The organism is Arthrobacter senegalensis, assembly GCF_059091765.1.
This window is the reverse complement of record NZ_JBNHGZ010000003.1, coordinates 1-115,343: the sequence shown is the minus strand read 5'-3', so window position 1 is coordinate 115,343 and position 115,343 is coordinate 1. Positions and strand designations below refer to the sequence as shown.

Annotated in this window: 97 protein-coding genes, 1 tRNA gene and 1 pseudogene (1 of these 99 running past the window's edge); 28 read left to right on the top strand and 71 right to left on the bottom strand. The window is 68.3% G+C overall.

The genetic code is table 11. From position 1 onward, the window contains the following. The 3 genes in view from cydD to AC5RVG_RS10620 are tightly spaced (at most 31 nt apart) and all read right to left on the bottom strand, a layout consistent with a single transcriptional unit that may run on beyond the window. Positions 1 to 1,369, bottom strand: partial view of a thiol reductant ABC exporter subunit CydD gene (gene cydD / locus AC5RVG_RS10630; RefSeq protein WP_494013838.1) — the 5' end (the start) only. It extends 2,051 nt beyond the left edge of the window; only the first 1,369 of its 3,420 coding nucleotides appear in the window; the start codon lies at positions 1,367 to 1,369; the stop codon falls past the left edge of the window. Positions 1,370 to 1,374: 5 nt separating this feature from the next. Continuing rightward, positions 1,375 to 2,394 (bottom strand): cytochrome d ubiquinol oxidase subunit II, encoded by a 1,020-nt coding sequence (gene cydB, locus AC5RVG_RS10625; protein ID WP_494013837.1) that lies wholly within the window; start codon positions 2,392 to 2,394, stop codon positions 1,375 to 1,377. A gap of 31 nt (positions 2,395 to 2,425) precedes the next feature. Further along, positions 2,426 to 4,057, bottom strand: coding sequence for a cytochrome ubiquinol oxidase subunit I (locus AC5RVG_RS10620; protein ID WP_494013836.1), 1,632 nt, complete (start codon positions 4,055 to 4,057; stop codon positions 2,426 to 2,428). Between the two features lie 188 nt (positions 4,058 to 4,245). Between AC5RVG_RS10620 and AC5RVG_RS10615 the strand changes: the two genes are divergently transcribed. Then, on the top strand, positions 4,246 to 4,635 hold the full coding sequence (locus AC5RVG_RS10615) for a BlaI/MecI/CopY family transcriptional regulator (RefSeq protein ID WP_494013835.1): 390 nt from the start codon (positions 4,246 to 4,248) through the stop codon (positions 4,633 to 4,635). Between the two features lie 5 nt (positions 4,636 to 4,640). Beyond that, positions 4,641 to 5,612, top strand: coding sequence for a M56 family metallopeptidase (locus AC5RVG_RS10610; RefSeq protein ID WP_494013834.1), 972 nt, complete (start codon positions 4,641 to 4,643; stop codon positions 5,610 to 5,612). On the opposite strand, the gene AC5RVG_RS10605 is transcribed toward AC5RVG_RS10610, so the two are convergent. Next, positions 5,609 to 7,720: a DNA gyrase/topoisomerase IV subunit B gene (locus AC5RVG_RS10605; RefSeq protein WP_494013833.1), complete on the bottom strand. Its 2,112-nt coding sequence runs from the start codon at positions 7,718 to 7,720 to the stop codon at positions 5,609 to 5,611. The two genes, AC5RVG_RS10610 and AC5RVG_RS10605, sit on opposite strands and share 4 nt — an antisense overlap. 250 nt (positions 7,721 to 7,970) lie before the next feature. Between AC5RVG_RS10605 and AC5RVG_RS10600 the strand changes: the two genes are divergently transcribed. Then, positions 7,971 to 8,192 (top strand): DUF7455 domain-containing protein, encoded by a 222-nt coding sequence (locus AC5RVG_RS10600; protein WP_493999501.1) that lies wholly within the window; start codon positions 7,971 to 7,973, stop codon positions 8,190 to 8,192. 281 nt (positions 8,193 to 8,473) lie between these two features. On the opposite strand, the gene AC5RVG_RS10595 is transcribed toward AC5RVG_RS10600, so the two are convergent. The 4 genes from AC5RVG_RS10595 to AC5RVG_RS10580 all read right to left on the bottom strand — a co-directional run bounded on the left by AC5RVG_RS10595 (position 8,474) and on the right by AC5RVG_RS10580 (position 13,779). After that, complete coding sequence (locus AC5RVG_RS10595; protein WP_494013832.1) at positions 8,474 to 9,748, bottom strand: RNA polymerase sigma factor; 1,275 nt, start codon at positions 9,746 to 9,748, stop codon at positions 8,474 to 8,476. A 249-nt stretch (positions 9,749 to 9,997) separates the two neighbouring features. Then, on the bottom strand, positions 9,998 to 11,272 hold the full coding sequence (locus tag AC5RVG_RS10590; RefSeq protein ID WP_494013831.1) for a DUF4192 domain-containing protein: 1,275 nt from the start codon (positions 11,270 to 11,272) through the stop codon (positions 9,998 to 10,000). Positions 11,273 to 11,388: 116 nt separating this feature from the next. Further along, entirely contained in the window at positions 11,389 to 12,744 is a 1,356-nt protein-coding gene (locus tag AC5RVG_RS10585) for an MFS transporter (RefSeq protein ID WP_494013830.1), read from the bottom strand. Positions 12,745 to 12,777: 33 nt separating this feature from the next. Continuing rightward, positions 12,778 to 13,779: a proteasome assembly chaperone family protein gene (locus AC5RVG_RS10580; RefSeq protein ID WP_494013829.1), complete on the bottom strand. Its 1,002-nt coding sequence runs from the start codon at positions 13,777 to 13,779 to the stop codon at positions 12,778 to 12,780. A gap of 248 nt (positions 13,780 to 14,027) precedes the next feature. On the opposite strand from AC5RVG_RS10580, the gene AC5RVG_RS10575 reads away from it, so the two are divergent. The 5 genes from AC5RVG_RS10575 to AC5RVG_RS10555 all read left to right on the top strand — a co-directional run bounded on the left by AC5RVG_RS10575 (position 14,028) and on the right by AC5RVG_RS10555 (position 20,102). Then, complete coding sequence (locus AC5RVG_RS10575; protein ID WP_494013828.1) at positions 14,028 to 15,551, top strand: leucyl aminopeptidase; 1,524 nt, start codon at positions 14,028 to 14,030, stop codon at positions 15,549 to 15,551. Between the two features lie 181 nt (positions 15,552 to 15,732). Beyond that, positions 15,733 to 17,115 carry a dihydrolipoyl dehydrogenase gene (gene lpdA / locus AC5RVG_RS10570; protein WP_494013827.1) on the top strand — a complete coding sequence of 461 codons (1,383 nt, stop codon included), beginning with the start codon at positions 15,733 to 15,735 and terminating at the stop codon, positions 17,113 to 17,115. Between the two features lie 111 nt (positions 17,116 to 17,226). After that, complete coding sequence (sucB, locus tag AC5RVG_RS10565) at positions 17,227 to 18,969, top strand: 2-oxoglutarate dehydrogenase, E2 component, dihydrolipoamide succinyltransferase (RefSeq protein WP_494013826.1); 1,743 nt, start codon at positions 17,227 to 17,229, stop codon at positions 18,967 to 18,969. A 176-nt stretch (positions 18,970 to 19,145) separates the two neighbouring features. Then, positions 19,146 to 19,496, top strand: a complete 351-nt coding sequence (locus tag AC5RVG_RS10560; RefSeq protein WP_494013825.1) for a hypothetical protein — start codon at positions 19,146 to 19,148, stop codon at positions 19,494 to 19,496. Positions 19,497 to 19,670: 174 nt separating this feature from the next. Further along, a complete protein-coding gene (locus AC5RVG_RS10555; protein ID WP_493987444.1) occupies positions 19,671 to 20,102 on the top strand; it encodes an OsmC family peroxiredoxin in 432 nt (143 codons plus the stop codon). Positions 20,103 to 20,183: 81 nt separating this feature from the next. Here the strand turns inward: AC5RVG_RS10555 and AC5RVG_RS10550 are convergent, their stop codons facing one another. Both AC5RVG_RS10550 and AC5RVG_RS10545 read right to left on the bottom strand, forming a co-directional pair. Beyond that, positions 20,184 to 23,687 carry a S41 family peptidase gene (locus tag AC5RVG_RS10550; protein ID WP_494013824.1) on the bottom strand — a complete coding sequence of 1,168 codons (3,504 nt, stop codon included), beginning with the start codon at positions 23,685 to 23,687 and terminating at the stop codon, positions 20,184 to 20,186. Between the two features lie 9 nt (positions 23,688 to 23,696). After that, positions 23,697 to 25,448 (bottom strand): serine/threonine-protein kinase, encoded by a 1,752-nt coding sequence (locus AC5RVG_RS10545; protein WP_494013823.1) that lies wholly within the window; start codon positions 25,446 to 25,448, stop codon positions 23,697 to 23,699. A gap of 104 nt (positions 25,449 to 25,552) precedes the next feature. On the opposite strand from AC5RVG_RS10545, the gene lipB reads away from it, so the two are divergent. The 3 genes from lipB (at position 25,553) to AC5RVG_RS10530 (ending at position 28,129) form a co-directional block, all read left to right on the top strand. Then, positions 25,553 to 26,269: a lipoyl(octanoyl) transferase LipB gene (gene lipB, locus AC5RVG_RS10540; protein ID WP_494013822.1), complete on the top strand. Its 717-nt coding sequence runs from the start codon at positions 25,553 to 25,555 to the stop codon at positions 26,267 to 26,269. After that, positions 26,266 to 27,270 (top strand): lipoyl synthase, encoded by a 1,005-nt coding sequence (gene lipA / locus AC5RVG_RS10535; protein WP_494013821.1) that lies wholly within the window; start codon positions 26,266 to 26,268, stop codon positions 27,268 to 27,270. The genes lipB and lipA overlap by 4 nt, the downstream gene beginning before the upstream one ends. A gap of 103 nt (positions 27,271 to 27,373) precedes the next feature. After that, positions 27,374 to 28,129: a DUF4191 domain-containing protein gene (locus AC5RVG_RS10530; RefSeq protein ID WP_493978004.1), complete on the top strand. Its 756-nt coding sequence runs from the start codon at positions 27,374 to 27,376 to the stop codon at positions 28,127 to 28,129. 158 nt (positions 28,130 to 28,287) lie between these two features. Here the strand turns inward: AC5RVG_RS10530 and AC5RVG_RS10525 are convergent, their stop codons facing one another. Further along, positions 28,288 to 28,725, bottom strand: coding sequence for an RDD family protein (locus AC5RVG_RS10525; RefSeq protein ID WP_494013820.1), 438 nt, complete (start codon positions 28,723 to 28,725; stop codon positions 28,288 to 28,290). Between the two features lie 232 nt (positions 28,726 to 28,957). Between AC5RVG_RS10525 and glnA the strand changes: the two genes are divergently transcribed. After that, positions 28,958 to 30,382, top strand: a complete 1,425-nt coding sequence (gene glnA, locus AC5RVG_RS10520) for a type I glutamate--ammonia ligase (protein ID WP_493967363.1) — start codon at positions 28,958 to 28,960, stop codon at positions 30,380 to 30,382. Positions 30,383 to 30,717: 335 nt separating this feature from the next. Here the strand turns inward: glnA and AC5RVG_RS10515 are convergent, their stop codons facing one another. After that, complete coding sequence (locus tag AC5RVG_RS10515; protein WP_494013819.1) at positions 30,718 to 31,182, bottom strand: hypothetical protein; 465 nt, start codon at positions 31,180 to 31,182, stop codon at positions 30,718 to 30,720. A gap of 342 nt (positions 31,183 to 31,524) precedes the next feature. On the opposite strand from AC5RVG_RS10515, the gene AC5RVG_RS10510 reads away from it, so the two are divergent. Further along, positions 31,525 to 31,722 carry a hypothetical protein gene (locus AC5RVG_RS10510; RefSeq protein ID WP_494013818.1) on the top strand — a complete coding sequence of 66 codons (198 nt, stop codon included), beginning with the start codon at positions 31,525 to 31,527 and terminating at the stop codon, positions 31,720 to 31,722. A 70-nt stretch (positions 31,723 to 31,792) separates the two neighbouring features. Here the strand turns inward: AC5RVG_RS10510 and AC5RVG_RS10505 are convergent, their stop codons facing one another. The 5 genes from AC5RVG_RS10505 to AC5RVG_RS10485 form a co-directional block, all read right to left on the bottom strand. After that, complete coding sequence (locus AC5RVG_RS10505; RefSeq protein WP_493977940.1) at positions 31,793 to 32,125, bottom strand: cupin domain-containing protein; 333 nt, start codon at positions 32,123 to 32,125, stop codon at positions 31,793 to 31,795. A gap of 139 nt (positions 32,126 to 32,264) precedes the next feature. Continuing rightward, a complete protein-coding gene (locus AC5RVG_RS10500; protein ID WP_494013817.1) occupies positions 32,265 to 32,993 on the bottom strand; it encodes an amino acid ABC transporter ATP-binding protein in 729 nt (242 codons plus the stop codon). Beyond that, on the bottom strand, positions 32,990 to 34,456 hold the full coding sequence (locus tag AC5RVG_RS10495; protein WP_494013816.1) for an amino acid ABC transporter substrate-binding protein/permease: 1,467 nt from the start codon (positions 34,454 to 34,456) through the stop codon (positions 32,990 to 32,992). Before AC5RVG_RS10495 ends, AC5RVG_RS10500 begins: the two co-directional genes overlap by 4 nt. A 117-nt stretch (positions 34,457 to 34,573) precedes the next feature. Then, on the bottom strand, positions 34,574 to 37,591 hold the full coding sequence (locus tag AC5RVG_RS10490) for a bifunctional [glutamine synthetase] adenylyltransferase/[glutamine synthetase]-adenylyl-L-tyrosine phosphorylase (protein ID WP_494013815.1): 3,018 nt from the start codon (positions 37,589 to 37,591) through the stop codon (positions 34,574 to 34,576). A gap of 9 nt (positions 37,592 to 37,600) precedes the next feature. Then, positions 37,601 to 38,941, bottom strand: coding sequence for a glutamine synthetase family protein (locus tag AC5RVG_RS10485; protein ID WP_493977944.1), 1,341 nt, complete (start codon positions 38,939 to 38,941; stop codon positions 37,601 to 37,603). A gap of 168 nt (positions 38,942 to 39,109) precedes the next feature. On the opposite strand from AC5RVG_RS10485, the gene panB reads away from it, so the two are divergent. Further along, entirely contained in the window at positions 39,110 to 39,982 is an 873-nt protein-coding gene (panB, locus tag AC5RVG_RS10480; RefSeq protein WP_493999482.1) for a 3-methyl-2-oxobutanoate hydroxymethyltransferase, read from the top strand. A gap of 53 nt (positions 39,983 to 40,035) precedes the next feature. On the opposite strand, the gene AC5RVG_RS10475 is transcribed toward panB, so the two are convergent. Then, complete coding sequence (locus AC5RVG_RS10475) at positions 40,036 to 40,275, bottom strand: SPOR domain-containing protein (protein ID WP_493999481.1); 240 nt, start codon at positions 40,273 to 40,275, stop codon at positions 40,036 to 40,038. Positions 40,276 to 40,291: 16 nt separating this feature from the next. On the opposite strand from AC5RVG_RS10475, the gene map reads away from it, so the two are divergent. Together map and ppgK are read left to right on the top strand one after the other, a co-directional pair. Continuing rightward, a complete protein-coding gene (gene map / locus AC5RVG_RS10470) occupies positions 40,292 to 41,170 on the top strand; it encodes a type I methionyl aminopeptidase (protein ID WP_493999480.1) in 879 nt (292 codons plus the stop codon). A 107-nt stretch (positions 41,171 to 41,277) separates the two neighbouring features. Continuing rightward, a complete protein-coding gene (ppgK, locus tag AC5RVG_RS10465; RefSeq protein WP_493978006.1) occupies positions 41,278 to 42,078 on the top strand; it encodes a polyphosphate--glucose phosphotransferase in 801 nt (266 codons plus the stop codon). Between the two features lie 75 nt (positions 42,079 to 42,153). Here the strand turns inward: ppgK and nrdR are convergent, their stop codons facing one another. The 25 genes from nrdR to dinB all read right to left on the bottom strand — a co-directional run bounded on the left by nrdR (position 42,154) and on the right by dinB (position 71,339). Continuing rightward, positions 42,154 to 42,654, bottom strand: coding sequence for a transcriptional regulator NrdR (gene nrdR, locus AC5RVG_RS10460; RefSeq protein ID WP_493999479.1), 501 nt, complete (start codon positions 42,652 to 42,654; stop codon positions 42,154 to 42,156). A 100-nt stretch (positions 42,655 to 42,754) separates the two neighbouring features. Then, a complete protein-coding gene (gene hisD / locus AC5RVG_RS10455) occupies positions 42,755 to 44,104 on the bottom strand; it encodes a histidinol dehydrogenase (RefSeq protein ID WP_494013814.1) in 1,350 nt (449 codons plus the stop codon). Between the two features lie 34 nt (positions 44,105 to 44,138). After that, entirely contained in the window at positions 44,139 to 47,681 is a 3,543-nt protein-coding gene (gene dnaE / locus AC5RVG_RS10450) for a DNA polymerase III subunit alpha (RefSeq protein WP_494014120.1), read from the bottom strand. A 46-nt stretch (positions 47,682 to 47,727) separates the two neighbouring features. Further along, complete coding sequence (locus AC5RVG_RS10445) at positions 47,728 to 48,663, bottom strand: RluA family pseudouridine synthase (protein ID WP_494013813.1); 936 nt, start codon at positions 48,661 to 48,663, stop codon at positions 47,728 to 47,730. Continuing rightward, on the bottom strand, positions 48,656 to 49,267 hold the full coding sequence (gene lspA, locus AC5RVG_RS10440) for a signal peptidase II (RefSeq protein WP_494013812.1): 612 nt from the start codon (positions 49,265 to 49,267) through the stop codon (positions 48,656 to 48,658). Before lspA ends, AC5RVG_RS10445 begins: the two co-directional genes overlap by 8 nt. Positions 49,268 to 49,396: 129 nt before the next feature. Further along, positions 49,397 to 50,062 carry a DivIVA domain-containing protein gene (locus AC5RVG_RS10435; protein ID WP_493999475.1) on the bottom strand — a complete coding sequence of 222 codons (666 nt, stop codon included), beginning with the start codon at positions 50,060 to 50,062 and terminating at the stop codon, positions 49,397 to 49,399. 149 nt (positions 50,063 to 50,211) lie between these two features. Further along, positions 50,212 to 50,499 carry a YggT family protein gene (locus AC5RVG_RS10430; protein WP_493999474.1) on the bottom strand — a complete coding sequence of 96 codons (288 nt, stop codon included), beginning with the start codon at positions 50,497 to 50,499 and terminating at the stop codon, positions 50,212 to 50,214. A gap of 69 nt (positions 50,500 to 50,568) precedes the next feature. Next, positions 50,569 to 51,084, bottom strand: a complete 516-nt coding sequence (locus AC5RVG_RS10425; RefSeq protein ID WP_493999473.1) for a cell division protein SepF — start codon at positions 51,082 to 51,084, stop codon at positions 50,569 to 50,571. A gap of 90 nt (positions 51,085 to 51,174) precedes the next feature. Beyond that, positions 51,175 to 51,924 (bottom strand): YggS family pyridoxal phosphate-dependent enzyme, encoded by a 750-nt coding sequence (locus tag AC5RVG_RS10420; RefSeq protein WP_494013811.1) that lies wholly within the window; start codon positions 51,922 to 51,924, stop codon positions 51,175 to 51,177. Then, on the bottom strand, positions 51,921 to 52,640 hold the full coding sequence (locus AC5RVG_RS10415; protein WP_494013810.1) for a purine nucleoside phosphorylase YfiH/LACC1 family protein: 720 nt from the start codon (positions 52,638 to 52,640) through the stop codon (positions 51,921 to 51,923). The genes AC5RVG_RS10420 and AC5RVG_RS10415 overlap by 4 nt, the downstream gene beginning before the upstream one ends. A 20-nt stretch (positions 52,641 to 52,660) precedes the next feature. Beyond that, a complete protein-coding gene (ftsZ, locus tag AC5RVG_RS10410) occupies positions 52,661 to 53,845 on the bottom strand; it encodes a cell division protein FtsZ (RefSeq protein ID WP_493999470.1) in 1,185 nt (394 codons plus the stop codon). A gap of 219 nt (positions 53,846 to 54,064) precedes the next feature. Next, positions 54,065 to 55,327 carry a cell division protein FtsQ/DivIB gene (locus AC5RVG_RS10405; RefSeq protein WP_494013809.1) on the bottom strand — a complete coding sequence of 421 codons (1,263 nt, stop codon included), beginning with the start codon at positions 55,325 to 55,327 and terminating at the stop codon, positions 54,065 to 54,067. Next, positions 55,324 to 56,748 (bottom strand): UDP-N-acetylmuramate--L-alanine ligase, encoded by a 1,425-nt coding sequence (gene murC, locus AC5RVG_RS10400; RefSeq protein ID WP_494013808.1) that lies wholly within the window; start codon positions 56,746 to 56,748, stop codon positions 55,324 to 55,326. The genes AC5RVG_RS10405 and murC overlap by 4 nt, the downstream gene beginning before the upstream one ends. Next, a complete protein-coding gene (gene murG / locus AC5RVG_RS10395) occupies positions 56,735 to 57,853 on the bottom strand; it encodes an undecaprenyldiphospho-muramoylpentapeptide beta-N-acetylglucosaminyltransferase (RefSeq protein WP_493999467.1) in 1,119 nt (372 codons plus the stop codon). The genes murC and murG overlap by 14 nt, the downstream gene beginning before the upstream one ends. A 49-nt stretch (positions 57,854 to 57,902) precedes the next feature. Further along, positions 57,903 to 59,219: a putative lipid II flippase FtsW gene (gene ftsW / locus AC5RVG_RS10390; protein WP_494013807.1), complete on the bottom strand. Its 1,317-nt coding sequence runs from the start codon at positions 59,217 to 59,219 to the stop codon at positions 57,903 to 57,905. Then, entirely contained in the window at positions 59,219 to 60,766 is a 1,548-nt protein-coding gene (murD, locus tag AC5RVG_RS10385) for a UDP-N-acetylmuramoyl-L-alanine--D-glutamate ligase (protein ID WP_494013806.1), read from the bottom strand. The genes ftsW and murD overlap by 1 nt, the downstream gene beginning before the upstream one ends. Next, positions 60,748 to 61,860 (bottom strand): phospho-N-acetylmuramoyl-pentapeptide-transferase, encoded by a 1,113-nt coding sequence (gene mraY / locus AC5RVG_RS10380; RefSeq protein WP_494013805.1) that lies wholly within the window; start codon positions 61,858 to 61,860, stop codon positions 60,748 to 60,750. Before mraY ends, murD begins: the two co-directional genes overlap by 19 nt. Continuing rightward, positions 61,857 to 63,380, bottom strand: a complete 1,524-nt coding sequence (locus AC5RVG_RS10375) for a UDP-N-acetylmuramoyl-tripeptide--D-alanyl-D-alanine ligase (RefSeq protein WP_494013804.1) — start codon at positions 63,378 to 63,380, stop codon at positions 61,857 to 61,859. Before AC5RVG_RS10375 ends, mraY begins: the two co-directional genes overlap by 4 nt. A 6-nt stretch (positions 63,381 to 63,386) precedes the next feature. Further along, positions 63,387 to 65,045, bottom strand: a complete 1,659-nt coding sequence (locus tag AC5RVG_RS10370) for a UDP-N-acetylmuramoyl-L-alanyl-D-glutamate--2,6-diaminopimelate ligase (protein ID WP_494013803.1) — start codon at positions 65,043 to 65,045, stop codon at positions 63,387 to 63,389. Continuing rightward, positions 65,042 to 66,820, bottom strand: coding sequence for a peptidoglycan D,D-transpeptidase FtsI family protein (locus AC5RVG_RS10365; protein WP_494013802.1), 1,779 nt, complete (start codon positions 66,818 to 66,820; stop codon positions 65,042 to 65,044). Before AC5RVG_RS10365 ends, AC5RVG_RS10370 begins: the two co-directional genes overlap by 4 nt. Before the next feature lie 27 nt (positions 66,821 to 66,847). Beyond that, a complete protein-coding gene (ftsL, locus tag AC5RVG_RS10360) occupies positions 66,848 to 67,513 on the bottom strand; it encodes a cell division protein FtsL (protein ID WP_494013801.1) in 666 nt (221 codons plus the stop codon). After that, positions 67,510 to 68,499 (bottom strand): 16S rRNA (cytosine(1402)-N(4))-methyltransferase RsmH, encoded by a 990-nt coding sequence (gene rsmH / locus AC5RVG_RS10355; RefSeq protein WP_493999459.1) that lies wholly within the window; start codon positions 68,497 to 68,499, stop codon positions 67,510 to 67,512. Before rsmH ends, ftsL begins: the two co-directional genes overlap by 4 nt. 202 nt (positions 68,500 to 68,701) lie before the next feature. Further along, the gene (gene mraZ, locus AC5RVG_RS10350; protein WP_493987551.1) at positions 68,702 to 69,133 is read right to left on the bottom strand and encodes a division/cell wall cluster transcriptional repressor MraZ; all 432 of its coding nucleotides are present in this window, start codon (positions 69,131 to 69,133) and stop codon (positions 68,702 to 68,704) included. A gap of 414 nt (positions 69,134 to 69,547) precedes the next feature. Then, positions 69,548 to 69,922, bottom strand: a complete 375-nt coding sequence (locus tag AC5RVG_RS10345) for an SCO2097 family morphological protein (RefSeq protein ID WP_493999458.1) — start codon at positions 69,920 to 69,922, stop codon at positions 69,548 to 69,550. A gap of 172 nt (positions 69,923 to 70,094) precedes the next feature. Then, a complete protein-coding gene (gene dinB, locus AC5RVG_RS10340) occupies positions 70,095 to 71,339 on the bottom strand; it encodes a DNA polymerase IV (protein WP_494013800.1) in 1,245 nt (414 codons plus the stop codon). Positions 71,340 to 71,518: 179 nt separating this feature from the next. Here dinB and AC5RVG_RS10335 point away from each other — a divergent pair, with 179 nt between their 5' ends. Further along, positions 71,519 to 72,619, top strand: coding sequence for a polyprenyl synthetase family protein (locus AC5RVG_RS10335; RefSeq protein ID WP_493999457.1), 1,101 nt, complete (start codon positions 71,519 to 71,521; stop codon positions 72,617 to 72,619). Between the two features lie 58 nt (positions 72,620 to 72,677). Here AC5RVG_RS10335 and AC5RVG_RS10330 read toward each other — a convergent pair whose 3' ends face one another. Then, entirely contained in the window at positions 72,678 to 73,067 is a 390-nt protein-coding gene (locus tag AC5RVG_RS10330; RefSeq protein WP_493999456.1) for an Rv2175c family DNA-binding protein, read from the bottom strand. Between the two features lie 697 nt (positions 73,068 to 73,764). Here AC5RVG_RS10330 and AC5RVG_RS10325 point away from each other — a divergent pair. Together AC5RVG_RS10325 and pknB are read left to right on the top strand one after the other, a co-directional pair. Continuing rightward, on the top strand, positions 73,765 to 75,021 hold the full coding sequence (locus AC5RVG_RS10325; RefSeq protein WP_494014119.1) for a LysM peptidoglycan-binding domain-containing protein: 1,257 nt from the start codon (positions 73,765 to 73,767) through the stop codon (positions 75,019 to 75,021). An 81-nt stretch (positions 75,022 to 75,102) separates the two neighbouring features. Beyond that, positions 75,103 to 77,085, top strand: coding sequence for a Stk1 family PASTA domain-containing Ser/Thr kinase (pknB, locus tag AC5RVG_RS10320; protein ID WP_494013799.1), 1,983 nt, complete (start codon positions 75,103 to 75,105; stop codon positions 77,083 to 77,085). Positions 77,086 to 77,244: 159 nt separating this feature from the next. Here pknB and AC5RVG_RS10315 read toward each other — a convergent pair whose 3' ends face one another. Continuing rightward, positions 77,245 to 78,630 (bottom strand): class II 3-deoxy-7-phosphoheptulonate synthase, encoded by a 1,386-nt coding sequence (locus tag AC5RVG_RS10315; protein ID WP_493999453.1) that lies wholly within the window; start codon positions 78,628 to 78,630, stop codon positions 77,245 to 77,247. A 436-nt stretch (positions 78,631 to 79,066) separates the two neighbouring features. Further along, positions 79,067 to 79,753, bottom strand: a pseudogene (locus AC5RVG_RS10310) (lysophospholipid acyltransferase family protein); the annotation flags it as partial. A 160-nt stretch (positions 79,754 to 79,913) separates the two neighbouring features. Between AC5RVG_RS10310 and AC5RVG_RS10305 the strand changes: the two are divergent. Together AC5RVG_RS10305 and AC5RVG_RS10300 are read left to right on the top strand one after the other, a co-directional pair. Continuing rightward, on the top strand, positions 79,914 to 80,702 hold the full coding sequence (locus AC5RVG_RS10305) for an alpha/beta hydrolase (protein WP_493999452.1): 789 nt from the start codon (positions 79,914 to 79,916) through the stop codon (positions 80,700 to 80,702). After that, positions 80,689 to 81,159, top strand: coding sequence for a hypothetical protein (locus AC5RVG_RS10300; RefSeq protein WP_493999451.1), 471 nt, complete (start codon positions 80,689 to 80,691; stop codon positions 81,157 to 81,159). The genes AC5RVG_RS10305 and AC5RVG_RS10300 overlap by 14 nt, the downstream gene beginning before the upstream one ends. Before the next feature lie 14 nt (positions 81,160 to 81,173). Here AC5RVG_RS10300 and AC5RVG_RS10295 read toward each other — a convergent pair whose 3' ends face one another. Further along, positions 81,174 to 82,133 carry an ROK family glucokinase gene (locus AC5RVG_RS10295; protein WP_494013798.1) on the bottom strand — a complete coding sequence of 320 codons (960 nt, stop codon included), beginning with the start codon at positions 82,131 to 82,133 and terminating at the stop codon, positions 81,174 to 81,176. Between the two features lie 175 nt (positions 82,134 to 82,308). On the opposite strand from AC5RVG_RS10295, the gene AC5RVG_RS10290 reads away from it, so the two are divergent. Continuing rightward, on the top strand, positions 82,309 to 84,117 hold the full coding sequence (locus AC5RVG_RS10290) for an AMP-dependent synthetase/ligase (RefSeq protein WP_493999449.1): 1,809 nt from the start codon (positions 82,309 to 82,311) through the stop codon (positions 84,115 to 84,117). A gap of 74 nt (positions 84,118 to 84,191) precedes the next feature. On the opposite strand, the gene AC5RVG_RS10285 is transcribed toward AC5RVG_RS10290, so the two are convergent. Further along, on the bottom strand, positions 84,192 to 87,623 hold the full coding sequence (locus tag AC5RVG_RS10285) for a pyruvate carboxylase (RefSeq protein WP_494013797.1): 3,432 nt from the start codon (positions 87,621 to 87,623) through the stop codon (positions 84,192 to 84,194). A 305-nt stretch (positions 87,624 to 87,928) separates the two neighbouring features. On the opposite strand from AC5RVG_RS10285, the gene AC5RVG_RS10280 reads away from it, so the two are divergent. Continuing rightward, a complete protein-coding gene (locus AC5RVG_RS10280; protein ID WP_494013796.1) occupies positions 87,929 to 88,768 on the top strand; it encodes a ParA family protein in 840 nt (279 codons plus the stop codon). Between the two features lie 140 nt (positions 88,769 to 88,908). Here the strand turns inward: AC5RVG_RS10280 and AC5RVG_RS10275 are convergent, their stop codons facing one another. From AC5RVG_RS10275 to AC5RVG_RS10215, 13 genes are all read right to left on the bottom strand, one after another. Next, positions 88,909 to 89,505 carry a MerR family transcriptional regulator gene (locus tag AC5RVG_RS10275; RefSeq protein WP_493999446.1) on the bottom strand — a complete coding sequence of 199 codons (597 nt, stop codon included), beginning with the start codon at positions 89,503 to 89,505 and terminating at the stop codon, positions 88,909 to 88,911. A gap of 229 nt (positions 89,506 to 89,734) precedes the next feature. Beyond that, positions 89,735 to 90,238, bottom strand: coding sequence for a bifunctional nuclease family protein (locus tag AC5RVG_RS10270; protein ID WP_493999445.1), 504 nt, complete (start codon positions 90,236 to 90,238; stop codon positions 89,735 to 89,737). Positions 90,239 to 90,249: 11 nt separating this feature from the next. Next, positions 90,250 to 90,999: a transcriptional regulator FtsR gene (gene ftsR, locus AC5RVG_RS10265; protein ID WP_493977983.1), complete on the bottom strand. Its 750-nt coding sequence runs from the start codon at positions 90,997 to 90,999 to the stop codon at positions 90,250 to 90,252. Positions 91,000 to 91,002: 3 nt separating this feature from the next. Next, on the bottom strand, positions 91,003 to 91,482 hold the full coding sequence (locus AC5RVG_RS10260) for an FHA domain-containing protein (RefSeq protein ID WP_493999444.1): 480 nt from the start codon (positions 91,480 to 91,482) through the stop codon (positions 91,003 to 91,005). A 75-nt stretch (positions 91,483 to 91,557) separates the two neighbouring features. Continuing rightward, the gene (gene gcvH, locus AC5RVG_RS10255) at positions 91,558 to 91,944 is read right to left on the bottom strand and encodes a glycine cleavage system protein GcvH (RefSeq protein WP_493999443.1); all 387 of its coding nucleotides are present in this window, start codon (positions 91,942 to 91,944) and stop codon (positions 91,558 to 91,560) included. A 141-nt stretch (positions 91,945 to 92,085) separates the two neighbouring features. Next, positions 92,086 to 92,159 (bottom strand) — tRNA-Pro (locus AC5RVG_RS10250). Positions 92,160 to 92,261: 102 nt separating this feature from the next. After that, a complete protein-coding gene (der, locus tag AC5RVG_RS10245; protein WP_493999442.1) occupies positions 92,262 to 93,815 on the bottom strand; it encodes a ribosome biogenesis GTPase Der in 1,554 nt (517 codons plus the stop codon). A gap of 282 nt (positions 93,816 to 94,097) precedes the next feature. Next, positions 94,098 to 94,802 (bottom strand): (d)CMP kinase, encoded by a 705-nt coding sequence (gene cmk / locus AC5RVG_RS10240; protein ID WP_493999441.1) that lies wholly within the window; start codon positions 94,800 to 94,802, stop codon positions 94,098 to 94,100. Next, positions 94,799 to 95,866, bottom strand: a complete 1,068-nt coding sequence (locus AC5RVG_RS10235) for a prephenate dehydrogenase (RefSeq protein ID WP_494014118.1) — start codon at positions 95,864 to 95,866, stop codon at positions 94,799 to 94,801. The genes cmk and AC5RVG_RS10235 overlap by 4 nt, the downstream gene beginning before the upstream one ends. A gap of 54 nt (positions 95,867 to 95,920) precedes the next feature. Next, entirely contained in the window at positions 95,921 to 97,177 is a 1,257-nt protein-coding gene (locus AC5RVG_RS10230) for a pseudouridine synthase (protein ID WP_494013795.1), read from the bottom strand. Between the two features lie 59 nt (positions 97,178 to 97,236). Beyond that, positions 97,237 to 97,869 (bottom strand): SMC-Scp complex subunit ScpB, encoded by a 633-nt coding sequence (gene scpB / locus AC5RVG_RS10225; protein ID WP_494013794.1) that lies wholly within the window; start codon positions 97,867 to 97,869, stop codon positions 97,237 to 97,239. Next, positions 97,862 to 98,800, bottom strand: a complete 939-nt coding sequence (locus tag AC5RVG_RS10220; protein WP_494013793.1) for a segregation and condensation protein A — start codon at positions 98,798 to 98,800, stop codon at positions 97,862 to 97,864. The genes scpB and AC5RVG_RS10220 overlap by 8 nt, the downstream gene beginning before the upstream one ends. After that, positions 98,800 to 99,690 (bottom strand): ParA family protein, encoded by an 891-nt coding sequence (locus tag AC5RVG_RS10215; RefSeq protein ID WP_493999437.1) that lies wholly within the window; start codon positions 99,688 to 99,690, stop codon positions 98,800 to 98,802. The genes AC5RVG_RS10220 and AC5RVG_RS10215 overlap by 1 nt, the downstream gene beginning before the upstream one ends. A gap of 264 nt (positions 99,691 to 99,954) precedes the next feature. Between AC5RVG_RS10215 and AC5RVG_RS10210 the strand changes: the two genes are divergently transcribed. From AC5RVG_RS10210 to AC5RVG_RS10195, 4 genes are read left to right on the top strand one after another with little or no spacing between them, the layout of a single operon-like run. Further along, a complete protein-coding gene (locus tag AC5RVG_RS10210) occupies positions 99,955 to 100,626 on the top strand; it encodes a GntR family transcriptional regulator (protein ID WP_494001237.1) in 672 nt (223 codons plus the stop codon). Then, positions 100,627 to 102,147, top strand: a complete 1,521-nt coding sequence (locus AC5RVG_RS10205) for an MmgE/PrpD family protein (RefSeq protein ID WP_494013792.1) — start codon at positions 100,627 to 100,629, stop codon at positions 102,145 to 102,147. After that, the gene (gene prpB, locus AC5RVG_RS10200) at positions 102,148 to 103,053 is read left to right on the top strand and encodes a methylisocitrate lyase (RefSeq protein WP_494013791.1); all 906 of its coding nucleotides are present in this window, start codon (positions 102,148 to 102,150) and stop codon (positions 103,051 to 103,053) included. Between the two features lie 21 nt (positions 103,054 to 103,074). After that, positions 103,075 to 104,235 (top strand): bifunctional 2-methylcitrate synthase/citrate synthase, encoded by a 1,161-nt coding sequence (locus tag AC5RVG_RS10195; RefSeq protein WP_494013790.1) that lies wholly within the window; start codon positions 103,075 to 103,077, stop codon positions 104,233 to 104,235. Here the strand turns inward: AC5RVG_RS10195 and AC5RVG_RS10190 are convergent. The 10 genes from AC5RVG_RS10190 to AC5RVG_RS10145 form a co-directional block, all read right to left on the bottom strand. Next, a complete protein-coding gene (locus tag AC5RVG_RS10190) occupies positions 104,232 to 104,735 on the bottom strand; it encodes an 8-oxo-dGTP diphosphatase (RefSeq protein WP_494013789.1) in 504 nt (167 codons plus the stop codon). The genes AC5RVG_RS10195 and AC5RVG_RS10190 overlap by 4 nt on opposite strands. Positions 104,736 to 104,866: 131 nt before the next feature. Beyond that, the gene (gene xerD, locus AC5RVG_RS10185; RefSeq protein WP_494013788.1) at positions 104,867 to 105,838 is read right to left on the bottom strand and encodes a site-specific tyrosine recombinase XerD; all 972 of its coding nucleotides are present in this window, start codon (positions 105,836 to 105,838) and stop codon (positions 104,867 to 104,869) included. Between the two features lie 15 nt (positions 105,839 to 105,853). Further along, positions 105,854 to 106,531 (bottom strand): NUDIX domain-containing protein, encoded by a 678-nt coding sequence (locus AC5RVG_RS10180; protein WP_493999432.1) that lies wholly within the window; start codon positions 106,529 to 106,531, stop codon positions 105,854 to 105,856. After that, the gene (gene pyrG / locus AC5RVG_RS10175; protein ID WP_494013787.1) at positions 106,532 to 108,253 is read right to left on the bottom strand and encodes a CTP synthase; all 1,722 of its coding nucleotides are present in this window, start codon (positions 108,251 to 108,253) and stop codon (positions 106,532 to 106,534) included. 117 nt (positions 108,254 to 108,370) lie between these two features. Beyond that, positions 108,371 to 110,083 (bottom strand): DNA repair protein RecN, encoded by a 1,713-nt coding sequence (gene recN / locus AC5RVG_RS10170; protein ID WP_494013786.1) that lies wholly within the window; start codon positions 110,081 to 110,083, stop codon positions 108,371 to 108,373. Then, complete coding sequence (locus tag AC5RVG_RS10165) at positions 110,080 to 111,075, bottom strand: NAD kinase (RefSeq protein ID WP_493999429.1); 996 nt, start codon at positions 111,073 to 111,075, stop codon at positions 110,080 to 110,082. Before AC5RVG_RS10165 ends, recN begins: the two co-directional genes overlap by 4 nt. Continuing rightward, a complete protein-coding gene (locus AC5RVG_RS10160) occupies positions 111,072 to 111,944 on the bottom strand; it encodes a TlyA family RNA methyltransferase (RefSeq protein WP_493999428.1) in 873 nt (290 codons plus the stop codon). The genes AC5RVG_RS10165 and AC5RVG_RS10160 overlap by 4 nt, the downstream gene beginning before the upstream one ends. Positions 111,945 to 111,949: 5 nt before the next feature. Beyond that, positions 111,950 to 112,153: a hypothetical protein gene (locus tag AC5RVG_RS10155; RefSeq protein ID WP_493999427.1), complete on the bottom strand. Its 204-nt coding sequence runs from the start codon at positions 112,151 to 112,153 to the stop codon at positions 111,950 to 111,952. Positions 112,154 to 112,213: 60 nt separating this feature from the next. Beyond that, the gene (locus tag AC5RVG_RS10150; RefSeq protein WP_494013785.1) at positions 112,214 to 113,194 is read right to left on the bottom strand and encodes an HAD-IIA family hydrolase; all 981 of its coding nucleotides are present in this window, start codon (positions 113,192 to 113,194) and stop codon (positions 112,214 to 112,216) included. Continuing rightward, positions 113,184 to 114,029, bottom strand: a complete 846-nt coding sequence (locus tag AC5RVG_RS10145; RefSeq protein ID WP_494013784.1) for a hypothetical protein — start codon at positions 114,027 to 114,029, stop codon at positions 113,184 to 113,186. The genes AC5RVG_RS10150 and AC5RVG_RS10145 overlap by 11 nt, the downstream gene beginning before the upstream one ends. A gap of 162 nt (positions 114,030 to 114,191) precedes the next feature. Here AC5RVG_RS10145 and AC5RVG_RS10140 point away from each other — a divergent pair, with 162 nt between their 5' ends. Next, positions 114,192 to 114,980 (top strand): hypothetical protein, encoded by a 789-nt coding sequence (locus AC5RVG_RS10140; RefSeq protein WP_494013783.1) that lies wholly within the window; start codon positions 114,192 to 114,194, stop codon positions 114,978 to 114,980. Positions 114,981 to 115,343: the final 363 nt, after the last annotated feature.

Here is a 115,343-nt window from a genome sequence, read left to right as displayed (position 1 = left end):
CCGCGTCCGCCAGGCCGGCGGCATTGACCTGCGCCAGCGCTTCCTCCGCCGCTGCACGCCCGGCCGGCCCGGCCAGCCCGGCATACAGCGCCACCTCCTCGGCCGCCGTGGACTCGGAGGGAACCGGATGCTGCGGGATCCACGCGATCCGGCCGCGGTCGAGGCCGGACACCCGGCCGGCGAGCCGGATGCGGGCCCCGTCCCGGCGCAGGCCCGCCAGGATCTCCAGCACCGTGGTCTTGCCGCCGCCGCTCGGCCCGGACAAGGCGGTGATGCGGCCGGCCAGAGCCGTGAAGTTTAGCCCTTCCAGCACCTGCCCGCGGCCCGGGTAAGCGGCGGTCAGCCCGGCAACCCGCAGCTCCGGCGCTTCCCCGCGGACCGCCCGGGGCCGGTGCCCGGCGTCCGGAGCGGCGACCAGCGGCCGGCCCGCCGGCGCGTCCAACACGGCCTTGCTGCGCTCGAGGGCTTCCAGTCCGTCTTCGCTCGCGTGGTGCGCCGAGCCGAGGTCGCGCAGCGGTTGGAAACACTCCGGAGCCAGGATCAGGGCCAGCAGCCCGGCTTCGAGTTCCATTCCGCCGTAGACCAGCCGGATGCCCACGAACACCGCCACCACGGCCACGGAAATGGTGGCGATCAGTTCCAGTGCCAGCGAGGACAGGAAGGCGACCCGCAGGGTGGCCAGGGTCCGTTCCCGGTAGGCGCGGGCGACATCGCCCAGGGCCCGGGTCTGCGCGGCGGCCCGGCCCAGGCCGACCAGGACCGGCAGTCCCCGGGCCAGTTCCAGCAGGTGGTCGGACAGGCGGTCCAAGGCGGCGGCCGCCTGTTTCGTCCGGTCTTCGGTGTGCTTGCCGATCAGGATCATGAAGACCGGCACCAGCGGCAGCGTGAGCACCACGATCAGCGCGCTCACCCAGTCCGCGGCCAGGATCCGCAGCCCCACCAGCAGGGGTACGGTGGCGCAGGTCACCAGGGCCGGCAGGTACTTGGCGTAGTAGTCGTCCAGGTTGTCCAGTCCCCGGGTGGCCAGCACACTCAGGGCGCCCTCGCCCGGGGCGGAGCCGTTGCGCCCGGCCGGGGAGGCACCGCCGTCGTGCAGGATACGGGCGGCGAGGCGGGCCCGCAGGTCCTCCTTGATGCCGGCCGCAGCCCGCTGTGCGGCCACGTCCTGGCCCCAGGCCGCGGCCGCGCGCAGGACGGCGCCGAGGGCGCCGGGCAGCAGGACCGCCTCCCAGCTGAACGTCCCGGCCGCCACGCCCGCCACCCCGGCGGCCACCGCCGAAGCGAGCAAGACCAAGCCGCCGGCCTTGACGGCCGCGGCCAGTCCCAGCAGGTAGAGCGCCCGTTTGCCGGCGGCGCCCACCGGAAGCACCGGCTTCACTGTGCGGTGACGGCGTGTGCTGCGGGGATGGCGGAGGCGCTCACGCGCTTGCGGAACACCCAGTACGTGTAGCCCTGATAGACGAGCACGGCCGGGATGCCGAACAGCGCCACCACGCTCATCACGCCCAGCGTGTAGTCCGACGACGACGCCGAGTCCACCGTCAGGCTGAAGGCCTCGTCGATGGTCGAGGGCAGTACCGTGGGGAACACCGCGGTGAAGATGGTTGCCGACCCGGCGACCACGAAGGTGCCGAGTCCGGCGAAGGAGAGTCCGTCCCGTCCGGCCTTGGCCAGCAGCCAGGCCGCCGCCGCGCCGAGGGCGGCCAGCAACAGCGTCGCCACCGTGACGGCCTTGCCGTGGCGCAGCACCAACACGGCGGCCCAGGCGGCCATCGGCAGCAGCGCCACCGGCAGCCAGCGCAGGACCAGCGCCTTGGCCCGCAACCGGACTTCGCCGTCGGTCTTCAGCGCCAGGAACGCCGCCGCGTGGACCAGGCTGAAGCCGACCACCGCCAGCCCGCCGAGCACGGCGTAGCCGTTGAACCAGGCGAACGGTCCGCCCACCCGGTCGCCGTTGGCGTTGAGCGGCAGGCCGGTGGTGGTCAGGGCGAGCATGGCCCCGACGCCGAAGGCCGCGACCAACGAGCCCAGCGCGATCGCCCAGTCCCAGCGCGCCCGCCACCGGTCCGTGTCCACCTTGCCGCGGTATTCGATCCCGACGGCGCGGAAGATCAGGGCCAGCAGCACGAGCACCAGCGGGAGGTACAGACCGGAGAACAGGGCGGCGTACCACTCGGGGAAGGCCGCGAACGTGGCGGCCCCCGCGGTGACCAGCCAGACTTCGTTGCCGTCCCAGACCGGGCCGATGGTGTTGAGCAGCACGCGGCGTTCCGTGTTGTTCCGGGCGAAGCCGCGCATCATCATGCCGACGCCGAGGTCGAATCCTTCCAGGAACAGGTACCCGGTCCAGAAGAAGGCGATGACAATGAACCAGATGGTAGGCAGGGTTTCCATGAGTCGTCCTTATCGATCCGTAGGAGCCGGTTCAGTACGCGAACGCGAGCACGTCATCAGGGTCTTTTCCGTTCCCGTCCGTTCCGTCTCCGTCCTTGCCGTGGCCGCCGGTGCCGCCGTCGTCGTCCTTGCCCGTGCCATCCGCGGACGCCGCGGGCAGCAGCTCGGGCATTGCCGCCGGCACACCGCCGCGGCAGTAGGCGGCGAGCAGCTTCACTTCCACCACCAGCAGCGAGCCGTAGACCAAGGTGAAGGCGCTGAGCGAGAAAATCAGCTCCCCCAGCGAGACGCCCGGCGACACGGCCGCGGCCGTGAACATAAAGACGTTGTCGATGCCGTCGGGATCCGGGTTGGGTGCCACGACGAACGGCTGGCGGCCCATTTCGGTGAAGATCCAGCCCGCCGAGTTGGCACCGAACGGGGCGAGGATTCCGAACACGGCCAGCCGCATCAGCCACTTCGATTCGGGCACCGTGCCCTTGCGCACCACCCACAGGGCGACGGCGGCGGCCGCGGCGGCCAGCATGCCGAAGGTGATCATCATCCGGAAGCCCCAGTAGGTGACTTCCATGACCGGCACGTAGTCGATTTCGCTGCCGGCGCGCTCGCCGTAGATCGGGTTGTCGGGCAGGTGCGTTCCGAAGCGCTCCTGGTACTCCGGCAGCAGGCTGTTAATGCCCCGGATCTCGGTGTCGAAGTCGCCGTTGGCCATGAAGGAGAGCAGTCCGGGCAGCTCCACCACGGCGACCATGTCGTCGCAGTCGTTGGAGCCGAGGTCGCCGACCGTCAGGATGGAGAAGCCCGTGCCGTCGTGGCAGGCGGCCTCCGCGGCGGCCATCTTCATGGGCTGTTGCTGGAACATCAGTTTAGCCTGCAGGTCCCCGGTGAGGGACACCCCGGCGAAGGAGACGACCGCGACGACGGCGCCGATCCGCAGCGAGCGGAGCCAGACCTTGTGGTCGGCCGCATCCCTGCCGCGCGCCGGGTCGGATCCGACGACTACCGTGCCGTCCGGGCCCACGGTGTCGATGCCGTCGCGGCGGCGCTTCCACAGGTGGTACCAGCTGATGCCCAGCAGGAAACCGCCGGCCACCGAGGTGGCGCCGAAGATGGTGTGCGGGAAGGCCACCAGCAGCGTGTTGTTGGTCAGCACCGCCCAGACGTCCACCATGACCGGCCGACCGTCGATCATTTCGACGCCGACCGGGTGCTGCATCCAGGAGTTCGCGGCCAGGATGAAGTAGGCCGAAGCGACGGTGGCCAGCGAGGCACCCCAGATGCTGAGCAGGTGCACCGCTTTGGGCAGCCGGCCCCAGCCGAAAATCCACAGGCCCAGGAAGATGGACTCGACGAAGAACGCGAGCAGCGCCTCCATGGCCAGCGGGGCGCCGAAGACGTCGCCGACGAAGCGGCTGTATTCGCTCCAGGCCATGCCGAACTGGAATTCCTGGACCAGGCCGGTGGCCACGCCCATGATGAAGTTGATCAGGAACAGCTTGCCCCAGAACTTGGTCATCCGCAGGTACTGGTCCTTGCCGGTGCGGTACCAGGCCGTGTGCATGATCGCGACGAGCAGTCCCAGGCCGATGGTCAGCGGCACCATGAGGAAGTGGTAGACGGTGGTGATACCGAACTGCCACCGCGCGATTTCAAGTGCTTCCATTGCCGCTGCCTCCCGGACTGACCTGGGTTCCGGCCTGCGCCGGAACTCATTTCTACAAGCCGTAGAACTTAATCTTCTACGAACTGTAGAACATTTGCACGAAAGACGGTAAATTAGAGACCAAGAGCACGGTCGCGGAAAGGTTCTGCGCGCCGGTGATGCGACGTTAAGAGACGAAAAGGAACCAGATGGCTACTCTCGGAGATTTGGAACGGGCGGTCATGGACGTGCTGTGGTCCCAGAACGCCGCCGATCCCGCCGAAGGAGGACTGACCGCCAATGAGCTGCGCGACACGTTGGCGCAGGTCTCCGCGGACGGGGCGGACGGCAAGGAGCTGGCCGTCACGACGGTGCTGACGGTCCTGTCCCGGCTCGAGAAGAAGGGGCTGGTCCAGCGCGGCCGCGACATCCGCCCCCACCGCTACCGGGCGGTGACCAGCCGCGAAGAGCACACCGTGGAGCTGATGCACGAGGTCCTGGGCTCGGCCCCGGACCGCGAGGCCGTCCTGGCCCGCTTTATCGGCACGGTCAGCGACGAGGAAGCGGAAACCCTGCGCAAGATCCTCTCTTCCAACTGAGCTGAATGTTCCTGGCCTCCTACCTGCTGGCCGCCATGGCGGTCATTTTGGCGTGGCCTGCTCCCATCCTGCTCTCGCGGGCACGTTGGACGGCCCGCAGTCCCGGGACGGCGCTGGTGCTTTGGCAGGCCATCGCCCTGGCCGGCGGCCTGTCCATGATCGGCGCCATGCTGACGTGGGGCTTGGAACCGCTGGGAGACCACCTGCTGGCCGGCCTCCGGGGCCTGACCGGCCTTCTGCTGGACGACAGTGCGGATACCGGCCTGGACTTGGTGCACGTGTTCGCGCTCAGCGCCGCCCTGCTGCTGACCGTCCATTTGGTCTTCACGCTGCTGCTGACCTACTACAAGATCCGCAAACAGCGCGGCCGGCACCGCGACCTGCTGAATCTGCTCAGCTCCCCGTCCGAAGACTCCCCGCGCACCCTGGTGATCAACCACCCGGCGCCGGTGGCCTACTGCCTGCCCGGCGGCGGCGGCTCCGTCACGGTGCTCTCGAACGGCCTGCTCGAGTTGCTCTCGCCGGACGAACTGCACGCGGTCATGACGCACGAAAAGGCACACTTGGAACAGCGCCACGACCTGCTGCTGTGGGCCTTCGCCGCCTGGCGGGCGGCCCTGCCCTGGCTCCCCACCTCGAAGCTGGCCCGGACGGCGGTGAACGAGCTGATCGAGATGCTCGCGGACGACCATTCCCTGAAGACGTCGGCCCGCGAGACGCTGGTGCGTGCGATCGCCGTCGTCGCTGCCGGTGAGCGGCCGGCGGCGGCAGGCCCGGCCGCAAGCCTGGGCGACCCGGCGAAGGGATTGCTCGGCGCCGCCGAGGCGGAGTCCTTTGTCACCGCACACCGGCTGCGGCGGCTGCTCTCCCCTGTTCCGGCCCTTGGCGGCGCGGCCCGGTCCGCGGTACTGCTGGCCGCGGCTTTGCTGCTGGCGGTGCCGACCGTCCTGCTGGTGGCACCCGGGCTGGCGGCCTAGGCGTCGATCCGTTCCCGGTCGAGCATCGAGGCGCCGGCCACAATGAACTCCTTGCGCGGCGCCACGTCGGAGCCCATCAGCAGGTCGAAGGAACGCTCGGCGGCTTCGGCATCCTCGATCCGCACCCGGCGCAGCGTTCGGTGGCGGGGCTCCATGGTGGTCTCGGCCAGCTGGTCGGCGTCCATCTCGCCCAGGCCCTTGTAGCGCTGGATCGGCTCCTTGTACTTCCGGCCGTCCTTCTCCAGGGTGGCGAGCAGTTTGTGCAGCTCGTTCTCCGAGTAGGTGTACACCACCTCGTTGGCCTTGGCACCCGGGTTGATGATCTCCACCCGGTGCAGCGGGGGCACGGCGGCGTACACGCGACCGGCGTCGACCAGGGGGCGCATGTAGCGGAAGAAGAGCGTGAGCAGCAGCGTGCGGATGTGCGCGCCGTCGACGTCGGCGTCCGTCATCAGGACGACCTTGCCGTAGCGGGCCGCGTCCAGCTGGAAGCTGCGCCCGGACCCGGCCCCCACCACCTGGATGATGGCCGCGCATTCGGCGTTGGAGAGCATGTCGCCCACCGATGCCTTCTGCACGTTGAGGATCTTGCCGCGGATCGGCAGCAGCGCCTGGTGGTCGGACGAGCGGGCCAGCCGTGCCGTGCCCAAAGCGCTGTCGCCCTCGACGATGAACAGCTCGGAGCGTTCGACGTCGCTGGTGCGGCAGTCGATCAGCTTTGCCGGCATGGAGGACGTCTCCAACGCGTTCTTGCGCCGCTGCGTCTCCTTGTGGACGCGGGCCGAGATGCGGGACTTCATCTCGCTGACGACCTTTTCGAGCAGCAGCGCGGATTGGGCCTTATCCCCGCGGTTCGAGGACCCCAGCTTGGCGGCCAGCTCCTTCTCCACCACCCGGGACACGATGGCGCGGACGGCGGAGGTGCCCAGGATTTCCTTGGTCTGGCCTTCGAACTGCGGCTCGGCCAGGCGGACGGTGAGCACCGCGGTGAGTCCCGCGAAGACGTCGTCCTTTTCAATCTTGTCGCTGCCGGCCTTCAGCTTGCGGGCGTTCGCCTCGATCACCTTGCGGAAGGTTTTCAACAGCGCCTGTTCGAAGCCGGCCTGGTGCGTGCCGCCCTTGGGGGTGGCGATGATGTTCACATAGGAACGGACCGTGGTGTCGTAACCAATGCCCCAGCGCAGGGCGACGTCAACGTGGCAGTCGCGGTCGACCTCGGCGATCTTGCTGTGCCCGTTTTCATCGAGTACCGGAACGGTTTCCTTGAACTTGCCGGAGCCGTGGAAGCGCCAGACATCCGTGACGGCGCTGTCGTTGGCCAGGTATTCGACGAACTCGGCGATGCCGCCGTCGTGGTGGAACACTTCCTCGATCGGGCCGTTCTCGCCGGCGGTGCCGGCCAACCTGCGCTCGTCGCGCAGCGTGATCTTCAGCCCCGGAACCAGGAACGAGGTCTGCCGCGCCCGGTTCTGCAGCTCTTCGTAGGAGAACTTGGCGTCCGGGGTGAAAATCTGCCGGTCGCCCCAGTATCTGATGCGCGTTCCGGTCACGCCGCGCTTGGCGGTTCCGACCACTTCCAGTTTGGAGCCCGTGACGAACGGCTCGAACGCGGACTCCGGGCCCGGCCCCCTGCCCGTGTCGATGAACTTGCCCGGCTCGCCGCGGCGGAAGGACATTTGGTACGTCTTGCCGCCGCGGTCCACCTGGACATCCAGGCGGGAGGACAGGGCGTTGACCACGCTGGCGCCGACGCCGTGCAGGCCGCCGGAGGCCGTGTAGGAGCCGCCGCCGAACTTTCCGCCGGCGTGCAGCTTGGTGAACACTACTTCGACGCCGCTCAAGCCGGTCTTTGGCTCGATGTCCACCGGGATGCCACGGCCGTCGTCGTGGATCTCCACCGAGCCGTCCGGGTGCAGCGTGATCTTGATGCTCTGCCCGTACCCGGCCAGCGCCTCGTCGACGGAGTTGTCGATGATTTCCCATAGGCAGTGCATCAACCCGCGGGAATCAGTGGATCCGATGTACATGCCCGGCCTCTTGCGGACGGCTTCCAGCCCTTCCAGGACGGAAAGATGGCGTGCTGTGTACTCAGACTTCGTTGGCGCCACGTGTACGAGTGCTCCTTGGCAGACAGAACTGCGGTCCTTGGCCGCGGTCCGCCGCGAATAACGGACCGTTACTAGGCTAATCCCCTTTGCGGGCGGGCTTGTGCACCGCGCCGGAGCGCAGACCGGCATGTGACGCAGCTCCCGGCTGTTACCCACACGTGATACGCGGTGAGCGAAAGTGACCCCATCTTGCGAAGATTTCCGCGCTTCGGATGGTTCTATGGATAGACGCACTCGTAAGGAGGTCATCATGACGACAGCAGTAGCCCCCCGTGAACTGACCGCATTGGACCGATGCGACCGGTGTGGTGCCCAAGCCTATGTACGGGTTGTCCTGGCCTCCTCCGGCGGCGAACTCCTCTTCTGCGGGCACCATGCCCGGCAGCATGAGCCGCAGCTTCGCTCCAAGGCCTCGGAATGGCAGGACGAAACCAGCCGGTTGACCGAAAAGGCCGGCGCCGCCGCCGAATAGGTTCTTTGGGAACGGGCTGCAGCCGCAGCCCGTTCCCGGAGCGGTCCGACAGGTCCGCCCGGTACCCGGTCAAAGGCGCCGTTCCCCGCAAGGGGAACGGCGCCCTTTGCGTCTCCGGAGGCCTTTCCGCCGGGGGCGCCCGGGGACCTGGCGCCGGAACGCGGAAGCGCTCCCCTTCCCCCGCTGCCGCCGGCTAACGCAGCAGGGCCGGCCTTTTGCGGGTGCCGGTTAACGCAGCAGGGCCGGCCCCTTGCGGGTACCGGCCCTGCTGCGCAGTCGGATTAGTCCAGGTAGTCGCGGAGTACCTGCGACCGCGACGGGTGCCGCAGCTTGGACATGGTCTTGGATTCGATCTGGCGGATGCGTTCCCGCGTGACGCCGTAGACCTTGCCGATTTCGTCTAAAGTCTTCGGCTGGCCGTCGGTGAGTCCGAAGCGCATGGCCACCACGCCGGCTTCGCGCTCGGACAGCGTGTCCAGCACCGAGTGGAGCTGTTCCTGCAGCAAGGTAAAGCTGACCGCGTCGGCGGGAACCACGGCCTCGGAGTCTTCGATCAGGTCGCCGAACTCCGAGTCGCCGTCTTCGCCCAGCGGCGTGTGCAGCGAGATCGGCTCCCGGCCGTACTTCTGGACCTCGACGACCTTTTCCGGTGTCATGTCCAGTTCCTTGGCCAGCTCTTCGGGAGTGGGCTCGCGGCCCAGGTCCTGGAGCATCTGGCGCTGCACGCGGGCCAGCTTGTTGATGACTTCCACCATGTGCACCGGAATGCGGATGGTGCGGGCCTGATCCGCCATGGCGCGGGTGATGGCCTGCCGGATCCACCAGGTGGCGTAGGTGGAGAACTTGAAGCCCTTGGTGTAGTCGAACTTCTCGACGGCGCGGATGAGGCCCAGGTTGCCTTCCTGGATCAGGTCCAGGAACAGCATGCCGCGGCCGGTGTAGCGCTTGGCCAGCGAGACGACCAGTCGGAGGTTGGCTTCCAGCAGGTGGTTCTTGGCGCGCTTGCCGTCGTGGACGATCTGCTCCAGGTCGCGCCGCAGGCGCGTCTCCATGGTGCCGTCGTCCTTGGCCAGTTTCTCTTCGGCGAAGAGACCGGCCTCGATCCGCAGCGCGAGGTCGACTTCCTGCTCGGCGTTCAGCAGGGCGACCTTGCCGATCTGCTTCAGGTAGTCCTTGACGGGGTCGGCGGTGGCGCCGGCGGAGACCACCTGCTGGGCGGGGGCGTCGTCGTCGTCGGCGTCGGAGTAAACAAACCCGGACCCGGTCTCGCCGTCCTTGCCCTTCTTGGCGCCGGCTTCCTCGGTGGCTTCTACGTCTTCCTCGGTGGGCTCCGGCTCGACCTCGGGATCCTCGTCGACTTCTTCCGTGGCCAGCTCGGCGGTGTTCGCCTCATCCTTCTTGGCAGCGGCACCGGGCTTGCGGCCGCGCCGTTTGGGAGCAGCTTCCGCCGCTGCCGCTGACTGGGCGCCCGCGCGCTTGGTCGTCGCGGACTTTTTCGGAGCGGAGGCAGCAGTCTCCTCATCGGGAGCTGCAGCAGTCTTCTTGTCCGGTGACACAGAGAACCTTTCGTACGGCGGTCTGTGACGCTACCTGCGGGTAACACCACTATGACCCTGTCAAGTCCGTGAATGAATTCAAACCAAGCCACGGACGCAGGGTCTGCATGGCATAACCTGATCCGCGGCGGCGGTATTCCCGCAGGATCTACCGCTGTTTGAAACACGAACCCAACCGGGTCTCGGTTCCCATTGTCTCACGATTCAGACCGCCGGATGAACTGATTTTCGACCGTCGCGACGCCGCGATCATGCCGTCAGGTGCCTCCGTCCGGGCCAGGCGGTCTCCCGCCGGCGCGCCCACACCGGCAGCATTCCGCTGTCTGCCAGTTCCTGCACCAGTTCCGCCAGCCGGTAGCCGGGCCATTCGCGAAGGCAGGCCTCGGCCCGTTGATGCGCATGCGTACCGCGTCCCCGGGCCCATTCGATCCAGGCATGCAGCGTGCCGGCGGCAGCGCGGGAGCGCCCCGCTCCGACGGCGTGCAGGCGGGAGAGCAGGTGTGCCGTGGCGTCCACGCGATCCCAGTCCGGAGCGTGGGGCGACTCACCGATCAAAATTTTGGACCAGCCCCGGGCTGCGGCAGGATCGCCGGACCCGGGCAATGGATCGACGGGCGGCGCGGCGCCCGCCGCCCGGTCCGCGTCATCGAGGAGGCCGGATGCCTCGGCCCAGAGGAACGCCCTCTCGGCGCTGCTGCAGGCGAAGATGGCAATACCGTCCCGTACCGCGTTGTCGCTCAGGCTCGCCAGCAGGAAGGCCTGCGCTTCCGCCGTGAGGGTTCCGGCCTTGTGCGCTGCCAGGGATTGCTCCCAGCGGCGGAGGGTGTGGAAGTAGAAGTCCGAATGGGTCCACTCTCCCGCGCGTCCCGCGGCCAGCCGGTCCGCCTCCTGCCGTATCCCGGCCGCGACATCGGGTGTCGCTGCCGGTGCCGGTTCCGGTGCCTGTGCAGCCCCGGCTCTCCGGACGGACGTGGCGGTCGCGTACGGCGCGCCGGAGGCTGCCGCCCGTGGGACGGCCACGGCCTCCGCTGCGGAGGCCGCGTAAGTGCTGCCGCTGTAGACAAGTTCGGCGCTCAGGGCACTGTCCCGGATCTGTGACACCGGACGTCCGGGCAGCGGACAGCATTCGGCGTCGGCGCAATAAAGCTCCCGCCAGTGCTGCGGGCCTACCGTCCAGCCCGCGCGGACCGGCAGCCCGGCGGCGGACAGGGAACGGCCGAGGGCGGCCACGAGCCGGGCATGGGGCGGCCGGCCCGGCGAACGCCAGGGGTGGTCCGTGTACAGGATGAGCAGCGCGGAGTCGGCGTCCTCGTCGGAGCGCAGATAGTCCGCCGCCGTTTCGGCAAACAGTTCGAGGTGGCAGCCGTCCCGGCTGGCGGGGAGGTCCAGGCGGAGGGTCGCGCCCAAACGGCCTTGGGAAAGGGCCAGCAGCACCACGCTGTCGGCGGGAAGGAATCCCAGCGCATGCGGCACGAAACCGAGAATGTCGACGGAGCGGCGGGCGGTGAACTTCTTCTTCTCCATGACAGGAGCCTTCCGCCGCTGCCTGCCCGGCGGCCAGCCGAGGGGGCTCTCCTGTGGACAACCGCCCTTCCGAAGCCCAGGTGGAGGGAGGGTGCTCAACGGTGGAGGGAGGGTGCTCAGCCGCCCCGGGTTCCGCCGTTCCCCCTGCGTTCCCGGGTCCGTTCGCGCCGCCGGCGGCGCTCCCGTGCCAGCGCATCGCGCAGCGGCGGCACGGTAATCCCGCCGTGCGACATCCGGGTGCGCACTCGTTTGCGCACGGCCAGCATCGCCAGCGTGCCCGCGATCAGGAAGAGGAACTGGAGGCTGAAGGCCAGCTTGAACGAGTCCAGCGCGTACAGGTCGCCCTGCGAGAACCCGCTGGCCAGCAGGGCATCGAGCACCACGCCCATGCCGAGCATCACCAGCAGCGCCGAGATGAAGCCGCCGACGTTGACAATCCCGGTGGCCGTTCCGGCGCGGCTGAGCGGATTGAAGGTCCGGGCGAAGTCGAAGCCGATCATGGAACCCGGGCCGCCGACGGCCACGGCCATGACCAGCAGTAGGAGCAGCCAAAACGGGGCCGGGCCCGGGTAAACCAGGACGCACAACCAGGCCGCCGACATGGCCCCCACGATCAGCAGGGCCATGGTGGAGCGCCGGAGGGGATGCCGGCCCACCCAGCGGCCCAGCAACGGGCCGGCGACGAAGGAGGTCATGACCGCTGCCGTCATCAGCGCCGAGGCTTCCGTCGGCGTCAGGCCTTGGGCCGACACCAGGAACGGGTAACCCCACATGAGCATGAACACGTTCGCGGGAAACTGGACCGTGAAATGAGTCCACAGTCCCAGTCGGGTACCCGGTTCCCGCCACGCTTCGGCCAGCGACGCGCCGGTCTGGCGGAGGGTCGGCTGCGGGGCCGTCCGCCGGGGTCCCGGCTCGTTGCGGACCACTGCGAGGGCAAGGACGAAGGCCACCGCGGAGAGCGCGGCAACAGAGAGGAAAGCCGGCGTCCAACCCGCCAGGTTAAGGATGGCCACGAACGGGATGACGCTGATCAGCTGGCCGATCTGGCCCAGCTGGCCGGTTAACTGGGTCAGCAACGGAATGTGCTTCCCGCTGAACCAACTGGGCAGCAGCCGCAGCACCGACACGAAGGTCATCGCGTCGCCGGCACCGACGAGGACGCGTCCGGCCAGCCCTTCGGGGACGGAGGACGCGAAGGCCAGGGCGGTTTGCCCGGCCAGCATCAGTACGGCCCCTCCGGCCACCATCATCCGGGGTCCGTATTTGTCCACCATGAGGCCGACGGGGATCTGCAGGCCCGCGTACACCACCAGTTGCACCACGGTGAACGTCGACAACGCGGCGGCGGTGGCGTCAAAGCGCTCGGTGGCCTGCAGGCCTGCTACGCCGAAGGAGGTCCGCTGGGTGATCGCCACCAAGTAGGCGAATATCCCGCTCCCCCACACCCACCAAGCACGCCGCGAATCCATTGCTCCATCTTGCCCACGGTCCGGGGCGCGGGACTAATCGGCGTCGCCGGACCCCGTGGAGGCTCCTTCGGCGCCGTCGTCGTCGGTGGCAGGCTGAGTGGCCAGGAAGGCCTCCACTGCCGCGCCGATCTCGTCGGCGTCGGGAAGCTCTTCGTTGTCCTTGACCAGCAGCGAGCGGCGCTCTTCATGCCCCGCGTACTCGTCGTACCGCTCTTCCAGCCGGCCGACGACGCGCTGGACGTCCGCGGAGTCCTGTACCTGCCGGTCGATCTGGCTTTCCACCTCGCGTCCGGTCTCGCGCAGCCGGTCTGTGGGCAACGTCAGCGAGGTGGCGGCACCGATGTACTCCAGCGCCGCGACGGCGGCAGGCGGGTACTGGGCGTCGGACAGGTAGTGGGGCACGTGGATGGAATAGCCGACGACGTCACGGCCGGCCTCTGCGAGGCGCACTTCCAGCAGCGGGCCGATGCCGGCCTGCAGCTCCGCCTGCGGTTTCCAGCTGGTGATCCCGTCGATCAGGTCCTGCCGCGAGCCGTGGACGGTGACGCCGATCGGGCGGGTGTGGGGCACCGGCATGGGCAGCGACTGGACCCACGCGACCAGCCGCGTCTGGAGCCGGTTCGCCACCCAGACGACCGCACGGGAGAACCGCTCCCACTGGTAGTCGGGTTCGGGGCCGGTCAACAGCAGGAACGGAGTGCCGAGCCCGTCGACCAGCCTGTAAAGCTCGATGGCGGGGGCTTCGTAGTCGGTGAAACGGTCGCCGGCGAAGGTGATGCGGGGCCGCCTGCTGCGGTAGTCCACCAGTTGGTCGGCGTCGAAGGAGGCGACCAGTTGTGCGTCGAGCCCGTCGAGCAGCTCGTCGCCGATCTGCTCCACCACGTGGCCGGCTTCCGCAGCACCGGTGAATCCCATGACGAGATCAAGCCCGCGCAGCTCAGGCGAGTCGAACAACTCCGCGTTGGTCGACATCAGCGACCGTGGATCCAGCAATGTGCCCTCCGTTCCGGCATCGTCTCTTTCCCTGCCGTGCATGCCTCTCGCAATGTTCAGCGCCCGGGCGGGCGGAAAAATTCCGGCCCGCGGGCCGGACAGCGCGTGCGCGGCACCGCATCCGGTGCGGAGAGACTACGATCGACAGGTGCAGGCCCTGTTCCGGCCAACCTTTTCAAAGGCTCATTCCTGCTGGAACTACTGTAGACACAACGGTAAGCAACCGGTGAGCGGCGGCGGGCACCACCCGTCCGGCCGGCCGGCTGTAGGAGAAGTTAGGACAGATCTGCGTGATCCCCACGACCGAGCTCAAGCTCAGCGCCATTGCCAAGGATGTCAAAAAGGCCAAGTCAGCCGCCCTCGTCATTGCGGTCGGGCAGGACGGAGACGGTCCGGTCCTGCTGGAGAATCCGCTGCCGGCCAAGGCCTCGAAGTCGCTGCAGGACTCCCTTCCGCTGCTCGGCGTCACCGGGGCGGCCGACCAGGTCCACCGCCTGCCGGGGCTGCCCGGGGCCGGGGCGGACGTGGTGGTGCTGGCCGGCGTCGGGAAGCTGCTGCCCGGGCAGGCGTTGACGGAAGAAACCCTGCGCCGCACCGCCGGCTCGGCGGTGCGCCAACTGGCCGGGGTCCGCTCGGTGGCACTCGGCCTGCCGGCCGGAACAGTGGCCGAAGCGGCGGCTGTCGCCGAAGGCGCCGCCCTGGGCGCCTATGACTTCAGCGATCACCGCACCCGGGCGGCCGGGGCCCGCGGCCCGGTGGCGGAAGCCACCGTCATCACGCCGGTTGCCGGCGACAAGGAACTGGCGAAGGCACTCAAGCGGGCCTCGGTGCTGGGACGGGCGGTCAATGCGACGCGCTCCCTGGTCAACCAGCCGCCGAGCCACTTGTACCCGGAGACGTTCGCCGAGGCTGCCACCCAGATGGCCCGGAACCTGCCAGTCAAGGTCACCGTCCTGGACGAGGGTCGGCTGGCGAAAGACGGTTACGGGGGCCTGACCGGCGTCGGCAAGGGATCCAGCCGCCCGCCCCGCTTGGTCAAGGTCGAATACGCGCCGGTCCGGGCCAAGGCGAAGCTCGCCTTCGTGGGCAAGGGCATCACCTTCGACTCCGGCGGCCTCTCGCTCAAGCCCGCCACCGGCATGATGACCATGAAGTGCGACATGGCAGGCGCGGCGGTGGTGCTGAACGCCGTCCTGGCGATCGCCGAGCTGGGACTGCCGGTGAAGGCCACGGCGTGGCTTTGCCTGGCGGAGAACATGCCGTCCGGCACCGCGTCCCGGCCCTCCGACGTACTAACCATGTACGGCGGCAAGACGGTGGAAGTGCTCAACACCGACGCCGAAGGCCGGCTGGTCATGGCCGACGGACTGGCCGCCGCCAGCGAGGAACATCCCGACGTCCTGCTGGACGTCGCCACCCTGACGGGTGCGCAGATGGTCGCGCTGGGAAGCCGGGTGGCCGCGGTCATGGGCGACGAACCCGTGCGCGATGCCGTCAAGGCCGCCGCCGACCGGGCGGGGGAACTGTTCTGGCCGATGCCGTTGCCGGAGGAACTTCGTCCCAGCCTGGACTCGCAGGTGGCAGACCTGTCCAACATGGGCGACAAGTACGGCGGCATGCTGACGGCCGCGATCTTCCTGCGCGAGTTCGTGGGCGAATCCGGCGGCGCGCGCATCCCGTGGGCCCACCTCGACATTGCCGGCCCGGCCTTCAACGAAGGATCCCCGCACGGCTACACCCCGAAGGAGGGCACCGGCGTCGCCGTCCGCACGCTGGTGGCCTACGCCGAGGATGTAGTGGCCCGCAGCTCCTAAAGGCCCGCGCCTCGGAGCGCGCCCGCGTGAATCCGCACACAATCCGGCCTGTTGGGGCCGTCACCAACTAGATGATGGTATGCGGGAGGGCTAAGGTGAGACCCAACCAACTTCGTTCGTCAACCCCAATCAACTCATCGACGTGTCACCACACGTTGCGAACACGCGAGGGAGCGTTCACGTGGCCGATTCGGCAACAGCGCAAGAATTCGACATCCTGATCCTCGGCGGCGGCAGCGGCGGTTATGCCGCTGCCCTCCGCGCCGTGCAGCTGGGCTTCAGCGTCGGTCTGGTGGAAAAGGGCAAGCTCGGCGGCACCTGCCTGCACAACGGCTGCATCCCCACCAAGGCGCTGCTGCACTCGGCCGAGTTGGCCGACCACGCCAAGGACGCCGCGAAGTACGGCGTGAACGTAAGCCTCGATTCCATCGACATGGCTGCCGTCAATGCCTACAAGGACGGTGTCATCGCCGGGAAGTTCAAGGGCCTGACCGGCCTGGTGAAGTCCAAGGGCATCACCGTCATCGAAGGCGAAGGCAAGCTCGTCGGCAAGGACACCATCGAGGTCGGCGGCACCGCCTACAAGGGCAAGAACATCGTCCTGGCCACCGGCTCCTACTCCAAGACCCTCCCGGGCCTGGAAATCGGCGGCAAGGTCATCACGTCCGACCATGCCCTGAAGATGGACACCCTGCCCAAGAGCGCCGTGGTGCTCGGCGGCGGCGTCATCGGCGTCGAGTTCGCCTCGGTATGGAACTCGTTCGGCGTTGACGTCACCATCGTCGAGGGCCTGCCCTCGCTGGTGCCCAACGAGGACCCGGCGATCATCAAGCAGCTGGAGCGCGCGTTCAAGAAGCGCGGCATCAAGTTCAACACCGGCGTGTTCTTCGAAAAGGTGGAACAGAACGACGACGGCGTGGTGGTCACCCTGGCCGACGGCAAGACGTTCCAAGCCGACCTGATGCTGGTTGCCGTCGGGCGCGGACCGAGCACCGCGGGCCTGGGCTTCGAGGAAGCCGGCCTCACGGTTGACCGCGGCTTCGTGATCACCAACGAGCGGCTGCACACCGGTGTCGGCAACATCTACGCCGTCGGCGACATTGTCCCCGGCGTCCAGCTGGCCCACCGCGGATTCCAGCAGGGCATCTTCGTGGCCGAGGAGATTGCCGGCAACAAGCCGGCCCTCATCGAAGACATCAACATCCCGAAGGTCACCTACTGCGATCCGGAGATTGCCTCCGTCGGCCTCAACCAGCCGCAGGCCGAGGAGAAGTTCGGCAAGGACAACGTGGAGACCGTCGAGTACAACCTGGCCGGCAACGGCAAGAGCTCGATCCTGGGCACCAGCGGCATGATCAAGATGGTCCGCGAAAAGGACGGCCCCATTGTGGGCATGCACATGATCGGCGGCCGCATCGGCGAGCAGATCGGCGAGGCCCAGCTGATCGTCAGCTGGGAAGCCTACCCGGAGGACGTCGCGGCGCTCATCCACGCGCACCCCACGCAGAACGAGGCCCTCGGCGAGGCCGCCATGGCGCTGGCCGGCCGCCCGCTGCACGGCTAACAGGCCCTCTCCTGGTGCACCCGTCCCCGCCGGGCGGGTGCACTAGGCTCAAGACAAGACTCGATGTACCGGCCAGGCCGGAAAATAGACTCAAAGGAGAACGGGCACCACATGTCTGAAACCGTGAACTTGCCCGCCCTCGGTGAAAGCGTCACCGAAGGCACTGTCACTCGCTGGCTGAAACAGGTCGGCGACCGGGTCGAAGTCGACGAACCCCTGCTCGAGGTTTCCACCGACAAGGTCGACACCGAGATCCCCTCTCCGGTAGCCGGCGTGATCGAAGAGATCCTGGTCGCCGAGGACGAAACCGCCGACGTCGGAGCCCCGCTGGTGCGGATTGGCGACGGTTCCGGCTCCGGCGAGACCGCCGAAGAAGCGCCGGCGGCGCAGCAGGAGGCTGAAGCCCCCCAGCAGGAAGCCCCAGCACAGGAGGCGCCGAAGCAGGAGGAGCCCCGGCAGGAAGCCCCCGCCGAGGAGGCGCCCGCCGCCGGTTCCGGCGAAGGCACCGAGGTCACCCTCCCGGCCCTGGGCGAGAGCGTGACCGAGGGCACGGTCACCCGCTGGCTGAAGCAGGTGGGCGACACGGTCGAGGTCGATGAGCCGCTGCTCGAGGTCTCCACCGACAAGGTAGACACGGAGATTCCGTCCCCGGTGGCCGGCACGGTTCAGGAGATCAAGGTCGCCGAGGATGAGACCGCAGAGGTCGGTTCGGTGCTTGCCATCATCGGCACCGGCGCCGGCCCCGCCAAGGCGGAGCCGAAGGAAGCCGAGCCGGTGGCCGCCGCGCCTGCCGAGGAACGCGAAGCCCCGGTGGTTGAACCGTCCGCCGAACAGCCGGCCGCCGAAGCCCCGAAGGCCGAGGCTCCCAAGGCCGAAGCCCCCAAGGCCGAGGCTCCGAAGGCCGAGGCTCCGGCCGCCGCCGAGCCCGCCGCGGGCCCGGACGCCGGCTACGTCACCCCGCTGGTCCGCAAGCTGGCCAACCAGCACGGCGTGGACCTGTCCAACGTCAAGGGCACCGGCGTGGGCGGACGCATCCGCAAGCAGGACGTGCTGGAGGCGGCCGAATCCGCCAAACCGGCCGCAGCACCGGCAGCCGCCGCGAAGGCTCCGGCGGACGCCGCGGCCTCGGCCAAGCGCGGCACCGTCGAGAAGGCACCGCGGATCCGCCAGGTGATCGCCCGCCGGATGCGCGAATCGCTGGACGCTTCCACCCAGCTCACCCAGGTCCACGAGGTCGACATGACCAAGGTGGCCAAGCTGCGCGAGCGTGCCAAGAAGTCCTTCCAGGAGCAAAACGGCGTCAAGCTGACGTACCTGCCCTTCATCGCCAAGGCCGTCGCGGAGGCGCTCAAGCAGCATCCGAAGCTGAACGCCGAGTACGACGAGGAAAAGCAGGAGATCACCTACCACAACGCAGAGCACCTGGCGATTGCGGTGGATACCGACAAGGGCCTGCTGGTCCCGGTGATCAATGACGCCGGCAGCCTGAACCTGGCCGGCCTGGCGGGCAAGATCGCCGATGTTGCCGCCCGTACCCGCAGCAACAAGATCGCTCCCGACGAGCTCTCCGGCGGTACCTTCTCGATCACCAACATCGGCAGCGTCGGCGCCCTGTTCGACACTCCGATCATCAACCAGCCGCAGGTGGGAATCCTCGGTACCGGCGCCATCGTCAAGCGGCCCATGGTTGTCCAGGATGAGAACGGCGACGATTCGATCGCCATCCGCTCGATGATGTATCTGTCCCTGACCTACGACCACCGTTTGGTCGACGGCGCGGATGCCGGCCGTTTCCTGCAGACGCTGCGGGCGCGTCTGGAAGCCGGACAGTTCGAGGCGGACCTGGGCCTCTAGCCCGGCCTGCCCCGCGCGACGCACGGATGAGCGGCGGGCTGCGTTCCCAGTGGACGCAGCCCGCCGCTGTGCTTTGTCCCCTCGGCCCGCCAGCCGCTACTACGTCAGGTAGAAATACCCGTCCCGCCGCGGCATGGCGCGGATCTGCGTGCCTCCCCGGCCGATAAGCTGGGCCCATGGACATCCTTTACAGCATTTTCGTCTTCCTGCACATCGTCGGTGCCGCCATGATCGTCGGCATCTGGATCGGCAACATGAAGAAGCCCACCGTCCACCCCCGCCAGTTCGACGGCGCGGCCCTCCAGCTGATTACCGGCGTCATCATGATGGGCCTGATTCCGGCCCTGAACCTGGACGCCGACTACGTGAAGCTGACCATCAAGCTGGTCATCGGGCTCGTCGTGGGCGTCCTCGCGTTCATCGGCCGCCGCAAGTACAAGGCCGGCGAACCGATTTCCACCGGCCTGGCCCACTCGGTGGGCGGCCTGGCGCTGCTGAACGTCGCCATCGCGACCTTGTGGAACTGACTTTCCAAAGCTCCTGACGCTGCGGCCGGTCCCGGGCTCCGGGGCCGGCCGCTGTGGCTTAACCCGGTGCCGCCCGGACAGTCCGCGGCAACTCCCCTAGTATGAAAAGGACGGCGCCGGCCGCCCGCGGCCGGGCCGGCATGGAACTCATCCGAGATCGACCAAGGAGGACATATGGCTACAACACGTTCTGCCAGCACCGAGTGGAACGGCGACCTGTTTAGCGGCGCCGGCCAGACTACGTTCGAAACGTCCGGGATCGGCACTTACGATGTCACTTGGAAGGCACGTGCGGACCAGTCCGAGGGAAAGACCAGCCCCGAAGAACTGCTGGCTGCCGCCCACGCCACCTGCTACTCCATGCAGTTCAGCAACATGCTCAAGGAAAACGGGACCACAGCCGAGAGCATTAAAACCTCGGCGGCCGTGGATTTCGTGCCGGGCACCGGCATCACCGAGATTCGCCTGACCGTAAACGCGACCGTGCCCGGGATCAGCGAGGACGACTTCCAGCGCCTGGCCTCCGGCGCCAAGGACACCTGTCCTGTCTCCGGCGCCCTGGCCTCCGTCCCGAGCATCACGATTGATGCCACCCTGGCCGGCTAATCCCGAACAGACCGAAGAACCCCGGCGCATCTTGGATGCGCCGGGGTTCTTCCGTTCACGCCCCGTGCGCCCAGGCGAAGGTCAACGCACATCCTGCGGACGCGGCGGCAGCGGTCCGGGGCGCAGCACGGGATAACCGGCCCGCGCCGGCGGCTGGTCGGTCGGCAGCTCGCCCAGCATCTCCTTGAGGATGCCGACGCTGTGCTCCAGCTGCGGGTCCTCCCCCGCCCCGTACGCGTGCGGCGGGAACGGCACCTCGATGTCCGGGTCCACCCCGTAGTTCTCCACGCCCCAGCCCACGCCCTGGGTGAACCAGAACGCGTACCGCGGCTGCGTGACGCCGGTTCCGTCGGCCAGCGAGAACTTCGCGTCGATGCCGACCACCCCGCCCCACGTCCGGGTCCCGACTACGGGACCAATCCCGCGCAGCTTGCTCACCTGGGTGATGATGTCGCCGTCGGACCCGGCGTATTCATCGGTGAGGACGACGACTGGGCCCCGGGGCGCGTGGGCCGGGTACGTGCCCGGCTGCTCGCCGCGGGCGAGGTTCCAGGCGGTGACCTTGCGGCCGATCAACTCGGCAACCAGCTGGGAGGTATGGCCGCCGCGGTTGCGCCGTACGTCGATGACGAGCGCGTCCTTGGCGGTCTCCACATCCAGGTCGCGGTGGAGTTGTGCCCAGCCGCGCGCCACCATGTCCGGGATATGGAGGTATCCGAAGCGTCCGTTCGATGCCTCGCGGACATTGCGGCGGTTCCCCGAGACCCAGTTCTGGTACCGGAGCCGCTCTTCGTCGCGGATGGGGATCACCGCGATTCGCCGCTGCAGGCCGGCTTCCGGGCTGCCCGCCCCGTTGACGATGGTCAGTTCGACCGTCTTCCCGGCCGCGCCGGCCAGCAGCGGCGCAGGGCCTGCCAGCGGGTCCACGGGGATGCCGTCCACCGCCGCGATCACGTCCCCCGGGTCGACGGCTGCGCCCGGAGCAGTCAGCGGAGACAGCGCCAGCGGATCCGACGATTCTCCGGCGAGGATCTTCTGCACGGTCCAGCCCGCCTCGGTCCGTGCCAGGTCGGCGCCGAGCCGTCCCTGTTTGCCGGAGCCGGGCTCCGCGACCGGCGGGGGCGAAACGTAGGCGTGCGAGGTGCCGAGTTCGCCGTGCAGCTCCCAGAGCAGGTCCACCAGGTCGTCGTGGGATCCAAGCCGCTCGACCAGGGGCCGGTAACGGTCGTAGACGCCTTGCCAGTCCAGCCCGGCCAGGTCCTCGGCCCAGTAGAAGTCGCGCTGCAGCCGCCAGGCCTCGTCGAACGCCTGGCCCCAGACCTTGAGCGGTTCGAGGGTGACCCGGATCCGGCCCAGGTCGACCTGCACGCTCTCGGGCGAGTCGTCGTCGACCTTCCCGGCGGCCGGCACGGCCTTGACCTGCGCCTTGTGCACGTACACGATCCGCTTGCGGTCCTGGGACACCTCGTAGGAGTCCAGCGCCGGCACCAGCACGGAAACCTCCCGGCGGGAGAGGTCGAACCGCTCCAGCCGCTGGGACTGCTCCGGCTCTTCCGCCGACGCGCGGCCTTCTCCGGTGACGCCGGCGGGGTCGCTGGCCAGCCACAGCAGGGCTCCGTCTACCGCGCTGAGGTCGGTGTAGCGGCCCTGCCGGACCGGGACCGGGATGATCCGCTCTCCCAGCCGTTCGGCGTCCACCACCATGTCGGCGACGGCGGGCGTGGCCTGGTCCTCCCCGTTCGGGGATCCGTCGTGATCCTTCCCGGCCGACGGCGGCGCGTCCGGCAGCGTGCCGTGCACCGACGGACCGAACGGCGAAGACGTGGCGGCGGCCAGGGCCACCAGGAACGGCTTGGTCGATTCGGGAAAACCCAGGTCGAAGCTGTGGGTGGAATAGACCGGATCGAAGCTCCGTTCGGAGAGGAACGCGGCGAACTTGCCGTCCGGGGTGAACGCCGGACCATGGTCGCGGAAGCGTCCGTCGGTGACGTCGACGATCCCGCCGGTGCCGTCGGCCCGGGCCAGCCGGAGACGCGTGCGGGTGCCCTCCGCTGTCACGGGCTCGGCCCACAGGATCCAGCGGGAATCCGGCGAGAAGACCAGCTCGCTGATCGCCCCGTGGTCGGTTTCGGAGAGCCGGCGGAGCTGCGCGCTTTCGGCGTCCAGGACCAGTACCTGGCCGTATTCGGTGGCCACTGCCGCCAGCTTGCCGTCCGGACTGGCGGCAAGCGCGCTCACCCGGTCCGGGCCGGGCAGCTCCACGCGGCGCAATTGCTGCGGCTCCAGCGCCTCAGCCGAACGGGCGTCCGGTTCCCGGCCGCCGCTTCCGCCGCCGCCTTGCCTTCCGCCGGACCGCACCTCCACGATGGGCTGGGACTGGGTCGGATGGACGACGGCGGAGGCCGACACCGGGCGCGGCAAGCCGTCGGGCTCCGGTTCGGCGGGGGCCGGCACGGCTGCCGCGGGAGCAGGCTGGTCGGCCCGGGACAGCTGTTCGAAGACCTGGCGGATGTAGAGGGCTTCTTCCCCGTCGTGGTCCGCGACATAGACCACCCGCGTGTCGCCGAGGGGCCGCGCGAGCCGGGCGCGGACGCCGGGCGTCGATTCCACAGCGCGCGACGGGCCGTCCCGGTGGGTCAGCCAGTGCACCGTGCCGTGCGTTTCGATGACGGAGGCGGTTCCCTTGGGATTCGGCACGGCGGAGGCCAGGTGCTTTGACACGTCGAGCGGGCGGCTGCGGCGGCTCGTGGATGCCGAGCCCAGCGTGATCTCAAGCCGGCGGGCCGCGTCCGCGGAATCGAGGGAGTCCAGGATCCAGAGTTCGCCGGCGGACTCGAAGACCACGCGCGTGCCGTCCGTCGCGGCATGGCGGACGTAGAAACCGTCGTGGTCGGTGTGCCGGCGCAGGCCTGTTCCGTCCGGCCCCACCGAATACAGGTTGCCGTAACCTTCGTGATCGCTCAGGAACGCGATCCGGTTGCCGATCCACATCGGGTCTGCCAGGTTGCCGTCGAGTTCGGCCGCCAGGCGCCCGAACTCGCCGCCGCCGTCCCGGTCGATCCACAGTTTGCCGGCCGTTCCGCCGCGGTACCGCTTCCACCACGCCGGTTCGCGCGAGAGCACGCTGCCGACCACGACCGGACGCTCGTCGCCGAGTTCCGGCCCGAACGCGATTGAGTCGACGGGCCCATAGGGCAGGACCCGGGCGTCCGAACCGTCCAGCGGCACAGCGTAGGCCCAGGTGTGACGTGATTCTTCGCGTTCGAAGGAACTCGTCACCAGGGCGTGACCCGCCGGTGTGAATCCTTTTACCTTCGTGCTGGCGTGCCCCCAGTAGGTCAGTTGGCGGAATCCCCCGCCGTCGACCGACGCCGTGACGGCCTCGGGGGCGCTGGCCTGCACCACGCTCCAGGCCAGGTGCTGCCCGTCCGGCGAGAACCTCGGATTCCGGGCCGGCAGTTGCAGCGACGAGACACGCCACGCCCGGCCGCCGGCAAGGGGGGCGACCCACACGTCGTCCTCAGCGACGAACGTGACCAGATCGCCGTGCACGTGCGGGTAGCGGAAGTAGCTCGATGAAGTCATGCCTCGATCTTAGTCACGGCCTGTGCTGGCCCCGGGGTCATCCGAGCGGCGGGGCGCCTCGCGGATTGACTGGATCAGCCAGCCGGCGTCCCGCCTCACCATCTCAAGGTGGACCCGTTGCACGCTGGGTTCGGCGCGTCGTCCCAGCACGCTGCCGTCGGCGGCCACCTGCCGGTACGCCGACGTGCTGACGGTTGCGGCCACCCATTCCTGTGGCCCTCCGCCTGGTGGCGCTGGATCAGCCGTTACCTTCTCCACCGTGGTTTCGAAGCCGTCGAGCCAACTGCCGGAGCCTGCCAGTGCAGCGATGATGCCTTGGTCCGTGTCCATGACGGCCGTGCCGGGCATATTGACCCGGTTGAGCAGCGTTGCGTCGCGCGTCCTGACGGCCTCGGTGCGCAACCAGGCCAGGGCCGGCACGGCCGCCGCCGCATCGCGGCCCCGCAGCGCACGTTCCAGTTCCGCCGGCAGTACCCGGGCTTCGGGGGGAGCCGGGTCCTGCCCTTCGCGCTGCGCCGTGGACACCTGTTGCACCGACCGGCCACCACCAGGCGATGAGACCGCATCCGGATCGCTCGGCGGAGCAGGCGCTACGTTGCCGGCCAGGGCGAACAGGATGCCCGCTGCCGCCGCGGCCGCGGCGACCGCCAACGTGGCCGCGGCCCGCCTACCGGGGGCGGGCCGGGCACCGCCTCCACGGCCGGCCCCGGCTGACGCCCGCGGAAACGGCGGCAGCGGCCCCCTGTCCCGGCGGCCGGCAGCCTTACCCGCCGCCTGCCGCCGGGTCAGCAACTGGCTGGCAACGGAAGGATGCGCCGACGCCGTCAAATCCAGTGCCTCCGGCTTTGCGGCCCGGATCGCCCGGCGGGCGAACTCCGCCGCCGAGGGGCGCTCCCCTGCACTCTCGGCCAGTCCGTCTTCCAGGAGGGCCACCAGGGGATCGGGCACCTCGGGCACCAACGCCGCCAGTGGCGGCCGCTGCGCGGTGGCACCGGGCACCCGGCCGGTGAGCGCGAACCAGCCGATGGCTGCCAACGCATAAATATCCGCCTCGGGATCCAGCCGGCCGCCGCCGGAACCGCTGCGCGGTGCCCCGAACCCCGGCGTGCCCGCCGCCGGTGGGCGGTCGCTGCCCAGCGCGCGGGCGACGCCCAGGTCGGCCAGCATCGGCTTGCCCACCGCGGTGAACAGCACGTTGCCGGGCGATACGTCCCCGTGCACGGTCCCGGTCCCGTGCAGGTAATCCAAGGCCTGGGCTATCGGAGTCAGAATCGTCACGGCCTCGCCCACGGCCAGCGGGCCGCGGGCGGCGACGAGCGCCGCGAGCGAGCCGCCGGCAGCATATTCCAGCAGCAGCCCCGGCCCGCGGTCGGTTGCCACTTGTCCGTGGACGGGCAGCAGGTGCTCATGCCGCGCCCCCGCCAACAGGAATAGTTCATGGTCGGCGGCAGCGGCCGCGGCCCCCGGTTGCCCCTCGGGGGCAACCGCCCAGGGAGCGGGCTCCCCCTCATCGGCGGCTAATACGTGCCAGGCAGGGCGCGGCCCCGGCCGCGGGCGTTCGGCGTCGTCCGAGGAGGAGGGAACAGTGGGCGCAGACAGCACCTTCAGTGCATACTCCGTTCGGGTCAGCGCGTCGCGGACCAGCCATACCGAGGCCGAGGCGCCGTTGCCCAGCCACCGCTGCACGTGCAGCCCCGGCGCCGCCGGCCGCGGCGGTTCCTGCCCCATGGAGGCCGCCCCGGGTGTCTGCCCATCTTCCATGGACCACTTGTACTCCGTTTGGCCGCGGGGCGCAGGAGTTATCCACAGCACTTGAGTCGTTACACAAATAGCAGTGCCCGGCCCCCGGAGCGTAGTCTTGCTGAATGGCTCTTGAGTTTTCTCGGCTGGGCTTCGCCCCTGACTACGTCGATTATGAAGAAGGCTGGGCGCTGCAGCGCAAGCTGCACGCCGAAGTCGTGGCGGGCACGGCGCCCAGCACCGTGTTGTTGCTGGAGCACAGCGCTGTCTACACCGCCGGCAAGCGGACCGAAGACCATGAGCGGCCGTTGGACGGCACCCCCGTGGTCAGCGTGGACCGTGGCGGCAAACTGACCTGGCACGGCCCCGGCCAGCTGGTGGGTTACCCCATCGTGGCCCTCCCGGATCCCACCCGGGTGGCCGACTACGTTGACATCCTCGAGCAGGTCCTGATTAATGTGCTCGCCGATTACGGCGTGGCCGGCACCAGGATGGAGGGCCGCTCCGGCGTCTGGATCGAGGCCGACGAGCGCGGGCCCGCCCGCAAGATCGCCGCCATCGGCATCCGCGTCAACCGCCGGGTAACCATGCACGGCTTCGCGCTCAATTGCCGGAACGACCTGGCACCCTACAGCCAGATCATTGCCTGCGGCATTACCGACGCCGGCACCACCACCATCCAGGCCGAGACCGGGCTGGACGTGGCCCCGGCCGACATCGCAGACCGGGTGGAGGAAGAACTCCGCTCGTTCGAGACATCCCTGGTCAAGGCCGGCACCCCCGGCCCCGCGGCCACCGACACCGACCCTGGCCACCGCCAGACCGAAGGAGCCCTGTTGTGACGCTCGCCCCTGAAGGACGCCGCCTGCTGCGCGTCGAGGCCCGCAATGCAGCCACCCCCGTTGAGCGCAAGCCGGACTGGATCAAGGCCAAGGTCAACATGGGCCCCGAGTACGTGGGCATGAAGAACCTGGTCAAGAAGGAGGGGCTGCATACCGTCTGCGAAGAGGCAGGCTGCCCCAATATTTTCGAATGCTGGGAAGACCGCGAGGCGACGTTCCTGATCGGCGGCTCCGAGTGCACGCGCCGCTGCGACTTTTGCCAGATCCATACGGGCAAGCCCTCCCCCGTCGACATCCTGGAACCCACCAAGGTGGCCCAGTCGGTCCAGCAGATGAACCTGCGCTACGCCACCGTCACCGGCGTGGCCCGCGACGACCTGGCCGACGAGGGCGTGTGGCTCTACGCCGAGACCATCCGCAAGATCCACGAACTCAACCCCGGCACCGGCGTCGAAATCCTGATTCCGGACTTCTCCGGAAAGCCCGAACACATCACGGCCATCTGCGACGCCAAACCGGAGGTATTCGCGCACAACGTGGAAACCGTGCCCCGGATCTTCAAGCGCATCCGGCCGGCCTTCCGCTATGAGCGTTCGCTGGATGTCATCACGCAGGGCCGCGACCAGGGCATGGTGACCAAGTCCAACCTGATCCTGGGCATGGGCGAAACCCGCGAAGAAATTTCCGAGGCGCTGCGCGATCTCCACGCCGCCGGCTGCGACCTGGTGACCATCACGCAGTACCTGCGCCCGACCGAACGCCACCACCCGGTGGAGCGCTGGGTGAAGCCGGAGGAATTCGTGGAACTAAGCCAGGAGGCCGAGGACATCGGCTTCCTGGGCGTGATGAGCGGGCCGCTGGTGCGCTCGTCCTACCGGGCCAGCCGCCTCTGGGCCACCGCGATGCGCAAGAAGGGCCTGGAGCTCCCGCCCCAGCTCGCCCATATCGGCGAATCCGGCAGCACCCGCCAGGAAGCCGCCACGCTGATTGCTGCCCGGTAGCTGAACCGCCGGAACCGCGGTCCGGGAGCCTGCCGGCTGCCGGGCCGTTGCCGTGTCCGCGTACGGCACGAGTGCCTCCTGGCTCACGATAGAATTGGACATTATGGCCCATAGCACCGATTCCGACGCCCCGAAGCGGGGTCTCTTCTCACGCAAGCCCAAGGCTGGGAAACCCTCCAAAGCCAACAAGCAGCCCGGCCGGCTGAAGCAGATCGGCCAGGTCTTCCGGATGACCCGGCGCAACGACCCGAACGTTGTCTGGTTCATGCTGCTGGCCTTCCTCGGCATCGTCGCCGTCGGCCTGGTCATCGGCCTGCTGATCAACAACTGGGTCACGCTGCTGATCATCTCCATCCCGCTGGGCCTGCTGGCCGCCACCTTCATCTTGTCGCGGCGCGCCGAACGTGCGGCGTTCTCGCAGATCGAGGGCCAGCCCGGTGCTTCCGGCGCGGCCCTCAGCGTGCTGCGCCGCGGCTGGATCCTGCAGGACCAGCCGGTGGCCGTGAACCCGCGCACCCAGGACGCCGTCTTCCGCGCCGTGGGCCGCCCCGGCATTGTGCTGGTCACCGAGGGCCCCTCGCACCGCGTGCGGCAGCTGGTCGAGTCGGAGCGGCGCAGGCTTCGCCGCATTCTGCCCAACGTCACGATCCATGTGATCGAGACCGGCCGCGGCGAAGGCCAGGTGGAGTTGAGCAAGGTGGCCAAGACCGTGCAGAAGCTCAAGAAGGAACTGACCAAACAGGAAGTCAGCGCCGTGGACAAGCGCCTGTCGGCCCTGGGCAGCAACAAGCTCCCCATCCCCAAGGGCGTGGATCCGTTCAAGGCCCGCCCGGACCGCAAGGCCATGCGCGGCCGCTGAGCGTCCCGCCCGTTAAACCCGAAAGGCTGCCGGTTTCACCGGCAGCCTTTCGGGTTTAACGCATCGCGCCAGACAGGAGGCTTGAGGCCTGCAGTGAGGCGCCGGCTCAGCGGGGCGCCGGGACGGTGGTGCTCACGGCACGACCGAGGAAGGCTGCCTCAGCGGCGCACCAGCACGGTGCCCATGGCGCGATCGTGGAAGCCTCGCTGGTCGGGGTCGAAAATAACCGCCGGAATCACCAGGCACAGGAGGACGGTGCGCACGACGGCGGCCAGCAAGCCGGAGGCGGAGCCGTCGAGTTTGCGCACGTGGATGCCGAGCAGTCGGTGGCCGAAACTGTAGCCGAGCGTCCCCACCAGCAGCAGCTGCTCGACGGCGAACACCCCCAGGATGGCCAGCTGGCTTCCGCCCAGGAAGGCGTTCGCGATCGCGTAGCACAGGAGCCAGTCAATGAGCAGCGCCACGAACCGGCGCCCCGGACGCGCAATCGAGCCGGGCCCGGATTGCGGGAGCCCGAGCCGCTGCCCGGGCCATTTCTGGATGTTGGACTGCGGGGGGCCTTCAAGCCAGGAACCAAGATCGCGTCTGCTTACCACCCCTCAAGTTTACCGGTCCCGCCTGTAACGGGGTTTCCCCGGGGGCGGCCGGAGTTCCCGCCGGTAAAGCGTGAAGGCCACTGACGGTAAACTTGCAGTGCACATCGATTTCGTAACCTGCCCGAAACACTTGCGACACTGTCGGGAAATTCCCTGCTCCTATTGTTGTAACTGTTGCCGGCCCCGTACAGCGGAGGCAGGTTCCCCCAGAATGCGTAAGGAGCATGACCCGATGTTCAAGAATGCGGACGAGGTCCTCAAGTACATCGCCGACGAAGACGTTAAGTTCGTCGATATCCGTTTCACCGATCTGCCCGGCGTCCAGCAGCACTTCAACGTGCCGGCCAAGACCGTTGACGCGGACTTCTTCGTGAACGGCCAACTCTTCGACGGCTCCTCGATCCGCGGCTTCCAAGGCATCGCCGAGTCCGACATGCAGCTGATCCCGGATGTTTCGACCGCCTTCATCGATCCGTTCCGCGTCGAGAAGACGCTGGCGCTGAACTTCTCCATCGTGAACCCGCGCACCGGTGACCCCTACCACCGCGACCCCCGCGGCGTGGCCGAGCGCGCCGAGGCGTACCTGGCCTCCACCGGCATCGCCGACACCGCGTTCTTCGCCCCGGAAGCCGAATTCTTTATTTTCGACGACGTCCGCTACCAGTCCAGCCCCGAGCATTCCTTCTACAGGGTGGACTCGGTCGAGGCGTACTGGAACTCCGGGAAGCGGGAAGAAGGCGGGAACCAGGGGTACAAGACCCCGGTCAAGGGCGGCTACTTCCCCGTGGCCCCCACCGACAAGCAGGCGGACCTGCGCGACGCGATCTGCGTGGAGCTGGACGCCGTCGGCCTCGAGGTCGAGCGCTCCCACCACGAGGTCGGCGCCGCCGGCCAGGCCGAGATCAACTACAAGTTCAGCACGCTGACGCACGCGGCCGACGATTTGCTGAAGTTCAAGTACATCGTTAAGAACGTCGCCGACGCCTGGGGCAAGTCCGCCACGTTCATGCCCAAGCCCGTGTTCGGCGACAACGGCTCCGGCATGCACTGCCACCAGTCGCTCTGGACCGGCGGGCAGCCGCTGTTCTACGACGAGAAGGGCTACGCCGGCCTCTCCGACACCGCCCGCTGGTACATCGGCGGCCTGCTCAAGCATGCTTCCGCCGTGCTGGCGTTCACCAACCCGACGGTCAACTCCTACCGCCGGCTGGTCAAGGGCTTCGAGGCCCCGGTGAACATGGTCTACTCGCAGGGCAACCGGTCGGCCGGCATCCGTATCCCGATCACCGGCTCCAACCCGAAGGCCAAGCGCATCGAGTTCCGCGCTCCAGACCCCAGCTCCAATCCTTACCTGGCCTTCGCCGCGCAGCTGATGGCGGGCCTGGACGGCATCAAGAACCGAATCGAGCCGGCCGACCCGATCGACAAGGACCTGTACGAGCTGCCCGCCGAGGAAGCCAAGGACATCCAGAAGGCTCCGGGTTCGTTGGAGGAAGCGCTCGAGGCACTGGAGGCGGACAACGAGTTCCTGCAGGCCGGCGGTGTCTTCACCCAGGACCTGATCGACACCTGGATCGCCTACAAGCGCGAAGAGGAAATCGCGCCGCTGGCCGCCCGCCCGAACCCGTACGAATTCGAGCTCTACTACGGCTGCTAGCTAGATTCCGCGGTAAACGCGGGGTTAGTCCGCACAGAGTCCGCACGAGCTGCCAACACTTCGGTGACAGCAGCACGTGCGGACTCCTCTTTGTCCGGAAACATCTGGGCATAGGCGTGTCGCGCATCGTCTTGGCTTTGCACCGCTGATGACCTTTACGCCGACCCCGGAGGCGATCAACAGTGAGGCGTAGTCATGCCGCAGGTCTGGTTAGTGCTGCCGTCTTCTGCGAAATTTCGTATGCGTTAATCTCGGTTGCGATGAAGCGCCAAACGCGGCCAAGCTTCCATGCTCAGGGGATCCACCAGCACGTGCCTGCAAGGTCGCTCGGGTCATCAATTCTTCGGTCGGATCTCGTCCCGCAATTGCGCGAGACTCCGCTCGTTGTGACGGGCTACGAAGCCAAGCACGCCACCCAGTTCTAAAAACGCAGTGATCGGCGTGGTCCGGATCTGCCCATCTGCCCCTTCCCACACGAGCAGAGAGTTCATGGTGATGTCCCGGAATGCGGACCGCGGGACCGTACGATCCCGAAAGACTCCGAACACTGTTAGATCAGCGGCGGATACTTGCACACCCAACCGCCAGTTTCGCCAGCCAGTGAGCAGCAGGGCGCCCATAAGAAGCACAAACAATATGACATCTGGCACCGACCCGAAGGGGTGATCCCCCACGCGTCCAGAAGGGCCAGGGCCGGCTTTGACCTCGAAGAAGAGCACTATCAGAAACAGCAACGTACCCGCGAAAAAGGCTATCCGCGTGATGAATAGCGGGCGCAGCGTCAGTGTGGGTCCCAACATGTGCCCGCTTACCTCGTGCCCTCGCTGATTTCCGTCGATACCTCAGCAGGATACAAGGCATCTTTAACACGGCCGACACTAACACGAGGCGCTCGGCACGAAACTGCGGTCCAGTGCAGTCGCCTTTTATCTCGGTGGCGCCGGACCGTACTCGCTGACGCCGAGTGCAACCGTAATGCTCAGGGCGCTCGATTGCACTGTTCAGCAGATCATAGAGCCGCGCCATCTCGGCCCGCGCTTCTAAAAGTGTCGACCACCGGTCGATAGCCTCTTCGCCCCACCACTTTCTGATGGCAGCTGAGAGCCTCGGCTGTGACTGCGAGGCGTGGCAAAATGAAGCCCATGGGCGAAAGCGGGGAGCCCGCACCTCAGGGCCGCACGCCGCGACCGGTCAGGGCCGCGCTCATCGGCGCTGCCGTTGCCTTCCTGGTGTTCCTGGTCATTTTGCGCGTCGGGGTCGCCTATTCGCTGGTGCTGACGGCCACCGCGCTGCTGTTCGCGGGAGTGGTGGCGATCATCCGCAGCGCGCTGCGCAGGTGACGCGCGACGCGCCATGCGGGCAAGGCCCGGCGCGTTGCTCGGCTGTCCCGGTGGGTCTCGGCGGCGCCGTTCAGCTGTCCCGGCGTGTCTCGGTGACGGCTGTCAGCAGGAACACCGAGTCCTCGGACGCCTCCACCGAGTGCCGCTCCTGCGGGATCACGGCGAGCTGGTTCTGGTTGACGGCCATGCGGCCGGACGCGGACACCACGGTGACCGCCCCTTCCAGGACCAGCAGCGTGCCGGCCAGCGGGGCGTTGTGCTCCCCCAGCTCCGCCCCGGCCTTCAAGGCCAACACCGTCTGGCGCAGCGGACCGTCCTGGGCCACCAAGGCGGCACTGCGACCGTGCGGCGCTCCGACGGCCACGGCCAGGTGTTCGCGTCCAAGCACATCGATGTCGGTCATGTCCGGCGCCTCCTTCGGTTGGGTTCCGGCCTCAGCCTAGCCCGGCGCCCTGTTCCCGGCCACACACCTACAGGGCGGGGCCCGACGGCGGCGCGCCCCCGCGCATCGGAGGGCACCGCCGTCGGCCGGTCAGAGGACCTCAGAGGACCTTGGCCAGGAAGTCCTGGGTACGTGCCTGCTGCGGGGCGCCGAAGAGTGCCTCCGGCCTGCCTTCCTCCACGATGTTGCCGTCGGCCATGAAGATGACGCGGTCCGAGACTTCGCGGGCGAAGCCCATCTCGTGGGTGACCACCACCATGGTCATGCCTTCCGCCGCCAGGTCCTTGATGACCTGCAGCACCTCCCCCACCATCTCCGGGTCCAGGGCGCTGGTGGCCTCGTCGAAGAGCATGATGTCGGGATTCATGGCCAGTGCCCGCGCGATGGCCACGCGCTGCTTCTGTCCGCCGGAGAGCTGGGCCGGGCGGGCGTCGGCCTTCTCAGACAGCCCGACCCTCTCCAGCAGCTCCAGGGCCTTGCTGCGTGCTTCGGCCTTGCCGAGCTTCTTGAGCTCCACCGGGGCCAGCATGATGTTCTCCAACACGGACTTGTGCGGGAACAGGTTGAAGTGCTGGAAGACCATGCCGATGTGCTGGCGCACCTTGTCCAGGTCGACCTTCGGGTCGGTCAGGTCGAAACCGTCAACCACCACGGTTCCCCCGCTGATGTCCTCCAGCTTGTTCAGGCAGCGCAGGAAGGTCGACTTGCCCGAGCCGGACGGCCCGATCACGCAGACGACTTCGCCTTCGGCCACCTCGACGTCGAGGCCCTTGAGGACCTCGTTGCTGCCAAAGCTTTTTCTGAGTCCGGCGACGTGAATCTTGCTCACTTGTTGAACCTCTTATCCAGGATGTTGGAAAGCTTGATCAGCGCGGTGATCACCACGAAGTACAACGCCGCCACGATCAGCAGCGTTTCGCCGGTACGGAAGTTGGAGGCGTAGATCTGCTGGCCCTGGTAGGTCAGTTCGGCGAAACCGATGACCGCGAGCAGGGAGCTGTCCTTGAGCGTGATGACGAACTGGTTGATGAAGCTGGGGGTCATGATCTTGACCGCCTGCGGGATCACGACCTTCTGCATGGACTTGACGTAGCCCAGGCCCAGGCTGCGGCTGGCTTCCATCTGGCCTGGATCCACGGACTGGATGCCGCCGCGGACGATCTCCGTCATGTAGGCGCCGGCATTCAGGCTCAGCGTCAGCACGCCGGCGGTGAGGACGTCGATCGGCGCCCCGGTCAGCTGCGGCAGGCCGAAGTAGAAGAAGAACGCCTGGACCAGCAACGGCGTGCCGCGGAAGATGCCCACGTAGGTGGTCGCGATCCCGCGCAGCACGATCCGGCGGGATACCTTCAGGAACCCGAAGGCGACGCCCAGGACCAGGGCGATGATGATCGAGACCGCCGTGGCGAACAGCGTGAGCCCCAGGCCCTTCATCAGGGCGGGGAGGCTGTCCGTCAACAGCTGCCAGAAGCTGCTCTTCCCGGCAGTCTCCGGCGAAGCGAGGTACTTGTCCAGGATCTGCTGGTATTCGCCGCTGGCCTTGAGCTCGGCCAGGCCGGCGTTGAAGGCTTGGATCAGTTCGGGGTTCTGGTCCTTGTTGACCGCGAAGCCGTAGGAACTTCCGCGTTCCTTCTCCGTGACGGCCTTCAGCCCGTTGTTTTGGGCGATGCCGTAGGCCAGCACCGGGTAGTCGTCGAAGACTGCCACGGAGTTGCCGGCCTTGACGTCGTCGTACATGGTGGCCGACTGGTCCAGCGGCTTGACCGTGAAACCGTACTCTTCGGCGATGGAGTCGGCGAAGGCTTCACCCTCGCTGCCGCGCTTGACCGCGACCGTCTCGCCCGCGAGGTCCTCGTAAGAGGTGATCTCGTTGTTGCTCTGCGCCACGGCCATCTGCACACCCGAGTCGAAGTACGGGTCGGAGAAGTCGAAGACCTGCCGGCGCTCGTCCGTGATGGACATGCCGGCGATGACTCCATCCACCTGGTTGGACTGCAGCGCCTGCAGCGCGGCGTCGAACCCGAGCGACCGGATTTCCACCTCGAAACCCTGGTTCTCGGCGATCGCCCGCAGCAGGTCCATGTCGATGCCGACCAGTTCGCCGCCCTGGCGGAACTCGAAGGGGGCGAACGTCGTGTCGGTACCGATGACGTAGCTCTTGCCGCTGGCGCTCTGCGGCGCCTGGGCCGCGGCCGCGGCCGCGTTGCCGCCGAAGACCAGCGAGAGCACCGCCAGCAGTCCGGTCAGGGCCAGCAGGCGCCGTCCCAGCCCGGTGCGTTGGAGGGTGTGCAAACTAAACAGCTCCTAGATTTGTTCTCAGGGCACGCCTGTACAGCCTGTGCAAGGCGCAAAAGATCCTCATTGAGGGTACAGACCGGTGACCGGCAGCACCACTTGGTGTCGGGGAGGCTAGGTGCCGTAACCGTAGAAGTAGCGCTCGAAGATGGCCCGGGCGCGGCGGGTCAGGCGCAGGTAGTCTTCCTCGATCGCCGCAGCGTTCCCGGGCTCGTAACCGCACCAGCGTGCCACCGCTTCGAGGTCCCGGCGCGAGGCCGGCAGCACGTCCGAGTTCTTGCCCGCCCAGATCACATTGGCCGACCGGACCCGGGTGGCAAGGCTCCAGCTTCGCCCGAGGGCGGCGGCGTCCTCGCCCGGCAGCAGCCCGGCGGCGGCGATGGCGGAGAGCGCTTCGAGCGTGTTGGTGGTGCGCAGCTCCGGGAGCTTCCGGGCGTGCTCCAGCTGCAGCAGCTGCACCAGCCACTCCACGTCGCTGAGTCCCCCGCGGCCCAGCTTCAGATGGCGGGCCGGATCGGCGCCGCGCGGGAGCCGCTCCGATTCCACCCGCGCCTTGATCCGGCGAATCTCCCGCACCTGATCGCTTCCCAGCCCCTCCGGGTAGCGGATCGGATCCACGAGCCCGATGAACTCGTCCGCCAGGTTGTCGTCGCCGGCCATCGGGCGGGCGCGCAGCAAGGCCTGCGCCTCCCAGACCAGGGACCAGCGTTGGTAATACTCGCGGTAGGAGTCCAGCGAGCGCACCATCGGCCCGTTCTTGCCTTCCGGCCGCAGCGCCGCATCCACTTCGAGCACCCGTTCGGCCAGCACCGGGGGTGTGCAGGGCTGCTTCAGGAGGGAAGAGATCCGCGTGACAATGCGCTCCGCCTGCTGCTGGGCCAGGCCGGGGTCGGCCCCCGGCAAGGGCCGGTGCACGTACATGACGTCGGCATCCGAGCCGTAGCTGATCTCCCGTCCGCCCTGCCGGCCCATGGCCACCACCAACAGGGCCGTCAGCCGTTCCTCGGACTCCAGCACGGAGGTTTCCGCGACGTGGAGCGCGCCGAGCACGGCGGCACGGTCGGCGTCCGCCAGAGCGGCCCCGACCTGGGACTGCTCCAGCAGCCCGGAGGAGTCGGCGAGCGCAATGCGCAGCGTTTCCCGGCGCCGGATCAGCCGGATCAGCCGGATGGCCTCCTCGGGCACCGGATGGCGGGACATCTTGGACCGGATTTCCTGCCACTGGGCGTCGAAGCTGAGCGGTACGAGGTCCTTGTCTGTGCCCAGCCAGGCCGTGGACTCCGGCGAGACCTCCAGCAGATCCGTGATGAAGCGGCTGCTGGAAAGGATGTGGCACAGCCGTTCGGCGGCCGAGCTCGAGTCCCGCAGCATGCCCAGGTACCAGTGCGAGTCTCCCAGCCGTTCGCTCAGCCGGCGGAAGCCCAGCAAACCCGCGTCCGGGTCCACGCCGGAAGCGATCCATTCCAGCAAGACCGGGAGCAGCTGGCGCTGCAGCAACGCCTTCCTGCTGACCCCGCCGGTCAGGGCCTCGATATGACGCATCGCACCCCGCGGATCCTGGTAGCCCAGCGCGGCCAGCCGGCCCTGCGCCGCCTCCGGGGTCAGCCGCACCTCGTCCAGGCTCAGGTTGGAGGCTGCGGCCAGCAGCGGCCGGTAGAAGATGCGCTCGTGCAGCGCCCGCACCCTGCGCTTGGTCTGCTGCCACTTCTCCAGCAACTCGGCCGGCGCCGGCCGCCTCTCGAGCAGCGCTCCCTGCGCGGCTTTGGCCAGCACGCGCTGCGCCTGCTCGTCGTCGGGCATCAAGTGGGTCCGGCGCAGGTGCACCAACTGGATCCGGTGTTCCAGGACGCGCAGGTACCGGTAGGCCTCATCGAATTCCTGCGCGTCGGCGCGCGAGATGTAGCCCGCCGTGCTCAACGCCGCGATGGCCGACGTCGTGTCGCGCTGGCGGATGGATTCGTCTACCCGGGCATGCACCAACTGCAGCAGTTGGACCGTGAATTCGACGTCGCGAAGCCCGCCGCGGCCCAGCTTGATCTGACGGCCGCGCTCATGGGCCGGGATGTTTTCGGTGACCCGGCGGCGCATCGACTGCACCGACTCGACGAACCCTTCCCGTTCCGACGAGGACCACACCAGCGGCGACACCGCTTCCTCGTACCGGCGCCCCAGCTCGGCGTCCCCGGCCACGGCCCGGGCCTTCAGGAGTGCCTGGAACTCCCAGCTCTGGGCCCAGCGCCGGTAGTACGTCAGGTGCGAGTCCAGCGTCCGGACCAGCGGCCCGTCCTTGCCCTCCGGGCGCAGGTTGGCGTCGACTTCCCACAGCCCGGGTTCCGGGCCGGGCGAGGAGATGGCCCGGGCCGTTCCACTGGCCAGCGCCGCCCCGATCACCCCGGCCTCGGTGTCGGCGCGCCCGTCGGCCTCGACGACGTACACCACGTCGACGTCGGAAATATAGTTCAGCTCCCCGGCCCCGCACTTGCCCATGCCGATGATGGCCAGCCGCACCGCCGCGACGTCGCCGGCGCCGTAACGCTCCGCTGCTTCGGCCCGGGCCACCGCAAGCCCGGCGTCCAGCGCGGCCGCTGCCAGGTCCGCCAGTTCCCGGGCGGCGTCCGGCAGGAAGTCGACCGGCGAGGCCGCGGAGAGGTCCCGGATCGCCAGTTCGGACAGGTGCCGGCGGTACGTGCTCCGCAGCGCGACGTAGGCGTCCTTGCCCGAAAACGAGGCGACCGGTTGTCCCGACAAGGGGTCCGCCCCGACGGAACGCAGCAGCGAGCTGCGCAGGCGGGACGCCGGCACCCGGCCGGGTTCCGGTCCGATGTCCGTCTCGAGGACGTCCAGATGCTCCGGCCGGCGGAGCAGGAAGTCCGCCAGGGCCTCGGAAGCCCCGAGCAGCCGGAACAGGGCTTCGCTGCCGTCGCCGCCCATGTTGATGACGTCCGCCAGGGACGGGTTTTTCTCCAGCAGTCGCACCAGCGACACCAGCGCCTGGTCCGGGTCGGCGCTGACCGCGAACCCGGCCTCCAGCCGCTCCTGGCTGATGCCGGACAGTTCCCTGGCCTGCAGGAACCGGGTGCTGCGCTCCAGATCGTGGAATCCTCGGGCGATCAAGCGCCGGTTCGTCAGCACGTGTCCGCCCTAGAGGATTCCGATGTTGCGCTTCAGCTCGTGCGGGGTGACCTGCAGGCGGTAGTCGTGCCACTCGGCCCGCTTGTTGCGCAGGAAAATCTCGTACACCTGTTCGCCCAGGATCCCGGCCACCAGCTCCGACTCCTCCATGGTGCGGATGGCGTCATGCAGGCTGGACGGCAACGGGTCAAGGCCCATGGCCCGCCGCTCGGCGGTGCTCAGGCTCCACACGTCGTCCTCGGCGGCCGGCGGCAACTCGTAACCCTCCTCGATGCCCTTGAGCCCGGCGCCCAGGAGCACCGCGTAGGACAGGTAGGGATTGGCCGCCGAGTCGATGCCCCGGTATTCCACCCGGGCGGACTGGCCCTTGCTCGGCTTGTACAGCGGCACCCGCAGCAGCGCCGACCGGTTGTTGTGGCCCCAGGACACGTAACTGGGGGCCTCTCCCCCGCCCCACAGGCGCTTGTAGGAGTTGACGAACTGGTTGGTGACGGCGGTGAATTCGGGCGCATGGCGCAGGATCCCGGCCATGAACTGGCGCGCCGTCTTGGAGAGCTGGAATTCGGCGCCGGCTTCGAAGAAGGCGTTCGAGTCTCCCTCGAACAGCGAAAAGTGCGTGTGCATGCCGGAACCCGGGTGGTCGGAGAACGGCTTGGGCATGAAGGTGGCGTAGATGCCCTCCATCAACGCCACTTCCTTGACCACCGTGCGGAAGGTCATGATGTTGTCCGCGGTCTGCAGGGCATCGGCGTACCGGAGGTCGATTTCGTTTTGGCCGGGCCCGTCCTCGTGGTGGCTGAACTCCACCGAGATGCCCACGTTTTCCAGCATGGTCACCGCGGTGCGGCGGAAGTCCTGGGCAACGCCGCCGGGCACGTGGTCAAAATACCCGGCGTGGTCCACGGGCACCGGGACCCCGTCCGGACCCAGCTGGTCGGACTTGAGCAGGTAGAACTCGATTTCGGGGTGCGTGTAGCAGGTGAAGCCCATCTCCGCGGCCTTGCCCAGCGTCCGCTTGAGGACATTGCGCGGGTCGGCGGTGGACGGTTCGCCGTCGGGGGTGAGCACGTCGCAGAACATCCGCGACGTTTGCTCCGCTTCGCCCCGCCACGGCAGGATCTGGAACGTGGTGGGATCCGGCTGGACCAGCATGTCGGACTCGAAGACCCGGGCCAGTCCTTCGATCGAGGAGCCGTCGAAGCCGAGCCCCTCCTCGAAGGCGCCTTCGACCTCCGCAGGGGCCAGCGCCACGGATTTCAGCGACCCGACGATGTCGGTGAACCAGAGCCGGACAAAGCGCACGTCGCGTTCCTCGATGGTACGGAGGACGAATTCCTGCTGACGGTCCATGTGCTGCCTTTCGCTGTGTCCGGGCCACGGCATCCAAAAACTGCATGCCAAAGCCTGCGGTGGTCTGCTTCCCTTTAGCCTACTGGCAGCACAACCGAAGTTGGCGCCCCGGTAACGCGTCCGCGCCAGAGTGGAGGAAGCGGACGCCTGAGGATTAGGCTCTACCACATGCCCACTTCACAGTCTTCCGGCGCCGAGCAGCCGGCTCCTTACGGCACGCCGGCGGCGGCATCGGCTTCCCGCCCGGCCCGCCGCACCCGCATCCACCACCTGCAGCAGGCCAAGGACGAGGGCCGGCGCTTCGCCATGTTGACGGCGTATGACCAGTACACCGCGGAGATTTTCGACGCCGCCGGCATCGAGGTGCTGCTGATCGGGGACTCGGCGTCCAACAACGTCCTGGGCAACGAGACCTCCCTGCCGATCACCGTGGACGAGATGCTGCCGCTCTGCCGGGCGGTCGCCCGCTCGGCCCGCAGCGCGTTCGTCGTTGCCGACCTGCCCTTCGGCAGCTACGAGGTGTCGCCGGCGCAGGCGGTGGAAACGGCCGTGCGCTTCCTGAAGGAGACCGGCGTCCACGCGGTGAAAATGGAGGGCGGCGCCTACTATGCGGACACCGTCCGGGCCATGGTGCAGGCCGGAGTTCCGGTACTGGCGCATATCGGCTTCACTCCGCAGAGCGAACATGCGCTGGGCGGCTACCGGGTGCAGGGCCGCGGCGACGACGCCGAACGGCTCATCGACGACGCCCTGGCCCTGGAAGCGGCCGGAGCCTTCGCTGTGCTCATGGAGATGGTTCCGGCCGAGGCGGCCGCCAAGGTGGACCAGGCCCTGCGTGTCCCCACGATCGGCATCGGGGCGGGGCCGTCGACCACCGGCCAGGTCCTGGTCTGGCAGGACATGGTCGGCCTGCGCGGCGGCAAGATGGCGAAGTTCGTCAAACAGTATGCGGACGTGCGCACCATCATTTCCGACGCCGCCGCCGCCTTCCGCTCGGACGTCCAGGACGGCGTGTTCCCCGGCCCGGAGCACTCCTTCTAGGCACCCCGTCCTTTCGGTCCGTAAACCCCGCGCCCGGAGCAGGCGCCGGCGGGTCAGTCGTCCTCCGCGTCCCACTCCTCGTTGCGCCGCTGCACCTTTTCCAGTGCGTGCTCGGCCTCTTCGCGGGTCTCGTAGGGGCCGATCAGCTGCGTCCAGTCGGACTGGGCGCCCACTTCCACCTGATGGGTGACCACGTTGTACCAGAAATCCGCCATGCCGGCCTCCTTACGTTGACGGCGCCCGGCAGCGTGCGAAGGCTGTTGCCCCTCCGCTGTCGGGCACCTCTGCAGCACCTATATGATCGATACTATGCCCCACAACGCAGCAACAGCACCCGTCGGAACCCTCGTTCAAGGCACCGTCAGCCCCCCGTTGCCCGTTCCCCCTTCGATCGTCCGGCCCGAGTACGCGTGGAAGCCGGCGCCGGCCAAATTCACCGGCTCGGAGGTCAAGACGCCGGAGACCATCGAGAAAATCCGCGTCGCCGGACGGATCGCCGCACAGGCCATCGTGGAGGTGGGCAAGCACATCGAGCCGGGCGTGACCACCGACGAGTTGGACCGCATCGGGCATGAATTCCTGCTGGACCACGGCGCGTATCCCTCCTGCCTGGGCTATCGCGGCTTCCCCAAATCGATCTGTTCCTCGGTGAATGAAGTGATCTGCCACGGCATTCCGGATACCACCGTGCTGCAGGACGGGGACATCGTCAACATCGATATCACCGCGTACCTGGACGGCGTCCACGGGGACACGAACTACACCTTCTTGGTCGGCGACGTCGATGAAGAGTCCCGCCTGCTGGTCGAGCGCACCCAGGAGTCGCTGCGCCGCGGCATCAAGGCCGTGGCCCCGGGACGGGAGATCAACGTGATCGGCCGGAGCATCGAGTCCTATGCCAGGCGTTTCGGCTACGGCGTGGTCCGCGATTTCACCGGCCACGGCGTCGGCGAGGCCTTCCACACCGGCCTGATCATCCCGCACTACGATGCCGCCCCGGCCTACAGCCGGGCGATCGAGCCGGGCATGGTTTTCACCATCGAGCCCATGCTGACCCTGGGCACGATCGAGTGGGAGATGTGGGATGACAACTGGACGGTCGTCACGAAGGACCGCAGGCGGACCGCCCAGTTCGAGCACACGCTGGTGGTCACCGAGACCGGGGCGGAAATCCTTACCCTCCCCTAGCTTTTCGCAGCCTGACACCGCCGGACACAGCGGGTAGGCTTCCGGTAGTCCGGCGAGGCACGCCGGGTCTCAACGCGCACGGAGGTGGCATGGCGACCGAGGACATCGTGGCCAAGAAGGCAGCCAAGCGGGCGGCCCGGTCGGCGATCGGCATCGATATCGGCGGAACCGGCATCAAGGGCGGCATCGTCGACCTCAAAAAGGGCATCCTGGTCGGCGACCGCATCCGCTATGACACGCCCCGTCCGTCCAGTCCGGAGGCCGTGGCCGACGTCGTCGCGCGCATCGTCAAAGAACTCAGCGCCCGCCCGGAGGGACCGGAATCCGACCGGCCGGTGGGCGTGACATTCCCCGCCATCATCCGCCACGGCATTGCACGGTCGGCGGCCAACGTGGACGAGCGCTGGATCGGGACCGACGTGGACGCGCTGCTCACGCACCGGATGTCCCGCCCCGTCCAGGTGATGAACGACGCCGACGCGGCGGGCCTGGCGGAGGTCCGCTACGGGGCGGGTGCGGGGGTGAAGGGAACCGTGCTGGTCATCACCCTGGGCACGGGCATCGGCTCCGCATTCATCTTCGACGGCAAGCTGGTCCCGAACGCCGAGCTGGGCCACCTGGAGCTGGACGGGCACGACGCCGAGTCGAAGGCTTCCGCCGTGGCCCGCGAACGCGACGGCCTGGACTGGGCGGAGTACTCGCAGCGCCTGCAGCGGTACTTTTCGCACGTCGAGTTCCTGTTCTCGCCGGAGCTGTTCATCATCGGCGGCGGCATCTCGAAACGCAGCGAGGACTTCCTGCCCCGGCTTCAGCTGGCCACGCCGATCATCCCGGCCCAGCTGCGCAACAACGCCGGCATCGTGGGGGCGGCCCTGCAGGCGGCCCTGCACTTCGGCTTCGCCAAATAGGCCGGCAACCGGGAGGTTGGTGCCGGTGGCGGCCTCGGCTTCCCCTCCGCAGCCGCCACCGGAGTCTTGGTCGCGCTACTGCGCTGTCAACGGCCGTTGCCGGCCTTCGGGCCCCTGCTGGCCGTTTCTCTGCGCATCGTGGCGCAGCTGGTCGATCGCGGATTCAAAATCCTCCAGCGATTCGTAGCCCTGGTAGACGCTGGCGAACCGCAGGTAGGCGATCAGGTCCAGCTTCTTCAGCGGCCCCAGAATGGCCAGGCCCACCTCATGCGCGTCGATTTCCGCGGCACCGCTGGCGCGGACCGACTCTTCGACTTCCTGGGCCAGCATGGCCAGGTCGTCTTCCGTCACGGGACGGCCCTGGCAGGCCTTGCGCACGCCGTTGACGACCTTGGTCCGGCTGAACGGCTCGCTGACCCCGGAGCGCTTGATCACGCTGAGGCTGGTGGTCTCCACCGTGGTGAAGCGCCGCCCGCAGGCCGGACACTGGCGGCGCCGCCGGATCGCGGAACCGTCATCGGTCAGCCGGCTGTCCACCACCCGGGAATCGGAGTTACGGCAGAACGGACAGTACACGCCACACTCCTTCCCTCGGGACAGCCAACTTATTCATCCTAGAACCATATCTAGGTGAATTACAAGACTGTGATTACTACATGTTGGGGTTTGGGCCCGTTCAGGCGAACCGGATGGCGACGGCGTCGCCGTGGGCCGGGAGGTCCTCGGCGCGGGCCAGCGCGGCGATGTGCCCGCTGACTTCCCGCAGCGCCGCGTCGCCGTAATTGACCACCTGGACGGCGCGCAGGAAGGTCGTCACGTTCAGGCCGCTGGCGAAGGTGGCGGTGCCGCTGGTGGGCAGCACGTGGTTGGAGCCGGCGCAGTAGTCGCCCAGGCTCACCGGGCTGTAGTCGCCCACGAAGATCGCTCCGGCGTTGCGGATGCGGGCGGCTACCCCGGCCGCGTCGGCGGTCTGGATCTCCAGGTGTTCGGCGGCGTAGGCGTCGCAGACGGCGATGCCCTGTTCCAGCCCGTCCACCAAGATGGTCCCCGACTGCGGGCCGGACAGCGCCTCGCGGACGCGGGCGGCGTGTTTGGTTCGGGCGACCTGCTCGCCGAGTTCCCGGCGCACTGCCGCCGCCAGTTCCTCAGAAGCCGTGATCAGGACGGAGGCGGCGTGCGGGTCGTGCTCGGCCTGGCTGATGAGGTCGGCGGCCACGAACGCCGGATTGGCAGTCTCGTCGGCCAGGATGGCGATCTCGGTGGTGCCGGCCTCGGCGTCGATCCCCACCACGCTCTTGACCAGCCTCTTGGCCGTGGCCACATAGACGTTGCCGGGGCCGGTCACGACGTCCACCGGCTCCAGCGCCGGGCCGTGCCCGTTCGCGGGCGCGCCGTAGGCGAACGCCGCCACCGCCTGCGCGCCGCCGATGGCGTACACCTCGTCGATTCCCAGCAGCTTGGCGGCGGCCAGGATTGTCGGGTGCGGGAGCGAGCCGAAGTCCTTCTGCGGCGGCGACGCAAGGGCGATGGACGCCACGCCGGCGGCCTGGGCGGGCACCACGTTCATGACGACGGATGACGGGTACACCGCCAGCCCGCCCGGGACGTAGAGGCCCACCCGGTTCACCGGGATCCACTTGTGTGTCACCACCGCTCCGTCACCGATCTCGACGTCGGTGTCCCCCGGCTTTTGCGCCGCGGCGAACCGCCGGGCCCGCGCGATCGATTCCTCCAGACCGGCGCGGACCTGCGGATCGAGCTGTTCCAGGGCTTCCTCCAGCGCGGCCGCCGGCACCCGGGGATGCAGTTGCTCCACCCCGTCGAACCGGCGGGCAAGCTCCGCCAACGCGGCGAACCCGCCCGCCCGGACCTTGCCGATGATTTCCTCTACGGCGCCGGTGGCGGCGTCGAAGGTGGTCTCCGCCCGCGGCATGGCCGCCTTGAGTTCGGCGGTGCCCAGCCGGCGGCCGCGCAGGTCAAGGGTGGGGAAATCGGTGAAGGTGTTGGCCGAGGCTGCAGAAGTCACCCACCCATTCTACTGACCCGGCGCCGCCGCCCGGTCAGGCATCGAGGCAGGCCGGCCCGAGCAGGACCTTGAGGTCGCCGAACAGCGAGGGGTTCGGGTTGACCCGCAGGTCCACCCCGAGCTTCATCACCTCGACCTTGCGCGAGCCGTTCAGCCGCACCTGCACCTCGGTGGTGCCCGGGTGGGTGCGCAGCACGTCGCCCAGCGCGGTGACCACCGACTCGGTGGCCTTGAAGCTGGCCATCGAGATCACGACGGGCCCGGAGTGCCCGTCGCTCAGGTCCGGAACGGTGAGTTCCTGGGCATTCAGGGTGACGGCACCGTCGTCGCGGCGCTGCAGCCGGCCGCGGACCACCACGATCAGGTCTTCCGCGAGCACGGTGGCGATCGGCGCGTAGGCCTGCCCGAAGAACATCACTTCCATGGAACCGCCCAGGTCCTCGACCTCGGCACGGGCGTAGGCGTTGCCGCTGTTCTTGGCGATCCGGCGCTGCAGCGACGTGATCATGCCCGCGATGGTGATGATCTGCCCGTCCGGCGGGCCGTCCTCGCCGATCACGGACGTGATGGACAGGTCCGCGTGCTGGCTCAGGATCCCGTCCAGCCCCTGCAGCGGGTGGTCCGAGACATACAGGCCGAGCATGTCCCGCTCGAACGCGAGCTTGTCCTTCTTGTCCCACTCGGGCAGGTCCGGCACGTCGACCGACAGACCCCCGGCGGTTTCGCCGCCGTCGTCGAACGCGCTGAAGAGGTCGAACTGGTTGGCCGCCTCGTTGCGCTTGAGCACGATGACCGAGTCCACCGCTTCTTCGTGGATCATGGCGAGGGCGCGGCGCGGATGGCCCAGCGAGTCGAACGCGCCGGCCTTGACCAGCGACTCGATGGTGCGCTTGTTGCACACCACGGCCGGGACCTTCTGCAGGAAGTCGCTGAAGCTGGCGAAGTTGCCCTTCTCGTCGCGTGCGGCCACCATGGCGTGCACCACGTTGGCGCCGACGTTGCGGATGGCGCCCATGCCGAAACGGATGTCCGTGCCGACCGGGGTGAAGTTCAGCGCCGATTCGTTCACATCCGGCGGCAGCACGGTGATGCCCATGTGCCGGCATTCGTTCAGGTACAGCGCCAGCTTGTCCTTGTCGTCGCCCACCGAGGTGAGCAGGGCGGCCATGTATTCGGCCGGATAGTGCGCCTTCAGGTAGGCCGTCCAGTAGGACACCAGGCCGTAGGCCGCCGAGTGCGCCTTGTTGAACGCGTAGTCGGAGAAGGGCAGCAGGATGTCCCACAGCGCCTTGACCGCCGCCTCGGAGTAGCCGCGGTCCACCATGCCCTGGTGGAAGCCCGCATACTGCTTGTCCAGTTCGGACTTCTTCTTCTTGCCCATGGCGCGGCGCAGGATGTCCGCCTGGCCCAGCGAGAAGCCGGCCACCTTCTGCGCGATCGCCATCACCTGCTCCTGGTACACGATCAGGCCGTAGGTGGTATCCAGGATTTCCCGCAGCGGCTCTTCCAGCTCCGGATGGATCGGGGTGATCTCCTGGACGCCGGTCTTGCGCAGGGCGTAGTTGGTGTGGGAGTTCGCGCCCATCGGGCCCGGCCGGTACAAGGCGATGACGGCGGAGATGTCTTCGAAGTTGTCCGGGCGCATCATCTTCAGCAGGGACCGCATGGGGCCGCCGTCGAGCTGGAACACGCCGAGGGTATCGCCGCGGGCCAGCAGTTCGTAGGACGGCCGGTCGTCCAGGTCGAGCGTTTCAAGGTCCAGGTCGATGTCCTGGTTCATCTTGATGTTCTCGATGGCGTCCGTGATGATCGTCAGGTTGCGCAGGCCGAGGAAGTCCATCTTGATCAGGCCGAGGCCTTCGCAGGTGGGGTAGTCGAACTGCGTAATGACCTGGCCGTCCTGCTCCCGGCGCATGATCGGGATGATGTCGATCAGCGGTTCCGAGGACATGATCACGCCGGCCGCGTGCACGCCCCATTGGCGCTTCAGCCCCTCCAGGCCCAGCGCGGTTTCGAAGACCTTCGCGGACTCCTGGTCGGACTTGAGCAGCTCGCGCATCTCCTCGGCCTCGCCGTAGCGCTTGGCGTTGGGATCGTGGACTTCCTTCAGCGTCAGGCCCTTGCCCATGACGTCCGGCGGCATCGCCTTGGACAGCCGCTCGCCGGTGGAGAACGGATAGCCCATGACGCGGGACGAGTCCTTCAGCGCCTGCTTGGCCTTGATGGTGCCGTAGGTGACGATCATGGCGACGCGGTCGTCGCCGTACTTCTCTGTGACGTACTTGATCACCTCGGGGCGGCGGCGGTCGTCGAAGTCGACGTCGAAGTCGGGCATCGAGACGCGGTCCGGGTTCAGGAAGCGCTCGAAGATCAGCCCGTGCTTGAGCGGGTTCAGGTCGGTGATGCGCATCGCGTACGCGACCATGGAGCCGGCGCCGGAACCACGGCCGGGTCCCACGCGGATGCCGTGGTCCTTCGACCAGTTGATGAAGTCGGCGACCACCAGGAAGTAGCCGGGGAAGCCCATCTGCAGGATGATGCCGATCTCATATTCGGCCTGCTTCCGCACGTCGTCGGGAATGCCGTGGGGGAACCGGTAGTGCAGGCCCTTCTCGACTTCCTTGACGAACCAGGACTCCTCGTTTTCCCCCTCCGGCACCGGGAAGCGCGGCATGTAGGAAGCCTTGGTATTGAACTCCACGTTGCAGCGCTCGGCGATCAGGAGCGTGTTGTCGCAGGCCTCCGGGACGTCGCGGAAGATGGCGCGCATTTCCGCCGGCGACTTCAGGTAGAACTCGTCCGCATCGAACTTGAAGCGCTTCGGGTCGGCCAGCGTCGATCCGGACTGCACGCACAGCAGCGCCGCGTGCGACTTGGCGTCTTCGGCATGGGTGTAGTGGAGGTCGTTGGTGGCGACGAACGGCAGCCCGAGTTCGCGGGCCAGTTTCCGCAGGTCGGCCTGGACGTTGCGTTCGATGTCCAGGCCGTGGTCCATCAACTCGCAGTAGAAGTTCTCTTTGCCGAAGATGTCCCGGAAATCGGAGGCGGCCTGCTTGGCCTCGTCGTAGAGTCCGAGCCGCAGCTTGGTCTGGACCTCGCCGGACGGGCAGCCGGTGGTGGCGATCAGCCCCTTGCCGTAGGTCTGCAGCAGGTCGCGGTCCATCCGGGGCTTGTAGAGGTAGCCTTCCAGGGAGGCCAGCGACGAGGCGCGGAACAGGTTGTGCATGCCTTCTGTGGTCTCGGCCCACATGGTCATGTGGGTGTAGGCGCCGGCGCCGGAGACGTCGTTGCGTCCGCCGTCGCCCCACCGCACGCGTGTCTTGTCCGCCCGGGCGGTGCCCGGGGTCAGATACGCCTCCACCCCGACGATCGGCTTGATGCCGGCGTTGCGGGCCTTGTTCCAGAAATCGAAGGCGCCGAAAACGAACCCGTGGTCGGTCGTCGCCACCGCGTTCATGCCCAGTTCATCGGCGTGGCTGAACAAGTCGGTCAGCCGCGCGGCACCGTCGAGCATCGAGTACTCGGTGTGGTTGTGAAGGTGGACGAAGGAATCGTTGCCGATCTTGGATGAAGTCACTGCTGCCACCGTTTCATTCTAGGTGCCGGAGTCGGCCGGTACCGGCTTACACGCGGTGTTCGGCCAGCGCCTGCAGCGCGTAGGCCAGGTCCCGCGGGTACTCGCTCTCGTATTCGACCCACTCCCCGCTGCCGGGGTGGTGGAAGCCAAGTTTCTTGGCGTGCAGCCACTGCCGGGTCAGTCCCAGTGCGGCGGCGAGTTTGGGGTCCGCGCCATATGTCAGGTCGCCGGCACACGGATGCCGCAGCGCGGAAAAGTGCACGCGGATCTGGTGCGTGCGGCCGGTCTCCAAGTGCACCTCGACCAGCGAAGCCCTGCCGAAGGCCTCGAGTACCTCGTAGTGGGTGATCGAGTTGCGGCCGTCTTCGACCACGGCGAACCGCCAGTCGTAGCCGGGATGCCGGCCGATCGGCGCATCGATGGTGCCCTCCAGCGGGTCCGGCAGTCCCTGAACCAGCGCGTGGTAGACCTTGTCCACCGTGCGTTCCTTGAACGCGCGCTTCAGCAGGGTGTAGCCGTGTTCGGTCTTGGCGACCACCATGACGCCGGAGGTTCCCACGTCGAGGCGGTGGACGATGCCGGCCCGCTCGGCGGCGCCTGACGTCGAAATCCGGTAGCCCCGGGCGGCCAGGGCGCCGACGACGGTCGGGCCGACCCAGCCCGGCGACGGGTGGGCGGCAACGCCCACCGGCTTGTCGATGACGACGAAATCGTCCTCGTCTCCGAGAATCTTCAAATCCTCTACCTCTTCCACCACGACGGCGAGCGGATCCCGCTGTTCGGGTACGGCAATGCGCAGGCTTCCCTGCTGCGGGAGCTTCTCCGACTTGGCGATAACCCGGCCGTCCAATTCCACGCGTCCGTCGCCGAGGAGTGCTGCGGCCGCCGAGCGGGATACTCCCAGCAGCGCGGCCACCGCGGTATCGGCCCGCGCGCCAGCTGTCCGGGCGTCCAGCTCCACGACCCTGCCGTCGTCAGTCACCGCTCTCCCCCGCCGCCTTGCCGTCGCCGGCCGGCTTGTCCGCGGCCTTGGGGGCCTCCCGGGTACCGTCCATTCCGATGCCCATGAAGGTCAACACGCACCACAGGATGACCGCTCCCACCACGGCGGAGTCGGCAATGTTGAAGATGGCGAAGTTGGGGAAGGCGATGAAGTCCACCACGTGGCCCACCCCGAAGCCGGGTTCGCGGAACAGTCGGTCGGTCAGGTTGCCCAGCGCGCCGCCGAGCAGGAAGCCGAGCGCCACGGACCACCACAGGGACCGGACCTTGCGCGCGTAGACCACGATCGCCGCGGAAACGGCCGTCATGACGATGGTGAACACCCACGTGTAGTCCTCGCCGATCGAGAACGCGGCCCCGGAATTGCGGATGAAGTGCCAGTGCAGCAGCGGCGGCAGCACCGGGGTGATCTGGCCCTCGGTCATGGTGGACACCACCCACCACTTGGTCAGCTGGTCGAAGGCATAGGCGAACGCCGCGCAGCCGGCCAGCAGCAGGATGAACCGGCCGGCGCCCTTCCGCTGTTCCGGTGCGGCCGCCGCCCCATCGTCGGGTCGATCGGCTGCCGGTGAAGTTTCTGACATGTCTCTCTCGTCTTCAGTGCCGGTCGGGCGCCGGGGCGGGGCGCCCAAAGCCAATGGCCGGCGGCAGGGTAATCCCGGCGCCGGCCATTGGGAGCCCCGTGGCACGGGGCTGGCGGTTATCTTCCGCGCTTACGCGTCCGCGCTGTCCTTGACCTCGGGGGCAGCGAAGGATCCGCGGGCTTCCAAATCCCGCAGCTGGCCTTCGATGTACGCCTTCAGGCGGGCCCGGTAGTCGCGTTCGAATCCACGCAGCTGCTCCAGTTTGCGCTCCAGCACGGCCTTCTGCTGCTCGAGGTTGCCCAGGGTCTTGCGGCTCTTCTCTTCGGCGTCGTTGACCAGGCTGCTGGCTTCCAGCTGTGCCTCGGCAATGATCTTGTCCCGCTGCTCCACACCGGCGGTGACGTACTCGTCGTGGAGCTTCTGGGCCATGGCCAGCACGCCTGCGGCGGACTCGGCGGCCGCGGTGTGCCCGGTCCCGGATGCCGGAACGGCCGCGGGGGCCGGCTTCGGCTCTTCCTTCGGCTTGGGCTCTTCCTTGGGCTCTTCCTTGACCGGTTCCCGGACCTGCTCGGTCTTCGGGGCGGCGGAGACCGGAGCCGGCACGGAGGCCTCCGGACCCTGGTTCGACGTGGCTTCGGCCAGCTTCTTGCGAAGTTCGTCGTTCTCCTGGTTCAGCCGGCGGAGTTCGACGACGATCTCATCTAGGAAATCGTCGACCTCGTCCTGGTCATAGCCTTCGCGAAACTTGGTCGGCTGGAACCGCTTGTTGACAACGTCTTCTGGCGTCAAAGCCATCTGGTCACCTCATACTGGTTCGTGGGTCATGAATGCTACGTGCTGGATTCATAACAACGGTAGCGAATATCCGCCGTGCAACGGGCATCCGCCAGCTATATCTGAATCAGAATATATCGTTTCGGAGACGAACACTAACGCGCCTCGGGTCAGGCCAGACCGGCCACGATCGCCATGGCGATCGTGACGGCAAGGAACAGGACCAGGAACGCAAGATCGAGCGCGAATCCTCCGATTCGCAGCGGCGGAATGAGCCGCCGGAGGGCCTTCATGGGAGGGTCGGTCACGGAGTAGACCGCCGACGCCGCGACGAGCGCGATGCCGCGCGGCCGCCAGCGCCGGGCGAAGGCCTGCACGATTTCAAAGACGATCCGCACGATCAGGGACAGCTGGAACAGCATCAAGATCAGGTAGAGCAGGACGAAAATGAGGGACACGCCGGTTCCACGATTCCTAGCGCTAGAAGGAGTAAGGCTGGCGGCACGCCTGCCGGACGTAGCTGCGGGCTAGCTCTGGTTAAAGAAGCTGGCCTGCTGGTCGCTGGACTTCCGGTCCTCGCCCAGCACTTCAACGCTCGACGGCGAGAGCAGGAAGACCTTGTTCGTGACCCGCTCGATGCTGCCGTGCAGTCCGAAGACCAAGCCGGCGGAAAAGTCGACCAAACGCTTGGCTTCCGCTTCGCCCATGTCCGTGACGTTCATGATCACCGGAATGCCGTCGCGGAAACTTTCGCCAATGATCTTGGCATCATTGTACGACCGCGGATGCACGGTGGTGATCTGGTGCAGCACGGTAGCGTCCTCGCGGGCCGACGGAGCGCGCTTGATCGGCGTCACCGGCGCCCGGTATTCCTCGGCAACCTGCTTCACCGGCGGGGCGGGCTCGGGGCGGCGCTCCTGACGGGGCTGGTCCACAGGCTGCTCCTCATCTCGAGCGGGCGTGTCTGCCTGCTCGGCTTCGTAGTGCTCGTCACCATCGGCGAGCCCAAGATAAATCATTGTCTTGCGCAGTGTGCCTGCCATGGTCGCTCCCATCCTGTCTTCAGCGCTGCTGTCGCGCCTTGCCAGGTCCCGGATCGGCCGGCCCGGCAAGGAGTCTGCCTAGCCAAAACGCTACCCCACGGCTGGTCGCGGGCCGAGGACATCGGAACCGACGCGGAGGTGTGTCGCGCCCGCGGCGACCGCCGCTTCGAGGTCCTGGCTCATGCCCGCCGACACCAGGCCGGCGCCGGGATGCTGTTCCCGAAGCCGCTGCGACAGTTCGACCAGCCGGCCGAATGCGCGGGCAGGGTCTGCGCCCAGCGGTGCGACGGCCATCAGCCCGGCGGGGTTTAGTCCCTCGGTGTCGCCGAGGGCATCGGCCAGCGCCGGGATGTCCTCGGGCCGGGCACCGCCGCGGGCCGCCGTGCCCGCGGCCTGCCCGGCGCCGCTCTCGTCAAGGTTCACCTGGATCAGGCAGTCCAGGTGCGACCGTGGTCCGAGCCCGGCCGCCTCCCGCCGTTCCTGCTCGGCCATCACGGCCTTGCCGAGGGCGGTGACGAGTTGCCGCCGGTCCACCGAATGGACCACATCCGCGTACCGCACCACGGACTTTGCCTTGTTCGTCTGCAGTTGCCCGATGAAGTGCCAGCGGAGCCCGGCACCGGCAAGCTCGGCGGCCTTCGCGGCCGCTTCCTGGTCCCGGTTTTCGCCGACGTCGGTGACGCCCAGGTCATGCAGCAGCGCAACGTCGGAGGCCGGGAAGAACTTCGTCACGACGATCAGTTCCGGCTCCGTGGATCGCCCCGCGGCGGCCCGGGCAATCCGTGCCCGGACACGTTCCAGGTTCGCTGCGAGTTCGGACTTGCGGGCGTCGGTACTCATGCGTCCTTCCAGACAAGGCCGGCGAACCGGCCGGTTTGTTGATCGCGCCGGTAGGAGTAGAGCCTTTCGTCCTCCCGGGTGCAGCCGGCCACCTGATGCACGTCCACACCGAGCCCGGCCAGCTCTGCCCTGGCTCCGGCGGCAAGGTCCAAAGCCGGCGTCCCCCAGGCTGTCCTCGCCGCCAGTTGGGGAATCCGGGCAACCGCCTCGGCCTGCATCTGCTCGGGAACCTCATAGCAGGCCCCGCAGATGGAGGGACCGATCCAGGCCCGCAATTCGCCCGAACCGGCCTCGCGGAGCCGGGCGACGGTGTTGGCCAGCACCCCGTCGAGCAGTCCGCGGCGGCCAGCATGGGCCACGGCGGTGGCGGGCCCGCCGTCGGCCCGTGTTCCCACCAGCACGACCGGCAGGCAGTCCGCGACCATCACCGCCAGCGGCGCCGCGCCGTCGGCACTGACCAGCGCGTCGGCCGGCGCGGCTCTTTCAGTGGCGTCGGCCTCCCCGCAGCCGGCGGGGATGACCGCGGCGACGGCCGAATGCACCTGGTTCATGAACCGCAGCGAACCGGCCGGTACAGCCATGGCGTCTTCCAGCGCCGCGCGCCGCCGGAGCACCGTGTCGGGGTCGTCCCCGACATGCAGGCCAAGGTTCCCGGCCGAGCGGTCGGTAAAAGCGGCCCACACGCCGGTGTGGACCCGCTGCTTCCACCAAAACACTGCCGGACCTGCCTGAGGGTTTACTTCAGGAAGTCCGGAACGTCCAGGTCGTCGACGCGGCCTGCGCTCAGGTCCGGCTCGACGATGGCCGGCAGGTCCATGTCGAAGCCCGCGTCGGCGGGAACGTGGTGCTGCGGCATGGCACCGCTGAAGCTGTGCTCCATGGGCTCCGAGACCGGCACGGACGGCTGGGCGGCCGGAACGGCGGGCGTACCGGCGGGGGCGGCGGCCGGCTTCTGGGTCGGAGCGGAGGTGACGTCCACCTGGTCAAAGCCGGCGGCGATGACGGTCACCCGGGCTTCGTCGCCGAGTGCATCGTCGATGACGGCGCCGAAGATGATGTTCGCCTCGGGGTGTGCGACCTCCTGCACCAGCCGGGCGGCCTCGTTGATCTCGAACAGGCCCAGGTCCGATCCGCCCTGGATCGACAGCAGCACGCCGTGCGCACCGTCGATCGAAGCTTCCAGCAGCGGAGACGCGATGGCCAGCTCGGCGGCCTTGACGGCCCGGTCCTCGCCGCGGGCGGAGCCGATGCCCATCAGCGCCGAGCCGGCGCCCTGCATGACGGACTTCACGTCGGCGAAGTCGAGGTTGATCAGGCCCGGGGTGGTGATCAGGTCGGTAATGCCCTGCACGCCGGAGAGCAGCACCTGGTCGGCGGACCGGAAGGCATCGAGCATGGAGACGTTGCGGTCGCTGATGGACAGCAGGCGGTCGTTGGGGATCACGATGAGGGTGTCGACTTCGTCGCGCAGCGTCTCGATGCCGCTTTCGGCCTGGTTCGAGCGGCGGCGGCCCTCGAACGTGAACGGGCGGGTGACAACGCCGATGGTCAGGGCGCCGAGCGAGCGCGCGATCCGGGCCACCACGGGTGCGCCGCCGGTGCCGGTGCCGCCGCCTTCGCCGGCGGTCACGAAGACCATGTCCGCCCCGCGCAGCACTTCCTCGATCTCTTCGGCATGGTCTTCGGCGGCCTTCCGGCCCACCTCCGGGTCGGCGCCGGCGCCAAGACCCCGGGTGAGTTCGCGCCCGACGTCGAGCTTGACGTCGGCGTCACTCATCAGCAGTGCCTGAGCGTCGGTATTGATGGCGATGAACTCCACGCCACGGAGTCCCACCTCGATCATCCGGTTGACGGCATTCACGCCACCGCCGCCGATGCCGACGACCTTGATGACGGCCAAGTAATTCTGCGGTGCTGCCACGTCCTGTGTCCCTTGCTCGAGTCTGTGCACTGATCAGTTCTGCCGGAGCGGGCGGGTACCCTGTCCGGTAGTTTCACCTAACCTTAACCTTCAGCTTGAAGGTTAGAGTTATGTCAAGTAGTTTCTATTCGAGACGCTAGACGCAAGCCCCGGCCCACACAACGACCTTGCTCCGCGTGTCGCGCGTTCCCCGGATGTTGCCCATTTCCCGTCTCCTGCTCAACGGGTCACCGGGCGTGTGGGCGTGCTCACATCGATGACGCTCGCCTTGTCTTTCACGTCTTTTGCCCGCAGCATCGCCTGCAGGACGGTGGCCTTGAGTTCCTGCTCCTGCGCGTTGCCCCACAGCACTTTTTGGCCGCCGGCCAGCTGGAGTTCCACCGAGTCCACCGACTGCGCTGAGGCGTGCTTGAGCTGCCTCAGGACGTCCGGCGGCAGCGCGGCGAGCACCCCGGTGATGGACGCGAAGACATCCGGGTTTTCGGCGGCCTTCGCTCCGTCGATCAAGGGCAGTTTTGCCTCGCTGCGCTTGGCGACCGACGCAAGCTCCGTCCCCGACTCGTCGATCAGCACGAATTTCTTGCCGTCCTTCAGCACAGCCACGGGCGTGTGCTCGATGATCCGAACGTGCAGTTCCGACGGCGGCCTGGCGATCACTTCCACCGACTCCACCGCCGGCAGGTGGTCCACCCGGGCATGGACGTCGCGTTCTCCGATGCGGGCCAGCGGTGTTCCCATGAGCGGTCGCAGCGCCTCGGTGAGCGTTGCTTTTTCTGTGAGTTCGCCGCCCTCGACGGTGATTGTCTTCACGGCCAGCGCCGGCGACAGGAAGATGACCGACATCAAGACGGCGAAGAGCACGGCCACAATGCCGGAAGCAATCAACAGCCGGCGCCGCGTCTTGCGCGCCGCCGGTTCGGGGAAACTGACAACGGTGGATTCGGAGGTGTCCGCCCCGTCCGCGCGGTCCGGTCCCTTGTGGCCCCGCCACCGCGACAGCAGCGCTGCCGCCCCGGCCCGCTTGGCGCCGGACGCGCGCGCGGCCTTGCCTGCCGCCTTGCCGGGCGCGCCGGATGCTGCCGGGACGGACGGGGTGCCGGCGCCGGGCCTGGGCGCACGCGTGGGCCGTGCCGCTCCCCCGGCTTTGGGGGTGCGGGAGGGCGCGGCCGTCCCGGACGTCCTCCCGGCGGGGGCACCGCCCCGACCGGAAGGCTTGCCCGATCCGCGCTGAGGGGCGCGCGGGGCGGGCCTGGCAGCGGGGGCGGGCCGGGCAGCGGCGGCGGGCCCGGCAGCCGCGGTCGACTCCGCGGCGGGCATGGCCGACACCCTGCCGGTGTTGATCCGCACGCCGGTGTCCCGGGGCGCCTCCGTCGCGGCTCCGGGGTTTGGCTGCTGCCCGGCGGCTTCCGGCGGCCGCGGGGCCTCCGGCTGCCGGGCGGCGGCGGGACGCGCGGCGGGAGTGCGGGGCTTGCGCGGACTCATCGCGCCGCCGCTGCGGCCTGCCCCAGGGCCTCGACCAGCACGGGCCCGTATTGGGTCACGTCACCGGCGCCGACGGTCAGCACGATGTCCCCGGGCCGGGAACGGGCAACAATGTCCCTCACCGCCCGCCCCGGATCCGGTGCGTAGCTGCCGGGAGCGAGCCGGTTGGTGATCAGTTCGCTGGTGACGCCCGGGATGGGGTCTTCGCGGGAGGCGTAGATGTCGAGAACGGCCGCCGAATCGGCCAGTTGCAGGGCCCGGGCGAACTCGGCGGCGAATTCCCGGGTGCGGGAAAACAGGTGCGGCTGGAACAGGACGTGCACCGCATGCCCGCCGGCCACCTCGCGGGCGGCCGTGAGGGCCGCGTGGACCTCGGTGGGGTGGTGTGCGTAGTCGTCGAACACGCGTACCCCTGCCGCCGTGCCCTTGGCCTCGAACCGCCTGGCTGCTCCGGTGAACCCGGCCAGTCCCTCGGCCGCGGTGGCCGGATCGATGCCCTGGGTGATGGCCACGGCAAGGGCGGCGGCGGCATTGCGGATGTTGTGCTCGCCCGGCACCTGCAGCCGCAGCGTGCAGCTGCCGCCGGGGTATTCGATCCTGCTGGTGCTCCCCGAGCCGGCGAAGACGGTGTCTTCGACGCGCACCTGGGCGTCGGCCGCGTAGCCGTAGCCCAGCACGCGGCCTGCTGCGCCGGACGCCGTCGTCCGTTCCGCCAGGGCGCGGGCGCCGTCGTCGTCGAGGCAGGCCACCAGGGTGCCGTCGGCCGGAAGCAGTGCGGTGAATCGGTCGAAGGAGGCGTACACGGCTTCGGCCGACCCGTAGTGGTCCAGGTGGTCGGCCTCCACGTTGGTCACCACGATGACCTGCGGACGGTAGTTGAGGAACGACCCGTCGGATTCGTCGGCTTCGGCGACGAACAGTTCGCCCTGCCCGTGGGCGGCGTTGACGCCGAGCGCCGCCACGTCGCCGCCGATGGCGAACGAGGGTTCGCAGCCGGCCGCCTGCAGCATCACGGTCGCCATGGCCGTGGTGGTGGTCTTGCCGTGGGTGCCGCCGACGGCGATCAGCCGCTTCCCCTCCATCGAGGCGGCAAGGGCCACCGAGCGGTGCACGATGTTCAGGCCGGCGGCGGCAGCGGCCTGCAGTTCGGGGTTCTCCGGCCGGATGGCGGTGGAGACAACCACCGTGTCCGCGCCGGCGACATGGCCGGCCTCGTGGCCCACGAAGACGGTCGCACCGAGGGCCTCCAGCTGGCGCAGGACCGCCGAGTCGCGCGCGTCCGAACCGGAGACCGGCACGCCGCGGGCCAGCAGGATCCGGGCGATGGCGGACATTCCGGCGCCGCCCAATCCGATGAAGTGCACGGCGCCGAGGTCGCCGAACGGCAGCCGGGCGGTGGTGTGGAAATCAACGGCTTTCATCTGTGTTCCTCCCTGCTGCCTCGAGCACCAATTGTGCCATTCGGGTGTCTGCGTCGCGGATTCCCAGGGTGTGTGCCGCGGCGGACATCTGCTGCAGCCGCTCCGCGTTTCGCAGCAACGGGATTAGTTCGTCCGTGACCCAGCGGGGTGTGAACCCGCCGTCGCGGACCAGCACGGCCCCGCCGGCGGCCACGAGGGAGGCCGCGTTCAGGGCCTGTTCGCCGTTGCCGTGCGGCAGCGGCACCAGCACGGACGGCAGGCCCACGGCGGCTATCTCGCACACCGTGGCCGCGCCGGCGCGGGCCAGCAGCAGGTCGGCCGCCGCGTAGACATCCTGCATGCCGTCCACAAATTCCACCTGGTGGTAGCCGGGAGCGGCGAGCAGTTGCCCGTCGGCGTCCCGCAGCGCCTTGTTCCGCCCCGTGATGTGCAGCACCTGGATGCCTGCCGCGGCGAGCTCCTGCAGGGAAGCGCCGATGGTGCGGTTGATGCTCAGCGCGCCCGAGGAGCCGCCGGTGACGATGAGGGTCGGCCGGTCCGCCGCCAGTCCCAGCCGCCGACGCGCGGCCTCGCGGGAGGCTTCCCGGTCCAGGGTGGCGATTTCGGGCCGCATCGGCATGCCGACCCAGCGGGCGCCGGGCAGTTTCGTGTCTTTGAACGCGACCGCGACCCGGCTGGTCAGCCGTGCCCCGACCCGGTTCGCCAGCCCCGGCCGGGCGTTGGCCTCATGGATCACGATCGGGACCCGGCGCAGCCTGGCTGCGATGTAGACCGGGGTGCACACGTACCCGCCGACGCCCACCACGACGTCGGCCTTCGCGCCGTCGATGATGCCCGCGGCCTGGCGCACGGCCGCGGCGAACTTGAACGGCAGCTTCAGCAGGTCGAGGGAGGGGCGGCGCGGCAGCGGAACCCGCCCGATCGTGGCGAGCCGGTGGCCCGCCGCGGGGACCAGCCGGGTCTCCATGCCGACGGCGGTGCCGACGGCGAGGATGCGGGCCGCGGGGGCGGCCCGGAGGACGGCGCCGGCGATGGCCAGCAGCGGGCTGACATGCCCCGCCGTGCCGCCGCCGGCCAGGACCACAGAGGGATCGGAAGTGTTCATGGTGTTGCGGAAGTACCTTCTGCTCGGCTGCTGGTGGTCTGGGTTGGGGTCAGCGGTTCCCGGCCGGCGCTTGCTGCCGCCACCGGCCCAGGAGTCCCCCGGACTTCTTCCGGCCGGGCACATCGGTCCGGGCAAAGGACAAGAGTACACCGACGGCGGCCAGGGTGACCGTCAGCGCGGAGCCGCCGTAGGAGATGAACGGCAGGGGCACTCCGATCACCGGAAGCAGGCCGGTGACCACCGCGATGTTCACGAACGCCTGGCCGATAATCCACACCATGATGGAACCGGCGAGGATGCGCACGAAGAGGGAATCCTGGCGCATCACGGTGCGCACCAGGGCAATGGCCAGGACGCCGAACAGCGCCAGGATGACGGTAGTGCCGAGCAGGCCCAGCTCTTCGCCGATGATGGCGAAAATGTAGTCGTTGTGGGCTTCCGGAATCCAGTTGTATTTTTGCCGGCTCTGTCCCAGTCCCACGCCCCACCAGCCGCCGGAGGCGAGTGCGAAGAGCCCGTTGCATGACTGCATGTTCAGCCCGGTCGTCGCTTCACAGCTCTGGTCCGTCCACATGAGGATGCGGCCCATGCGGTTGGGGCTGACCACCACGAGCAGCAGCACCAGCGCGCCGGCCCCCAGTCCGGCCACGCCGAACAGCTTCAGCGGTGCGCCGGCGAAAAACAGTCCGCCGGCGATGATGAGCATCAGGATCATCGCGGTGCCCAGGTCGTTGCCGAGCAGCACCGGGCCGACCACGAGGAGGGCACCGGGCACGACCACCGGGATCAGCAGGTGCTTCCATTGGCCCAGCAGCCGCTCCTTGGCCGCCAGCACCGTTGCCATCCACAGGGACATGCCCAGCTTGGCCACTTCCGACGGCTGCAGGGAAACGTTGCCGGGGAAATGGATCCAGTTGCGGTTGCCGCCGACGGATTCGCCCAGCGGGGTAAACACCAGCAGCAGCAGGAGCACCGACACCGCGAGGCCGGGCCAGGCGAGCTTCCGGTAGGTGGAGACCTTCCACCGCGAGAGGACCAGCATCGCGGTGACCCCCAGGCCGGCGAACACGGCCTGCCGGATGAACAAGCTGAACGGCGAGGTTTCATCGGCGATCGATTCCACCGCGGACGACGACAGCACCATCAGCAGGCCGATGGCCGTCAGGGCCAGCGCGGAGCCCAGGATCAGGTAGTAGCTGGCCCCGCTGGACCGCGTGCCGGTGCCCTGGATGCGGTCCAGCAGGTCGGTGCCTCGCTGCCGGAGCTCGCGCAACCGGCCTTCGGGGGCGGGCTTCGTGCCGGGAGCGGCGTGTCCGCGGGCAGCGGCGTGGGCCGGTGTCCGGCTTCCGCTGCGGGTGGTGGCCATTACTGCTCCTTAGTCGACGGTGCCTGTCCCTCTCCGTACCGGCGGACTGCTTCCATGTACGCATTGCCCCGGTGGGCGTAGGACGTGAACCGGTCCATCGAGGCGGCTGCCGGCGCCATCAGCACGGTGTCCCCGCCGGCGGCGATGCCCGCTGCCGCTTCCACGGCCGCCGCCATCACGGTTTCGCCGTCTGTGTCCTCCGCCTCCGGGGCGCTGTTTCCAGTGTCTCCCGGGTGCGCGTGGACGACCGGAACATCCGGTGCGTGTCGCTGCAGCGAGGCCAGGAGGGCGGTGTTGTCCCTGCCGATCAGCACCACCGCTTTCAGCCTGCGCGCGTGGTCGGCGATCAGCTCGTCGTAGCTGACGCCCTTGGACAGCCCCCCGGCGATCCACACTACCGAGGAGAACGACGCCAGCGAGGCCGAAGCCGCGTGCGGGTTCGTCGCCTTGGAGTCATTGACCCAGAGCACGCCGGCGTGCTCCAGCACCTTTTGGATCCGGTGTGCCCCGGGATCGAACCGCCGCAGTCCTTCGCGGACCGCGGCCGGTTCCACGCCGTACGCCCGGACCAGGGCGGCGGCGGCCAGGGCGTTGGCCACCTGGTGCCGGGGCGCCGGGTCACCCAGGTCGCCGAGGCCGGCCAGTTCGGTTGCGGAGTCCCGGCGTTCTTCGATGTAGGCCCGGTCCACGAGCAGGTTCTCCACGACGCCGACCATGCTGACCGCCGGCATTCCGGTCGTGAAGCCGATTGCCCGGCAGCCCTCGACGACGTCGGCCTCCTCGACCATCTCCTCGGTCTCGCGCTGCTCGGCGTTGTAGACGCACGCGATCCTGGTCCGCTCGTAAATCCTGGCCTTGTCGGCCAGGTATGCCTCATAGGTCCCGTGCCAGTCCACGTGGTCTTCGGCCACGTTGAGTACCACGGAGGCCAGCGGGGACATGGTGTGGGTCCAGTGCAGCTGGAAGCTCGACAGCTCGACGGCGATGACGTCGTAGCCGATGGGATCACGCACCGCGTCCAGGATGGGCGTGCCGACGTTGCCGGCGGCGATGGCGCGCAGCCCGGCCGCCTGCAGCATGGATTCGGCCATCCCCACCGTCGTGGTCTTGCCGTTCGTACCGGTGATGGCCAGCCATTCGGCGGTGCGCCGGCCTGCGCGTTCGCGCACCCGCCACGCCAGTTCAACGTCGCCCCAGATGGGAATCCCCGCGTCCGCCGCGGCGGCCAGCAGCGGTGTCCGTGGCTGCCAGCCCGGCGAGGTGACCACCAGTTCGGCCGGCTCCCCGCCGACGTCGGGCAGTGCGCCGGTGTGCTCTTCACCCAGCAGGACCTGCCGGGCCCCGACGATCTTCAACGTATCGGCCTTGGCCCGGTTTTCCGCCGTGTCCCTGCCGTCCACGACGACGACGGCGGCGCCCAGTTCGATCAGCGTGTCGGCCGCGGAGAATCCCGACAGCCCGATCCCGGCGACCACCACGCGCAGCCCGGACCAATCCGCGTCCCAGGAGGTGAGTGCGTCCAGCCGGCTCATGAGCCCAGCACCCATTCGGCGTAGAAGATGCCCAGCGCGGCCGCCACGCACAGCCCGGCGATGATCCAGAAGCGCACGACGACGGTGACTTCGGCCCACCCCTTGAGCTCGAAGTGGTGCTGCAGCGGGGCCATCTTGAAGACGCGTTTGCCGCCGCTGAGCTTGAAGTAGACCACTTGGATGATCACGGACAGCGAGATGATCACGAACAGGCCCGCCATGACCACCAGCAGCAGCTGGCTGCGGGACAGGATGGCGAATCCGGCGATGGCGCCGCCGATCGCCAGCGATCCGGTGTCGCCCATGAAGATCTTGGCGGGCGCGGTGTTCCACCACAGGAACCCGATCAGCGCGCCGGCCATGGTTCCTGCCAGCAGCGCCAGGTCCAGCGGGTCGCGTACCTCGTAGCAGACCTCCCCGGGGACCTTGACCGAGCCGCAGCTCTGGTTGAACTGCCAGATCCCCATCAGCATGTAGGCGCCGCAGACCATCACCGATGCGCCCGCCGCGAGCCCGTCCAGCCCGTCGGTCAGGTTCACGCCGTTGGTGGCTGCGGTGACAATGACGTTCGACCAGATGATGAACAGGATAGTGCCGAGTACGGTGCCGCCGAAGGCGAGGTCCAGCCACGGGATGTCACGGGCGAAGGAGATGTTCATCGACGCCGGGGTGCGGCCCATATTGTCCGGGAAGTTCAGGGCCAGGACGGCAAAGAGGATGCCGACGATGCCCTGCAGCACGATCTTGGCCCAGGCCCGCAGCCCGAGGCTGCGCTGCTTGGAGATCTTGATGAAGTCGTCCAAGAAACCGACCAGCCCCATGCCGGCCATCAGCAGCATGAGGACGGCGGCGGAGACGGTGGGCCCGGAATGCGCTTCCCCGTTCATCATCCACATCATCAGGTGCGTGGCAAAGTAGGAGAGCATCACCGCGGCCACGATGACCACGCCGCCCATGGTGGGCGTTCCGCGCTTGGTGTGGTGCGCCGTCGGGCCGTCGTCGCGGATGAACTGGCCGTAGCCTCTCCGCACCAAGAGCTTGATGAACAAGGGCGTGCCGAGCAGGGACAGGACCAGCGCCAGGGCAGAGCCGATCAGCAGGGCTATCACTGCGCCTGGCCTTCCTGTTGGGTTTCGGGTCTGCGCGCTGCAGCCGCCGCGGGGCCGTCCGTCGACGGATTTCCTAATGCTATCCGGTCGCCCAGGAACCGCAGCCCGGACGAGTTGGAGGACTTGAACAGCACCAGGTCGCCCGGTTCCAGTTTCTCCTCGAGCACCCGGCGGGCCTCCTCGGGCGTGGCGACCCAGAGCGATTCGTCGCCCCAGGAGCCTTCCAGCACGGCGGCGTTGTGCATGGCCTTGGCTCCCTCTCCCACCACGATCAGGTGGGAGATGTTCAGCCGGACCACAATCCGCCCGATCGCGTCGTGGGCCTGCACGGAGTCTTCGCCCAGTTCCAGCATTTCGCCCAGCACCGCCCAAGTGCGGCGGCCGCGGCCGAGTTCGGCCAGCGTGCGCAGCGCTGCCCGCATGGATTCGGGGTTGGCGTTGTAGGCGTCGTTGATCACCGTGACGCCGTCGGCGCGCTCGGTGCGTTCCATCCGCCAGCGGCTGGCGGGGCCGGCCCCGTTCAGGCCGGCGGTGATGGTTTCCGCCGGCACGCCCAGCGCCCAGGCGGCGCCGGCGGCGGCCAGCAGGTTGGTCACGTGGTGGATGCCGATCAGCCCGGAGGTTACCGGGTGCTCGGAGCCGTCCGGGAAGCGGAGCGTGAATTCGGGGTGCCCGTCGTCGTTGACGCGGGCGCCGCGGGCCCGCAGCAACGGCGCGGTACTCCCGTCGGGCAGGGTGAAGTCGTCGTCGGAGCTGAAGTACAGAATGCGGGCCCGGGTGCGCGCCGACATGGCCCGGACGCGGGGATCGTCGGCATTGAGCACCACGGTACCGCCGGCCGGCACGGCCTCGGCCAGCTCGCCCTTCGCGATCGCGATGTTGTCCACGCCGCCGAATTCCCCTGCGTGGGCGGTCCCGACTCCCAGCACCACGCCGACGCCGGGGTTGACCATGTCCGTCAGGTACCGGATGTGGCCAATGCCGGTGGCGCCCATTTCCACGACCAGATAGCGGGTGTCGAAGTCCGCGGCGAACACCGTCAGCGGGACGCCGACCTCGCCGTTGTAGGAGCCGATCGGGGCCACGGTGGGCGCGGTTCGGCGCAGGATCCCCGCGAGCAGGTCCTTGGTGGTGGTCTTGCCGGCGCTGCCGGTGATGCCCACGACCTCGAGTCCCGCGGCGGCGCGCAGCCGTGCCACGATGGCCGCGGCGACGGCGCCCATGGCCAGCACGGCGTCCGCCACCACGATCTGCGGCAGGAGGCGGCCGGTCGGGTCGGAGACCTCGCGTTCGGTCAGCGCCAGCACGGCACCGGCTTCGAAGGCCGCGGCGACGTAGAAATGCCCGTCTGCGGTCTCGCCCGGCTTGGCCACGAACAGGCCGCCGGGCTCAATTTCGCGGGAGTCTGTGGTGGCGGAACTCACGGTGATGCCGCCGGTGTCCCCCGTGGCACCGACGGGTTCCCCAACGATCCGTCCGCCGGTAATCGCCGCTATATCGGCTGCAGTTAGTTCAATCATGACGATCTAGGACTCTACCGCGTTCGGGGAGAGCACTTCGAATCCGTGCCGGTGCAGGGCCGCGCGCAGTTCCTCCCGGTCGTCGAGGGCCAGGTTCTGGCCGTTGACCTCCTGCCAGACCTCATGGCCGCGGCCGGCGACGAGGACCGTGTCACGGGGCGCCGCCAGGGCCACGGCCCGCTCGATGGCCTCCGCACGGGGGAAGACTTCGATAATGTCGGCCGGGAGTTGCTCCCGTTCGACCGCGGCGCGTGCGCCGGACAGCACATCCGCGCGGATGCGGGCGGCGTCCTCGCCGTGCGGGTCGTCGTCGCTGACGATGACGACGTCGGCGAGCCGGGCGGCGATCGCCCCCATCAGCGGGCGCTTGGTTTGATCGCGTTCCCCGGTGGCTCCGAACACCACGATCACGCGTGACCCGGGGTCGGGACGGCGCACCGAGGCCAGAGTCCGCTCGAGCGCGTCGGGATTGTGAGCGAAGTCAACGATCGCCGCCGGGTTGCCGCTGAGCACCTGCATCCGGCCGGGAACCTCCACGGTCAGCGGATCCGCCCTGTCGAGCGCCTGCTGGAGCCGCACCGGAGGCGTGCCGGAGGCCGCCACCATCACCACGGCCAGCGCGGCGTTGGAGATGTTGAACGAGCCGGGCAACCCGGTGTGCAGCCGCAGCACCACGCCGTCGGGCCCGTGCAGTTCAAACCGGTGCCCCAGGCCCTCACGGACCGGGTTGCGGACGGACCAGTCGGCGCTGCCGCCCTGGGTGGCCAGGGTGGCCACCGGGACTCCGGCGGACCGGGCCTGGCCGGCGAGCCGGCGGCCCCAGTCGTCGTCGACGCAGACGACGGCGTGGCCGGACCGCTCCGGGCTGAACAGGCGGGCCTTGGTCTCGAAGTACTCGTCCATGCTCCCGTGCAGGTCCAGGTGGTCCTGGGTGAGATTGGTGAAGCCGGCCACGTCGAACCGGACGGCATCGACCCGCCGGAAGGAAATGGCATGCGAGGAGACCTCCATGGCCGCCGCGTCCAGCCCGCGTTCGCGCATCAGGGCCAGCAACCCGTGCACCTCGGGCGATTCCGGCGTGGTCAGGGCGCTGGGAATCGGTTCGGAACCGGCCGTGATCTCGATGGTTCCGATCAGTCCGGTGCTGAGGCCCAGCGCCTCCAGCAGGGACTTGATGAAGTAGGTGGTGGTGGTCTTGCCGTTGGTTCCGGTGACGCCAAACAGCGCCGGCGCCTGTCCGCCAGCCGGCTGGCTGCGGTAGACGGCGGCCGCCAGCGGCCCCACGAGTGCGCGCAGGTCCCGCGACCGCAGCACGGGCAGGCCCGGAGCCAGGCCGGCTGCCCGCCGGGCGCCGTCGTCGTCGGTCAGGATGGCCGCCGCTCCGGCCGCTTCGGCCTGGGCGGCGAAGTCGGCGCCGTGCCGGCGGGCTCCGGGCAGGCCGACATACAGGTCCCCCGGCTCGACGGAACGCGAATCTATGGTGATGCCGGTAAAGGTCAGGTCCTCCGACCCCGGGCCGCCCTCGGGTACGGGAAGCCCGCGGTGCTGCAGCATGCCGCTCAGCGCCGCCAGCCGGACCGGCCTGACCGTTTGGGGCCGCAAGGGCGAGGCGGACCGGTGGGGCTGCTCGGCAGTGGAACTCACATATTCTCCAGGTTGGCTCATTCCAGCGGCAGGTCGACCCGTTTGCTGGTGGACGGCGGCACGTCGTAGGCGTTGAGGACCTGCGTCATGACCTTCTTGAACGTCGGTCCGGCCGACAGCGTCAGCACCCCGCCCTGCGGCCGCTGAATGGTCGCCACGACGACGAACTGCGGATCCTCCATCGGGGCGATGCCGGCCATCGAAATGGTGTAGCCGCTGAATCCCCCGTCGGCGGCCGGTGCTTCGGCTGTACCGGTCTTGACCCCGATCCGATACTCCTTAATGTTACCGGGCTTGCCGCTGTGGTACTTCGAGTTGGTTTCCAGCATGTCCTGCACCAGGTTGGCGGTCTTCTTGGAAACCGCCCGGCTGCCCTTCTCGACCGGCACCTCGTGCTCGGTGCCGTTCGGATCGATATATGCGTCGATCAGCCGCGGCTGCATCAGCACGCCGTTGTTGGCGATGGTCCCGAAGGCCACGGCGGTGTGGAGGGCCGTCTGAGCGAGGCCCTGGCCGAAGAGGACGGTGAACTCCTGCCGCCCGTCCCACGTCTCCGGCTCGGCCAGCAGGCCGGCGGTGGCGCCGTTGATGCCGATGTCGAAGCGCTGGCCGATGCCGAACTTCCGCAAGTAGTCGTAGCGCTGCTGCCGCGTCAACTGCTGCCCGATCATGGTGGTGCCGGTATTGAGCGACTGCGCGAAGATGCCGGCCGTGGTGCGCGTCAGGGTGCCGTGCGGTGTCGCGTCCTGGAACGTCTGGCCGTTGACCGTGTACTTGGGCGGGATGGTGTATCGCGACGCCGGGGTCGTGATGCCCTCTTCGATCGCGGCTGCCATGGTGATCATCTTGGTAGTGGACCCCGGCTCGAAGGCGCGTGTCACAGCCATCGACTGCCGTTCGCTATCCGGAGTGGCGCCCGGGTCATTGGGGTCCACCGTCGTGGAGTCCGCCAGCGCAATCAGGTCGCCGGTCTTGGCATTGAGGACGACGACGGTACCGTAGTCGGCGCCGTAATCCCGCACGGTCTCGGCGATGACTTCCTGGGCGTACCACTGGATGTCGGTATTGAGGGTCAGTCGCACGCTTTGGCCATCCACGGCCGGGACTTCTTCGTAGGTGCCGACCGGTATGCGGATGCCGTCGGCGCCGATTTCGTAGGTCTTCGTGCCCGGCGTCCCGGAGAGGACGTCGTTCTGCGAGGCCTCGATGCCTTCGAGCGGCACGCCATCCGACCGCATGAATCCGACCACCGAGCCGGCCACCGCCCCTGCCGGGTAGTTGCGGATGGTGGTCGCGCGCGCGGACAGCCCGGGAAAGGCCAGCTCCTCGATCTTCTGCTGGACTTCCGGGGTGACCGACTTGGCCACGTAATTAAAGGGCTTGTCGCCGGTGACCGCTTTGGTGACGGTCTCCACGTCCTGGCCCAGGATGCCGGCCAGCTCGGCGATGGCGTCGGCGATCTTGACGTCCTCGGACTTTTGGCTGATCGGATCGAACCGGGTGTAGTCCTCGACCAGCCGCTGGTCCACCACCACGTCGAACCGCTGCACGCTGCGGGCGAGCACGTTGTTGTTGGCGTCCAGGATCTCGCCGCGGAGCGCGGGCAGGTCGACGGTGCGCAGGCGCTTGTCCACCGCCGCCTGGGCCATGCCGGCGGTGTCCAGCCCCTGCAGCTGGAACAGACGGGCCCCGAGAATGACCAGCAGGATCAGCACCATCGCCAGCCCGGCCCGGAGCCTCCTGGTAGCCCTCGCCGTGCGGTTGGGGTGCTGCCGGTCGGCTGTTGGTGCTGCCACAGGTACCTCGTTTGCGTTGCCGGGCGATTACTGGCCTGTCTGTTGCTTCGGCGCCGGGATGCTGCCGCCGTTCAGCTGCTTTTCGGCGGGTTTCGGTGCCGCGCCTTCTTCTGCACCGGCTTCAGCAGCGGCAGCAGGTTTCGCCGGTTCCTTCGCCGCCGCGGGGGCGCCGTCCTTCTGACCGGCTTCATCCTTCGCGGCCGGCTTCTGGACCGGATTTTCCGGCTGGGCCACCAACAGCTCCGGGGCTGCGCCTGGTTCCGCCGCCTTCGGCTTCCCGGTGACCTTCTGGCTCTCCAGATTGATGGAGCCGACCGACGGAGACGTTACCATCCCCAATTCTGCCGCCTTCGCGGCAAGATTCTGGGGAGCCTGGTGGTTTTCGAGTTGCTGTGTCAGTTTTTCGTTCGCCTGGGCCAGGGAGACCTGCTCGTTGCGCAGCTCCACCAGTTTGTACTGCCCGCTGGAGACCGAGATGTTCAGCATCAGGACGCTGCCGAGCGCGAGCACCAGAACCGTGAAGCAGAACAGGGCGAACGGCACGCGCTTGCGCGTCGGGCTGTTGGGTACGACGGAGAGCGGGGTGCGGCGGGGGGCCTGCCGGGGCGCCGCTGCGGGACCTCGGACCGGCACGGCACTGCCGTGCACGTACTGATGCTGGTCGGGACGGGCCGCGTGGGCACTGGCACTCATTTTGCGCTCCTGTTCCGGATCCGTTCTACCGCCCGCAGCTTGGCCGACGCCGCCCGCGGGTTTTCTGCAATCTCTGCCGCCGTCGGCACTTCGGTGCCCTTGGTCAGGGTCTTCAGCTGCGGCTTGTGTTCTTCCAGCTCGACGGGGAACCCGCGGGGTGCGGATGACTTCGAGAGCTGTCCGAAAACGGCCTTGGTGATCTTGTCCTCCAGCGAGTGGTAGGACATCACGACGATCCGGCCGCCCAGCGCCAGCACGTCGATGGCGGCCGGCAAGGCCCGCTCGAGCACGTCCAGCTCCTCGTTGACCTCGATCCGCAGTGCCTGGAAGGTGCGTTTCGCCGGATGGCCGCCGGTCCGCGCCGCAGCAGCCGGCACGACCTTGCGGATCGCGTCCACGAGTTGGCCCGTGGTGGTCAGCGGGGCCTCGTCGCGGGCTGCCACAATGCTGGAGGCGATGCGTCCGGCGAACTTCTCTTCGCCCCAGCGCCGGATGATGCGCACCAGGTCCGCCTCGGCATACGTGTTGACAATGTCCGCGGCAGTCATGCCCCGGCTGGTGTCCATCCGCATGTCCAGGGGCGCGTCGTAGGAATAGGCGAAGCCGCGGTCCCGCTCGTCCAGCTGGAGCGAGGAGACGCCCAGGTCGAACAGCGCGCCGTCGATCTGGCCGACGCCGAGGTCGTCAACCGCGTCGGCGATCTCGTCGTACACCGCGTGAACCAGATCGGTGCGCTCCGCGAAGCGGCGCAGCCGCTCTCCGGCCAACGCCAGCGCCTGTTCGTCCCGGTCGATCCCGATCAGATGCAGCTGCGGAAAACGCTGCAGCAAGGCCTCCGAATGCCCGCCCATGCCGAGCGTCGCATCGACGACGACGGCGCGGCCGCGTTCGGCCACCGCACGTTCGACGGCCGGGGCGAGCAGGTTGATGCAGCGGTCGCGGAGCACCGGAATGTGGCGCTCCCCTGCAGGCCGCTCGCTGTTCATCCTGAAGCCTTCTTTCCTGCTGGTGCCCGGGACCGGTTGGTCGCTGGAGTCTTTAAGTCCGAAAGTCCTTGAACCAGATCCCCATCCGCGCCTGGCCTGTCCCGCCTGGCTCCGGGGAAGGTGAGCCAGGTTGGACCTGCCGGGCGGCTGGAGATCTCATCCAAGAACGTTCGTGCCGCGTGTGCTGTTTGTCGTCCCGGGGTCAAAAGACTCCGGGCAATACGTCTTCGTCTGTTTCGGAGAAGGCGGTTTCCTGCTCCTGGAGGTAGTCGTCCCAGGCCCGGGCATCCCAGATCTCAGCGCGGGTTCCCGCACCGATGACCGCCAGCTCCCGGTCCAGCCCTGCATAGGTCCGCAGTGCCGGCGGGATGGTGACCCGGCCCTGCTTATCCGGAACTTCGTCAGAGGCTCCTGACAGAAAGACGCGAATGTAGTCACGGGCGTGGCGGGAAGATATCGGAGCCTTCCGCATCTCCTCGTGAACCCGCTCGAATTCCTTCTGGCTGAAGACGTAGATGCAACGCTCCTGGCCTCTCGTCAGGACGAGTCCATCGGCAAGCTCCTCGCGGAACTTTGCGGGAAGTATCAGGCGCCCCTTCTCGTCGAGCCGCGGCGAGTGTGTCCCGAGGAACATCGCCACCGCCCTGCCGATTGGAGGAGACCGTCGCCCCCTGCGTCACCACTACCCTCTTATGTCCTCCACTTTACTCCACATCACGCCACAGTCAACTACTTCCGGCCCCTTTTGTAGCTGGAAATGTTCGGCGCCCTCCGCGTGGGGGCGCGGAAGCAGGCGGGTGGAGCAGAGTGGAGGGAAAGTGGAGGGCCTGGGGAAGCCCGGCAGTAGAAGTTTCCTGTTGGATCGCGTCCAGGCCGGCCGATGCGGCCGTTGCGCCGGGAAACGGGCCGGATCCGGCCCACACGGGGTCTTTAAACACGAAAAGACCCGACGTTTGACGGGTCTTGCCTTCGTGCCTTTCGGCCGCTAGCCGCCGGGTGGGGCGAAGTGGAGGAGCCTCAACGGCTGCTCCGGCGGCCGGGTCTTATGTCAGCGGTCTTCGCCGTGATGCCGCTCGTCCCACCGCTCCTCGAGGCTGGCCATGAAGCCGCCCTTCGATGAGGAAGTCTGCCTGGTGCCGGTCGCCCGCGGCGACCCTGCCCCGGCGCGACGCGTGGTGGCCCAGTAGACGCCGGCACCCATGATGACGAATCCCAGGACTCCGACGGCGATGATCTGGCTGAGGATGCCGGTGAGCAGGACCAGGATTCCGGCAATCGCGACGAGTGAGCCCACGACGATGTGGCGCGTCGACAACGATCGGCCGCTGGCCGATTCCATGTGGCTGGCAAACTTCGGGTCATCAGCATGCAACTGCTGCTCCAGTTGTTCCAGCAGCCGCTGTTCATGCTCTGAGAGTGGCATCTGAGCCTCCTTTGTTCCAGTCCCCCAAGGGTGCATAGCGTACAACGAACTCCGCGGGACAAGAGTTCCTGAAACCAACCGGAACCGAATTGACCTCTGCTACTAAGAATAGAGCGCAAAGCCTGCAATCAAAAGCCACGATGACCCACCTGTGATCCCACCCGCCCCGATTTCACGCACCCTGGCCCCGGCCCGGCCGGCGGCGGGATTCCGGGCCCTGCTCCGCCGGCTTGCGGGGCCCGGACTTCAGCAGCGAGGCAGGCACAATCCCCGCGCCGCCGAACTTCCGGTTCACCTCGTCCAGGGCCTGTTCGGCGCTGTGCCACGTGTCTTCGTGGCCGTCGAAGCTCAACTGCTGGCCGCCCCGGCCGGCGTCCTCCAACTGCTCCGCCCGCAACCCGATGAGCCGGACCGCCTGCGGCCGCTCGCCGAGGGCCGACAAAAGCGCCGCAGCGGCGGCCTGCAACTGCTGGGCGCTGTTCGAGGGCGCCGGCAGCTTCCGTGACCGGTTCAAGGTGGTGAAGTCGGAATACCTGAGTTTCAACGCTATGGTTCCGGCGCGCATGTTCCCGGCGCGGAGCCTGGCGGCCGTCCGGTAGGCCAGCCGCAGGAGCTCGCGCTCGAGCACCTCGTCGTCGTCGACGTCCTTTTCGAAGGTTTCTTCGGCACCTATGCTTTTCTCCACCCGTTCAGGGGTGACCGCCCGGTCGTCCATTCCCCAGGCCAGCCGATGGACGTGGTCGCCGGTGGCTCCCAGGACGCGGTGCAGCGCCGCGGGCGGCGTGTGTGCCACATCGGCAACGGTACGGATGCCAAGGCGGGCCAGGACCTCCCGCGTCTTGGCGCCGACTCCCCACAGGGCGCCCACCGGCAGGGAATGCAGGAAGTCGACCGTCTCGGCCTCGGGTATGAGCAGCAGGCCGTCCGGCTTGGCGTGCGTGGAGGCTATCTTGGCCACGAACTTGGTCGTGGCGATGCCCACCGTCGCGGTCAGTCCCAGCTCGGCCGAGATCCTACGGCGGATCAGCGCGCCGATCTCCAGCGGTTCGCCCAGCCGCCGGCGGGCACCGGCCACATCGAGGAAGGCTTCGTCGACGCTGAGCGGTTCCACGTACGGCGTGATTTCCCGGAAGATCGCCATGATCCGGGTCGAGGCCTGCTGGTACTTGCCGTGGCTGGGTTCAATGATGAGCGCCTGCGGGCACAGCATGCGGGCCCGTGCCATCGGCATCGCCGAGCGGACACCGTATTTGCGGGCCTCGTACGACGCCGAGAGCACCACCGCCCGGCCCGAGGCGGATCCCACGATGACCGGCTTCCCGACCAGCTCCGGCCGCTCCAGCAACTCCACACCCACGAAAAAGGCGTCCATGTCCACGTGGAGAATGGTGCAGTTGTGCTGGTCCGGGGAGGTCACAGCACTATCGTAGGCTGGCTGCCGCCTGCGGTGCCGCCGAAGCTGCGGGCGGGCGGCCCGGCGGCCCGGCCGGATTGTCTAGACTGGCTGCAGACATCAGTACCACCGCGAGGAGCTCCGCCGCATGCTGTACCGCCCTGACGAATCCCTCCCCGCACGGGCAGACCGGAGGTAACGGCATGGAACCCTCTGCGACCACAACGAGCGCGGCGGAACAGGAAGACTTCCGGCAGGCCGTGGCCGGATTGCTCCGGGAGTTCCTGGCCGGACAGAAGGACCTGCTGCAGGATGCGGCTCCGGACGCGGCACCGCTGGTGGAGGCCATCACCGACCTCACCGCGGGCGGCAAGCGCCTCCGGGCGCTGTTGGCCTACTGGGGCTGGCGCGGGGCAGGGGGGTCCGTGCTCGCCGGCCAGGCCGTTCAGGCGGGAGTCGCGCTGGAGCTCTTCCAGGCCGCGGCACTGATCCACGACGACATCATCGACCGCTCGGACACCCGGCGGGGCAGCCCGAGCGTGCACCGGCGGTTCGAGCAGCAGCACCGGCTCAACGGCTGGGCGCTGGACGCCGAGCGCTACGGGCAGGCCGCCGCCCTGCTGGCCGGCGACCTCTGCCTGTCCCTCAGCGAAGAAGTCTTTGCCGGCATCGGGGCGGAGTCCGCGTCAGGAACGCCGGCCCGCGCGATTTTCAACCGCATGCGCGCGGAGGTCATGGCCGGGCAGTATCTGGACCTGCTGGAGGAAGCTGCCGGACCGGGGCGCCCGGCCGAAGCCGCCGTGGACCGCGCGCTGCAGATCCTCCGCTACAAGTCGGCCAAGTACTCCACCGTGCATCCCCTGAGCGTGGGCGGTGCGCTGGCCGGCGCTTCTACCGGCTTGCTGGAGGCCTACGAGGCATTCTCGCTGCCCTTGGGCGAGGCCTTCCAAATCCGCGACGACGTGCTGGGCGTGTTCGGCGATCCGGCCACCACCGGCAAGCCGGCCGGGGACGACCTGCGGGAAGGCAAACGCACGGTCCTGATTGCGCACACGCTCAACCACTGCACGCCGGCCGAACGCGCCCTGCTGGAGACCCGGCTGGGTTCACCGGAACTCTCGGACGCGGCGGTGGAAGAACTGCGGGACCTGATCACCGGCAGCGGCGCCTTGGCTGCCGCCGAGCAAATGATTGCCGACCGGACCGCCGCGGTCGAGGCGGCCCTGGCGGCCCTGCCGGTGGCCGACGGTGTGCGGCAGGCCCTGGGCATGCTGGCCGACGCAGCGGTGCGCCGCAGCGCCTGAGCCGGCAGCCCGGGGCCCGACCCCCGCGGGTTGGGCAATTGCGCCGGCTACCGGGTCCCTACCAGCCGAGCGCCTGGGCGCGGCGGCGGATCTCGGTTTTGCGGCCCTCGCGCAGCGCGTCGATGGGCCGGCCGGGCAGCGAGTCATCGGCGGTGAAGAGCCAGACCAGGGCTTCCTCATCGCTGTAGCCGGCGTCGGACAGCACCGCCAGGGTCCCCTTGAGGCTTTCGAGCACGGTCCCGCCGACCAGGAACGCCGCCGGCACCGAGCGGATCCTGCGCTCCCCCACGCGCGCCTCCACCAAGGCGCGTTCTTCGAGCAGGGCGTGCACCTTTTTAATGGAGACGTCCAGTTGTTCGGCGACGTCGGGAAGGGGCAGCCAGTCGGTAATCAGTTCTTCAAGTTCACTCACCGTATAAGGGTGCCACGGCGGCCCCCGCGGAGCCATTTCCTTTTCGACACGCCGCCTTCATTCTTCATTCTCCGCCGGTGGCTTTTGTGTTATGCGTCGATAGTGTAAATTCACTTGAGTAACAGCTTTCACATCGATAACAAACGGCACACCAGTACCACTGTGCGGCCCGTTGGGGGACGCTCGCCAGGCCGCAGAACAAGGATGAGGGACACCAATGACCGATCAGCGCCCGATCACGCGCAACGACCGCAGCCAGCCCCGCCGGGTACTACTGTCCGCGGCAGCAACCGCGGCGATTCCCGCCGTCGTGCTGTCCTCCGCTGCCTTGGCCATGCCGGCCCAGGCAGCCGAGCTGCCGCCGCGCTCTGCGCTGCAGCCCAAGGCGGCGATTCCGGGCGTTACGGTTCCGGCGACCGCTTTCATTCCCGCTTCCCAGGTTGCCGCCCGATTGCCCGCTTCCCTGCGGGCGCAGAACACTCCCGCCGTCCATACGGTGAGGGCCGGCGAGACGATCAGCGGCATCGCGGCCCGGTACGGCCTCTCCACGCAGAAGGTACTGTCGCTGAACGGCCTCAGTGCCAGCACCATCATTCACCCGGGGCAGAAGATCAAGCTGGGCGGCTCGGCCGCCAAGTCCTCCGGCAACGCCGCGAAGCAGTCCTCGTCGGGTTCCGGCAGCTACACCGTCAGGTCCGGCGATACCCTCTCCGGCATCGCCGCCAAGCACGGCATGAGCCTGGGCGCCGTGCTCTCGGCCAACAACCTCAAGATCAGCTCGATCATCTACCCGGGCCAGAAGATCTCGGTCAACGGCGGCGCCGCCCAGGTCTCGGCCGCCTCGGCCGTTGTCCGGGCGAAACCTTCCGCCAAAACCGTCGCCGGTAACGGCAGCTACACGGTCAAGTCGGGCGACACCCTCTCCGGCATCGCCGCCAAGCACGGCATGGGCCTGGGCGCCCTCCTCTCCGCCAACAACCTCAAGATCAGCTCGATCATCTACCCGGGCCAGAAGATCTCGGTCAACGGCGCGACCAAGACCTCCAGCGCCTCGCCCGCTCCGGCCGCGCAGGCGAAACCTTCCACCACGTCGGTCGCGCCCTCCGGCACCGGAAGCTACACGGTCAGGCCGGGCGATACCCTCTCCGGCATCGCCGCCCGCCACGGCATGAGCCTGGGCGCCGTCCTCTCCGCCAACAACCTCAAGGTCACCTCGGTCATTTACCCGGGCCAAAAAATTAAGGTGAGCGGTTCGTCGGTTACCAGCGCGTCGGCGTCGTCCAAGGCCCCGGCCAACAACGGCGCAGCCACCGGCGCGGGCAGCTATACGGTCAAGTCCGGCGATACGCTTTCCGGCATTGCCGCCAAGCTGAACGTGACCCTGTCCAGCCTGCTGCAGTCCAGCGGCCTGAAGTCGACGTCGATCATCCACCCGGGCCAGAAGATCAGCGTCCCCGGCGGTGCGCAAACCACGACGTCGACTGTGGGGACCGCGTCGGCCCAGCCGCTGGTTCCCAGTACCTTCCTGCACTACACCTACCCGGCCGCCGTGGTGGGCAAGGCGAACGAGAACAAGCGCCTGCTGCTCTCCACCCCGCAGCCCACCCAGGCGCAGATGAAAGACATCATCGCCGAGACGGCCGTCAAGATGGGGGTGGACCCGCGGCTCGCCCTGGCGCACGCCTACCAGGAATCCGGCTTCCAGCAGGACGCCGTGTCGCCGGCCAACGCGATCGGCGCCATGCAGGTCATTCCGTCCTCGGGCGAGTGGGCCTCGACCCTGGTGGGCCGCAAGCTCAACCTGCTGGACCCCTACGACAACGCAACCGCCGGCGTAGCGATCATCCGGTCCCTGGTGAGCACCAGCCCGTCCCTGGACATCGCCATTGCGTCCTACTACCAGGGCCAGTACGGCGTGATGACGTACGGCATGTACAACGACACGAAGGCCTACGTGGCAGCGGTTAAATCGCACATGAAGAAGTTCTAGCGGCCACCGCCCCCGTGGCAAAAGGAGCCGAACCCCGGTGTGGATTCGGGTCCTTTCGCTCATCGGACTTAGGATCGTAGAGTGCAACCGGCAACTGATTCACTGGTCGGCGCCCTGATCGACGGGCGCTACCGGGTTGCCTCGCGCCTGGCGCGCGGCGGAATGTCCACCGTTTACCTGGCATCCGACACCCGGCTGGACCGCAATGTGGCGCTCAAGGTCCTCTATCCCTACCTGGCGGAAGACGCCGGCTTCCTGGAACGGTTTGAACGCGAGGCCAAGTCCGCGGCCCGGCTCTCACACCCCCATGTGGTGGGCGTCTACGACCAGGGCATCGACGGCAACGTCGCCTACCTCGCGATGGAATACGTGCCCGGACACACGCTGCGGGACCTGCTCGACGAGTCCGCTCCGCTGACGCCGCGGCATGCGCTGGCTGTCCTTGATCCTGTGATCGAGGGGCTGGCCGCCGCGCACGCCGCCGGTCTGGTGCACCGCGACATCAAGCCGGAGAACGTGCTGATGTCCGACGACGGCCGGGTCAAGCTCGGAGACTTCGGCCTGGCGCGCGCCGTGACCACCAGCACCAATACCGGGTCCCTGATCGGGACGGTGGCGTACCTGCCGCCCGAATTGGTCACCGGAACCGCGTCCGATGAACGCAGCGATGTCTACTCGGTCGGCATCATGCTGTTCGAGATGCTGACCGGGCGTCAGCCGTTCACCGGCGACGTGCCGATCCAGGTGGCATTCCAGCACGTCAATTCCACCGTCCCTGCGCCGTCAACCCTGGTTCCCGGGCTGGCTCCCGATCTCGACGAACTGGTGCTCTGGTGCACCGGGTCCGATCCGGACCAGCGGCCGGTGGACGCCGCCGCGCTGCTGGGTGAACTGCGGCACGTGCACAAATCCCTCAGCGACGCCCAGCTGGATGCCCGGCCACCCCGGGCCGAGCCGGCGGGAACATCATCCACCCAGGTCATCCCGTCCGATCCGCACCGCACCACCGTCATCTCCCGCTCCGCAAACCACACGCAGGTTTTCAGCGCCGGCGAGGCCGCTGCGGCGGCACCGGCCGGCCAGCAGCGCCCGCTCTCCGCCCGCGAATCCAAGAAGCGCCAGCGGGAACTCGCCCGCCAATCGCGGCGTCCCGAACAGAACCTGCGCCGCGGAAATCCCCGGCGCCGGGGCATCATCTGGATTGTCGTGCTGGCCATCCTGGCCGCCTTGGTCGCAGCCGCAGGGTGGTTCTTCGGCATGGGGCCCGGCGCCATTGTTTCCGTGCCCGACGTTGCCGGCAAGCCGGTGGCCGAAGCCGAGGGCATGCTCCGGGAACAGGGGTTGGAGTACACGCTCGAGGAAGTCTTCGACGAGAAGTTGGCCGCGGGGGTAGCCGTCGGCACGGAACCCGATGCGCCCGTCGAAGTCCGCCGCTTCGAGCAGGTGGCCCTCGTGGTCTCGAAGGGCCCGGAGCTCTTCGGCGTGCCCGCGTTGGCGGGCATGAGCGTGGAGGAGGCCACCGCCGCGCTGGAGGAGGCTGGGCTGGCCGCCGGTGATGTCAAGGAGAAGTACGACGAAGAAGCAGCGGCGGGTACCGTCCTCGGCCACAAACCCGGCGAGGGCGAACAGCTGCGGCGGGGCACCGCCGTCGGGCTCACGGTCTCCAAGGGGCCGAAGCCGTTCAGCGTGCCGCAGGTGGTGGGCCAGCCGCAGTCCGACGCCGCCGCAGCCTTGGAAGGCGCCGGCCTGAAGGTGGCGGTGGCCCCGGAGGCCGTGTTCGACCGCAACGTCCCGGCCGGCTCGGTCGCGGCGCAGACGCCGGCCGAAGGACAGGTCATCCGCGGTGACACCGTGACGCTGACGCTTTCCAAGGGCCCGCGGATGGTCGAGGTTCCGGACACCGTGGGCCGGCAGGTCGACGAGGCGAAGCGCGCGCTGGAGGACCTGGGCTTCGAGGTGAAGGTCAAGGAGTTCCTCGGCGGCTTCTTCGGCACCGTGCGGACGCAGGACCCGGACAGCGGGTCGCTGCCGGAGGGATCGGTCATCACCCTGACCGTGGTGTGACGCTGTCCCTGGCGCGAGCAAGAGCCTGAGCCAGCAAGCCGGCGGCTCGCCCCGCCCGCGTCCCGTGAAGCCGGAAGGCCCGGAACCTGTTCACCTGGTTCCGGGCCTTCCATCTCGTCCCGGTCCTGAGGAGCGCGGGGACGGCGGGCGTGCGGCGGGCTACCGCTGGCGGGAGAGCGCTCCCGCCACCAGGAACGCCATCTCCAGGGACTGCATGTGGTTCAGCCGCGGGTCGCAGACGGACTCGTAGCGGTCCAGGAAGGCGTTCTGATCGATGGGATCGGCGCCGCCCAGGCACTCCGCCACGTCGTCGCCGGTCATTTCCACGTGCAGGCCGCCGGGGAAGGTGCCCAGTTCGTGGTGCACGTCGAAGAAACCGCGCACCTCCTCGATGACGTCGTCGAAGTTCCGGGTCTTGTAGCCGTTGGGCGAGGTGACCGTGTTGCCGTGCATGGGGTCGGTCACCCAGAGCACCTTGGCGCCGCTCTCGGTGACCCGCTTTACGAGCTCCGGCAGCTTGTGGCGGATGTTGCCGGCACCCATCCGCGTGATGAAGGTCAGCCTGCCCGGCTCGCGCTCGGGATCCAGTTTGTCGATCAGCCGCAGGGCGTCGTCGGCGGACGTGGTCGGGCCCAGCTTGACGCCGATGGGGTTCCGCACCCGGGACAGGAAGTCCACGTGGGCGCCGTCCAGCTGGCGGGTGCGTTCACCGATCCAGAGGAAATGCCCGGAGGTGTTGTAGGGCAGGCCCGTCCGTGAATCGATGCGGGTCAGCGCGCGCTCGTAGTCCAGCACCAGCGCCTCGTGGCTGGCGAAGAACTCGACCCGCTTGAGGGCGTCGAAGTCGGCGCCGCAGGCATCCATGAACTTCACGGCGCGGTCGATTTCCCGTGCCAGTGACTCGTAGCGCGAATGCGCCGGGTTGGCCGTGAAGCCCTTGTTCCAGTGGTGCACCAGGCGCAGGTCGGCGAAACCGCCCTGGGTGAAAGCACGAATCAGGTTCAGGGTGGAAGCGGACGTGTGGTACGCCTGCACCATCCGGCTGGCATCGTGGGCCCGGGACTCGGGGGTGAATTCGAAGCCGTTGACCATGTCGCCGCGGTAGGCCGGCAGGGTCACGCCTTCACGGGTTTCGTCGTTGGACGAGCGGGGCTTCGCGAACTGCCCGGCCATCCGGCCCATCTTGATCACGGGCAGCGAGGCGCCGTAGGTGAGCACCACGGCCATCTGCAGGATGGTCTTGACGCGGGCACTGATCTTGTCGGCAGTGGCCGCGCCGAAGGTTTCGGCGCAGTCCCCGCCCTGGAGCAGGAACGCCTTGCCGTCGGCGGCCAGGGCCAGACGCTCCCGCAGGACGTCGACTTCCCCGGCAAAGACCAGCGGCGGCAGGGAGTTCAGCTCGGCAACGGAGGACGCGTAGACCGAGGGATCGTGCCAGGTGGGCTGCTGCACCACCGGCAGCTCTCGCCAGTCATCCAGACCGGGATAGTCCGCTGCCGTCGGCAGCTGGTCGGGAACGGAAGAAATGAAGGTTGTATCGGTCACCCTTCAATCGTAGACCTGCGGCTTCGCTGGCTTCACGTGCAGGGGTCATGGGCCGCCACACGGGCGTCACATTCCGACGGCGTCAGCGCCGGCCCTTCCGGCCGGATCGCGGGACTGTTCCCCCGGCATCCGGTCCTTCCGCCGCGGCCGCGCCCGCTCCGCCGCTGTGCCCTGCGGTGCTGTCGGACGGGCTGTCGGGCAGGGCGCCGGAGGGCGTGGCCGCTGCGGCGTGGCCGGCAGCCTGCCCGTCCGCCTCGGGCTGTTCCTGCCCCAACCCCGCGGCGGCAGGCTCAGGCCCTGCGGCGGCCGGCTCCCGTCCCGCGGCGGGGTCCGCTCCGCCGATGACCGTGATGGCGCCGGGCGCTTTGGCCTTCGGAGGTTCCGGTTGCTCCGGCGGCAGGCCGACGGCGGCGTGGCGCTGGTTTTCGGTCTTGGCCGGTTTGCGGGCGGTCAGCTTGGCCTTGACCGTGCTGGCGTACGAGTCGACGTATTCCTGGCCGGAGAGCCGCATGATCTCGTACATGATCTCGTCGGTGACCGAACGCTGGATGAACCGGTCGTCTTCCAGCCCCTTGTAGCGGGAGAAGTCCAACGGCTTGCCGATGATGATGCCCACCCGGCGGATGTTGGGGATGCGCCGGCCGATGGGCTGAACCTTGTCCGTGCCGATCATCGCCACCGGGATCACCGGCACGCCGGTGTGCAGCACCAACTTGGCCACGCCGGTCTTGCCGCGGTATAGCTTTCCGTCCGGTGACCGGGTGCCCTCCGGGTAGATGCCCAGCAGGCCGCCATCCTGCAGCGCGTCCCGTCCCGCCAGCAAGGACGTGGCCGAGGCCGCTCCGCCGGATCGGTCCATTGGAAGCTGGTTGGTCATCCTGAAGAAAGCCGCGGTGAGCTTGCCCTTGGCGCCCTTGCCGGTGAAGTACTCGCTCTTGGCCAGGAACACCACGGGCCGGGGCACCGCGAGGGGCAGGAAAATCGAATCGGAGAAGGAAAGGTGGTTGCTGGCCAGCACCGCGGGGCCGCTGTCGGGAATATTGTCCAGCCCCTTGACCCATGGCCGGAAGAGTAGCCGGACCACCGGTCCTACGACGATGGTCTTCATGAACCAGTAGAACACGTGTGCCTTTCCGTTCCGCCGCCGCCGGCCGCTTTACCAATACCGCTTGAGACTCTACTCCAGCTTTGGCTTTGCGTGGCTGCGCGGGATGGGGGTGCCGGAGAAAGGAACCGGTCGGCTATTGATGGCCGAACGGCTCCCGTAATGACACGATAGTGCCATGACTTCTGTTGCCGACGGCGTCTTTTCCAGCCCCGGGCACGGCCCGAATTCCCGCGTCGGCGTCGTCCTGCTGCATGGTTTCACCGGTTCCCCGCGCAGTATGCGGGGGTGGGCGGAAAGCCTGGCCGATGCCGGCTTCGGAGTACGGTTGCCGCTGCTGCCCGGTCACGGCACCACGTGGCAGGACTTGGCCACATCCCGTTGGCAAAGCTGGTACGGGGCGGCCGAGCAGGCCTTTTCGGAGCTCGCCCGCGAGCGCAGCCACGTCTTCGTGGCCGGTCTGTCCATGGGCGGAGCGCTGGCGTTGCGGCTGGCCGCGCACCGTCCGGTCTCCGGCGTGCTGCTGGTCAACCCGGGTCTAACCATCGCGGACCGGCGCGCTCCGCTGTCGGGCCTGTTGAAGTATGTCCTGCGGTCGGTGCCGGCCATTGGCAACGACATCAACAAGCCGGGCATGGATGAGGGTGCCTATGAACGCACCCCGGTGGCCGCCGCGCACCAGCTGGGCCAGCTCTTCAAGACTGTCGTGGCCGACCTGCCACGCGTCACTGCTCCCACGCTCGTCTTCCGCTCCGCGGTGGACCACATAGTCCCGGAATCTTCCATGGATGTGCTCCGGCGGCGGATTGGCACGGACCGGCTGGAGGTGGTGCCGCTGGCGGACAGCTATCACGTGGCCACCATGGACCACGACGCCGAGCTGATCTACCGCCGGTCCGCCGAATTCATTCACGCCACTGCGGCCGCGTCTCCGGGGCAGACGGGAGCCACCCATGCCCGGGCATGACCAGGACCGGGACGACGCCGCCTGGCAGGATCTGGTCGCCCGGCTGGAAGAGACAGACTCCGGCAACGCGGACGGCATGCCCCCGGAGCGGCCCGCGGCCGGCAACGGCGGCGATGCACAGCGCCTGCGCGAGATCTTCGAGAACCGCCTGCCGGAGGTCCCGGCGGATGAAGCGCCGCCCGGGCCGCGCGATTACACGGTCGCCGAACCGGACGACGACGAGGGCTACGTCCCGCCGGAACCTGCCCCGCTGGGCGCCGGCGAGCCGCTGCTGGTGCTGGCGTGGATCGGTGCCGTGGGGGCCCCGCTGGGCCTGCTGCTGACCGCCATGTTCTGGCCGGGCGCCCCCTTCACCGCGGTGCTGGCGCTGGTGGCCCTCTTCGTGGCCTCTGCGGCCTACCTGCTCTTCCGCCTGCCCACGGAACGCGACGGGCACGACGACGGGGCGCGCGTCTAGCGCCGGCCGTGGAATCAGACGGAGGCCCCGCGGGCGAGGTCCGCGGCGCCGATCATCCCCGCCTTCGGTCCCAGGCCGGCCGCCCGAACCTCAGCCACCGGCCGGAACCCGCGACCGGTCAGGTTCCGCTGCAGCGCATGGCGGGCCGGCTCCAACAGCAGGTCCCCGGCTTCGCACAGGCCGCCGCCGATCACGAACAGCCCGGGATCCAGCGCCGCGGCAAGATTGGCCAGCCCCAGCCCCAGCCACTCGCCGGCCTCTTCCAGCAGCCGGACGCTGGCGGGGTCGGCGCGTTTCGCCTGATCCGTGACCACCGCGCCGGTGATGTCTGCCACCGTTCCGCCCACGGCCTCCAGCCAACGCTGCGCCACGGGCGAGTTCGCCGCGGCCAACTCCCGGGCCTCCCTGCCCAGGGCGTTGCCCGAGGCGTATTGCTCCCAGCAGCCGCGGTTTCCACACGCGCAGCGGTGCCCGCCGGGCATAATGACCTGGTGCCCGAATTCCCCGGCAACACCCCACCGGCCCCGCTCCAGCCGGCCATCCATCACCATCGCCCCGCCGATGCCGGTGCCCAAGGTGATGCAGACCAGGCGCCGCTCCCCCGTCCCGGCGCCAAAGCGGAACTCCCCCCACGCGGCGGCGTCGGCGTCGTTGACCACTTTGACGGGCCGGGCCAGCAGCCGCTCCAGGTTGTCCCGCAGCGGTTCATTCCGCCACGCCAGGTGCGGGCTGAACAGAACCGTTCCCCCGGCAAGGTCCATCCACCCCGCCGCTCCGACGCCCACTGCGGCAACGTCGTGCTCGGAAGCCAACTCCCGCACCATCGCCGAGATGAGGTGTTCCACGTGCCGCGGATCGTGTCCCGGCGTGGGACGGACCAGCTCCGCCACTACGCGCCCGGCCCGGTCGACGGCCCCGGCGGCCACCTTGGTGCCGCCGATGTCTATGCCCACCGCCAGGGCGCTGTTCTCCACCCCACCATCTTAGGCAGCCGCTCGCGGCGGGCCTGCCGGGCCAGGGAGGGCCCGACCGTTACCGTTTCGTAGGTTACCTGCCGGTATCCGTTGTGATTTAGGTTATAGGCTAAAAGCACCCTCCGTCAGGGAGGCTATACAGAGCTGGCCACAGCTGAGGAAGTGAGGAGCTATCGTGCGCGAATACAGCGTGCCCGTCCTGGTTGACGTTCCGCGGGAGGCCAATATCGCCGGTCTGGTGGTTGAACAGGCGCAGAAGGCATCGAATCCGGCCCTGTTTTCCCGCAAGGACCCGTCCGGGACGTGGCAGGACATCCGTGCCACTGAGTTCCTCGCGGATGTGACCCGGCTGGCCAAGGGGCTGGTCTCCAGCGGTGTTCAGCCGGGCGACCGGGTGGGCATCATGGCCCGCACCCGCTACGAATGGTCCCTGGTGGACTTCGCCATCTGGTTCGCCGGCGCCGTGTCGGTGCCGATTTATGAGACCTCCTCCCCCAGCCAGATCGCCTGGATCCTCGGCGACTCCGGGGCTGTGGCAGTCTTCGCGGAAAGCGCCTCCCATGAGGCGAAGGTCCGCCAGGCCGCCCTCAACGAAGGCTTGGAGGACCTGAAACACGTGTGGCAACTGGGCGAGGAGTCGCTGGACGCGCTCCGCGCCGCCGGCCGGGAGGTGCCCGACGCCACGGTGGAGGAACGCCGCACGGCGGCGAATCTGGACGATCTGGCCACGATCATCTACACCTCCGGCACCACCGGCCGGCCCAAGGGCTGCGAACTCACCCACGGAAATTTCGTGGAGCTGTCCAAGAACGCCGCGGCGGCGCTGCCGGACGTCGCCCACGAGGGCGCGCAGACCATCATGTTCCTGCCACTGGCCCACGTCTTCGCCCGGTTTATCTCCGTCCTGTGCGTCGCCGCGGGTGCCACCGTGGCGCATACGCCGGACATCAAGAACCTGCTGCCGGATCTGCAAAGCTACCGCCCGACGTTCATCCTGGCTGTCCCGCGGGTGTTCGAAAAGGTCTACAACAACTCCATGCTCAAGGCGGAGGATGCCGGCAAGGGCAAGATCTTCCACGCCGCCGCGGACACGGCCGTCGCCTGGTCCCGGGCCGACGAGGCCGGCAAGGTGCCGCTGATGCTCAAGCTTAAGCACAAGCTCTTCGACAAGCTGGTGTACCACAAGATCCGCGAAGCGATGGGCGGTCGGGTCGAGCACGCGGTCTCCGGCGGCGGCCCACTGGGCGAACGGCTGGGGCATTTCTTCCACGGCATCGGCCTTCTGGTGCTGGAGGGCTACGGCCTGACCGAAACCACGGCCCCGGTGTCCGTCAACACCCCCAAACTGGTCAAGATCGGTTCGGTCGGGGCACCGCTGCCCGGAAACGCGGTCAAAATCGCCGACGACGGCGAGATCCTCGCCAAGGGCGTCTGCGTGCTGCGCGGCTACTACAACCGGCCCGACCTCACCTCCGAGGCCTTCGAAGACGGCTGGTTCCGCACCGGAGACATCGGCGAACTGGACGCTGACGGTTTCCTGCGCATCACCGGCCGGAAGAAGGAAATCATCGTCACCGCCAGCGGCAAGAACGTCGTCCCGGCCCTGCTTGAAGACCAGATCCGCGCCGATGCGCTGGTCTCCCAGTGCGTGGTGATCGGCGACAACCGGCCGTTTATCTCCGCGCTCATCACGTTGGACGAGGAGGCCCTGCCCGGCTGGCTGGACCGCCACAACCTGCCGGCCGACACCACCATGGACCAGGCAGCCGACCACGAAGTGGTGAAGGAGGCGGTCCAGTCGCTCATCGACCGCGCCAACCAGACCGTCTCCCAGGCGGAAGGGATCAAGTCCTTCCGGATCATCCCGTCCGACTTCACGGAAGCATCGGGGCACCTGACCCCGTCGCTGAAGATCAAGCGGGCGCAGGTGCTGGCCGATTTCGACGACTACGTGGAGCAGATTTACGCCGGCGTGCGTCAGTAGCCTCGACGAGACAGGCAGGGCCGCGGCTTCCACGCCGCGGCCCTGCCTGTCTCCTCCCGAAGGTTGCCTCGGGCCTACGCCGGGTCGATGACCAGGAGCAGGTCCCCGCCCTGGACCTGTTCGACGGCGGAGACCGCCAGCCGCGTGACGGTGCCTCCGGCGGGAGCGGTGATGCCGGCTTCCATCTTCATGGCCTCGATGGTGGCCACCGTGTCGCCCGCCTTAATGGTGTCGCCGACCTTGGCGAGGACGGTGACGGCGCCGGCGAACGGAGCCGCCACGTGCCCCGGCTGCGCGGGATCGGCCTTCTCGGCGACCTTGACTTCGGATTCCACGCTGGCGTCGCGCACCATCACATTGCGCTGCTGGCCGTTGAGCGTGCAGTGCACGGTGCGCATGCCCTTCTCATCCGGCTCGGAGATGGCCCCGAGCATGGCGATCAGGCGGACGCCCTTCTCAAGCTCGATCACGTGTTCGGTTCCCGGCTGCAGCCCGTACAGGTAGTCCAGCGTGTCCAGCACGGACACGTCGCCGTACATGTCCCGGATCTTCTCAAACTCCTTGGCCGGGCCGGCAAACAGCAGCCGGTTCAGGGCCGCGCGCCGGGTCGCCGAATCCGCGGCCAGCGCCGCCGAGTCCTCGGCCGTCAGCTCCTCGTCGCGCCGCTTGATGGTGCGGCCAGCCAGGGCCTTGGTGCGGAACGGCTCGGGCCAGCCGCCGGGAGGATCGCCCAGCTCGCCGGAGAGGAAGCCAATGACGGAATCGGGGATATCGTACTTCCCCGGATCGGACGCGAACTCCTCCGGATCGACGTTTGCGCCGACCAGCTGAAGGGCCAGGTCGCCCACCACCTTGGACGACGGGGTCACCTTCACCAAGCGGCCCAGGATCTTGTCCGCGGCGGAGTACATGTCCTCGATCGCCTCAAACCGCTCCCCGAGTCCCAGCGCGATGGCCTGCTGCCTCAGGTTGGAGAGCTGGCCGCCCGGAATCTCGTGCGCGTACACGCGGCCGGTCGGCCCCGGCAACCCCGACTCGAACGGGGCATACACGCGGCGGACCGCCTCCCAGTAGGGCTCCAGCGAGCCGACGGCGGCCAGATCCAGGCCGGTGTCGCGCTCGGTGTGCGCCAGCGCCGCCACGAGCGCCGACATGGGCGGCTGGCTGGTGGTGCCGGCCATGGCCGCGCTGGCGACGTCCACCGCGTCTGCACCGGCATCCACGGCGGCCAGCAGCGTCGCCAGCTGGCCCCCGGCCGTGTCGTGGGTATGCACGTGCACCGGCAGATCGAAGCGCTCGCGCAGCGCCGTGACCAGCTTCGCCGCGGCCGCCGGACGCAACAGGCCGGCCATGTCCTTGATCGCCAGGATATGCGCCCCGGCCTCGACGATCCGCCCGGCCAGCTCCAGGTAGTAGTCCAGCGTGTACAGGTCCTCCGCCGGATCCAGCAGGTCTCCGGTGTAGCAGAGCGCTACTTCGGCCACGGCGGTTCCCGTCTCCCGCACCGCCCGGATTGCCGGCTCCATCTGGGAGACGTCGTTGAGCGCATCGAAGATCCTGAAGATGTCGATGCCGGTGGCGGCAGCTTCCCGGACGAACGCCGTGGTGACTTCCTCCGGGTACGGGGTATAACCGACGGTGTTCCGTCCGCGCAGCAGCATCTGCAGGCAGATGTTCGGCATCGCCTGGCGCAGCGCCGCCAGGCGCTCCCACGGGTCCTCGCCCAGGAACCGCAGCGCGACATCGTAGGTTGCGCCGCCCCACGCCTCGACCGAGAGCAGCTGCGGGGTGAGGGCCGAGACGGCGGGTGCGGCGTTGAGCAGGTCCTTGGTGCGTACCCGGGTGGCCAGCAGCGACTGGTGGGCGTCACGGAAGGTCGTGTCCGTGACCGCCACGGCTGTCTGGGCCCGCAGCTCGGCCGCAAACTTCTCCGGGCCCAGTAGCTGCAGCCGCTGCCGGGATCCGGACGCCGGAACGGCCGTCAGGGCACCGGTGGCCTCCAGCGCCTGCCTGGCGGGTTCGGGCAGCTTCTCCACCGGTGCCGTGGATACCGGCAGCTCGCCGTGCGGTTTGTTGACGGTGACGTCCGCCAGCCAGGTCAGCAGCTTGGTGCCGCGGTCGGCCGAGACCCGGGCCTTGAGCAGTTCCGGCCGCTCGTCGATGAACGAGGTGGCGACGTTTCCGGCCAGGAAGTCCGGGTCCTCCAGCACCGCCTGCAGGAACGCGATGTTGGTGGAGACGCCGCGGATGCGGAACTCGGCCAGCGCACGCCTGGCGCGGGCGGCCGCCGTCGCGAAGTCGCGGCCGCGGCAGGTGAGCTTGACCAGCATCGAGTCAAAGTGCGGGCTGATTTCGGCCCCGGTGTAGATGGTGCCGCCGTCCAGCCGGACACCGGCGCCGCCGGCCGACCGGTAGGCGGTGACCTTGCCGACGTCGGGACGGAAGCCGTTGGCCGGGTCCTCGGTGGTAATACGGGACTGCATGGCCGTGCCGTTGACGGACACGGCCTGCTGGGACAGGCCCAGGTCGGCCAGCGTCTCGCCCGCGGCGATGCGCAGCTGGGACTGTACCAGGTCGACGTCGGTGATCTCCTCGGTCACCGTATGCTCCACCTGGATGCGCGGGTTCATCTCAATGAAGACATGCTGCCCGGCCCGTTCACCGACCGTGTCCACCAGGAACTCGACCGTGCCGGCATTGGTGTATCCGAGCGCCTGTGCGAACGTGACCGCGTCCCGGTACAGTGCCTGCCGGATGCCCTCGTCCAGGTTGGGTGCGGGGGCAATTTCGATGACCTTCTGGTGCCGGCGCTGGAGCGAGCAGTCGCGTTCGAAGAGGTGCATGACGTTGCCCTGCCCGTCGGCCAGGATCTGCACCTCGATGTGGCGCGGCCGCAATACGGCCTGCTCAAGGAAAACGGTCGGATCGCCGAAGGCCGTGTCGGCTTCCCGCATGGCAGCCGCGAGGGCGTCCGGGAGATCCTTGCGGCTGTCGACCCGGCGCATGCCGCGCCCGCCACCGCCAGCAACCGCCTTGACGAAGATCGGGAAGCCGATCTCCTCGGCTTCGGCCAGCAACTTCTCCGGATCGGCACTGGGCTCGGTGGACTTCAGCACCGGGATCCCGGCCCGGCGGGCCGCCTGCAGGGCATGGACCTTATGACCCGCGAGCTCCAGCACATCGGCCTTGGGGCCGACGAAGGCGATGCCGGCACCGGCAGCGGCGCGGGCCAGCTCGGGATTCTCGGACAGGAATCCGTAACCCGGGTAGATGGCGTCCGCGCCCGACTCCTTGGCGACCCGAATGATTTCGTTGACGTCGAGGTAAGCCCGGACAGGATGCCCCTGCTCGCCGATCAGATACGCTTCGTCGGCCTTCTGCCGGTGGATCGAGTTGCGGTCTTCATACGGGAAGACAGCCACCGTTTTGGCGCCCAGTTCGTAGGCCGCACGGAAGGCCCTGATGGCGATTTCGCCACGGTTGGCTACCAAGATCTTTTCGAACATTTCACTCCTGCATCGTTGCCGGGTCCGGACTTTGGGGGCGAAGCACCGACCGTCCGGCGCCGGCGCCGGCGGACTCAGTGAGCCAAGTCTCACGGACTGCGAGCCGGGCTGGCAAGCCAGTGTTGCACAGATCACGCGCCGCGGCGGTCCTCACGGGCCGCATGTTACGGCGCAAGCTGCGAAACGCCCCGGCGGCGCGGGTGGCACGGTGTGCTGCGGCGCTCCACTTATGATGAATAGGGTGCCGTGAAGACTTATCCGGCGCAGAAGCCCCACGACTCGATACGTTAGGTTTTGGTTTTTACGTGCAAGTAGTGAGCATCAGCAGCCTCAAGGGCGGGGTCGGCAAGACCTCGGTCACGCTGGGCCTGGCCTCTGCGGCGCTGGCAGCGGGAATCCCCACCCTGGTCATCGACTTGGATCCGCATGCTGACGCGACCACGGGACTAGGCGTCAAGCCGTCCCGCCAGACCGACGTCGGCCGGCTCCTCAAGAACGCACGCAAGGCCGACCTGCGGGCCAACGTCGCCCCGAGCGGCTGGGTGGCCTCGGCGGATCCCGGCAGCGCGCCGGCTTCCGGCCGGAAGGTTCTCGACGTCGCCATCGGCTCCGCCTACTCCGGCATCTACGACCGGCCCGATTTGAGCCGCCGGGACCTGCGCAGGCTTTCGACCGTGCTCTCCCGCGTGAATGACTACTCGCTGGTGCTCATCGACTGCCCGCCGTCGCTCAACGGGCTGACGCGCATGGCGTGGACGGCGAGCACCCGGGTGCTGCTCGTGGCCGAGCCGAGCCTCTTCTCGGTGGCGGGCACCGAGCGCACCATGCGCGCCATCGATTTGTTCCGGGAAGAATTCGCCCCGGACCTGAAGACGGCCGGGGTGGTGGCCAACCGTGTCCGGCCCAGCTCCAACGAACACGGTTACCGGCTGGCCGAAATGAAAACCATGTTCGGCGACCTGCTGCTCTCCCCCACCATCGCCGAGCAGGCGAACTGGCAGCAGATCCAGGGGGCAGCGCATTCCGTCCACCAGTGGCCGGGTGAATCGGCACGGCAGGCGGCCGCGCTTTTCGACGAACTGCTCAAGAACCTGACCGATTCCGGGCGGATGCGCAGCCGCACGCTCCGCCGCCAGCCCAGCTGACAACAGGTCCCGAACCGTGCGGCGGGTCCGCCCGGGCCGCACCTTACACACGGGATCGCGATACACGGGATCGCGCCATTAATCAGCGGGAGGGGCCCCGGTTTCCCGGAGCCCCTCCCGCTGTTATGTCCTGTGTGCGGTCAGCTGATCTTGCGTGCGGCGCGCCGGCGGCTCAGCTCGTCGTCGGGAAAATCCTGTTCCTCTGCGGCATGTTCGCTGGGGAGCTCCGCGAGGCTGCCTTCGACCTCTCGCCACACCCGGCCGACGGCGATGCCGAAGACTCCCTGTCCGCCCTGGACCAAGTCGATGACTTCGTCGGCGGACGTGCACTCGTACACGCTGGCGCCGTCGCTCATGAGGGTAATCTGGGCCAGATCTTCCACGCCGCGTTCACGCAGGTGGCCGACGGCGGAGCGGATCTGCTGCAGCGAGACGCCGGTGTCGAGCAGGCGCTTGACCACCTTCAGGACCAGGATGTCGCGGAAGCTGTAGAGACGCTGCGAGCCGGAGCCGGACGCGCCGCGGACGGCAGGTTCCACCAGTCCGGTGCGTGCCCAGTAGTCCAACTGCCGGTAGGTGATGCCGGCTGCCTTGCATGCTGTGGGACCGCGGTAACCGGCGTCCTCGTCCAGCACGGGCAGGTCTTCGGTGAACAGCAAGCCCTGGGCACTTGCGGGTATGGCAGCGCCGGTCTGCAGAGCGTGCGGCATCTCGCCTGCATCACCTTTAGGACTCACGTGAACCCTCCTTGTCGAAGTTCCCTGTGGGGAATGAGCTTCGCAGTCAGCCCAGAGGTCTGGTCTAAGTCTGCCTTGAGATGGCCTGCGGTGCAATGGGAACTGTATGCTTCGACGTTAGAACGGCGGGGGCCGCCGGTCAAAGACGCTGGCCTTTTTGCTGCGGCGTGTCGGATGCCCCGGAGCCGGGCCGGGCGTTTCGGGTGCCGGAACCAGATGCCGGCGACGGCTATTTCTCGAAGTCCTCGGGCTCCACGTCGGCGAGGAATTCCCTGAACTCGCGCAACTGGCTTTCCGCGTTCTCCTGCGCCGGGCCGTCGGATTCCTCGTCGTCGGCCGCTTCGGCGATCTTGACCCCGGCCTCGTCCATTACCTCGTCCGCACAATAGATCGGGCAGGGCACGCGCAGTGCCACCGCGATGGCGTCCGAGGCGCGGGAGCTGACTGTCACCCCGCCGTCAAACACCAGCTCGGCAAAGAAGACGGTGTCCTGGACCGTCACCAGACGGACTTCGGTGATCCGCCGGCCGAGCACGTCCACGACGTCGCGGAGCAGGTCGTGGGTCATGGGGCGCGGCGGTTTGATGCCCTGCTGGGCGAACGCAATCGCGCTGGCTTCCGGCGCGCCGATCCAGATGGGTATGTGCCGTTCGCCTTCGGTTTCCTTGAGCAGCACCAGCGGCTGGTTCGACGGGAGTTCAATGCGGACTCCGACAACCTCGAGTTCGAGCATGGCTTCTCCGTTCAGCGGTCCATCTGGGCCAGGTGCCCGTGAACCAGCGCCGTATGCAGGTTCAGGCACAGATCGCTGATTTCCTTGGCCGCCTCGGCGGCGCGGGCCCGGGAGGCGACGTCGCGCCGGGACGCCAGCGGGGCCACCGCACGCTCCACCAGCCCGACCTCGCGGTCTGCGGCGGCCCGGAACGGGCGGAGGTGCCGAGGTTCGATGCCATGGCTGCCCAGCTGCCTGCAGGCGCGCACGACCTTGAGTGCGTGTTCGTCGAAACAGGCGTCGTGGGCGTGGATCAGGCCGTAGGCCAGAAGGTCGTCCACGAGTTCCGTGGACGCTCCGCTGGCCTGCAGGAGCTCGGCCCGGGTGAGCGCCCGGCCGCGTCCGTTTAGTTCTGCCGCCAGCGGCTCCGAGACCATCCGGGGGGCCAGGGTCATACCGCCGGGCAGGGCCTCCGGCCGCTCGCCGCGATCGATCGCGTCCAGATAATCCTTGATGACCTTGAGCGGCAGGTACTGGTCGCGTTGCAGGGCCAGCACGAAACGGAGGCGTTCTACGTCCTGGCCGGTGTACTTCCGGTAGCCGGCCGGCGTCCGCTGGGGGCTGATCAGCCCCTTTTCTTCCAGAAACCGGATCTTGGAGGCCGTGATCTGCGGGAAATCCTCCGTCAGCTGTTGCAGCACCTCGCCGATATTGAGGACGCTGCTGCGGTACCCCTCCCGGGACGGCCCGAGGGTGCGCCGCGCTGGCTGGGACCCGGGCACGGGTTAGCCCTGCCCCTTTGCCGCCGTGCCTGCGTAGTAGGTCAGGCGGAACTTGCCAATCTGCACCTCATTGCCTGTCCGCAGCTGCAGGCTGTCCACACGGTCGTTGTTCACGTAGGTGCCGTTGAGGCTGCCGGAGTCCACCACCATGAAGCCGTCGCCGGAGCGGCGGAATTCCGCGTGCTTCCGCGACACCGTGACGTCGTCAAGGAAGATGTCCGCTTCCGGGTGCCGGCCGGCGGTGGTGACGTCCTGGTCCAGCAGGAACCGGGCCCCGGCGTTCGGGCCGTCGTGGGCTATCAGCAGCGCCGACCCGGCCGGCAGCGCGATCACCGATGCTTCCTCTTCGCGGGAGAGCCTCGGTTTGGCGACGTGGGCCAGGGTCTGCGGCGGCAAAAAGATGGATGTGGTTTCCGCGTGCGCCTCCGGGTTCCGGCTGTCGCCGTTCCCGTTATCCGTGGCGTTGCGAGCTTCGCCCACCATCAATAGTTCCTCCCGTAAAAATGTAGCGGCCAACCGGTTCAGGACCGGTTGGCCGTCGAGTGGCTCCGGTAGCTCCTAGCCTACCTGCTGTTCATACTCCGGGGCACTGAGCAAGGTCTCCAGCGCCGCCGGATCCGACAGCTTGACCTCCAGCAGCCACCCCTCCCCGTACGGATCGGAGTTGATCAGGGCCGGGTCGGTTTCCAGGGCGTCGTTGACGGCCGCGACCTCACCGCTGACGGGAGCGTAGATGTCGCTGACGCTCTTGGTCGATTCCACCTCGCCGATGACCTCGTTGGCGGTGATGGAGGAGCCGGCTTCCGGCATCTGCACGTAGACCACATCGCCAAGGGCGTCCTGCGCAAAGTCGGTGATACCCAGGCGCACCGTGCCTTCGGCCTCGGCGGCAGCCACCCACTCATGCTCGGCTGTGTACTTCAGGTCGGCAGGAATATTGCTCATCGGTTGCCTTTCTCGCACCATGGACGGCCAGTTGCTCCGGCAAGGATCCGTTCCCCGCCATCGCTGAAAGTATAGGCATACAGGGCCTTGCACAAGCCAATGGAAAAGGGACCCGGTCCTCGCGGACCGGATCCCTTGCTGTCGGGTTGACAGGATTTGAACCTGCGACCCCTTGACCCCCAGTCAAGTGCGCTACCAAGCTGCGCCACAACCCGAAGTTCCGCCTTCATGCAACCGGCGGAACCACCTCAAATACTGTACAGCATTTTTCCCTGCGTCATGACCACCGGGCGCCACCGCGGGCGGCGGGGCCCGGGTCAGTGCTTGCGGGACCGCTTCTCGCGCACCCGCATGCTGACCTCGATCGGGGTGCCTTCGAAGCCGAATGTTTCACGCAACCGGCGCGTAATGAAGCGGCGGTAGCCGGGGTCCAGGAAACCGGTGGTGAACAGCACGAACTTCGGCGGCCGTGAGGAAGCCTGCGTGCCGAACAGAATGCGCGGCTGCTTGCCGCCGCGTACCGGGTGCGGGTGGGCCGCGACCAGTTCGCCCAGGAAGGCGTTCAGGCGGCCGGTGGGGATGCGTTTGTCCCAGGACTCGAGGGCACGGTCCAGCGCCGGGACCAGCCTGTCCTTGTGCCAGCCGGTCTTGGCCGAGATGTTCACCCGGGGCGCCCAGTCCACGTGGGCCAGGTCCTGCTCGATCTCGCGTTCGAGGTACCGGCGGCGGTCGTCGTCCAGCAGGTCCCACTTGTTGAAGGCAAGCACCAGGGCCCGGCCGGAATCGATGGCGAGCTGCAGGATGCGCACGTCCTGCTCGCTGAGCACCTCGTCCACGGCCAGCAGCACGACGGCGACCTCCGCCTTTTCGAGCGCGGCCTGCGTGCGGAGCGAAGCATAGAAGTCCGCGCCTTGCTGCATGTGCACGCGGCGGCGGATCCCGGCCGTGTCAACGAAGCGCCACGTCCGTCCGCCCAGTTCGATCATTTCGTCGACCGGATCGCGGGTGGTGCCGGCGATCGTGTCGACCACTACCCGCTCGCTCCCGGCCAGCTTGTTCAGCAGCGACGATTTGCCGACGTTCGGGCGGCCGATCAGGGCGACCCGCCGGGGGCCTCCCGTGCGCTCGAGTCCCCCGTAGGCAGAGAATTCGGGCAGCACCTCCAGGGCCGCATCGAGCATGTCGGCCGTTCCCCGGCCGTGCAGTGCCGACACGGGATAGGGCTCGCCGAAGCCGAGGCCCCACAGGGCCGCGGCTTCGGCTTCCTGGGCCAGGTCGTCCACCTTGTTGGCCACCAGGATGACCGGTTTCTTCTTGCGGCGCAGCATCTTTACCACGGCCTCATCCGTGGCCGTGGCCCCGACGTTGGCGTCGACGACCAGCAGGACGGCGTCGGCCATGTCCACCGCGATTTCGGCCTGGTCGGCGACGCGGGCGTGGATGCCGCGGGCGTCATGCTCCCAGCCGCCGGTGTCCACCAGGGTGAACGGGCGCCCGTTCCAGTGGGCCGAGTAGGAGACCCGGTCGCGGGTGACGCCGGGGGTGTCTTCGACGACTGCCTCGCGCCGGCCAATGATCCTGTTCACCAGCGTCGACTTGCCCACATTGGGCCGGCCGACGATGGCCAGCACCGGGGCCACCCGGAGCGGTTCGTCGTCGGGGACGGGTTCTCCTGCAGCCGCCAGCAGCGCGGCGTCCTCGTCGTCAAGGTCGTAATCGGCCAGGCCGGCGCGCAGCGACGCGGCGCGCAACTCGGCTTCGTCGTCATCGAGCTCAAGCATGTGCTCGGCGATCTGGTCCTCGCCCGCCGGACGGTATTCCTCGTCGGCCGGCCGATCCGCCGGGGAGGATCCGGGCTGGGTGTCACTCATCGTCTGTTCCTTCTGGGTAGGCAGCAAGCCGGTTGTCGTCGGGGGGCGTGGTTGGCCGGAAGCGGCTGCCCGGTGAACGCCACGCTGTGCCGGACATGGCCGGACAACTGCCGGCGGATCTCTTCGGCTGCAGTGTCAATTGAAACACGCCCGGACACCGAGGACCGCCTCCGGCAGGTCTGCGGGGAGCCGAACGCCGACTGGTCCGGCACCTTGCCGACCGGCCTGCCCCACCGCGGCCCCCGCCGCACCGGACCGGTGGATCCGCCGTTCCGGGCGGGTTCAGTGCGCGGCATGCCGGACGACGGCGAGCACCGCTTCGACGGTTTGTTCGAAATCCAGATCGGACGAATCCACCGTGAAGACGCCGTCGGCGGCCTCGGAAAAGTTCACCACGGTCGAATCCTTGGCGTCCCGGGCCAGCACCTGCTCGTGCAGGTCGGCGTCGCTCTGCGTTCCGCCCAGCTGGAGGCCGCGCCGGCGCAGCCTTGCTTCTTCGCTGGCGGTCAGCAGCAGCCGCACCTCGGCGTCGGGAGCGACGACCGTGGTGATGTCGCGGCCCTCGGCAACGATCCGACGGCCGGAGTCGGCGATGATCTGCTGCTGGCGCCGGACCAGCTCGGCCCGTGCCCCCAGCGTCGTGGCCACGGCGCTCACGGAGGCGGAGATTGACGGCTTGCGGATTTCGTCGGTGATGTCCGTGGAGCCGATGCGCACGTATTCGTCGTCCGGGTGGGTGCTGATCTGCAGGTCGACGTCCTTGCTGGCCTGTTCGACGGCCGCCGCATCCGCCAGGTCCACACCGGTGTTGACGCAGTACCAGGTCACGGCACGGTACATGGCGCCGGTGTCGAGGTAGGACGCGTGCAGCCGCCGTGCGGTTTCCTTGCTGACGGACGACTTGCCGGAGCCGGACGGCCCGTCGATGGCAACCACCAGCGCCTTGCCCTGCCGGTAACGAGCCATATCCACTTCCGCCGCGCTCATTGCACAACCTTCCATCCACGTGAGGTCAAGTAATCAATTAATTCGTGCCGCTTGCTAGGCAGCACGGCAAGCTCCGCCAGCCCCACCGGCTGGCCCGCCGAGTGCTCCAGGCGCAGGTCTTCCAGGTTGATGCCCACCTCGCCGATCTCGCTCAGCAGGCGGGCGATTTGGCCCGGTGTGTCGTCGACCAGGACGGTCAGCCATGCGAACGCCTGCGGCGGAGCGCCGTGCTTGCCGGGAATCCGCGCCTGGCCTGCGTTGCCTTCGCTGATCAGCTTGGCCATGTCCAACCGGGCGCCGTCGGCCTCGGGGTGCTCAAGCGTCCTGATCAGCCGTTCCAGGTCTTCGCGGACGCCATACAGGATGTCCACGAGCCGGGACGCGTTCGCGCCGAGGATCTGCACCCATAACGCCGGGTCGCTGGCCGCAATCCGGGTGACGTCGCGCAGGCCCTGGCCGGAAAGGGACAAGGCATGCGCCGGGGTGTCCTGCAGCCGGCTGGCCAGCAGCGAGGACATCACTTGCGGCAGGTGCGAGATCAACGCCACGGCGGCATCATGTTCGTCGGCCGACATGTGGGAGACCACCGCGCCTAGGTCGATCGCCAGCGCGTGCGCCGTCTTCACCGCCCCCGGCGAGGACAACTCCGACGGGCACAGGACCCACGGCATCGACGTGAAGAGCTCGCCGCGGGCGGCGACGGGGCCGGATTTTTCCCGCCCCGCCATCGGGTGGGTACCCACGTAGCGGCCCAGGTCCGCCTCCGCCAGGTCCGGGTCCTTGGCCAGTGCCTCGAAGACGGCCGTCTTGACGCTCGCGATATCCACGACGACGGCGTCCGGGTAGTCGCGCAGCGCGCGCGACACGACGGCGGCGGTGACGTCCGGGGGCGCCGCGACGACGACCAACTGGGGCTCCACCCTCTCGCCGGCAGGCAGGATCCGGCCCGCACCGATATCCTGCGCCACGGCCTGCGCCGACGGCGAGGGGTCCGAGAGCAGCACGTCGATGCCGCGGGCACGCAGGCCGAGCCCGATGCTGGCTCCGAGCAGGCCGGTTCCCATCACCAGGACCGGCCCGGACAGGTGGGTTGCCTGCGCGTGTGCCGGGTTCACCGGCTACATCCCCACCAGGGCCAGCAGGTGCCCTGCTTCCTGGCGGCCGAGGGCGCGGATGCTGCCCTGTCGCTGGTCGCCCAGCCGGATGGGGCCGAACTGGATCCGGACGAGCCGTTCCACGGGGTGGCCGACGGCGTCAAACAACCGCCGCACAACGCGGTTCTTGCCCGAATGCAGCACGACTTCCACCAGGACGTGTCCCGGCGTCGAGTCGACCAGCTTGAACGAATCGACCGAGGACACGCCGTCTTCCAGCTCGATCCCGGATTTCATCCGCGCCCCGACACCGTGCGGCATCGGCCCGCGGACCTGCACCAGATACGTCTTGGGTACCTCGTAGGACGGATGGGTGAGGCGGTTGGCGAGTTCGCCGTCGTTGGTCAACAGCAGCAGGCCTTCGGTGGCCTGATCCAGCCGCCCCACATGGAACAGCCGCTGGCCCTGCTGCGGCTTGAGGTAGTCGCTGATGCAGGGGCGTCCCTCCGGATCCTCCATGGTGGAGACAACACCCTTTGGCTTGTTGAAGACCAGGTACGTCAGCGTTTCATCCATCTGGACGCGGATGCCGTCCACATGGATGACCGCGCGGGACGGGTCGACGCGCACGCCAAGTTCGCGCACGATAACGCCGTCAACCTCGACCCGGCCGGCCTGGATCAATTCCTCGCACACCCGCCGGGAGGCCACGCCCGCACCGGCGAGCACCTTCTGCAGGCGCACGCCCTCGGGATCGTGCAGCTCGGAGGCCGCCCCCGCTCCCGCCCGCGAGGGACGGTCCGGGCGCCTGACCGGTCCGAGGTTCTGGCCGAACCGCTCCCGCCCGAAGGGCCGCGGCCCGGCGGGACGCTGCGGCTGCCCGCCGCGTGACTTGCCGGCGCCGGCCTTGCCCGCAGCCTTGCCGCCGGACTTGCCGCCGGCCGGTTTGGCCGGCTTTCCTTGGCCCGGGCCGGCCGTCGACGGCTTGCGACTCCCGTGCTTGGCCGCACCGGGCTCGGCCGGGCCGCGGCGGGCACCGGGCTGACCCGTGCCGAACTCGTTGCGGCCCTGGTCCCGTCCGGCCGCCCCGGAGCGGCCGCCGCCCGGCTTGCCGGCACCGGTCCGGCCGGCGCCGCCGGTCCCCTGACCGGGCCGGCCACGTCCCTGGGCGGAACCGCCCTGGGGACGGCGCTCGGCATCGTCCGGACGGCGGCCGTCGCCGGGACGTTTTCCGCCGCGGGGGTTGTTCCGTCCGGAGCCGGAACGAGGCGGTTGTGTCATGGTGGATCCTTACCCGTGGAAACTACTGCAATGGTCTGCTGCTGCCGGAGGCCGGCAGCCTAGAGCGAAGCGTCGTCGTACTCGGACAGGTTTTCCAGTCCCGGCAGATGCGGGGCGATCTCCGGCAGTTCGCCGATGCTTCCTATCCCCAATCTTTCCAGAAAATAAGAGGTGGTCCGGTACAGGACGGCTCCGGTCTCCGGATCGGTGCCGGAATCCTCGATGAGGCCGCGCTGGGTGAGCGTGCGCACCACGGAATCGACATTGACCCCTCGGATCGCCGAAACCCGGGCCCGCGAGACCGGCTGCCGATACGCGATGACGGCCAGCGTCTCCAATGCGGCCTGGGTCAACCGGGCGGTCTGGCCTTCCAGCACGAAACGGGACACCAGCGGCGCGAAATCGCTGCGCGAGAAGATCCGCCAGCCGCCGGCGATGTGGCGCAGCTCAAAGCCCCGCGGCTCCGCGGCGGGCCGCCCTTCGGAGCGGACTCCGCCGTCGTAATCGCGCTGCAGGTCCAGCAGCAGGGCCTGGACGGTGCCCACCGGAAGGGCCAGCGCTGTGGCCAATTCCACATCGGTGGCCGGTTCGTCGATAACCATCAGGACCGCTTCCAACGCGGCCCGGGCACCGCCCGGCAACCGTTCCACATCGACCTCGGGCCCCGCCGTCTCCTCCTGCGGATCAGTCATCGCGTCCCTCCGTTGTGTCCGCGGCCGTGTCCGCGGCCGGCGCGTTGTCATATTCCTCGCTGAGGTTGGCGCCGGTCCATTCCGCGTCCGGCCCGGTCCAATGGACCGTCAACTCGCCGAGCGGCGCAACCTGGTTGAAGGCGATGACGCCGTCGCGGAACATCTCCAACAGCGCCAGGAAGCGGGCAACCACCACCAGCGCGCCGTCCGCGTCGTCGGTGAGCGCCCGGAACGTCAGGGGCGGGCCTGCCTGCAGTCGCGCCCCAAGGATCGCCGCCTGCTCCTTCACGCTGACCGGCGGCGCGTGCAGGTGCGAGAGCCCGACTTGGGTCGGCGCGGGCTCCTTGGGCTCCAGGGCTTTGGCCGCAAGGGCGGCAAAGTCCGCCAGGGGCGTGCGCCAGACGAGCTCGGGCAGCAGCGCGGCGAACTGCGGCTCCAGCGCGACCTGCCTCGGGAATCGTTCGGCCTCCCGGGCCAGGCGCTGGCCGAGCAGGGCCGCGATTTCCTTGAAGGCCTTGTACTGCAGCAGCCGGGCGAAGAGCAGGTCCCGGGCCTCGAGCAGGGCGATGTCCTCGTCGTCCTCCACCTCGCCGGTGGGCAGCAGCCGGGCGGCCTTGAGGTCCAGCAGGGTCGCCGCGATGACGAGGAACTCGCTGGCTTCGTCCAGGGCCTTGTCGTTGCCATCGGCCTGGAGGCGGCGGATGTAGGAGATGAACTCGTCCGTGACGCGGGCAAGCGCCACTTCGGTGATGTCCAATTCGTGCTTGGAGATCAGTCCCAGCAACAAATCGAACGGTCCGCTGAAGTTGTCCAGCGTGACGGCGAAGCCTGCCGGCTTCCGGTCGCCCTCCTGGTCCGGGACGCCGGGCACGGTGTCCTGCCCTGCCGGGAGGCCGCCTGCCGGCACCGTCCCCGCCGGCGCCGGCGTCATCAGGGGGCGCCGCCGCGGGCGATGAGCTCCTTGGCCAAGTCGCGGTAGGCGGTCGCGCCGGCGTGGTTGCCCGCGTAGCTGGTGATCGGTTCCGCGGCGACGGTGGCGTCGGCGAACTTGATGGTGCGTTTGATCACGGTTTCGAAGACCTTGTCGCCGAAGGCTTCCAGCAACCGGCCGATGACCTCGCGGCTATGCAGGGTGCGGGCGTCGTACATGGTGGCCAACACGCCGTCGATCTGCAGGCGCGGGTTCAGCCGGTCCTGGACCTTTTCGATGGTCTCCACCAACAGCGCCACCGCGCGCAGCGCGAAGAACTCGCAGATGAGCGGAATGATCACGCCGTGGGCCGCGGTGAGCGCGTTGACGGTCAGCAGGCCCAGCGAGGGCTGGCAGTCAATCAGGATGACGTCGTAGTCGTCCTCGACCTTGCGCAGCGCGTGGGCCAGGACCTGCTCGCGCGCCACCTCGTTGACCAGCTGCACTTCCGCGGCCGAGAGGTCGATGTTGGCCGGCAGCAGGTCGATGTTTTCCACGTCCGTGGGCTGGATCGCCTCACGGATGTCGGTCTTGCGGTCCATCAGCACGTTGTAGACGGTCAGGTCCAGCTCATGCGGATTGGTGCCAAGCCCGGCCGACAGGGCGCCCTGCGGGTCGAAGTCGACCAGCAGGACCTTACGGCCGACCTCGGCCAAGGCGGCGCCGAGGTTGATGGTGGACGTGGTCTTGCCGACGCCGCCCTTTTGGTTGACCATTGCCACGATGCGCGCGGGGCCGTGGGACGTCAGGACGGGCGGTTCAGGGAACTCGGTCAGCGGCCGCCCGGTCGGGCCCAGGACATCCTCGTCCGCTTGCCGCAGAGTGGTTGTCGAACCTTGTTCGCTGCTCACGTATCTAACCCAGCTTCCATCGTTTCGCTGCCGTTCTTCTTCCTGACAAGGTTACAGTGACCGCCCCGTTATCGATCGACAGGCCGCTGATGATCGGCGAGCCTTTAGCTTCAAGTAGAGGTCTAAGGTTTATCCTTCGCCGTCGGGAAATAAGGGCAGGCACGACGGCGGTGGCGGATCGACATGTATACAGAAGCGAGCATTTTCCGCAATGTGTCCCGCTTTTCCCGCAGCTATGTATACACTAGCGCCATGAAGCAGAACTTGCGTGCCGGCGAACGGGCGTACTGGACGCTGCGCGAGGACATTGTGGAATGGCGGTTGCCCCCGGGCACGGTCCTGGCCGAGGTTGAGCAGGCCGCCCGGCTGGGCATCTCCCGCACGCCGCTCCGCGAGGCGCTGGGCCGGCTGACCGCCGAAGGGCTGGCCACGCCCCACACCGGACGCGGCGTCGTCGTCGCCGACGTTTCACTGGAGAACGTCACCGAGCTCTTCGAACTGCGCACGGCACTGGAGTGCCAGGCGACGGCCTTGGCCGCCAGGCGCGGCGAACCGGCCGAATTCCGGCGGCTGCAGCAGGAATTCCTCGCGGCGGCCGAGGCCATGCGCGGCGCCGTTCCGGACCCGCAGGCCTACTACCGGCTGGTCGGCCGGCTGGACGCCGCGGTGGACCACGCCGCCGCCAACACCTACCTCCGCCAGGCGATGGCCAACCTGCGCGTCCACTTGGTGAGGATCCGGCGGCTAGCACGGGACAACCCGGCCCGCCTGCTGGCCTCGGCGGCCGAACACGCCAACATCGCCGGCGCCATCGCCGACGGCGACAGCCAGGTGGCGGCCGCCGCCACCCGCATCCATCTTCACCAGAGCCTGGAACACTTCAAGACCACCGATCCGAAACACCGGACCGACCTGCCAGCCGAGAGGACATTTTGAATGACCGTCAACCATCATGTGCGCGTCTACCGCAGCGAAGAGAACCTGCCCCGCGAGGACCAGCTCGCCTACAAGATCGCCCGCGTGGCCACCGACCCGGTGGAGGTTTCCGCCGACGTGGCCGAGATGGTGATCAACCGGATCATCGACAACGCTTCGGTTGCCATCGCGTCGCTGAACCGCTCCCCCATTGTCGCCGCGCGTGCGCAGGCGCTAAGCCACCCGGTCTCCGGCGGCGGTGCCGGTGCCGGGGTCTTCGGCATCGCCGGGAAGACCTCCCCGGAGTGGGCGGCCTGGGCCAACGGCGTGGCCGTGCGCGAACTGGATTACCACGACACGTTCCTGGCCGCCGACTACTCGCACCCGGGGGACAACATCCCACCCATCCTCGCGGTGGCCCAGCACGTGGGCGCGAATGGCCGCGACCTGCTCCGCGGCATCGCCACCGGCTACGAAATCCAGGTGGACCTGGTCAAGGCCATCTGCCTGCACAAGCACAAGATCGATCACGTGGCCCATTTGGGCCCGTCGGCCGCGGCGGGCATCGGCACGCTGCTGGGCCTGGATACGGAGACCATCTTCCAAGCCGTGGGCCAGGCGCTGCATACGACGACGGCGACGCGCCAGTCGCGCAAGGGCGAGATCTCCACCTGGAAGGCGCACGCACCGGCCTTCGCGGGCAAGATGGCGGTGGAGGCAGTGGACCGGGCGATGCGCGGCCAGACCTCACCCGTGCCGATCTACGAGGGCGAGGACGGCGTCATCGCCTGGCTGCTGGACGGGCCGGACGCCTCCTACGACGTGCCGCTGCCGGCCCCGGGCGAGCCCAAGCGCGCCATCCTGGACACCTACACCAAGGAACACTCCGCCGAGTACCAGGCCCAGGCCTGGATCGACCTGGCCCGCAAGCTGCACCGCGAGCATCCGGAAGCCACCGACGCGGAGAACGTGAAGTCCGTCCTGATCAGGACCAGCCACCACACGCACTACGTGATCGGCTCCGGCGCGAACGATCCGCAGAAGTACAGCCCCACGGCGTCCCGCGAGACGCTGGACCACTCGATCCCGTATATCTTCGCCGTGGCCCTGCAGGACGGCGCCTGGCACCACGTTGATTCGTACGCCCCCGAACGGGCGGCCCGGCCGGACACCGTGGCGCTGTGGCAGAAGGTCAGCACCGAGGAAGACCCGGAGTGGACCCGCCGCTACCATTCGCTGGACATCGCCGAGAAGGCGTTCGGCGGCTCGGTGGAGATCACGCTCACCGACGGGACCGTCATCGCCGACGAGATCGCCGTGGCCGACGCCCACCCGCTGGGCGCCCGCCCGTTCGCCCGGGCACAGTATGTGAACAAGCTGCGCACCCTGGCCAAGGGCATCGTCGACGATGCCGAAATCGACCGGTTCCTCGCCGCCGTCGAGCGGTTGCCCGAACTGGCCGCCGGAGAGCTGGACCAGCTGAACATCCGGGCGGCCGACGGCGTCATCGACCTCTCCGCCGGGCCGAAGGGGCTGTTCTAAATGCTCTACTCCGCGACAACCCCCGAGCAGAAGCGCCGGACGCTGCGCGAAGGGCTGGCCTCCGGGAAGCTGCAGCAGTTCCCCGGCACGTTCAATCCCCTCTCGGCGCGGCTGATCCAGGAGAAGGGGTTCGACGGCGTGTACATCTCCGGCGCCGTGCTGGCCAACGACCTGGGGCTGCCGGACATCGGGCTGACCACGCTGACCGAGGTCGCTGTCCGGGCCGGGCAGATCGCGCGGATGACCGACCTGCCGGCCTTGGTGGACGCCGACACCGGCTTCGGCGAGCCGATGAACGTGGCCCGCACGGTGCAGGAACTGGAGAACGCCGGCCTGGCCGGCTGCCACATCGAGGACCAGTTCAACCCCAAGCGCTGCGGCCACCTGGACGGCAAGAACGTGGTGGACCTGGAGACCGCCAGCAAGCGGATCCGCGCCGCCGCCGACGCCCGCCGGGACCAGAACTTCCTGATCATGGCGCGCACCGACATTAGGGCCGTGGACGGCCTGGCCGCGGCCCAGGACCGTGCCCGCGCCCTGGTCGACGCCGGCGCGGACGCCATCTTCCCCGAAGCCATGAGGACCCTGGACGAATTCGCAGCCATCCGCGACGCCGTCGACGTGCCGGTGCTGGCCAACATGACCGAGTTCGGCAAGAGCGACCTGTTCACCGCGGACCAGCTGTCCTCCGTGGGTGTGAACATGGTGATCTATCCGGTGACCCTGCTGCGCAGCGCGATGGGCGCGGCAGAGCGGACCCTCGACGCCATCAAGGCCGACGGGACCCAGCAGGCACAGGTAGGCGACATGCTCACCCGTGCGCGTTTGTACGAATTGGTGGATTATGAGGCGTATAACCAATTCGACACCTCTGTATTCAATTTCCACGTGCCCGGCCGGTACTGACCACAAGACATAGGAGTCGCCATGAGCACCGATGCATCAACCGAAGCACCGCAGATCCGCAAGGGGCTGGCCGGCGTCGTCGTCGACACCACGAAGATTTCCAAGGTCAACGCGGAGACAAACTCGCTGCTCTACCGCGGCTACCCGGTCCAGGATCTGGCCGCGCACTGCAGCTTCGAAGAAGTGGCCTATTTGCTGTGGAACTCGGAGCTGCCGGACGGCGACCAGTTGCGGGAGTTCACCGCGGCCGAACGCGGCGGACGCGCGCTGGACCCGGTGGTGAAATCGGTCATCGATGCCCTGCCGGCCGAGGCCCACCCCATGGATGTCTGCCGGACCGCCGCCAGCGTGATCGGGGCCCGGCACCCGCTGGCCGGGGATTCCTCTCCGGCGGCGAACATGTCCAAGGCCGTGGAACTGCTGGCGGCCTTCCCGGCGGTCGTCGCCTACGACCAGCGCCGGCGCCGCGGCCAGGACCTGGTGGAACCGCGCGCGGACCTGGGCTACGCGGCGAACTTCCTGTGGATGTCCTTCGGCGAAGAGGCCGCGCCGGAAGTCGTGGACGCATTCAACGTGTCGATGATCCTGTACGCGGAGCACTCGTTCAACGCGTCCACGTTCGCGGCGCGGGTAATCACCTCCACGCTCTCCGACCTGCACTCGGCCGTGACCGGTGCGATCGGCGCGCTGAAGGGCCCGCTGCACGGCGGAGCCAATGAGGCGGTCATGCACACCTTCGAGCAGATCGGGATCCGCCCTGACGAGCCCCGCGAGGAAGCCGCCGCACGCGCCCGGACCTGGATGGAACAGGCGCTGGCCCGGAAGCAGAAGGTGATGGGCTTCGGCCACCGGGTCTACAAGCACGGCGACTCCCGGGTGCCGACCATGAAGGCCGCGCTGGACAAGATGATCGAACACTATGGGCGGCCCGAAATACTCGGCCTCTATGACGGCCTGGAGCACGCGATGGCCGAGGCGAAGGACATCAAGCCGAACCTGGATTACCCCGCCGGCCCCACCTACCACCTGATGGGGTTCGACACCGAGATGTTCACCCCGCTGTTCGTGGCCAGCCGCATCACCGGCTGGACCGCGCACATCATGGAGCAGTTGGAGTCGAACTCGCTGATCCGGCCGCTCAGTGAATACAACGGGCCCGCCCAGCGGGAGCTGGGCCGCTAAAGCTGCCAGGCCACGCGGTGGCCGGTGTCGAGATTCTCGACGCCGGCCACCGTTTCGTTGTCCGGCTGCATCAGCACCCGCAGCCGCGGCCGCTGCCCCGACAACGCCAGCGGCAGCCAGTGGCCGGCGTCCTGCCACATCTGCGCCAGCGGCAGCCGGTCCACCCGGTACCAGGCCGGCGCGATTTCCGCGGACTCTACCGGGACGCCCTCCCACCGCCGGGCCACGAAGAGCGCGGTGTCCATGTTCCACGCGGGAAGGGCCGGAAAATCGAAGAAGATCCGTCCGGCCTGCTCCAGCGCCTCCGGCCCCACGCGGACTCCGGTCTCTTCCTGCATCTCACGGCAGGCCGCGTCGTCGTCGCCCTCCCCCGGCTCCACTTTGCCGCCGACCCCCACGACCTTCCCGGCGCCGAACCCGGTCTTCTTCCGGCCGAGCAGCACGTAACGGCGCCCGGCTTCCTCCCGGAGCAGGAAACACAGGGCAACGGCGACAGTCATGGCAGCGAGTCTAGCCCGGCGCGACGGCGCCGACGGTGCGTTCCGGTGCAACCGGCCGGTGCCCGAGAGAGACGCCGGCGGGCCCGGGCGCGCGCGGAGCGGCCTTAGCTCCGGGGCCCCCGGGAGACGCGTCAGCCCCGGGCCCGCGGATGCGCCGCCGCGTAAACTTCGCGGAGGGTATCGGCGGTGACCAGGGTGTAGATCTGCGTCGTGGTGACGGACGCGTGGCCCAGCAGCTCCTGCACCACCCGGACGTCCGCGCCGCCCTCCAGCAGGTGGGTGGCGAAGGAGTGCCGCAGGGTGTGCGGGGACACGGGCTGGGTGATCCCGGCCTTCTCCGCGGCGGTCTTCAAAATAGTCCAGGCGCTTTGGCGGCTCAGCCGGCCACCGCGGGCGTTCAGGAACAAGGCCGGTGTGCCGTGCCCCTTCGCGGCCAGAGCCGGACGTCCACGGACCAGGTATGCGTCCGCCGCCTGCGCGGCGAAGGAGCCCAGCGGCACCAGCCGCTCCTTGGATCCCTTGCCGAACAGGCGGACGACGGCGGGGCCGTCGCTCTGCGGTTCGACGCTGACATCATCGACGTCCAGGCCGACGGCTTCACTGATCCGGGCGCCGGTCGCGTACAGGAACTCCAAAAGCGCCCGGTCGCGCAGGCCGGTGGGGGTGTCTGCACCCGCAGACTCCAGGATTGCCGTCACAGCGGCGACGGAAATCGCCTTCGGCAGGCGTTTGCCGGGCATCGGCGGATGCACGTCAGTAGCGGGGTCGGTCTCCGTGACCCCTTCAAGCGTCCAGAACTTATGCAGCCCCCGCACGGCCACGATGGTCCGCGCCGCGGACCTGACGCTCAGGGCGGCGGCGCCGTCGGACCCCTCGGTGATGGCCTGGGCGAAGGCCGTGACATCGTGCCGGGTCACCGTGGCCGGCTCCTCGACCGCGCGCGCCTGCAGGAACCGCAGGTAACGGCCCAGGTCCCTGCGGTAGGCCGCTACCGTGTTGGCGGCCAGCCCGCGTTCCACCGCCATGTGCTGCAGGTAGTCGCCCGCCGCGCGGCCCAGCGGTGTCGCGGTGAATTCGTCTCCTTTGGCGGACGGGGCCTGCACGGGCGCGATGGAGGATCAGTCCCGGCCGGTTCCGGCAGCACCGTCCGGGCGCTGGCTGGGATGCTCCGGCCACGGCGCGTCGGCCGGGCGCAGGTCCTCGAAGCCGGTGGCGGCCGCACGCGCGGCGGCAAGCACCCCGGTCACGGCCGACGGATTGTGCAGCCGTCCGGCCATGACCGCGTCCACCGCATCGTCCAGATCTACCCAGAGGTGCTCGATTTCGGCCTCCTCGTCGGTGCGCTGGTGCCGCTGCGCCTCCGGCACCTCGGAGAGGTCACGGGCCAGGTAGATCCGGATCGCCTCACTGGAAGAGCCGGGCGAATTGAAAAAATCCACCAGCACGTTCCAGCGCCCGGCCACCAGGTCGGCTTCCTCGGCCAGTTCCCGCACCGCGGCATCAACGAAGTCCTCGCCGTCTACGTCCAGCAGGCCCGCCGGGATTTCCCACAGCGACATCCTGGTGGGCTGCCGGTACTGCCTCAGCAGCAGGACCCGTCCCTCCGTGTCCATCGCCAGGATGGCCACCGCGCCCGGATGTGCGATGTAGTCGCGCACCAACGTCTCGCCCGTGTCCGGGCCCAGCGTGAAGGTGTCGCTGACCACGTCCCAAATGCGTCCGCGGTAAACGGTTCGGCTGTCAACCAGCGGACGCGGGTCCGGGATGTCGGCAAAGGCCGCGGAGTGCGCCGACACTCAGGCTCCGGACTTTGCCGTGGCCTTGGCCTTGCCATGCTCCAGTGCGGCGGCGACGAGGCCGGCGAACAGCGGGTGCGGCCGTGTGGGGCGCGAACTGAGTTCCGGATGCGCCTGGGTGGAGACGTAGTACGGGTGCACGTCGCGGGGCAGTTCCACGAACTCCACCAGCTTGCCGTCCGGGGAGGTGCCGGAGAAGACCAGGCCCGCCGCGGCCAACTGGTCGCGGTATTCGTTGTTGACCTCGTAACGGTGACGGTGACGTTCGCTGACCTTGGTGCTGCCGTAGGTCTCCGCGACGACGGAACCGGACTGCAGGGCTGCCTCGTACAGGCCAAGGCGCATGGTGCCGCCCAGATCACCCTTGCCGTCGACGATGTCCAGCTGCTCGGCCATGGTGGCGATCACCGGGTGCTTGGTGTCCGGATCAAACTCGGTGGACGAAGCGTCTTCCAGTCCCACGATGTTGCGGGCGTACTCCATCACCATCGACTGCAGGCCGAGGCACAGGCCAAGGGTGGGCAGCTTGTGTTCGCGGGCGAACCTGAGTGCGCCGAGTTTGCCCTCCAGGCCGCGGATGCCGAAGCCGCCGGGCACGCAGATGGCGTGCACGCCGTGGAGGGCGGCGGCTGCGCCTTCTTCGGTGGCGCAGTCGTCGGAGGGAACCCAACGGATTTTCACCTTGGTCTGGTTGGCGAAGCCGCCTGCGCGGAGCGCTTCGGTCACCGACAGGTAGGCGTCGGGCAGGTCGATGTATTTGCCGACCAGCGCCACCTCGACGTGGTGCTTCGGGTTGTGGACCGCCGACAGCAGCCGGTCCCACTTGGTCCAATTGACATCCTTGAACTTCAGGTCAAGGTGCTGCACGATGTACGCGTCCAGGTTCTGCGAGTGCAGGGTCTTGGGGATGTCGTAGATGCTCGGCGCATCCGGGCAGCCAATCACCGCGTCGATGTCCACGTCGCACATGCGGCCGATCTTCTCCCGCATCGCCGCAGGGACTTCCCGGTCGGACCGGATCACGATTGCGTCCGGCTGGATGCCGATGGAGCGAAGCGCTGCGACGGAATGCTGTGTCGGTTTGGTCTTCAGCTCATGGGACGGGCCGATGTACGGCACCAGCGACACATGCAGGAAGAAGACGTTGTTGCGCCCGACATCCTGCCGGACCTGGCGGGCGGATTCGAGGAACGGCTGCGATTCGATATCGCCGACGGTGCCGCCGATCTCGGTGATGATCACGTCCGGAACCTTCTTGCCCGCGACGGGTTCGGCGGGCAGGCGCATGCGGCGCTTGATCTCGTCGGTGATGTGCGGGATGACCTGAACCGTGTCGCCGAGGTATTCGCCGCGGCGTTCCTTCGCGATCACGGTGGAGTACACCTGGCCGGTGGTCACGTTTGCCGAACCGTCCAGATTCTCGTCCAGGAACCGCTCGTAGTGTCCGATATCCAGATCGGTTTCCGCGCCGTCGTCCGTGACGAAGACTTCACCGTGCTGGAAGGGATTCATCGTGCCCGGATCCACGTTCAGGTAGGGATCGAGCTTCTGCATCGTCACGGAGAGGCCGCGGGCACGGAGCAGGTGGCCGAGGCTTGAAGCCGTCAGTCCCTTCCCGAGCGAGGACGCCACGCCGCCGGTGACAAAGATATGTTTGGTCGTCTTGGACGACTTGGAAAACCGGGAATTAGTTCGCTGCACCACGGAATTCGAGCCTATCACCTTTCTGGACGCCCTCGGATCTCAAGGCCGTTCCGACCGCTGCCGGGTGTGCGAACACACACCCGCCGGTCAACTGCTCCCCCGCCGGCGGCGGGCTGGTCGTGCCTGTAGCCGATGCTACAGCGCCCTCGCTCCGTCGATCAGTTCCTGAGCGTGGGCGCGGGCGGAATGGGATTCTTCCTGGCCGGCGAGCATGCGGGCCAGTTCGGTCACCCGTTCTTCGTCGTCGAGCAACCGGACGTCACTGGCGGTCATCCCGCCGTCGTCCCCGCCGGCCGTCTTGATCACCCGGATGTGCTGGTCCGCGAAGGCCGCCACCTGCGGCAGGTGGGTCACCACTATGACCTGCACGTAGCGCCCCAGCATGGCCAGGCGGCGGCCGATCTCGACGGCCGCCTTGCCGCCGACGCCGGCATCCACCTCGTCGAAGACGAAGGTGGGCACGGGATCGACTTCCGCCAGCACCACTTCGATGGCAAGCATCACGCGGGACAGTTCACCGCCGGAGGCACCCTTGCCCAGCGGACGGGGCGGGGCACCCCGGTGCGGCTTGAGCAAGAACGTGATGACGTCGGCGCCGTGCACCGTCAGGGCGGGCGCCGGTTCGATATCGATCAGCAGTTCGGCCTCGGCCATGGCCAGCGCCGACAGTTCTGCGCCGACCCGGCGGCCGAGTTCGGTTGCGGCTTCGCGCCGCAGCGCCGTCACCGCGGCTGACTGGACGGCCAGGGCGGAGTCCAGTTCGGCGATCTCCGCCTCCAACCGCTCGATCCGGCTGGAGTCGTCGGTCAGGTCTTCCAAGCGGGTGCGGGCCTGAACGGCCCACTCCAGCACTTCATCGATGCTCGGCGCGTATTTGCGCACGAGCCGTGCCAGGTCGGCCCGGCGCGCTTCGACCTCCTCCAGCCGGCCCGGCCCCTCGCTGTCCAGCGATGCGCCGTAGCTCGCCAGCTCCGCGGCGACGTCGGCGAGGATGATGCCGACCTCGGCCAGCCGGGCTGCGGCGCGGCCCAATTCGGCGTCTTCGTCCTGGACCTGCTCCAGCGACCGCTTCGCCGCGTCGACCAGGGCCGTCGCGTCCGGGGAGTCGGTGTACTCCTCGGCCACGAGTGCCTGGTGCGCCAAGGTGGCAGCAGCGCGCAGTTCCTCGACGTTGGCCAGCTTCACGGCTTCGGCCTTCAAGGCGTCGTCTTCACCGGGCTGGGGGTCCAGCCCGTCGATTTCCTCCAGGGCCTGCTGCAGCGCCTCGGCTTCGCGCAGGCGTTCGCGGGCCTCGGTCCGCAGGGTCTCCAGTTCGGTGCTGGCTTCCCTCCAACGGGCGAATGATGCTGCATAACCGGACAGCGCCGTGGTGAGGGCTTCACCGGCAAACTTGTCCAGCGCTTCCCGCTGCGCCTGCTGGCTTTTGAGCCGCAGCTGGTCTGTTTGGCCGTGGACCGCCACCAGGTGGCCGCCGATCTCGGCCAGCGTTCCCACCGGCGCTCCCCGGCCGCCGACGTGCGCGCGGCTGCGGCCATCGGCGTTCACAGTCCGGGCCAGCATCAGTTCAGCTCCGCCGTCGAACTCGTCGATGTCAGCGCCCGCCTCACCCGCGCGGGCCAGGGCAGGACTTCCCGCGGCAAGCCGAACCACGGCCTCGGTCACTGCGTTGCGTGCCCCGGTCCGCACCGCCCCGGCGTCCGCGCGGGCTCCCAGCAGCAGGCCGAGCGCGGTGACCACCATGGTCTTGCCCGCACCCGTCTCGCCCGTCACCACCGACAGGCCGGGCCCCAGCGGAAGCGTAGCCTCGGTGATCACACCGAGGTTGCGGATCCGGATTTCTTCGATCACTTCGGCGCCTCCTGGCTTGGCTGGGCGTATCGTGGTTCCACTGTCCGCACCGTAGGCAGGGACGAAGTCGGCGGCTGTTCTTCCGAGGGGCTGACGGGCCCGCGCCATCCCGACGTCGGTAGTTCGAATTTGCGGACCAAACGCTCCGAGAACGGCGTCCTCCTGGTCCGGGCCAGCCGCACGGGTTTGTTGGAACGCGTCACTTCGATCCGGGAACCGGGCGGCAGCTCCAGGCTTCGGCGGCCGTCGCACCAGAGTACGCCGTTGGCATCGCTGCGGCTGAGCACTTCCACCGCCATGATCGAATCCGGGGCAACCACCAGCGGTTTGGCGAACAGCGCGTGGGCGCTGATCGGGGTCATCAGCAGGGCTTCCACCTGGGGCCAAACCACCGGGCCGCCCGCGGAGAAGGCGTAGGCAGTGGACCCCGTGGGGGTGGCCATGACCACGCCGTCGCAGCCGAACGAGCTGATGGGCAGGGCGTCGACCTCGACCACTACTTCCAGCATCCGCTGCCGGTCGCCTTTTTCCACCGCCGCCTCGTTCAGCGCCCAGGTATGGCCGATCTTGCGCTTGTCCAGCCACACCTGGACGTCAATGGTCAGGCGCTCCTCAACCGTGTATTCGCGGTTTACCACCCAGTGAACCGTCTGGGCCAGATCCGCCCGCTCGCTCTCGGCCAAAAAGCCGACGTGTCCGAGGTTAACACCCAGCAGCGGGACGTCCGATTCCCGGACCAGTTCGGCCGAGCGCAGGATGGTACCGTCGCCGCCGAGGACCATGCCCAGATCAACGCCGTCCAGGCCGATGTCCTCGTCCAGTATTTCGGTGGGAACGGCCAGCTCGCCGTAGGTCTCCTGGAGGTGTCCGACCTCTTCCCGTCGCATGACCGGCACCAGGCCGGACGAGTGGAGTTGGGCGCAGGTTTCCTGGGCGGCCGCCAGGGCGTCTGCGCGCCCGGTGTGCGCGAGCACCAATATCCGCCGGCTCATCGCTCCACTCCCGGTTCCTGCCCTCTCGGTTCATCCAACTGGTCCGGCCTCGCTTCCCGCTCCCGCGGGAAACCGGCCATGGCCGCGTCCACTGCCTCCTGCAGCACACTACCCGTTCTGCGCTCAGTGGCCCCCGGGGGAACACTTATCCACAGGAAATATTCGACGTTCCCGTCCTGGCCGGGAAGCGGGCTGGCCGCCAATCCGCGTATGTCCAGCCCCCGTTCCAACGCTGCGGCGACAACGTTGCGAACCGCCCGGTACCGTTCCGTGTCGGAACTGACGACGCCGCTGCGCGCCAGCCGCTCGCGGCCAACCTCGAACTGCGGCTTGACCATCAGCAGCAGATTCCCGGCCGGACGGGTCGCATCGGCCAACGGTCCTATGACCAGGGTGAGGGAGATGAACGACAGATCCGCGACGGTCAGGTCCACCGGGCCGCCGATCGCTGCCGGGTCGAGATACCGGACGTTCAGGCCTTCGAATACCCGGACCCTGCTGTCCGTACGAATCGCGTCGACGAGCTGGCCGTGTCCGACGTCCACGGCGACGACCTCCTGCGCGCCGGCACGCAGCAGTACATCGGTGAAGCCGCCGGTAGAAGCTCCGGCATCGAGGCAGCGCAGGCCCGCCGGATCGACTGCGGGGAAGGCCGCCAGTGCACCGGCAAGTTTGTGTCCGGCCCTGCTGACGTAGTCGGGGCCTCCGTCTGCGGCCACGGCCAGCTGGTCGTCCGGGCCGACGGCGGCCGCCGCCTTGGTCAGAACAGTTCCGGCACGGCTGACCCGCCCGGCCGCTATGAGCTTGGCTGCGTGGGTACGGGACCGTGCCAATCCGCGGGATACGAGCTCCTGGTCCAGTCTGGGCATAGGGCTCAATCAGCCTCGGTCTCCAGCTCGGCCAACAAATCGTCGTGGATCTGCTGGTACACCTGTTGGTGCCCGCGTACCGGAAGGTTTGGAATCCCGGCGAGGCCGGAGATGATCGCGTCGACCGGCTCGTCAGCCGTGGAGTCGCCGGGAACCGGCCACTGCGGCTGCATCCGGCCGCCGCTTTCCCCTGATTCTGGCAGGTCCAAGCTATCCTCCCTCGCGTCGGCGGCTGTACCCAACCGCATGAGCCAGTCTAATATCGGCCTTCAACCGGCAAGGTCAGGCGCGGCCGCGGACGCCTGGTGCGGATGGGCATCCCACCAGGCCGCGCAGGCAGCGCGCCAGGTGTCCACATCCTCCCGGCTGCCGGAGACATTCAGCTTCCCGTTTTCGACGGCGGCCACCGCAGCACCGCAGCGGAACCCCGAGCCGTCAGGGGTAACGGCAGGATAGGGCCGGTACAGTTCGGTCAGGCTGCCCAGCAGATACCGTGGCCGTTCCGCCGTGCGCGCGGCGAGGATCGTTTCGACCCCGTCGATGCCGGTCAAGACGACTGCCGTGTCCATGCCCGCGTTGTTGCCGCCCAGGATGTCCGTATCGAGCCGGTCCCCCACTACCAGCGGCCGGCGAGCCCCCAACGCCGCAGCCGCCGTCGTAAAAATGCCCGCTTCCGGCTTTCCCGCAACCAGGGGCACCGCGCCGGTGGCTGCCTGTACGGCCGCCACCAACGACCCGTTTCCGGGGGCGATGCCACGCTCTCGGGGAATGGTCAGGTCGGTGTTGGTGGCGATCCAGAGGGCGCCCGCGGCGACGGCGAATGATGCCTCCGCCAGGTCTTTCCAGCCCAGCTCCGGGTCGAACCCCTGGATCACGGCGACCGGGGCATCGAGGGCGGAACGGACCGGTACGAAGCCCTGGGCGGCTGTTTCGTCCGCCAGGGTCCGGCTACCCGTGACCAAGACCTTTGAGCCCGCCGGAACATGTCGGGCAAGCATCAGCGCACCGGCCCGCGCCGACCCGAAGACCTGGTCGGCGGTGGCCGGGGCACCGAGCTCGCGCAAATGAGCGGCCACCTGCGCCGCTGACCGCGACGCATTGTTGGTGATGTAGCCCAGCGCCGTCCGGGTCTCCGCGAGGCCCCTCAGTGCCTCTACGGCTCCGGGGATAGCCTGGTGCCCGGCGTACACGACGCCGTCCAGATCGGACAGCACGGCGTCGTAACCGGAGATCAGGGGCTTACCCGTCATCGTCCCTGCTGGCCTGGGCGGACGCGGTGCCGGGAGCGCCGGCGTCTTCGACGTCCGTCGCAGCTGGAGCAACCGCTTCATCGGAGGCGGTCGGAGAACCAGCCGCAGGTTCACTTTCGCCGTCGTCCGGCGCTGACTCTTCAGATTCGGCCGGGCCGGCCGTGTCGGCCTCGTTGATGAAACCCCGCACATCGGTAACGCGGCCAGCTTCGCGGCGGCCGTCATCCGGTTCCATCTCATCGCCGACCAGGTCGACAATCTCAGGCTCGGCAAAATCTCCCACGCCCAGGGCGTTTTCGGCCACCATCGCCTGGCGCCTCCATTGCTGTGCTTCCTCACCACGGTTAGCGGCATCCAAGGCGTCCGCATACGCCCGGAACAGCCGCGGGCTGTAGGAGAAGGCCCTGTTTCGGTCCAGTTGCGGAATCTCCAAGGCCGCAACCGCCGCGTCGTACTGCTCCAGGTCGGAACGGGCGCCGGAGGCCACAATCGCCAGTTCCACCTTGCCCGCCGTATCCAGTGTTGCGGCGTCTTCTGACCGCGTCAGCTCCAGCGCCCTGTCCGGCCGCCCGAGGCCACGTTCGCAGTCGGCCATGATCGGCAGGTGCTCATTGGAGCCGCTGATGCGACGGAAGGTGCGGAACTCCCTGAGGGCTTCACCGTAGTGACCGGCCGCGTATGCGGTCAGGCCGACGGCCTCTCGCACCGGAGCCATGCGCCCACCCCTGCGGCTGGCCGCCAGGGCGTGCTGGAAGGCAAGTTCCGGTTCCTCGTCCAGCAGTCGCCCGGCCATCACCAGGTGCTTGGCAACCCACTCAGCGTTCTTGGACTCCAAGGTCCGCAGCTGCGCGCGCGTGACGCGGTCCAGCTCGGCACCCGTGACGTCGGGGTCAATCTCCGGTGAACGCGGGCGGTCGACCCGGTTGGAACTGCGCAGGTCTCCGGCATTGTGATCAGGTGCTCCGCCGGCGCGCTCGAACGACCTGCCACCGCCGTCGTGGCGGGAACGGTCACCGCGGTCCTGGCGGGGGCGGTCACCGAAATCCCGACGCTCACCACGATCCTGACGCGGCCGATCATCGCGCGAGCGGAAACCACCGGCACCGCCAGACGCGCTGCCACGATCCTGACGCGGCCTGTCATCGCGCGAACGGAAACCACCGGCACCACCAGACGCGTTGCCACGATCCTGACGCGGACGATCACCAAAGTCCCGACGCTCACCACGATCCTGACGCGGCCGATCATCGCGCGAGCGGAAACCACCGGCACCGCCAGACGCGCTGCCACGATCCTGACGGGGCCGATCATCGCGCGAGCGGAAACCGCCGGCACCGCCAGACGCGCTGCCACGATCCTGACGCGGCCTGTCATCGCGCGAACGGAAACCACCGGCACCACCAGACGCGTTGCCACGATCCTGACGCGGCCTATCACCAAAGTCCCGACGCTCACCACGATCCTGACGCGGCCGATCACCAAAGTCCCGACGCTCACGATCTTGGCGGGGACGATCATCGCGCGAACGGAAACCGCCGCCGGACGAGCTGCCGCCACGGTCCTGACGAGGACGATCACCAAAGTCCCGACGCTCACCACGATCCTGACGCGGCCGATCCTCGCGCGAACGGAAACCACCCGCACCACCAGACGCGCTGCCACGATCCTGACGCGGCCGATCATCCCGCGAACGGAAACCACCCGCACCACCGGAACCGCCGCTGCGCCGGTCCTGGTTGTCGGCGCGCTTTCTATCGCCGCCCTCGGTGGAGCGCTCGGCTCCTGACCGGTTGCCAAAGTTGCCTCTGCCTGCACCCCTGTCGTCTCGTCCTTCACGACCCCGGAAATCAGCCATGCCGGAACTCCTCTCAGTGCGGGCCAAGGTCGAACCAGCCAACCACAGCCGTCAAAATCTCTATGAAATGCGTGTCTTGTTGTGGGCGCAGTCATCTGTGGCGCGCCCGTACCATCAATCCATTCTAGTCCAGCCGACTGTTCTGCCAGTTGCAGACAACCGCCGTAGGACTGTGACTCCACTAACGAACCGGCATCGTGGTTAAACGCGGGAAGGCCCCGCCATCGTTGGCGGGGCCTTCCCGTGTTCAAAGAATGTCCGGCGGCGACCTACTCTCCCACACCCTCCCGAGTG

Coding starts and splice junctions, on each gene's coding strand:
- cydB (WP_494013837.1), bottom strand. CDS start 2,394: ATGGAAACCCTGCCTACCATCTGGTTCATTGTCATCGCCTTCTTCTGG.
- AC5RVG_RS10620 (WP_494013836.1), bottom strand. CDS start 4,057: ATGGAAGCACTTGAAATCGCGCGGTGGCAGTTCGGTATCACCACCGTC.
- AC5RVG_RS10615 (WP_494013835.1), top strand. CDS start 4,246: ATGGCTACTCTCGGAGATTTGGAACGGGCGGTCATGGACGTGCTGTGG.
- AC5RVG_RS10610 (WP_494013834.1), top strand. CDS start 4,641: ATGTTCCTGGCCTCCTACCTGCTGGCCGCCATGGCGGTCATTTTGGCG.
- AC5RVG_RS10600 (WP_493999501.1), top strand. CDS start 7,971: ATGACGACAGCAGTAGCCCCCCGTGAACTGACCGCATTGGACCGATGC.
- AC5RVG_RS10590 (WP_494013831.1), bottom strand. CDS start 11,272: ATGGAGAAGAAGAAGTTCACCGCCCGCCGCTCCGTCGACATTCTCGGT.
- AC5RVG_RS10585 (WP_494013830.1), bottom strand. CDS start 12,744: ATGGATTCGCGGCGTGCTTGGTGGGTGTGGGGGAGCGGGATATTCGCC.
- AC5RVG_RS10580 (WP_494013829.1), bottom strand. CDS start 13,779: ATGCACGGCAGGGAAAGAGACGATGCCGGAACGGAGGGCACATTGCTG.
- sucB (WP_494013826.1), top strand. CDS start 17,227: ATGTCTGAAACCGTGAACTTGCCCGCCCTCGGTGAAAGCGTCACCGAA.
- AC5RVG_RS10560 (WP_494013825.1), top strand. CDS start 19,146: ATGGACATCCTTTACAGCATTTTCGTCTTCCTGCACATCGTCGGTGCC.
- AC5RVG_RS10555 (WP_493987444.1), top strand. CDS start 19,671: ATGGCTACAACACGTTCTGCCAGCACCGAGTGGAACGGCGACCTGTTT.
- AC5RVG_RS10550 (WP_494013824.1), bottom strand. CDS start 23,687: ATGACTTCATCGAGCTACTTCCGCTACCCGCACGTGCACGGCGATCTG.
- AC5RVG_RS10545 (WP_494013823.1), bottom strand. CDS start 25,448: ATGGAAGATGGGCAGACACCCGGGGCGGCCTCCATGGGGCAGGAACCG.
- lipB (WP_494013822.1), top strand. CDS start 25,553: ATGGCTCTTGAGTTTTCTCGGCTGGGCTTCGCCCCTGACTACGTCGAT.
- AC5RVG_RS10530 (WP_493978004.1), top strand. CDS start 27,374: ATGGCCCATAGCACCGATTCCGACGCCCCGAAGCGGGGTCTCTTCTCA.
- glnA (WP_493967363.1), top strand. CDS start 28,958: ATGTTCAAGAATGCGGACGAGGTCCTCAAGTACATCGCCGACGAAGAC.
- AC5RVG_RS10515 (WP_494013819.1), bottom strand. CDS start 31,182: ATGTTGGGACCCACACTGACGCTGCGCCCGCTATTCATCACGCGGATA.
- AC5RVG_RS10510 (WP_494013818.1), top strand. CDS start 31,525: ATGGGCGAAAGCGGGGAGCCCGCACCTCAGGGCCGCACGCCGCGACCG.
- AC5RVG_RS10505 (WP_493977940.1), bottom strand. CDS start 32,125: ATGACCGACATCGATGTGCTTGGACGCGAACACCTGGCCGTGGCCGTC.
- AC5RVG_RS10485 (WP_493977944.1), bottom strand. CDS start 38,941: ATGGACCGTCAGCAGGAATTCGTCCTCCGTACCATCGAGGAACGCGAC.
- panB (WP_493999482.1), top strand. CDS start 39,110: ATGCCCACTTCACAGTCTTCCGGCGCCGAGCAGCCGGCTCCTTACGGC.
- map (WP_493999480.1), top strand. CDS start 40,292: ATGCCCCACAACGCAGCAACAGCACCCGTCGGAACCCTCGTTCAAGGC.
- lspA (WP_494013812.1), bottom strand. CDS start 49,267: ATGTCAGAAACTTCACCGGCAGCCGATCGACCCGACGATGGGGCGGCG.
- AC5RVG_RS10435 (WP_493999475.1), bottom strand. CDS start 50,062: ATGGCTTTGACGCCAGAAGACGTTGTCAACAAGCGGTTCCAGCCGACC.
- AC5RVG_RS10425 (WP_493999473.1), bottom strand. CDS start 51,084: ATGGCAGGCACACTGCGCAAGACAATGATTTATCTTGGGCTCGCCGAT.
- AC5RVG_RS10420 (WP_494013811.1), bottom strand. CDS start 51,924: ATGAGTACCGACGCCCGCAAGTCCGAACTCGCAGCGAACCTGGAACGT.
- AC5RVG_RS10405 (WP_494013809.1), bottom strand. CDS start 55,327: ATGAGTCCGCGCAAGCCCCGCACTCCCGCCGCGCGTCCCGCCGCCGCC.
- murC (WP_494013808.1), bottom strand. CDS start 56,748: ATGAAAGCCGTTGATTTCCACACCACCGCCCGGCTGCCGTTCGGCGAC.
- murG (WP_493999467.1), bottom strand. CDS start 57,853: ATGAACACTTCCGATCCCTCTGTGGTCCTGGCCGGCGGCGGCACGGCG.
- ftsW (WP_494013807.1), bottom strand. CDS start 59,219: ATGGCCACCACCCGCAGCGGAAGCCGGACACCGGCCCACGCCGCTGCC.
- murD (WP_494013806.1), bottom strand. CDS start 60,766: ATGGGTGCTGGGCTCATGAGCCGGCTGGACGCACTCACCTCCTGGGAC.
- AC5RVG_RS10375 (WP_494013804.1), bottom strand. CDS start 63,380: ATGATTGAACTAACTGCAGCCGATATAGCGGCGATTACCGGCGGACGG.
- AC5RVG_RS10370 (WP_494013803.1), bottom strand. CDS start 65,045: ATGAGCCAACCTGGAGAATATGTGAGTTCCACTGCCGAGCAGCCCCAC.
- ftsL (WP_494013801.1), bottom strand. CDS start 67,513: ATGAGTGCCAGTGCCCACGCGGCCCGTCCCGACCAGCATCAGTACGTG.
- rsmH (WP_493999459.1), bottom strand. CDS start 68,499: ATGAACAGCGAGCGGCCTGCAGGGGAGCGCCACATTCCGGTGCTCCGC.
- mraZ (WP_493987551.1), bottom strand. CDS start 69,133: ATGTTCCTCGGGACACACTCGCCGCGGCTCGACGAGAAGGGGCGCCTG.
- AC5RVG_RS10345 (WP_493999458.1), bottom strand. CDS start 69,922: ATGCCACTCTCAGAGCATGAACAGCGGCTGCTGGAACAACTGGAGCAG.
- AC5RVG_RS10335 (WP_493999457.1), top strand. CDS start 71,519: ATGGAACCCTCTGCGACCACAACGAGCGCGGCGGAACAGGAAGACTTC.
- AC5RVG_RS10330 (WP_493999456.1), bottom strand. CDS start 73,067: ATGGCTCCGCGGGGGCCGCCGTGGCACCCTTATACGGTGAGTGAACTT.
- AC5RVG_RS10325 (WP_494014119.1), top strand. CDS start 73,765: ATGAGCCTGGGCGCCGTGCTCTCGGCCAACAACCTCAAGATCAGCTCG.
- AC5RVG_RS10305 (WP_493999452.1), top strand. CDS start 79,914: ATGACTTCTGTTGCCGACGGCGTCTTTTCCAGCCCCGGGCACGGCCCG.
- AC5RVG_RS10300 (WP_493999451.1), top strand. CDS start 80,689: ATGCCCGGGCATGACCAGGACCGGGACGACGCCGCCTGGCAGGATCTG.
- AC5RVG_RS10285 (WP_494013797.1), bottom strand. CDS start 87,623: ATGTTCGAAAAGATCTTGGTAGCCAACCGTGGCGAAATCGCCATCAGG.
- AC5RVG_RS10270 (WP_493999445.1), bottom strand. CDS start 90,238: ATGCTCGAACTCGAGGTTGTCGGAGTCCGCATTGAACTCCCGTCGAAC.
- AC5RVG_RS10260 (WP_493999444.1), bottom strand. CDS start 91,482: ATGGTGGGCGAAGCTCGCAACGCCACGGATAACGGGAACGGCGACAGC.
- gcvH (WP_493999443.1), bottom strand. CDS start 91,944: ATGAGCAATATTCCTGCCGACCTGAAGTACACAGCCGAGCATGAGTGG.
- der (WP_493999442.1), bottom strand. CDS start 93,815: ATGAGTGACACCCAGCCCGGATCCTCCCCGGCGGATCGGCCGGCCGAC.
- cmk (WP_493999441.1), bottom strand. CDS start 94,802: ATGAGCGCGGCGGAAGTGGATATGGCTCGTTACCGGCAGGGCAAGGCG.
- AC5RVG_RS10235 (WP_494014118.1), bottom strand. CDS start 95,866: ATGGGAACCGGCCTGCTCGGAGCCAGCATCGGGCTCGGCCTGCGTGCC.
- AC5RVG_RS10230 (WP_494013795.1), bottom strand. CDS start 97,177: ATGACACAACCGCCTCGTTCCGGCTCCGGACGGAACAACCCCCGCGGC.
- scpB (WP_494013794.1), bottom strand. CDS start 97,869: ATGACTGATCCGCAGGAGGAGACGGCGGGGCCCGAGGTCGATGTGGAA.
- AC5RVG_RS10220 (WP_494013793.1), bottom strand. CDS start 98,800: ATGACGCCGGCGCCGGCGGGGACGGTGCCGGCAGGCGGCCTCCCGGCA.
- AC5RVG_RS10205 (WP_494013792.1), top strand. CDS start 100,627: ATGACCGTCAACCATCATGTGCGCGTCTACCGCAGCGAAGAGAACCTG.
- prpB (WP_494013791.1), top strand. CDS start 102,148: ATGCTCTACTCCGCGACAACCCCCGAGCAGAAGCGCCGGACGCTGCGC.
- AC5RVG_RS10195 (WP_494013790.1), top strand. CDS start 103,075: ATGAGCACCGATGCATCAACCGAAGCACCGCAGATCCGCAAGGGGCTG.
- AC5RVG_RS10190 (WP_494013789.1), bottom strand. CDS start 104,735: ATGACTGTCGCCGTTGCCCTGTGTTTCCTGCTCCGGGAGGAAGCCGGG.
- AC5RVG_RS10165 (WP_493999429.1), bottom strand. CDS start 111,075: ATGAGCCGGCGGATATTGGTGCTCGCGCACACCGGGCGCGCAGACGCC.
- AC5RVG_RS10160 (WP_493999428.1), bottom strand. CDS start 111,944: ATGCCCAGACTGGACCAGGAGCTCGTATCCCGCGGATTGGCACGGTCC.
- AC5RVG_RS10150 (WP_494013785.1), bottom strand. CDS start 113,194: ATGACGGGTAAGCCCCTGATCTCCGGTTACGACGCCGTGCTGTCCGAT.